At 59.4% G+C, this 112263-nt stretch carries 113 protein-coding genes and 1 pseudogene (2 of these 114 running past the window's edge); 50 read left to right on the top strand and 64 right to left on the bottom strand.

Translation table 11 applies throughout. The features are described 5' to 3' along the window. The 5 genes from M5B97_RS04445 to sdhC form a co-directional block, all read right to left on the bottom strand. Positions 1–2102: the 5' portion of a 2-oxoglutarate dehydrogenase E1 component gene (locus M5B97_RS04445; RefSeq protein ID WP_134659914.1), read on the bottom strand. It extends 730 nt beyond the left edge of the window; 2102 of the gene's 2832 nt are visible here — the first part of the coding sequence; the start codon lies at positions 2100–2102; its stop codon lies beyond the left edge, outside the window. A 261-nt stretch (positions 2103–2363) separates the two neighbouring features. After that, positions 2364–3068, bottom strand: a complete 705-nt coding sequence (locus M5B97_RS04440) for a succinate dehydrogenase iron-sulfur subunit (protein ID WP_003172807.1) — start codon at positions 3066–3068, stop codon at positions 2364–2366. Positions 3069–3079: 11 nt separating this feature from the next. Beyond that, the gene (gene sdhA, locus M5B97_RS04435; RefSeq protein WP_123716788.1) at positions 3080–4852 is read right to left on the bottom strand and encodes a succinate dehydrogenase flavoprotein subunit; all 1773 of its coding nucleotides are present in this window, start codon (positions 4850–4852) and stop codon (positions 3080–3082) included. A 3-nt stretch (positions 4853–4855) separates the two neighbouring features. Then, positions 4856–5224 carry a succinate dehydrogenase, hydrophobic membrane anchor protein gene (gene sdhD, locus M5B97_RS04430; protein ID WP_016974690.1) on the bottom strand — a complete coding sequence of 123 codons (369 nt, stop codon included), beginning with the start codon at positions 5222–5224 and terminating at the stop codon, positions 4856–4858. Further along, the gene (gene sdhC, locus M5B97_RS04425) at positions 5218–5592 is read right to left on the bottom strand and encodes a succinate dehydrogenase, cytochrome b556 subunit (protein WP_016979564.1); all 375 of its coding nucleotides are present in this window, start codon (positions 5590–5592) and stop codon (positions 5218–5220) included. Before sdhC ends, sdhD begins: the two co-directional genes overlap by 7 nt. Positions 5593–5954: 362 nt before the next feature. On the opposite strand from sdhC, the gene gltA reads away from it, so the two are divergent. Beyond that, a complete protein-coding gene (gltA, locus tag M5B97_RS04420) occupies positions 5955–7244 on the top strand; it encodes a citrate synthase (RefSeq protein WP_123716786.1) in 1290 nt (429 codons plus the stop codon). A gap of 181 nt (positions 7245–7425) precedes the next feature. Here gltA and M5B97_RS04415 read toward each other — a convergent pair whose 3' ends face one another. The 3 genes from M5B97_RS04415 to M5B97_RS04405 form a co-directional block, all read right to left on the bottom strand. Then, positions 7426–9084 (bottom strand): cation acetate symporter, encoded by a 1659-nt coding sequence (locus M5B97_RS04415; RefSeq protein WP_123716785.1) that lies wholly within the window; start codon positions 9082–9084, stop codon positions 7426–7428. Next, complete coding sequence (locus M5B97_RS04410; RefSeq protein WP_003190001.1) at positions 9081–9392, bottom strand: DUF485 domain-containing protein; 312 nt, start codon at positions 9390–9392, stop codon at positions 9081–9083. The genes M5B97_RS04415 and M5B97_RS04410 overlap by 4 nt, the downstream gene beginning before the upstream one ends. A 257-nt stretch (positions 9393–9649) precedes the next feature. Beyond that, complete coding sequence (locus M5B97_RS04405; RefSeq protein WP_123716784.1) at positions 9650–10501, bottom strand: glycine betaine ABC transporter substrate-binding protein; 852 nt, start codon at positions 10499–10501, stop codon at positions 9650–9652. 335 nt (positions 10502–10836) lie between these two features. On the opposite strand from M5B97_RS04405, the gene M5B97_RS04400 reads away from it, so the two are divergent. Continuing rightward, complete coding sequence (locus tag M5B97_RS04400; protein WP_248730850.1) at positions 10837–12390, top strand: glycosyl hydrolase family 17 protein; 1554 nt, start codon at positions 10837–10839, stop codon at positions 12388–12390. 61 nt (positions 12391–12451) lie between these two features. Here M5B97_RS04400 and M5B97_RS04395 read toward each other — a convergent pair whose 3' ends face one another. Next, positions 12452–12820, bottom strand: a complete 369-nt coding sequence (locus M5B97_RS04395; RefSeq protein ID WP_248730849.1) for a hypothetical protein — start codon at positions 12818–12820, stop codon at positions 12452–12454. 235 nt (positions 12821–13055) lie between these two features. On the opposite strand from M5B97_RS04395, the gene M5B97_RS04390 reads away from it, so the two are divergent. Further along, positions 13056–14354 carry a serine/threonine protein kinase gene (locus M5B97_RS04390; protein WP_134659910.1) on the top strand — a complete coding sequence of 433 codons (1299 nt, stop codon included), beginning with the start codon at positions 13056–13058 and terminating at the stop codon, positions 14352–14354. Next, positions 14347–15135, top strand: coding sequence for a VacJ family lipoprotein (locus M5B97_RS04385; RefSeq protein WP_248730848.1), 789 nt, complete (start codon positions 14347–14349; stop codon positions 15133–15135). The genes M5B97_RS04390 and M5B97_RS04385 overlap by 8 nt, the downstream gene beginning before the upstream one ends. A gap of 62 nt (positions 15136–15197) precedes the next feature. Here M5B97_RS04385 and M5B97_RS04380 read toward each other — a convergent pair whose 3' ends face one another. Together M5B97_RS04380 and M5B97_RS04375 are read right to left on the bottom strand one after the other, a co-directional pair. Continuing rightward, positions 15198–15563, bottom strand: a complete 366-nt coding sequence (locus M5B97_RS04380) for a DUF805 domain-containing protein (protein ID WP_134660026.1) — start codon at positions 15561–15563, stop codon at positions 15198–15200. Positions 15564–15677: 114 nt separating this feature from the next. Next, complete coding sequence (locus tag M5B97_RS04375; protein WP_248730847.1) at positions 15678–16592, bottom strand: DUF808 domain-containing protein; 915 nt, start codon at positions 16590–16592, stop codon at positions 15678–15680. Between the two features lie 133 nt (positions 16593–16725). Between M5B97_RS04375 and M5B97_RS04370 the strand changes: the two genes are divergently transcribed. Then, positions 16726–17331 (top strand): TetR/AcrR family transcriptional regulator, encoded by a 606-nt coding sequence (locus M5B97_RS04370; RefSeq protein ID WP_134659906.1) that lies wholly within the window; start codon positions 16726–16728, stop codon positions 17329–17331. A gap of 132 nt (positions 17332–17463) precedes the next feature. Here M5B97_RS04370 and M5B97_RS04365 read toward each other — a convergent pair whose 3' ends face one another. Next, positions 17464–17904, bottom strand: a complete 441-nt coding sequence (locus M5B97_RS04365; RefSeq protein ID WP_248730846.1) for a heme-binding protein — start codon at positions 17902–17904, stop codon at positions 17464–17466. A gap of 256 nt (positions 17905–18160) precedes the next feature. Here M5B97_RS04365 and gcl point away from each other — a divergent pair, with 256 nt between their 5' ends. The 8 genes from gcl to M5B97_RS04325 all read left to right on the top strand — a co-directional run bounded on the left by gcl (position 18161) and on the right by M5B97_RS04325 (position 27409). After that, positions 18161–19936, top strand: a complete 1776-nt coding sequence (gene gcl, locus M5B97_RS04360) for a glyoxylate carboligase (protein WP_248730845.1) — start codon at positions 18161–18163, stop codon at positions 19934–19936. 10 nt (positions 19937–19946) lie between these two features. Continuing rightward, positions 19947–20729, top strand: a complete 783-nt coding sequence (gene hyi, locus M5B97_RS04355) for a hydroxypyruvate isomerase (RefSeq protein ID WP_123716776.1) — start codon at positions 19947–19949, stop codon at positions 20727–20729. A gap of 18 nt (positions 20730–20747) precedes the next feature. Next, positions 20748–21638: a 2-hydroxy-3-oxopropionate reductase gene (locus M5B97_RS04350; RefSeq protein ID WP_123716775.1), complete on the top strand. Its 891-nt coding sequence runs from the start codon at positions 20748–20750 to the stop codon at positions 21636–21638. Between the two features lie 116 nt (positions 21639–21754). Further along, the gene (locus M5B97_RS04345; RefSeq protein WP_248730844.1) at positions 21755–23035 is read left to right on the top strand and encodes a glycerate kinase; all 1281 of its coding nucleotides are present in this window, start codon (positions 21755–21757) and stop codon (positions 23033–23035) included. Next, a complete protein-coding gene (pyk, locus tag M5B97_RS04340; protein ID WP_248730843.1) occupies positions 23025–24440 on the top strand; it encodes a pyruvate kinase in 1416 nt (471 codons plus the stop codon). The genes M5B97_RS04345 and pyk overlap by 11 nt, the downstream gene beginning before the upstream one ends. 138 nt (positions 24441–24578) lie before the next feature. After that, the gene (locus M5B97_RS04335) at positions 24579–25454 is read left to right on the top strand and encodes an urea transporter (RefSeq protein ID WP_248730842.1); all 876 of its coding nucleotides are present in this window, start codon (positions 24579–24581) and stop codon (positions 25452–25454) included. A gap of 31 nt (positions 25455–25485) precedes the next feature. Then, positions 25486–26307, top strand: coding sequence for an ion transporter (locus M5B97_RS04330; RefSeq protein WP_123716771.1), 822 nt, complete (start codon positions 25486–25488; stop codon positions 26305–26307). A gap of 97 nt (positions 26308–26404) precedes the next feature. Beyond that, positions 26405–27409, top strand: coding sequence for a sulfate ABC transporter substrate-binding protein (locus tag M5B97_RS04325; RefSeq protein ID WP_134659894.1), 1005 nt, complete (start codon positions 26405–26407; stop codon positions 27407–27409). Positions 27410–27576: 167 nt separating this feature from the next. On the opposite strand, the gene M5B97_RS04320 is transcribed toward M5B97_RS04325, so the two are convergent. After that, on the bottom strand, positions 27577–28191 hold the full coding sequence (locus M5B97_RS04320; protein WP_134659892.1) for a DUF5666 domain-containing protein: 615 nt from the start codon (positions 28189–28191) through the stop codon (positions 27577–27579). A 176-nt stretch (positions 28192–28367) separates the two neighbouring features. Here M5B97_RS04320 and M5B97_RS04315 point away from each other — a divergent pair, with 176 nt between their 5' ends. Beyond that, entirely contained in the window at positions 28368–29564 is a 1197-nt protein-coding gene (locus M5B97_RS04315) for an MFS transporter (RefSeq protein ID WP_123716768.1), read from the top strand. Positions 29565–29695: 131 nt separating this feature from the next. On the opposite strand, the gene M5B97_RS04310 is transcribed toward M5B97_RS04315, so the two are convergent. From M5B97_RS04310 to ccmA, 16 genes and pseudogenes are all read right to left on the bottom strand, one after another. Further along, entirely contained in the window at positions 29696–30874 is a 1179-nt protein-coding gene (locus M5B97_RS04310) for a M10 family metallopeptidase C-terminal domain-containing protein (RefSeq protein ID WP_248730841.1), read from the bottom strand. Positions 30875–31270: 396 nt separating this feature from the next. Beyond that, positions 31271–32992: a M10 family metallopeptidase C-terminal domain-containing protein gene (locus M5B97_RS04305; protein WP_248730840.1), complete on the bottom strand. Its 1722-nt coding sequence runs from the start codon at positions 32990–32992 to the stop codon at positions 31271–31273. An 807-nt stretch (positions 32993–33799) separates the two neighbouring features. Beyond that, positions 33800–34522 carry a M10 family metallopeptidase C-terminal domain-containing protein gene (locus tag M5B97_RS04300; protein ID WP_248730839.1) on the bottom strand — a complete coding sequence of 241 codons (723 nt, stop codon included), beginning with the start codon at positions 34520–34522 and terminating at the stop codon, positions 33800–33802. Positions 34523–35346: 824 nt separating this feature from the next. After that, entirely contained in the window at positions 35347–36879 is a 1533-nt protein-coding gene (locus M5B97_RS04295) for a M10 family metallopeptidase C-terminal domain-containing protein (RefSeq protein ID WP_248730838.1), read from the bottom strand. Positions 36880–37234: 355 nt separating this feature from the next. Then, complete coding sequence (gene phnN / locus M5B97_RS04290; protein WP_248730837.1) at positions 37235–37807, bottom strand: phosphonate metabolism protein/1,5-bisphosphokinase (PRPP-forming) PhnN; 573 nt, start codon at positions 37805–37807, stop codon at positions 37235–37237. A gap of 52 nt (positions 37808–37859) precedes the next feature. After that, positions 37860–37970, bottom strand: a pseudogene (locus M5B97_RS04285) (hypothetical protein); the annotation flags it as partial. Positions 37971–38740: 770 nt separating this feature from the next. After that, positions 38741–39136 carry a hypothetical protein gene (locus M5B97_RS04280; protein WP_248730836.1) on the bottom strand — a complete coding sequence of 132 codons (396 nt, stop codon included), beginning with the start codon at positions 39134–39136 and terminating at the stop codon, positions 38741–38743. A 15-nt stretch (positions 39137–39151) separates the two neighbouring features. Continuing rightward, a complete protein-coding gene (gene ccmI / locus M5B97_RS04275; protein WP_248730835.1) occupies positions 39152–40336 on the bottom strand; it encodes a c-type cytochrome biogenesis protein CcmI in 1185 nt (394 codons plus the stop codon). Continuing rightward, positions 40329–40802 carry a cytochrome c-type biogenesis protein gene (locus M5B97_RS04270; RefSeq protein WP_134659882.1) on the bottom strand — a complete coding sequence of 158 codons (474 nt, stop codon included), beginning with the start codon at positions 40800–40802 and terminating at the stop codon, positions 40329–40331. The genes ccmI and M5B97_RS04270 overlap by 8 nt, the downstream gene beginning before the upstream one ends. Further along, positions 40799–41335, bottom strand: coding sequence for a DsbE family thiol:disulfide interchange protein (locus M5B97_RS04265; RefSeq protein WP_248730834.1), 537 nt, complete (start codon positions 41333–41335; stop codon positions 40799–40801). The genes M5B97_RS04270 and M5B97_RS04265 overlap by 4 nt, the downstream gene beginning before the upstream one ends. After that, a complete protein-coding gene (locus tag M5B97_RS04260) occupies positions 41332–43320 on the bottom strand; it encodes a heme lyase CcmF/NrfE family subunit (protein WP_123716009.1) in 1989 nt (662 codons plus the stop codon). Before M5B97_RS04260 ends, M5B97_RS04265 begins: the two co-directional genes overlap by 4 nt. 3 nt (positions 43321–43323) lie before the next feature. Next, positions 43324–43779, bottom strand: coding sequence for a cytochrome c maturation protein CcmE (gene ccmE, locus M5B97_RS04255; protein ID WP_123716008.1), 456 nt, complete (start codon positions 43777–43779; stop codon positions 43324–43326). Beyond that, positions 43776–43952 carry a heme exporter protein CcmD gene (ccmD, locus tag M5B97_RS04250; RefSeq protein ID WP_071487711.1) on the bottom strand — a complete coding sequence of 59 codons (177 nt, stop codon included), beginning with the start codon at positions 43950–43952 and terminating at the stop codon, positions 43776–43778. The genes ccmE and ccmD overlap by 4 nt, the downstream gene beginning before the upstream one ends. Further along, the gene (gene ccmC, locus M5B97_RS04245) at positions 43949–44704 is read right to left on the bottom strand and encodes a heme ABC transporter permease (RefSeq protein ID WP_134659879.1); all 756 of its coding nucleotides are present in this window, start codon (positions 44702–44704) and stop codon (positions 43949–43951) included. The genes ccmD and ccmC overlap by 4 nt, the downstream gene beginning before the upstream one ends. 89 nt (positions 44705–44793) lie before the next feature. Then, positions 44794–45462, bottom strand: coding sequence for a heme exporter protein CcmB (gene ccmB, locus M5B97_RS04240; RefSeq protein WP_248730833.1), 669 nt, complete (start codon positions 45460–45462; stop codon positions 44794–44796). Beyond that, positions 45459–46094: a cytochrome c biogenesis heme-transporting ATPase CcmA gene (gene ccmA, locus M5B97_RS04235; RefSeq protein WP_248730832.1), complete on the bottom strand. Its 636-nt coding sequence runs from the start codon at positions 46092–46094 to the stop codon at positions 45459–45461. Before ccmA ends, ccmB begins: the two co-directional genes overlap by 4 nt. Before the next feature lie 200 nt (positions 46095–46294). Between ccmA and M5B97_RS04230 the strand changes: the two genes are divergently transcribed. Continuing rightward, positions 46295–47872 (top strand): flagellar hook-length control protein FliK, encoded by a 1578-nt coding sequence (locus M5B97_RS04230; protein ID WP_248730831.1) that lies wholly within the window; start codon positions 46295–46297, stop codon positions 47870–47872. Beyond that, a complete protein-coding gene (locus M5B97_RS04225; RefSeq protein WP_123716003.1) occupies positions 47869–48198 on the top strand; it encodes an EscU/YscU/HrcU family type III secretion system export apparatus switch protein in 330 nt (109 codons plus the stop codon). The genes M5B97_RS04230 and M5B97_RS04225 overlap by 4 nt, the downstream gene beginning before the upstream one ends. 67 nt (positions 48199–48265) lie before the next feature. Here the strand turns inward: M5B97_RS04225 and glp are convergent, their stop codons facing one another. Next, positions 48266–49492, bottom strand: coding sequence for a gephyrin-like molybdotransferase Glp (glp, locus tag M5B97_RS04220; protein WP_248730830.1), 1227 nt, complete (start codon positions 49490–49492; stop codon positions 48266–48268). Beyond that, positions 49476–50015, bottom strand: coding sequence for a molybdenum cofactor biosynthesis protein B (gene moaB, locus M5B97_RS04215; protein ID WP_123716001.1), 540 nt, complete (start codon positions 50013–50015; stop codon positions 49476–49478). The genes glp and moaB overlap by 17 nt, the downstream gene beginning before the upstream one ends. Positions 50016–50091: 76 nt before the next feature. Here moaB and mobA point away from each other — a divergent pair, with 76 nt between their 5' ends. Both mobA and M5B97_RS04205 read left to right on the top strand, forming a co-directional pair. Beyond that, positions 50092–50694: a molybdenum cofactor guanylyltransferase MobA gene (gene mobA, locus M5B97_RS04210; protein WP_134659871.1), complete on the top strand. Its 603-nt coding sequence runs from the start codon at positions 50092–50094 to the stop codon at positions 50692–50694. A 78-nt stretch (positions 50695–50772) separates the two neighbouring features. Further along, entirely contained in the window at positions 50773–50994 is a 222-nt protein-coding gene (locus M5B97_RS04205; protein WP_123716000.1) for a YgdI/YgdR family lipoprotein, read from the top strand. 56 nt (positions 50995–51050) lie between these two features. Here the strand turns inward: M5B97_RS04205 and M5B97_RS04200 are convergent, their stop codons facing one another. The 3 genes from M5B97_RS04200 to M5B97_RS04190 all read right to left on the bottom strand — a co-directional run bounded on the left by M5B97_RS04200 (position 51051) and on the right by M5B97_RS04190 (position 52660). Beyond that, positions 51051–51941: a pseudouridine synthase gene (locus tag M5B97_RS04200; RefSeq protein ID WP_248730829.1), complete on the bottom strand. Its 891-nt coding sequence runs from the start codon at positions 51939–51941 to the stop codon at positions 51051–51053. Between the two features lie 72 nt (positions 51942–52013). Further along, positions 52014–52349: a transcriptional regulator gene (locus M5B97_RS04195; protein WP_248730828.1), complete on the bottom strand. Its 336-nt coding sequence runs from the start codon at positions 52347–52349 to the stop codon at positions 52014–52016. A 74-nt stretch (positions 52350–52423) separates the two neighbouring features. Then, a complete protein-coding gene (locus M5B97_RS04190; RefSeq protein ID WP_134659866.1) occupies positions 52424–52660 on the bottom strand; it encodes a glutaredoxin family protein in 237 nt (78 codons plus the stop codon). A gap of 157 nt (positions 52661–52817) precedes the next feature. On the opposite strand from M5B97_RS04190, the gene M5B97_RS04185 reads away from it, so the two are divergent. Then, a complete protein-coding gene (locus M5B97_RS04185) occupies positions 52818–54536 on the top strand; it encodes a monovalent cation:proton antiporter-2 (CPA2) family protein (protein WP_248730827.1) in 1719 nt (572 codons plus the stop codon). Here the strand turns inward: M5B97_RS04185 and M5B97_RS04180 are convergent. Further along, on the bottom strand, positions 54523–55731 hold the full coding sequence (locus tag M5B97_RS04180) for an ammonium transporter (RefSeq protein WP_248730826.1): 1209 nt from the start codon (positions 55729–55731) through the stop codon (positions 54523–54525). The two genes, M5B97_RS04185 and M5B97_RS04180, sit on opposite strands and share 14 nt — an antisense overlap. 345 nt (positions 55732–56076) lie before the next feature. Here M5B97_RS04180 and M5B97_RS04175 point away from each other — a divergent pair, with 345 nt between their 5' ends. The 7 genes from M5B97_RS04175 (at position 56077) to M5B97_RS04145 (ending at position 63720) form a co-directional block, all read left to right on the top strand. Next, the gene (locus M5B97_RS04175) at positions 56077–56391 is read left to right on the top strand and encodes a YqjD family protein (protein ID WP_123715985.1); all 315 of its coding nucleotides are present in this window, start codon (positions 56077–56079) and stop codon (positions 56389–56391) included. Positions 56392–56393: 2 nt separating this feature from the next. Further along, a complete protein-coding gene (locus M5B97_RS04170; RefSeq protein ID WP_123715984.1) occupies positions 56394–56780 on the top strand; it encodes a phage holin family protein in 387 nt (128 codons plus the stop codon). Continuing rightward, positions 56777–57118, top strand: coding sequence for a hypothetical protein (locus M5B97_RS04165; RefSeq protein WP_134659862.1), 342 nt, complete (start codon positions 56777–56779; stop codon positions 57116–57118). Before M5B97_RS04170 ends, M5B97_RS04165 begins: the two co-directional genes overlap by 4 nt. A gap of 195 nt (positions 57119–57313) precedes the next feature. Then, on the top strand, positions 57314–58645 hold the full coding sequence (locus M5B97_RS04160; RefSeq protein ID WP_123715982.1) for a deoxyguanosinetriphosphate triphosphohydrolase: 1332 nt from the start codon (positions 57314–57316) through the stop codon (positions 58643–58645). A gap of 166 nt (positions 58646–58811) precedes the next feature. Next, positions 58812–59195 carry a response regulator gene (locus M5B97_RS04155; protein WP_134659858.1) on the top strand — a complete coding sequence of 128 codons (384 nt, stop codon included), beginning with the start codon at positions 58812–58814 and terminating at the stop codon, positions 59193–59195. Between the two features lie 254 nt (positions 59196–59449). Further along, entirely contained in the window at positions 59450–60076 is a 627-nt protein-coding gene (locus tag M5B97_RS04150; protein ID WP_123715980.1) for a response regulator transcription factor, read from the top strand. 8 nt (positions 60077–60084) lie between these two features. Continuing rightward, complete coding sequence (locus tag M5B97_RS04145; protein WP_248730825.1) at positions 60085–63720, top strand: transporter substrate-binding domain-containing protein; 3636 nt, start codon at positions 60085–60087, stop codon at positions 63718–63720. Positions 63721–63897: 177 nt separating this feature from the next. Here M5B97_RS04145 and M5B97_RS04140 read toward each other — a convergent pair whose 3' ends face one another. Further along, complete coding sequence (locus M5B97_RS04140) at positions 63898–64380, bottom strand: GAF domain-containing protein (protein ID WP_248730824.1); 483 nt, start codon at positions 64378–64380, stop codon at positions 63898–63900. Then, positions 64377–65267 carry an ATP-binding protein gene (locus tag M5B97_RS04135; protein WP_134659850.1) on the bottom strand — a complete coding sequence of 297 codons (891 nt, stop codon included), beginning with the start codon at positions 65265–65267 and terminating at the stop codon, positions 64377–64379. The genes M5B97_RS04140 and M5B97_RS04135 overlap by 4 nt, the downstream gene beginning before the upstream one ends. A gap of 163 nt (positions 65268–65430) precedes the next feature. Between M5B97_RS04135 and M5B97_RS04130 the strand changes: the two genes are divergently transcribed. Further along, on the top strand, positions 65431–67740 hold the full coding sequence (locus M5B97_RS04130) for a response regulator (protein ID WP_248730915.1): 2310 nt from the start codon (positions 65431–65433) through the stop codon (positions 67738–67740). Here M5B97_RS04130 and M5B97_RS04125 read toward each other — a convergent pair. From M5B97_RS04125 to msrB, 3 genes are all read right to left on the bottom strand, one after another. Next, positions 67721–68185: a MarR family transcriptional regulator gene (locus M5B97_RS04125; RefSeq protein WP_123715977.1), complete on the bottom strand. Its 465-nt coding sequence runs from the start codon at positions 68183–68185 to the stop codon at positions 67721–67723. The genes M5B97_RS04130 and M5B97_RS04125 overlap by 20 nt on opposite strands. Continuing rightward, a complete protein-coding gene (locus M5B97_RS04120) occupies positions 68182–68667 on the bottom strand; it encodes a glutathione peroxidase (RefSeq protein ID WP_248730823.1) in 486 nt (161 codons plus the stop codon). Before M5B97_RS04120 ends, M5B97_RS04125 begins: the two co-directional genes overlap by 4 nt. A 128-nt stretch (positions 68668–68795) precedes the next feature. After that, complete coding sequence (msrB, locus tag M5B97_RS04115; RefSeq protein ID WP_123715975.1) at positions 68796–69188, bottom strand: peptide-methionine (R)-S-oxide reductase MsrB; 393 nt, start codon at positions 69186–69188, stop codon at positions 68796–68798. 202 nt (positions 69189–69390) lie between these two features. Between msrB and M5B97_RS04110 the strand changes: the two genes are divergently transcribed. Continuing rightward, positions 69391–70602, top strand: a complete 1212-nt coding sequence (locus M5B97_RS04110; RefSeq protein ID WP_025857865.1) for a pyridoxal phosphate-dependent aminotransferase — start codon at positions 69391–69393, stop codon at positions 70600–70602. 304 nt (positions 70603–70906) lie between these two features. After that, positions 70907–71794, top strand: a complete 888-nt coding sequence (gene htpX / locus M5B97_RS04105) for a protease HtpX (RefSeq protein ID WP_060753271.1) — start codon at positions 70907–70909, stop codon at positions 71792–71794. Positions 71795–71849: 55 nt separating this feature from the next. Here htpX and M5B97_RS04100 read toward each other — a convergent pair whose 3' ends face one another. Further along, a complete protein-coding gene (locus tag M5B97_RS04100; protein ID WP_248730822.1) occupies positions 71850–72506 on the bottom strand; it encodes a thiopurine S-methyltransferase in 657 nt (218 codons plus the stop codon). A 103-nt stretch (positions 72507–72609) separates the two neighbouring features. Between M5B97_RS04100 and M5B97_RS04095 the strand changes: the two genes are divergently transcribed. Beyond that, positions 72610–73377 carry a class III extradiol ring-cleavage dioxygenase gene (locus M5B97_RS04095; protein ID WP_248730821.1) on the top strand — a complete coding sequence of 256 codons (768 nt, stop codon included), beginning with the start codon at positions 72610–72612 and terminating at the stop codon, positions 73375–73377. A gap of 163 nt (positions 73378–73540) precedes the next feature. On the opposite strand, the gene M5B97_RS04090 is transcribed toward M5B97_RS04095, so the two are convergent. Continuing rightward, the gene (locus tag M5B97_RS04090) at positions 73541–75214 is read right to left on the bottom strand and encodes a DEAD/DEAH box helicase (RefSeq protein WP_123715972.1); all 1674 of its coding nucleotides are present in this window, start codon (positions 75212–75214) and stop codon (positions 73541–73543) included. Between the two features lie 422 nt (positions 75215–75636). Between M5B97_RS04090 and M5B97_RS04085 the strand changes: the two genes are divergently transcribed. Beyond that, positions 75637–76428: a crotonase/enoyl-CoA hydratase family protein gene (locus M5B97_RS04085; RefSeq protein ID WP_123715971.1), complete on the top strand. Its 792-nt coding sequence runs from the start codon at positions 75637–75639 to the stop codon at positions 76426–76428. On the opposite strand, the gene M5B97_RS04080 is transcribed toward M5B97_RS04085, so the two are convergent. Further along, on the bottom strand, positions 76429–77184 hold the full coding sequence (locus M5B97_RS04080; protein WP_248730820.1) for a spermidine synthase: 756 nt from the start codon (positions 77182–77184) through the stop codon (positions 76429–76431). A 121-nt stretch (positions 77185–77305) separates the two neighbouring features. On the opposite strand from M5B97_RS04080, the gene M5B97_RS04075 reads away from it, so the two are divergent. Then, on the top strand, positions 77306–78652 hold the full coding sequence (locus tag M5B97_RS04075; RefSeq protein ID WP_123715969.1) for a class II 3-deoxy-7-phosphoheptulonate synthase: 1347 nt from the start codon (positions 77306–77308) through the stop codon (positions 78650–78652). On the opposite strand, the gene M5B97_RS04070 is transcribed toward M5B97_RS04075, so the two are convergent. Both M5B97_RS04070 and M5B97_RS04065 read right to left on the bottom strand, forming a co-directional pair. Beyond that, positions 78642–79862: a winged helix-turn-helix domain-containing protein gene (locus M5B97_RS04070; protein WP_248730819.1), complete on the bottom strand. Its 1221-nt coding sequence runs from the start codon at positions 79860–79862 to the stop codon at positions 78642–78644. The two genes, M5B97_RS04075 and M5B97_RS04070, sit on opposite strands and share 11 nt — an antisense overlap. Before the next feature lie 45 nt (positions 79863–79907). Beyond that, the gene (locus M5B97_RS04065; RefSeq protein WP_248730818.1) at positions 79908–80114 is read right to left on the bottom strand and encodes a DUF1127 domain-containing protein; all 207 of its coding nucleotides are present in this window, start codon (positions 80112–80114) and stop codon (positions 79908–79910) included. 70 nt (positions 80115–80184) lie between these two features. Here M5B97_RS04065 and M5B97_RS04060 point away from each other — a divergent pair, with 70 nt between their 5' ends. Further along, a complete protein-coding gene (locus M5B97_RS04060; protein WP_248730817.1) occupies positions 80185–81066 on the top strand; it encodes a LysR family transcriptional regulator in 882 nt (293 codons plus the stop codon). Here M5B97_RS04060 and M5B97_RS04055 read toward each other — a convergent pair. Beyond that, entirely contained in the window at positions 81056–81805 is a 750-nt protein-coding gene (locus tag M5B97_RS04055; protein ID WP_123716020.1) for a sulfite exporter TauE/SafE family protein, read from the bottom strand. The two genes, M5B97_RS04060 and M5B97_RS04055, sit on opposite strands and share 11 nt — an antisense overlap. 108 nt (positions 81806–81913) lie before the next feature. Here M5B97_RS04055 and M5B97_RS04050 point away from each other — a divergent pair, with 108 nt between their 5' ends. From M5B97_RS04050 to M5B97_RS04035, 4 genes are all read left to right on the top strand, one after another. Continuing rightward, positions 81914–82864 carry a LysR family transcriptional regulator gene (locus tag M5B97_RS04050; protein ID WP_248730816.1) on the top strand — a complete coding sequence of 317 codons (951 nt, stop codon included), beginning with the start codon at positions 81914–81916 and terminating at the stop codon, positions 82862–82864. A gap of 80 nt (positions 82865–82944) precedes the next feature. Beyond that, the gene (locus M5B97_RS04045) at positions 82945–83397 is read left to right on the top strand and encodes a MarR family transcriptional regulator (protein WP_123715966.1); all 453 of its coding nucleotides are present in this window, start codon (positions 82945–82947) and stop codon (positions 83395–83397) included. Between the two features lie 170 nt (positions 83398–83567). After that, positions 83568–83987, top strand: coding sequence for an organic hydroperoxide resistance protein (locus M5B97_RS04040; protein ID WP_010176159.1), 420 nt, complete (start codon positions 83568–83570; stop codon positions 83985–83987). Positions 83988–84015: 28 nt separating this feature from the next. After that, positions 84016–85032 (top strand): alpha/beta hydrolase, encoded by a 1017-nt coding sequence (locus M5B97_RS04035; RefSeq protein WP_248730815.1) that lies wholly within the window; start codon positions 84016–84018, stop codon positions 85030–85032. A 62-nt stretch (positions 85033–85094) separates the two neighbouring features. Here the strand turns inward: M5B97_RS04035 and M5B97_RS04030 are convergent, their stop codons facing one another. Beyond that, positions 85095–85667, bottom strand: a complete 573-nt coding sequence (locus tag M5B97_RS04030; RefSeq protein WP_123715964.1) for an elongation factor P — start codon at positions 85665–85667, stop codon at positions 85095–85097. Between the two features lie 49 nt (positions 85668–85716). Continuing rightward, entirely contained in the window at positions 85717–86850 is a 1134-nt protein-coding gene (gene earP / locus M5B97_RS04025; protein ID WP_248730814.1) for an elongation factor P maturation arginine rhamnosyltransferase EarP, read from the bottom strand. A 132-nt stretch (positions 86851–86982) separates the two neighbouring features. Here earP and M5B97_RS04020 point away from each other — a divergent pair, with 132 nt between their 5' ends. Together M5B97_RS04020 and M5B97_RS04015 are read left to right on the top strand one after the other, a co-directional pair. After that, positions 86983–87351, top strand: coding sequence for a hypothetical protein (locus M5B97_RS04020; protein WP_123715962.1), 369 nt, complete (start codon positions 86983–86985; stop codon positions 87349–87351). An 11-nt stretch (positions 87352–87362) separates the two neighbouring features. After that, positions 87363–87845 (top strand): GreA/GreB family elongation factor, encoded by a 483-nt coding sequence (locus tag M5B97_RS04015; RefSeq protein ID WP_134659821.1) that lies wholly within the window; start codon positions 87363–87365, stop codon positions 87843–87845. Positions 87846–87850: 5 nt separating this feature from the next. Here the strand turns inward: M5B97_RS04015 and cysB are convergent, their stop codons facing one another. The 5 genes from cysB to M5B97_RS03990 form a co-directional block, all read right to left on the bottom strand. Further along, on the bottom strand, positions 87851–88825 hold the full coding sequence (gene cysB, locus M5B97_RS04010; protein WP_017734418.1) for an HTH-type transcriptional regulator CysB: 975 nt from the start codon (positions 88823–88825) through the stop codon (positions 87851–87853). A 97-nt stretch (positions 88826–88922) separates the two neighbouring features. Continuing rightward, positions 88923–89429, bottom strand: a complete 507-nt coding sequence (locus M5B97_RS04005) for a universal stress protein (protein WP_123715200.1) — start codon at positions 89427–89429, stop codon at positions 88923–88925. A 66-nt stretch (positions 89430–89495) separates the two neighbouring features. Continuing rightward, positions 89496–90413, bottom strand: a complete 918-nt coding sequence (locus M5B97_RS04000; RefSeq protein WP_123715199.1) for a 5'-nucleotidase — start codon at positions 90411–90413, stop codon at positions 89496–89498. A 16-nt stretch (positions 90414–90429) separates the two neighbouring features. Then, positions 90430–91392 (bottom strand): putative 2-dehydropantoate 2-reductase, encoded by a 963-nt coding sequence (locus tag M5B97_RS03995; protein ID WP_248730813.1) that lies wholly within the window; start codon positions 91390–91392, stop codon positions 90430–90432. Next, on the bottom strand, positions 91389–91775 hold the full coding sequence (locus tag M5B97_RS03990) for a thioredoxin (RefSeq protein WP_123715197.1): 387 nt from the start codon (positions 91773–91775) through the stop codon (positions 91389–91391). Before M5B97_RS03990 ends, M5B97_RS03995 begins: the two co-directional genes overlap by 4 nt. On the opposite strand from M5B97_RS03990, the gene M5B97_RS03985 reads away from it, so the two are divergent. After that, positions 91774–92208 carry a PilZ domain-containing protein gene (locus M5B97_RS03985; protein ID WP_248730812.1) on the top strand — a complete coding sequence of 145 codons (435 nt, stop codon included), beginning with the start codon at positions 91774–91776 and terminating at the stop codon, positions 92206–92208. The genes M5B97_RS03990 and M5B97_RS03985 overlap by 2 nt on opposite strands. 130 nt (positions 92209–92338) lie before the next feature. Further along, the gene (locus M5B97_RS03980; protein ID WP_123715226.1) at positions 92339–93415 is read left to right on the top strand and encodes a 3-deoxy-7-phosphoheptulonate synthase; all 1077 of its coding nucleotides are present in this window, start codon (positions 92339–92341) and stop codon (positions 93413–93415) included. A 61-nt stretch (positions 93416–93476) separates the two neighbouring features. Here M5B97_RS03980 and M5B97_RS03975 read toward each other — a convergent pair whose 3' ends face one another. Then, positions 93477–93758 carry a GNAT family N-acetyltransferase gene (locus tag M5B97_RS03975; protein ID WP_003189869.1) on the bottom strand — a complete coding sequence of 94 codons (282 nt, stop codon included), beginning with the start codon at positions 93756–93758 and terminating at the stop codon, positions 93477–93479. A 610-nt stretch (positions 93759–94368) separates the two neighbouring features. On the opposite strand from M5B97_RS03975, the gene oprI reads away from it, so the two are divergent. Continuing rightward, positions 94369–94620 carry an outer membrane lipoprotei OprI gene (gene oprI / locus M5B97_RS03970; RefSeq protein WP_003172710.1) on the top strand — a complete coding sequence of 84 codons (252 nt, stop codon included), beginning with the start codon at positions 94369–94371 and terminating at the stop codon, positions 94618–94620. Between the two features lie 131 nt (positions 94621–94751). Here the strand turns inward: oprI and M5B97_RS03965 are convergent, their stop codons facing one another. The 3 genes from M5B97_RS03965 to M5B97_RS03955 all read right to left on the bottom strand — a co-directional run bounded on the left by M5B97_RS03965 (position 94752) and on the right by M5B97_RS03955 (position 96815). After that, positions 94752–95720 (bottom strand): L,D-transpeptidase family protein, encoded by a 969-nt coding sequence (locus M5B97_RS03965; protein WP_248730811.1) that lies wholly within the window; start codon positions 95718–95720, stop codon positions 94752–94754. Between the two features lie 139 nt (positions 95721–95859). Beyond that, the gene (locus tag M5B97_RS03960) at positions 95860–96153 is read right to left on the bottom strand and encodes a hypothetical protein (protein WP_016972348.1); all 294 of its coding nucleotides are present in this window, start codon (positions 96151–96153) and stop codon (positions 95860–95862) included. Between the two features lie 56 nt (positions 96154–96209). Further along, positions 96210–96815, bottom strand: a complete 606-nt coding sequence (locus M5B97_RS03955; RefSeq protein ID WP_248730810.1) for an arylesterase — start codon at positions 96813–96815, stop codon at positions 96210–96212. A gap of 10 nt (positions 96816–96825) precedes the next feature. Between M5B97_RS03955 and M5B97_RS03950 the strand changes: the two genes are divergently transcribed. Together M5B97_RS03950 and M5B97_RS03945 are read left to right on the top strand one after the other, a co-directional pair. Beyond that, complete coding sequence (locus tag M5B97_RS03950) at positions 96826–97509, top strand: ABC transporter ATP-binding protein (RefSeq protein WP_248730809.1); 684 nt, start codon at positions 96826–96828, stop codon at positions 97507–97509. After that, entirely contained in the window at positions 97509–100019 is a 2511-nt protein-coding gene (locus M5B97_RS03945) for an ABC transporter permease (protein WP_248730808.1), read from the top strand. Before M5B97_RS03950 ends, M5B97_RS03945 begins: the two co-directional genes overlap by 1 nt. A 45-nt stretch (positions 100020–100064) precedes the next feature. Here the strand turns inward: M5B97_RS03945 and greB are convergent, their stop codons facing one another. After that, complete coding sequence (gene greB / locus M5B97_RS03940; RefSeq protein ID WP_248730807.1) at positions 100065–100538, bottom strand: transcription elongation factor GreB; 474 nt, start codon at positions 100536–100538, stop codon at positions 100065–100067. A gap of 120 nt (positions 100539–100658) precedes the next feature. Continuing rightward, positions 100659–101663 carry a hypothetical protein gene (locus M5B97_RS03935; protein WP_248730806.1) on the bottom strand — a complete coding sequence of 335 codons (1005 nt, stop codon included), beginning with the start codon at positions 101661–101663 and terminating at the stop codon, positions 100659–100661. Between the two features lie 227 nt (positions 101664–101890). Between M5B97_RS03935 and M5B97_RS03930 the strand changes: the two genes are divergently transcribed. Genes M5B97_RS03930 through M5B97_RS03920 form a run of 3 tightly spaced genes read left to right on the top strand, consistent with a single transcriptional unit; the run spans position 101891 to position 105300 of the window. After that, positions 101891–102817, top strand: a complete 927-nt coding sequence (locus M5B97_RS03930) for an ABC transporter ATP-binding protein (RefSeq protein WP_248730805.1) — start codon at positions 101891–101893, stop codon at positions 102815–102817. Continuing rightward, positions 102814–103539: an ABC transporter permease gene (locus tag M5B97_RS03925; RefSeq protein ID WP_248730804.1), complete on the top strand. Its 726-nt coding sequence runs from the start codon at positions 102814–102816 to the stop codon at positions 103537–103539. The genes M5B97_RS03930 and M5B97_RS03925 overlap by 4 nt, the downstream gene beginning before the upstream one ends. A 15-nt stretch (positions 103540–103554) precedes the next feature. Further along, on the top strand, positions 103555–105300 hold the full coding sequence (locus tag M5B97_RS03920) for a Gldg family protein (protein WP_248730803.1): 1746 nt from the start codon (positions 103555–103557) through the stop codon (positions 105298–105300). A gap of 4 nt (positions 105301–105304) precedes the next feature. Here the strand turns inward: M5B97_RS03920 and M5B97_RS03915 are convergent, their stop codons facing one another. From M5B97_RS03915 to M5B97_RS03905, 3 genes are all read right to left on the bottom strand, one after another. Beyond that, positions 105305–105613, bottom strand: coding sequence for a class I SAM-dependent methyltransferase (locus M5B97_RS03915; RefSeq protein ID WP_123715188.1), 309 nt, complete (start codon positions 105611–105613; stop codon positions 105305–105307). A gap of 260 nt (positions 105614–105873) precedes the next feature. Beyond that, the gene (locus M5B97_RS03910) at positions 105874–106308 is read right to left on the bottom strand and encodes a DoxX family protein (protein WP_248730802.1); all 435 of its coding nucleotides are present in this window, start codon (positions 106306–106308) and stop codon (positions 105874–105876) included. A 103-nt stretch (positions 106309–106411) separates the two neighbouring features. Beyond that, positions 106412–107833, bottom strand: a complete 1422-nt coding sequence (locus tag M5B97_RS03905; protein ID WP_248730801.1) for a transglycosylase SLT domain-containing protein — start codon at positions 107831–107833, stop codon at positions 106412–106414. 235 nt (positions 107834–108068) lie between these two features. On the opposite strand from M5B97_RS03905, the gene M5B97_RS03900 reads away from it, so the two are divergent. The 3 genes from M5B97_RS03900 to M5B97_RS03890 all read left to right on the top strand — a co-directional run bounded on the left by M5B97_RS03900 (position 108069) and on the right by M5B97_RS03890 (position 111089). Then, positions 108069–108875 (top strand): TatD family hydrolase, encoded by an 807-nt coding sequence (locus M5B97_RS03900; RefSeq protein WP_248730800.1) that lies wholly within the window; start codon positions 108069–108071, stop codon positions 108873–108875. A gap of 110 nt (positions 108876–108985) precedes the next feature. Further along, a complete protein-coding gene (locus M5B97_RS03895) occupies positions 108986–110467 on the top strand; it encodes a methyl-accepting chemotaxis protein (RefSeq protein WP_248730799.1) in 1482 nt (493 codons plus the stop codon). A 259-nt stretch (positions 110468–110726) separates the two neighbouring features. Next, complete coding sequence (locus M5B97_RS03890) at positions 110727–111089, top strand: Mpo1-like protein (RefSeq protein ID WP_123715183.1); 363 nt, start codon at positions 110727–110729, stop codon at positions 111087–111089. Positions 111090–111091: 2 nt separating this feature from the next. Here the strand turns inward: M5B97_RS03890 and M5B97_RS03885 are convergent, their stop codons facing one another. After that, the gene (locus M5B97_RS03885; RefSeq protein ID WP_134659784.1) at positions 111092–111889 is read right to left on the bottom strand and encodes an acyl-CoA thioesterase domain-containing protein; all 798 of its coding nucleotides are present in this window, start codon (positions 111887–111889) and stop codon (positions 111092–111094) included. A 90-nt stretch (positions 111890–111979) separates the two neighbouring features. Continuing rightward, positions 111980–112263, bottom strand: the end of a protein-coding gene (locus M5B97_RS03880) for a CHAD domain-containing protein (protein ID WP_248730798.1). Its footprint extends 478 nt past the window's final position; the window shows 284 of its 762 coding nt (coding positions 479–762); its start codon lies beyond the right edge, outside the window; its stop codon occupies positions 111980–111982.

Genomic DNA, 112263 nt, shown 5'->3' with positions numbered 1-112263 from the left:
GCACCGTTGGCGAAGTCACCGAACTGGGCTTCCCAGATCACCAGCGCGTTTGGCGTGGTGGTGGAATAACCGTATTCGAATGCCAGTACGGCTTCTTCGGACAGGAACGAATCGTACAGGTCGAAACGTGGCTGGCCTTCGTACAGGTGCTGCAACGGAATGTAGGTGCCCGCGTCTTTCTGGTTGTGCAATACCGCGTGACGGTGCGAGAACGTACCACGGCCGATGTCCTGGCCGGTCATGCGGATCGGGTGACCTTCGAACGCCAAGGTCGCGTACGCCATGGTCTCAGCGTAACCCCAGTTGATCGGCAGGCCACCGGCTTGCATCTTTTGACGGTCTTCGTAGATCTTTGCAACCTGGCGCTGCACCACGAAGCCTTCCGGGATTTCCAGCAGCTTGGCAGACAGTTCCTGCAGGGTTTTCAGATCAAACGAGGTGTCGTGACGCGCAGTCCAGGCGTGGCCCAGGTACGGACGCCAGTCAACGAACAGTTCTTTGTTCGGCTCTTTGACCAGGCTTTTTACTACATGCAGACCGTTATCCAGTGCGTTGCGGTATTCATCGACTTTCGCCTGAACACGCGCATCGTCAACCACACCGGCCTTGATCAGGCTGTCGGCGTACAGTTCACGGGTGGTGCGCTGCTTGGTGATCTGCTGGTACATCAACGGCTGGGTGCCGCTAGGCTCATCCGCTTCGTTGTGACCGCGACGGCGGTAGCAAACCAGGTCGATGACCACGTCACGCTTGAACTGCATGCGGTAGTCGATCGCGAGCTGGGTCACGAACAGCACGGCTTCCGGATCATCACCATTCACATGGAGGATCGGCGCCTGGATCATCTTGGCAACGTCGGTGGCGTACTCGGTGGAACGCGCGTCCAACGGGTTGCTGATGGTGAAGCCCACCTGGTTGTTGATGACGATGTGAACGGTACCGCCGGTCTTGAAGCCGCGAGTCTGCGACATCTGGAACGTTTCCAGTACCACACCTTGACCGGCGAATGCCGCGTCACCGTGGATGGAAATCGGCAGGACCTTCTCACCGGTGGAGTCGTTACGACGATCCTGACGGGCGCGCACCGAACCCTCGACCACTGGAGAAACGATTTCCAGGTGGGATGGGTTGAACGCCATGGCCAGGTGAACTTCACCGCCGGTGGTCATCACGTTGGACGAGAAGCCCTGGTGGTATTTAACGTCACCGGAACCCAGCTCGACCTTCTTCTTGCCTTCGAACTCGTCGAACAGCTCACGCGGGTTCTTGCCGAAGGTGTTGACCAACACGTTCAGGCGACCACGGTGAGCCATGCCGATCACGATTTCCTTGGTGCCGTAGGAACCGGAACGCTGGATCAGTTCGTCGAGCATAGGAATCAGGCTTTCGCCGCCTTCCAGGCCGAAACGCTTGGTGCCTGGGTATTTGGTGCCCAGGTATTTTTCGAGACCTTCAGCTGCGGTCACGCGCTCCAGCAAGTGGCTGCGGACATCGGCGGACAACACCGGACGGCCACGCACACCTTCCAGACGATGCTGGAACCACTGGCGCTGCTCGGAATCGGTGATGTGCGTAAACTCAGCGCCGATGGTGCGGCAATATGTCTGCTGCAACGCTTCGTGAATTTCGCGTAGGCTCGCTTCCTCTTTGCCGATGAACAGGTCGCCGGCACGGAAGGTCGTATCAAGATCGGCATTGGTCAAGCCGTAATGATTGATCGACAGGTCAGCAGGTGCAGGACGCTTCCAGAGCCCCAGCGGGTCAAGCTGGGCCGCCTGGTGGCCACGCATCCGGTAAGCCTGGATCAGTCGCAGTACTTCAACTTGCTTCTTCTCGTGCTCACTGCTCACGCTGCCGGCGGAAACCGGTTGGGCGCGGCGCTGGTTCTTTGCCAGCAGCACAAACTGATCGCGAATTGTTGCATGCGATACATCGGTGGCAGCGTTGCCGTCTGAAGACAACGTCTGAAATTTGGTGCGCCATTCTTCTGGCACAGCGTTAGGGTCGTGCAGGTAGAGCTCATAAAGCTCTTCCACATAGGCAGCGTTACCACCTGAAAGATAGCCGCTGTTCCACATGCGCTGCATCACGCTTTCTTGCATGCTTGGTCACCCTCGGTTAGGGGACACCACCGGCGAAGACACCGAGTCTGCTTGCAAAAGGCCGAGTGCAGCGACCAAAACAAGCCACTTAGGATCACGCTGATAGTCCGGGTACCAACCCGGATGCCCCTGCTTGTCTCATTTCTTCAAAATAAGAGCCGCGACCTTGTAAGTCGCTGCTCAGGTTAAAACTACGGCGCCGGTTGAAGCCTGCGCCGCAGCATCTACGGGCACAACGGTCCTGCTTTGCTACAACGTCGCTTACACGCCGCTTTGCAGCAGCATGTTACGGATGTGACCAATGGCCTTAGTCGGGTTCAGGCCTTTGGGACATACGTTGACGCAGTTCATGATCCCGCGGCAGCGGAATACGCTGAACGGGTCATCCAGTGAAGCCAGACGCTCGGACGTCTTGGTATCACGGCTGTCTGCCAGGAAGCGGTACGCTTGCAGCAGAGCGGCTGGACCCAGGAACTTGTCCGGGTTCCACCAGAAGGACGGGCACGAAGTCGAGCAGCAAGCGCACAGGATGCACTCGTACAGACCGTCGAGCTTTTCACGCTCTTCCGGGGACTGCAGACGCTCGATGGCCGGAGCCGGCGTGTCGTTCTGCAGGAACGGCTTAACTTTCTCGTATTGCTTGTAGAAGATGCTCATATCAACGACCAGGTCACGGATAACCGGCAAACCTGGCAGAGGACGAACGATCAGCTTGTTGCCTTTAACCACGGCGGACAGCGGCGTGATACACGCCAGACCGTTTTTGCCGTTGATGTTCATGCCGTCGGAACCGCATACACCTTCACGGCAAGAGCGACGATACGAGAAACCTTCGTCCTGCTCTTTGATCAGTGCCAATACATCCAGCACCATCAGGTCTTTACCACCGGTATCGACCTGGAATTCCTGCATGAACGGCGCGGCGTCCTGATCAGGGTTGTAGCGATAAACACTGACTTTCAACATGGCAGCCACCCTTAGTAAGTCCGAATCTTCGGTTCAAACGTCGGAACCGTCTTCGGCGAGAAGTTAACGGCACGCTTGGTTACGCGCTTGTCACCTGGGAAGTACAGGGTGTGGCACAACCAGTTTTCGTCGTCGCGATCTTCGAAGTCTTCACGGGCGTGGGCACCACGGGATTCTTTACGAACCTCGGCGGCGATTGCAGTTGCTTCGGCCACTTCCAGCAGGTTTTGCAGCTCAAGGGCTTCGATACGAGCGGTGTTGAACGCCTGGCTCTTATCGTTGATCTTGACGTTGGCGATACGCTTGCGCAGGTCGGCCAACTGGGCAATACCCTTCTGCATGTATTCGCCGGTACGGAATACACCGAAGTAGTTCTGCATGCAGCTTTGCAGCTCGCGACGCAGGGTAGCCACGTCTTCGCCATCGGTACGCGCGTTCAGAGCGTTCAGGCGCGCCAAGGCGGCCTCGATGTTGGCGTCGGTCGCGTCGTCGTACTCGATACCGTCGGTCAGGGCTTTTTCCAGGTGCAGGCCGGCAGCACGGCCGAATACCACCAGGTCGAGCAGCGAGTTACCGCCCAGGCGGTTGGCACCGTGTACCGATACGCAAGCCACTTCGCCTACGGCAAACAGACCATGGATGATCTCGTCCTGGCCTTCGGCATTCTGGGTGATCGCCTGGCCATGAATGTTGGTCGGCACGCCGCCCATCATATAGTGGCAAGTCGGAACAACCGGAACCGGAGCAACCACCGGGTCAACGTGAGCAAAGGTCTTGGACAGCTCGCAGATACCTGGCAGACGGCTGTGCAGCACTTCTTCGCCCAAGTGATCGAGCTTGAGCAGCACGTGGTCGCCATTCGGGCCACAGCCGTTGCCGGCGATGATTTCCTTGACCATCGAGCGAGCAACTACGTCACGACCCGCCAGGTCTTTCGCGTTCGGAGCATAACGTTCCATGAAACGCTCGCCGTGCTTGTTGATCAGGTAACCACCTTCACCACGGCAACCTTCTGTAACCAGTACACCGGCACCGGCGATACCGGTCGGGTGGAACTGCCACATTTCGATGTCTTGCACCGGCACGCCGGCACGCAGCGCCATGCCAACGCCGTCGCCGGTGTTGATCAGTGCGTTGGTGGTCGAAGCGTAGATCCGGCCTGCACCGCCCGTCGCCAGAACAGTCGCCTTGGCGCGGATGTAGGTGGTTTCACCGGTTTCGATGCAGATGGCGATCACGCCAACGAATGCACCGTCGGCGTTCTTGACCAGGTCAACCGCGTAGTACTCGTTCAGGAACGTGGTACCGGCTTTCAGGTTGCCCTGATAAAGGGTGTGCAGCAGCGCGTGACCGGTACGGTCGGAAGCGGCGCAGGTACGGGCAGCCTGCCCGCCTTTGCCGTAATCCTTCGACTGACCGCCGAACGGACGCTGGTAGATACGGCCTTGCTCGGTACGGGAGAACGGCAGACCCATGTGGTCCAGTTCGAACACCGCAGCCGGGCCTTCCTGACACATGTACTCGATAGCGTCCTGGTCACCGATGTAGTCGGAACCCTTGACGGTATCGTACATGTGCCAGCGCCAGTCATCGTTCGGATCGGCGGAAGCGATGGCGCAGGTGATGCCACCCTGGGCCGATACGGTGTGGGAACGGGTCGGGAACACCTTGGTGATCACGGCAGTCTTGTGACCACCCTGGGCCAGTTGCAGCGCTGCGCGCATGCCCGCACCGCCGCCGCCGATAATAATGGCGTCGAAGGAAATAGTTGGAATGTTAGCCATGAATCAGATACCCCAAAGAATCTGCACACCCCAGACGAAGTAAGCGAACATCGCGACGCCGCATACTGCCTGGAAGAGGAAACGTACTGCGGTCGCGGACTTGCCCAGCGCCATCGGCGTCAGGTAGTCGGTCGCGATGGTCCACATGCCGACCCAGGCGTGAGCGCCCAGGGCTACAAGGGCCAGCAGACTGAAGATTCGCATCGCGTTGTGGGAAAACAGGCCATGCCATTGCTCATAGCTGATGCCTGGATTCGCGACGAGGTATCCGATCAGAAAAATGAAATAAGCCGCGAGAACGACCGCAGACACACGCTGCGCCATCCAGTCATAGAGGCCCGAACGCGAAAGGTTCGTAACGCTGGTTACCATATCCAAACTCCTGCCAGAACGATCAGCACCACGGAAATGGCGATGATGATTTTCGAGCCCAGGCGGCCGCCTTCCAGCGTCTCACCGATACCCGCATCCATGATCAAGTGGCGCACACCGGCTACCAGGTGATAAAGCAGAGCGGACAGGAGGCCCCATGCTACGAACTTGGCCAGCGGGCTGGTCAAGCATGCCTTCACCTCGGCGTATCCTTCCTCGGAACCCAGGGATTTGCTCAATGCATAAAGCATGATGCCCAAGCCCAGGAACAGGATGATGCCGGAAACACGGTGCAGGAACGACGTAACGCCGGTGATGGGGAGTTTGATGGTCCTTAGGTCTAGGTTTACAGGTCGTTGGCTATTCACGGCTTTTTTTCACACTGAAGAGCCCCTAACAATCAGGGCAAAGTTGTTGGGGAGTGCACTGGTCAGGTAACCACCACCCAGGGATGCGACCCCCATCAAATCAGGCCCAAAAGCCCCTGGCGGTCGGAGGCCGAGTATAGACAGTTAGGTTACTAATGACAACGCGCACTCCTCACCCGAATAGCGCATTGCTTTAACCGGATAAAAGGCGTAAATGGCAGTCAATTTCCACGAAAAAGTATGGTTAAAGCCTTCTGGAGCAAGACTTTAGGCAAATTGACATCTGAATTTATCTCACTATAGTGGTGCGGGCCCTGCGTGGGGGGTCTGTCTGATGATTTGAAGCATAAATAGGAGGCCACATGGCTGACAAAAAAGCGCAGTTGATCATCGAGGGCGCAGCCCCCGTCGAGCTGCCCATTTTAACCGGCACCGTTGGTCCCGATGTAATCGACGTACGGGGCCTGACGGCCACGGGCCGTTTCACATTCGACCCAGGCTTCATGTCGACCGCCTCTTGCGAGTCGAAGATCACCTACATCGATGGGGATAATGGCATCTTGCTGCATCGGGGCTACCCGATCGAGCAACTGGCTGAAAAGTCGGACTACTTGGAAACCTGCTATTTGCTGCTAAATGGCGAATTGCCAACCGCCGAGCAGAAAGCCAAGTTTGTCAGTAACGTCAAGAACCACACCATGGTTCACGAGCAACTGAAGACCTTCTTCAACGGCTTCCGTCGCGATGCCCACCCGATGGCGGTCATGTGCGGCGTGGTCGGCGCCCTGTCGGCCTTCTATCACGACTCCCTGGACATCAATAACCCGCAGCATCGCGAAATCTCCGCGATCCGTCTGGTTGCCAAGATGCCGACCCTGGCAGCGATGGTTTACAAGTACTCCATGGGTCAACCCATGATGTACCCGCGCAACGACCTGTCGTACGCGGAAAACTTCCTGCACATGATGTTCAACACCCCGTGCGAGATCAAACCGATCAGCCCGGTGCTGGCCAAGGCAATGGACCGGATTTTCATCCTCCACGCCGACCACGAGCAAAACGCCTCCACCTCTACCGTACGCCTGGCCGGTTCTTCGGGTGCCAACCCGTTCGCCTGTATCGCCGCCGGTATCGCCGCACTGTGGGGCCCTGCCCACGGCGGTGCGAACGAAGCCGTACTGACCATGCTCGATGAAATCGGCGATGTCTCGAACATCGACAAATTCATCGCCAAGGCCAAGGACAAGAACGATCCGTTCAAGTTGATGGGCTTCGGTCACCGCGTCTACAAGAATCGCGACCCGCGCGCCACCGTGATGAAGCAGACCTGCGACGAAGTATTGAAGGAACTGGGCATCAAGAACGATCCGCAACTCGAACTGGCCATGCGCCTGGAAGAGATTGCCTTGACCGACCCGTACTTCATCGAGCGCTCGCTGTACCCGAACGTCGACTTCTATTCGGGGATCATCCTCAAGGCGATCGGCATCCCAACCAGCATGTTCACCGTGATCTTCGCCCTGGCGCGGACCGTGGGCTGGATCTCCCACTGGAAAGAAATGCTCTCCAGCCCGTACAAGATTGGCCGCCCGCGCCAGCTTTACACCGGCTACGAGTCGCGTGACATTACCAAGCTGGAAGATCGGCACTAAATCCCAGCCCAATAAAAACGGCCTCTTGATGAGGCCGTTTTTTTTGGGCTGGGATTTAGTGAGCTGCAAGCTATGAGCTTCAAGCTTCAAGCGAAAAAATACCCCTGCCTCTCGACAGGGGTATCTCCCTAAACTGTGTTGCCTCTACCTTTCAGCTTGTAGCTTGCAGCTTGCAGCCGCCTCAATGACTCACCGCCCCACTCGCCCCCAGGCCAGTCTGCGAACGTACAAACTGCGGGAAGAACAGTGCACGCTCTTTTTCTGCCGCCGCCGACTTGTCGGTGATGGAGAAGAACCAGATGCCGATGAACGCGATGATCATCGAGAACAGCGCCGGGTATTCATACGGGAAAATGGCTTTTTCATGGTGCAGGATCGAGACCCAGATGGTCGGGCCCAGGATCATCAGGCCGACAGCACTGATCAGACCCAGCCACCCGCCGATCATCGCGCCACGGGTAGTGAGCTTTTTCCAATACATGGAAAGCAGCAGTACCGGGAAGTTACAGCTGGCGGCAATGGAGAACGCCAGGCCGACCATGAACGCGATGTTCTGGCTTTCGAACAGGATACCCAGGCCGATCGCCAGGACACCCAAGGCCACCGTGGTGATCTTCGACACGCGAATCTCATCTTTCTCGTTGGCCTTGCCCTTCTTGATCACACTGGCGTAAAGGTCGTGGGACACCGCCGACGCACCGGCCAGGGTCAGGCCGGCAACCACCGCCAGGATGGTGGCGAAGGCCACGGCCGAGATGAAGCCCAGGAAGATACTGCCACCCACCGCATTGGCCAGGTGCACCGCCGCCATGTTGTTACCACCCAACAAGGCACCTGCCGCATCTTTGAACGCCGGGTTGGTGCTGACCAGCAGGATCGCGCCGAAGCCGATGATGAAGGTCAGGATATAGAAGTAGCCGATGAAGCCGGTGGCATACAGCACACTCTTACGCGCTTCCTTGGCGTCGCTTACAGTGAAGAAGCGCATCAGGATGTGCGGCAGGCCGGCGGTCCCGAACATCAGGGCCAGACCAAGGGAGAAGGCGGAGATCGGGTCTTTTACCAGGCCGCCGGGGCTCATGATCGCTTCACCTTTGGGGTGAACCTTGATCGCCTCGGAGAACAGTGTATTGAAGTCGAAGTTGACGTGCTTCATCACCATCAGCGCCATGAACGAGGCACCGGACAGCAACAGCACCGCCTTGATGATCTGCACCCAGGTGGTCGCCAGCATGCCGCCGAACAGCACATACAGGCACATCAGGATACCCACCAGGATCACCGCCACGTGGTAATCCAGGCCGAACAGCAATTGAATCAGCTTGCCCGCGCCCACCATCTGCGCGATCAAGTAGAACGCCACCACCACCAGCGAGCCGCAGGCCGACAGGCTGCGGATCTGGGTTTGGCCCAGGCGATAGGACGCTACGTCGGCAAAGGTGTACTTGCCCAGGTTGCGCAAGCGCTCGGCGATCAGGAACAAAATGATTGGCCAGCCCACGAGGAAACCGATCGAGTAGATCAGCCCGTCATAACCGGAGGCGTAGACCAGCGCGGAAATCCCCAGGAACGAGGCAGCCGACATATAGTCACCGGCAATCGCCAGGCCATTCTGGAATCCGGTGATCTTGCCGCCGGCCGCGTAGTAGTCCGCCGCCGACTTGTTGCGCTTGGACGCCCAGTAAGTGATACACAGAGTGGCACCGACAAATGCGATAAACATCACGATGGCCGAGATGTTCAGCGGTTGCTTGTGCACTTCACCCGTCAATGCATCGGCCGCCCAAACAGCCGGAGCAAACAGCGAAGCACCGAATACTGCCAATAGACGCCGGATCATTGCGCAGCCTCCTTGAGAATCGCATTGTTCAGGTCGTCAAATTCGCCATTGGCCCGGCGCACATAGATGCCGGTCAGGATGAAAGCGGACACAATCAATCCGACGCCCAGGGGGATGCCCCAGGTAATCGAGGAACCAGGACTGATCTTGGCCCCCAGTACTTGTGGCCCATAGGCAATCAACAGGATGAAAGCGGAGTAAAGCCCAAGCATGATCGCCGAGAGAATCCAGGCGAACCTTTCCCTTTTTCTCACCAGCTCCTTGAAGCGCGGGCTGTTTTGAATCGAGAGGTAAATGCTGTCGTTCATTGTTTTTATCCTCGCAGCACAGCTTTTTATTATTGGAACGTATCCACTGTATGCGGCTCTGGAACAGGTGCCAGACGACCTTAGTATTAGAGGGAGTGTAGCGAGGGTTTGCGGGGGTGCAGAAAGATTTGCGGGGGTGCGAAATAAATGTGGGAGGAGGCTTGCCCCGATAGCGATGGACCCGTCAGATCATCAGCGACTGACATACCGCTATCGGGGCAAGCCCCCTCCCACCGGGGTTGCGTCAAAGAGGGGCGTTATTTACCGGTCCACTCGGCGACACGCTCAGGGTGCTTGGCAACCCAGTCCTTGGCCGCGGCATCAGGCTTGGCACCTTCCTGGATCGCCAGCATGACTTCGCCGATTTCGTCCTTGGAGGCCCACTGGAATTTCTTCAGGAAAGCCGCGACTTCCGGCGCTTTCTTCTCAAGGTCCTTGCTGCCGATGCTGTTGACGGTTTCAGCAGCCCCATAAACGCCTTTTGGATCGTCCAGGAAGCGCAGTTTCCACTTGGCGAACATCCAATGCGGCACCCATCCGGTGACGGCAATGGATTCCTGCTTGTCTTCGGCACGGGTCAGCTCGGCGATCATCGCCGCGCCCGAGCTGGCTTGCAGCTTATAGTCCAGGCCATATTGCTTGATGGCCTCGTCGGTCTTGAGCATCACGCCTGAACCGGCATCGATGCCGACAATCTTGTTCTTGAAGGTCGTGTCAGTCTTGAGGTCTTCGATGGACTTGGCCTTGACGTACTCCGGTACGATCAGGCCGATCTTCGCATCCTTGAAGTTGGGGCCGTAGTCGACCACCTTGTCTTTGTTCTTCGCCCAATACTCACCGTGGGTCACAGGCAGCCAGGCGGAGAGCATGGCGTCGAGCTTGCCGGTGGCGACGCCCTGCCACATGATCCCAGTGGCAACGGCTTGCAGTTTCACGTCGTAACCGAGTTTTGCCTTGATCACCTCTGCCGCCACATGGGTCGTGGCAACGCTGTCGGACCAACCGTCCACATAGCCGATGCTCAGGGTTTTGCTGTCGGCGCTGGCCAGTGTGGAGCTCATCGCAACTACCAGAGTGGCAGCTGCGCCCAAGAGTCGTCGCATCTTCATAATACTTCCCCGAAAGTGCTGCGCCCGACGGATGCCGAGCGACATCAACCTGTTGTGTTGTTATGCAGTGCGCCGCGCGCCCTTCACGCGCATCGATCCGGATGTTGCGGCATCAGTGGAGTGCTGACGCTTCGATCATCAACCTGCCGGGGTGTTCGACCTGCTCTGTCAGCGACCTTGTGCAAGCAAGAAACGACATCACATAGCCAGTAGGACGTTTTGTAGTGCTTGGCGTCAAAATCCCGCCCGAACTTTGCATGTCAAAAGTATGCAGCCCACTGGAATGGGCGAAATCGGGGTAAGATGCGCGCCTTTGCTCCCCAGATAAGCTGACCATGCCCGCGACTGCCCGCTTTCCTGCCCTTCCCTATTTTTTCGCTTTGCTCCTCGGCTTGCTCGCCATTGCCGGCTATTGGTATGGCCTTGGTCGGCCCGTAGTGCTGCCGGATGTCGCCAGCGCCAGCCACAAGATGCAATGCGCGTCCTACACCCCGTTCGACAAAGACCAATCGCCCTTCGACCAGCCGTTCACGTTACGCCCCGAGCGCATGGACGCCGACCTGGCGCTATTGGCCACGCGCTTCGAATGCATCCGCACCTACTCGATGACCGGGCTGGAAGCCCTGCCGGATATGGCGCGCAAGCACGGGCTGAAGTTAATGGCCGGCGCCTGGGTCAGCAGTGACCCGGTGGCCACTGAAAAAGAAATCAATGAACTGATCAGCGCAGCCAACGCCAACCCCGACGTGGTCACCTCGGTGATCGTCGGCAACGAAGCCCTGCTGCGCAAGGAAGTCACGGCCAAGCAACTGGTCGCGCTGATCCATACAGTCAAAAGCCGGATCAAGCAGCCGGTCACCTACGCCGACGTTTGGGAGTTCTGGCTGAAACACCCGGAAATCGCCCCGGCCGTGGACTTCCTGACCATTCACCTGCTGCCGTACTGGGAAGATGACCCTTCCGGCATCGATCAGGCACTCAAGCATGTAGGTGATGTACGCCAGACCTTCGGCAACAAGTTCGCCCCCAAAGATGTGCTGATCGGCGAAACCGGTTGGCCCAGTGAAGGCCGTCAGCGTGAAACGGCAGTGCCGAGCCGGGTCAACGAGGCGAAGTTCATGCGCGGTTTTGTGGCCATGGCCGAGGCCAATGGCTGGCGTTATAACCTGATCGAAGCATTTGACCAGCCGTGGAAGCGCGCCAGTGAAGGCGCGGTCGGCGGTTACTGGGGGTTGTTCGATGCCGATCGCCAGGACAAAGGCATTCTCGCCGGGCCCGTCAGCAATGTGCCGTACTGGCCGCTATGGCTGGGCGCTGGCGGGGTCATCCTGCTGGGCACCCTGATCCTGGGTGGGCGCGTTCGCAGCACGCGCTCCGCACTGCTGCTGCCGTTACTCGGTGCCATCGCGGCCTGCTCCATCGGCACCTGGGCGGAACTGACCCGAGTAACCGCGCGCTTCAATGACGAATGGGTGTGGGCAGGCTTGCTGGTGATACTGAACCTGCTGGTACTGACTCACGCGGCGCTGGCCCTCAGTGCACGGGAAGGTTGGCGAGCCCGTGCGTTCAATTGGTTGGAACAGCGTGCGGGCTGGCTGATGGCAATCGCCGGGTTTGCCGGGGCGGTGATGATGCTGGCGCTGGTCTTCGACCCACGTTATCGCAGCTTTCCGAGTGCGGCACTGGTGGTGCCGGCCCTGGTGTATCTGGCTCGCCCGGTGACCGGGCCGCGCAGGGAGATTGCCCTGCTGGCGTTCATCATCGGAGCCGGCATTGCGCCGCAGCTTTATCGCGAAGGTGTGTTGAACCAGCAGGCTTGGGGTTGGGCCGTGGTCAGCGTGCTGATGGTTGCAGCTCTGTGGCGTTGCTTGCGGGTTCGCCAGGCTTAGGCCCGCTTTCGCGGGCAAGCCGGCCAATAGGGGGTAGCGGGCTTGCTCGCTACCCGCTCTATCAAACGGCGCGAGATGCCCTGACCAACCGCAGCCCCGCAATCACCACCGCAAATACCGCAAACGTCGTGTTATACAACGCCAACGCCGGCAGCCCGAACAGCATTGCCAGCACCGCCAACCCCCACCCCGCGCGACCCGGCACAAAGAACGCGAGCACCGACACCGTCAACGCCGCCCAACCCAACACTTTGAAATGAATCATCAACCCCAGGTTGGAACGCAACTGGCATTCCCAGCGACTGGCTTCATCGACGCAGATACCCACCCACCGGCCATCCTCCATAAAACCGTAACGGGCACCATAACTGGCGGCCAACCATAACGGCAGGGCAATAAGCAGCAGGATCAGCGGCAAACGACGGGACATGGGGCACTCCGAAAGGCAAAAACGGCGCTCAGCTTAATGCTCCGGCGCCCGTTGGCAAGCTACAAACATACAATTAGTGTTCACCAAGGCATGGCAACGTGTATCGTCTGGCAGCTATACCCCGATTCCGACGTTATTTTCCGGTATTTCGTACCGTATGATGGCACTTCGGCGACAGGGCGGTGGTCATAGCCTGCGATCTTCATTCAGTACGTTTCCTCTTAGGGATTTAGTCATGCTCCGTTCCTTGCGCTGTGTTGCCCTGTTGGGCAGCCTATTTTTGAGTGCGTCAGCACTGGCGGTCGATATCGACCAAGCCACCTATGGCTACCCTTTGACCAATCCGTTCGAAGCGACCATCGCGACCACACCGCCCGACCTTCGGCCAAAGTTGCCGAGCAACGATGAGATCAACCAGTCCGACTACAGCCTGACCATGCGCCCGGAGCGCCAGTTCAGCCTTCCGGACAACTTCTGGGCAGTCAAGAAGCTCACTTACCGCATCGCCAAGCAAGACCACGCCGCACCGTTGATCTTCCTGATCTCCGGCACCGGTGCACGCTATGACAGCAGCCTCAACGAATACCTGAAAAAGCTCTATTACCAGGCCGGTTACCACGTGGTGCAGCTCTCCTCGCCCACCAGCTTCGACTTCATTGCGGCCGCCTCGCGCTTCGCCACCCCGGGCATCACCCAGGAAGATGCCGAAGACATGTACCGCGTGATGCAAGCGGTGCGTGCGCAGAACGCGACGCTGCCCGTCACTGACTACTACCTCTCCGGTTACAGCCTGGGCGCACTGGACGCGGCATTCATCAGCAAACTCGACGAGACTCGTCGCAGCTTCAACTTCAAGAAAGTGCTGTTGCTCAACCCGCCGGTCAACCTCTACACCTCGATTACCAACCTCGACAAGCTGGTACAAACCGAGGTCAAGGGCATCAATAACACCACCACCTTCTATGAACTGGTGCTGAACAAGCTGACCCGCTACTTCCAGCAAAAAGGCTACATCGACCTCAACGACGCCCTGCTCTATGACTTCCAGCAATCCAAGCAACACCTGACCAACGAACAGATGGCCATGCTGATCGGCACCTCGTTCCGCTTCTCGGCGGCCGACATCGCCTTTACCTCGGACCTGATCAACCGTCGCGGCCTGATCATCCCGCCGAAATACCCGATCAGCGAAGGCACCAGCCTCACGCCCTTCCTGAAGCGTGCGCTGCAATGCGACTTCGATTGCTACCTCACCCAGCAAGTCATCCCGATGTGGCGCGCGCGCACCGATGGCGGCAGCCTGTTGCAGTTGGTCGATCAAGTCAGCCTGTACGCCCTCAAGGATTACCTGCACGACAGCCCGAAAATCGCCGTGATGCACAACGCCGACGACGTGATCCTCGGCCCTGGCGACCTCGGTTTCCTGCGTAAAACCTTCGGCGATCGCTTGACCGTCTACCCGTTGGGCGGCCACTGCGGCAACCTCAATTACCGCGTCAACGCCGACGCCATGCTGGAGTTCTTCCGTGGCTAAATATCTTCTGCTGCTCGCCGCCTTGATGTGCGCGGGCGTGGCCAATGCCGACAACAGCAAGGCCCACGAGCCAACCAAGATTGACTCTGACGGCTTCAAGGAGCCGCTGTCCAAGCTCAAGTTCAACCCAGGCCTGGACCAGCGTGAATTCGAGCGTTCCTCGCTGACCGCGCTCAATGTCTACGATCCATTGGAGTCGTGGAACCGCCGCGTCTACCACTTCAACTACCGTTTTGACCAATGGGTGTTCCTGCCCGTGGTTGACGGTTACACCTACATCACTCCAAGCTTCCTGCGTACCGGTGTGAGCAACTTCTTCAACAACCTGGGCGACGTGCCCAATCTGTTGAACAGCCTGCTGCAGCTCAAGGGCCACCGCTCCCTGGAAACCACCGGGCGCCTGCTGGTCAACACCACCATCGGTATCGCCGGTCTCTGGGACCCCGCCACGGCCATGGGCCTGCCGCGCCAGAGCGAAGACTTCGGCCAGACCCTGGGCTTCTACGGCGTGCCCGGCGGCGCATACCTGGTGCTGCCTATCTTCGGTCCGTCGAACCTGCGCGACACCACCGGCCTGATCGTCGACTACGGCGCCGAAACCGAGATCAACTTCCTCAACGTGTCCAAGGTCAGCGAAAACCACCCGGAAATCTGGGCCCTGCGCGCGGTCGACAAGCGCTACCAGACCAGCTTCCGGTATGGGCAGATGAACTCGCCATTCGAATACGAGAAGGTGCGCTACATCTATACGGAATCGCGTAAGTTGCAGATTGCGGAGTAACCCGCCCATAAAAAAAGGCCATTCGATTGAATGGCCTTTTTTATTACACTGATTTTATCCACTTACTCATTGTTACCAGGAGGCATACCGTAATCGTTCTCCCCCTTATCGCCTTGAGTGAACAACTGGATGGACACCATTATAAAACCAACGATTGGTATCAAAAACCAGAGTGCATACGCACCAGTCACGTTTACATCATGAAGCCGCCGGAATGTCACCGACACCGCAGGTGGGATCATGAAGAACACGTAAAAACCAAACGGGACGAGAAACCACGGACTCGAAAAGACACCGGCCAGGTTCGATGCTAAAACAGAGCCCCAAATGACCATTATATCCATCACTGCAAACGCCCAGTACTCACGCCTACAGGCTCTCCCACTGAACTTGGCATAGTTTTTTATCGCTTGAAAACACCAGTTCATCCTTAACCCCTTATAGATCCATTTTTTATCACGCCATTTCATGTGAAGAAGCGCGACGCATCGTATAAATGCCTGGAAATCCGAACTGTAGGATTAAGCTTAAACAGCCTTAAATCAGTTTTTCACTGCTCGCCATACGCTGCCAAACACTGACACCACCGCCAGTACCACAGCGCCTGCAATAATCCCTGCCACGCCATTGAGCAGTGTCGGCACCAACCACGCCGCCCCGCCAGCGCCTTGGCTGACGGATTCGATCCAGTGATGCACCACCGGTACGCCATGGGTAAGGATCCCACCGCCCACCAGGAACATCGCCGCCGTACCGATCACCGACAGGCTCTTCATCATGTAAGGCGCCGCGCGCAGGATGGCGCCGCCGATACTGCGCGCCGCCTGGCCAGGCTTCTGGGTGAGCCACAGGCCCAGGTCGTCCAGCTTGACGATACCGGCCACCAACCCATAGACGCCGATGGTCATGACGACGGCAATACCGGACAACACGACCACCTGCTGCATCAACGGCGCGTCGGCCACGGTGCCGAGGGTGATGGCGATAATTTCGGCGGAAAGGATGAAGTCGGTGCGGACGGCGCCCTTGATCTTGTCTTTTTCAAAGGCCACCAGATCGGTGGCCGGATTGGCTACGGCGTCGACCAATTGCACATGTTCAGCCTGGTCGTCGGCCTTGCTGTGGAGGAATTTATGCGCGAGCTTCTCGAAACCTTCGAAGCATAGGTAGGCACCGCCGAGCATCAGTAGAGGCGTCACCGCCCATGGCGCAAATGCGCTGATCAGCAAGGCGGCCGGCACCAGGATCAGCTTGTTGACGAACGAACCCTTAGCCACCGCCCATACAACGGGAATTTCCCGCTCCGCGCGGACCCCGGAGACCTGTTGGGCATTGAGCGCCAGGTCATCACCGAGCACGCCGGCGGTCTTTTTTGCCGCCATTTTTGTCATCAGGGCGACGTCATCGAGTACCGCGGCGATATCGTCGATTAAAACCAACAAGCTGCTGCCTGCCATGAATCAGCTTCCATAAGAGAGAGATGAACGGAGCATAACGCGACGTAACGCTTTACGAGCACATTGTTGAGGCACGCGGATAGCCGGTGCTACCATGCGCAACCGCCTGTACTGGCAAGGAAACCTCTGGTTTATGAGCACCATTCGCGAGCGCAACAAAGAAAAAATCCTGCGGGCGGCCAGCGAAGAGTTCGCCGACAAAGGCTTCGCCGCGACCAAAACCAGCGACATCGCCGCCAAGGCCGGGCTGCCCAAGCCCAACGTCTATTACTACTTCAAATCCAAGGACAACCTCTACCGCGAGGTGCTCGAAAGTATTATCGAGCCAATCCTGGCCGCTTCCACGCCATTCAACCCGGACGGCGACCCCAAGGAAGTACTGAGCAACTACATCCGCTCGAAAATCCGCATCTCCCGCGACCTGCCCTTTGCCTCCAAAGTGTTCGCCAGCGAAATCATGCACGGCGCCCCGCACCTCAGCGCAGACCAGGTCGAGCAGCTCAACGCGCAGGCCAAGCACAACATTGATTGCATCCAGACTTGGGTCGATCGCGGCCTGATCGCGGCGATTGACCCTAATCACCTGATGTTCAGTATCTGGGCGGCGACGCAGACTTATGCCGATTTTGACTGGCAGATCTCGGCAGTGACCGGCAAGGCCAAACTGGATGAAGCGGATTACGAGGCGGCGGCACAGACGATTATCCGGTTGGTGCTCAAGGGCTGTGAGCCGGACTGAGACACCGAAGCGCCTGCGCCCATCGAAAGCAAGCCCCGCCCCACAGGGATTTGGTTTTGCGGCACACATTGTATGAACGCCGCAAAACCAATGTGGCGGGCCTGCGAAGAAGCCAGATCAGTCAGCCAGAAATCAGGCAGACACGCCCGCATCCGCCATCAACCCCACTCCCTCGATCGCCGTGATCGCGCACTGCTCATCGATATCCGAAGTATCCCCACTGATCCCGATCGCCCCCAGCACCACGCCTTCCTGATTTCGAATCAATACCCCACCCGGCGCCGGCACCACGCTGCCCTGCCCCAGGCTGTTCAAGGCAGCGATAAACGCCGGGCGCTGCTGGGCGTCCAGCGCCAACAAGCGTGACCCCTTACCCAGCGCAATCGCGCCCCAGGCCTTGCCAATGGCGATCTGCGGACGAAGCAGGCTCGCGCCGTCTTCGCGTTGCAAGGTGATCAAGTGGCCGCCGCTGTCGAGTACCGCAATGGTCAGCGGCGCGGCCGAAATCGTGCGGCCCGCGGTGAGGGCCTGGCTGGCCAGTTGAGTAGCAATTTTCAAGGTTAAAGCGCTCATGGTGCCGTCCTTCTTTTGTTATTGGGAAAGCGGTGGAGGTCTGCTTGATCAGATGCTCGATCAAACAAATAGAACACAATGAAATTATTTTTTGTATACAATATTTTCCAACAAAGTCTCCATGTGTCGGAAAACACCCTTCCGACGGGCGTAAAGAACGGTTCATAAAATGCATTGACCTGCGCTGCTCGCCGTGAATACACTTTGACCACTCACCACTTGTATACAATTACAAAACGCAAGAGGCACCAAAACCATGAGCAAAATGAGAGCAATCGAAGCCGCCGTTCTGGTGATGCGTCGTGAAGGCGTGAACACCGCCTTCGGTATCCCGGGCGCAGCGATCAACCCGCTGTATTCGGCCTTGCAGAAAGTCGGTGGCATCGATCACGTCCTTGCTCGCCACGTTGAAGGCGCCTCGCACATGGCAGAGGGCTATACACGCACCAAAGCCGGTAATATCGGCGTGTGCATCGGCACGTCGGGGCCGGCGGGCACCGACATGGTCACCGGCCTGTACAGCGCCTCGGCCGACTCGATCCCCATTCTCTGCATCACCGGCCAGGCCCCCCGTGCCCGCATGCACAAGGAAGACTTCCAGGCCGTCGACATCACCAGCATCGTCAAGCCAGTGACCAAATGGGCAACCACCGTTCTGGAGCCCGGCCAAGTGCCCTACGCATTCCAGAAGGCCTTTTATGAAATGCGCTCCGGCCGCCCCGGCCCGGTGTTGATCGACCTGCCGTTCGACGTGCAGATGGCCGAGATCGAATTCGACATCGACGCCTACCAGCCGCTGCCCCTGGCCAAACCCTTGGCCACGCGTGTGCAGGTGGAGAAAGCCCTGGCGCTGCTGGACCAGGCCGAACGCCCGCTGCTGGTCAGCGGCGGCGGTGTGATCAACGCCGACGCGAGCGAATTGTTGGTGGAGTTCGCCGAGTTGACCGGTATTCCCGTCATTCCAACCCTGATGGGCTGGGGCACCATCCCGGACGATCATCCGCAGATGGTCGGCATGGTCGGCCTGCAAACCTCACACCGTTATGGCAACGCGACCATGCTCAAGTCGGATGTGGTGCTGGGCATCGGCAACCGCTGGGCCAACCGCCATACCGGTTCGGTGGATGTCTACACCGAAGGTCGCACGTTCATTCATGTCGACATCGAGCCGACGCAGATTGGCCGCGTGTTCACCCCGGACCTGGGCATCGTCTCCGACGCGGGCAGCGCACTGACGATGTTCATTGAAGTGGCACGCGAGTGGAAAGCCGCCGGTAGGCTCAAGGACCGCAGCGCCTGGCTGCATGACTGCCAGCAACGCAAGGCCACCCTGCATCGCAAGACCCATTTCGACAATGTGCCGGTCAAGCCGCAACGGGTCTACGAAGAAATGAACCAGGTGTTCGGCAAGGACACCTGCTACGTCAGCACCATCGGCCTGTCGCAGATTGCCGGCGCACAATTCCTGCACGTCTACAAACCCCGCCACTGGATCAACTGCGGCCAGGCCGGCCCCCTGGGCTGGACCATTCCGGCCGCGCTCGGGGTGGTCAAGGCTGACCCGAGCCGCAAGGTCGTGGCGCTGTCGGGCGACTATGACTTCCAGTTCATGATCGAAGAGTTGGCGGTGGGCGCGCAGTTCAACCTGCCATACATCCACGTGGTGGTGAACAACTCCTACCTCGGCTTGATCCGCCAGGCCCAGCGCGGGTTTGAAATGGACTACTGCGTGCAGTTGTCGTTCGACAACCTCAACGCCCCTGAACTCAACGGGTATGGCGTAGACCACGTGGCCGTCGCCGAGGGCCTGGGTTGCAAGGCGCTGCGGGTGTTCGAACCGGGTCAGATCGCGCCGGCGCTGCGCAAGGCCGAGGCAATGATCGAAGAATTCAAGGTGCCGGTGATCGTTGAGATTATTCTGGAGCGCGTGACCAATATTTCCATGGGCACCGAGATCAACGCCGTCAACGAATTCGAAGATCTGGCCCTGGTCGGCAACGATGCGCCGACCGCCATTTCCCTGCTCGATTAAGGAGAACCCTATGCCGCGTTTTGCCGCCAACCTGTCCATGCTGTTTACCGAGCAGGACTTTCTAGCCCGATTCAAAGCGGCCGCCGACGCCGGTTTCCAGGGGGTCGAGTACCTGTTTCCGTATGAATTCAGCTCGGCCGAAATAAAGGCGCAACTCGACGCCAATGGCCTGACCCAAGTGCTGTTCAACCTGCCGGCCGGTGACTGGGCCAAGGGCGAGCGCGGCCTGGCATGCCACCCGGACCGGGTCGAGGAGTTCCGCGCCGGGGTCAAACTGGCCATCGCCTATGCGCAGGTGCTGGGCAATACCCAAGTCAACTGCCTGGCCGGGATTCGTCCCGCTGGAGTGGATGATGAAGTCCTGGAAAAAACCTTCGTCGCCAACCTCAAATACGCCGCCGACAAGCTGCAAGCGGCGGGCATCAAGCTGGTGATGGAGATGATCAACACCCGCGATATTCCGGGCTTCTACCTGAATAACACTGCCCAGGCGCTGTCGATTCGCGAGCAAGTGGGCAGTGACAATCTGTTCCTGCAATACGACATCTACCACATGCAAATCATGGAAGGCGACCTGGCACGCACCCTGGCTGCGCATCTGGGTGAGATCAACCATATCCAGTTGGCCGATAACCCTGGGCGCAATGAGCCGGGGACGGGTGAAATCAACTATCGCTTCCTGTTCGAGCACTTGGATCGCATTGGCTATACGGGGTGGATCGGCTGCGAATACAAGCCGTTGACGACCACCGAAGCGGGTTTGGGTTGGCTCAAAAGCCACAACGCCATCTAATAAAAAGAGGATTTCTTCATGGCTAAAATCGGATTTATCGGCACCGGCATCATGGGCCAACCCATGGCCGCCAACCTGCAGAAAGCCGGCCACCAACTGTTTCTCTCCGAACACCACGGCAAGGCCCCGGCCGAGCTGATCGCAGCCGGTGCCGTGGCGTTGGCCAACCCGCAGCAGGTCGCCCAGGAAGCCGAGTTCATCATCGTGATGGTGCCCGACACCCCGCAGGTCGAAGACGTGCTGTTCCGCGCCGACGGCGTCGCCGCAGGCTTGTCACCGAACAAGGTGGTGATCGACATGAGTTCGATCTCCCCCACCGCCACCAAGGCGTTCGCCGCGAAGATCAACGCCAGCGGCGCACTCTATCTGGATGCGCCGGTGTCCGGTGGTGAAGTCGGCGCCAAGGCCGGCAGCCTGAGCATCATGGTCGGGGGTGAGCCGCAGACGTTTGAACGCGCACTGCCGCTGTTCCAGAGCATGGGCAAGAACATCACCCTGGTGGGCGGCAATGGCGATGGCCAGACGGCCAAGGTCGCCAACCAGATCATCGTCGCACTGAACATCCAGGCAGTGGCCGAAGCCCTGTTGTTCGCATCGAAAAACGGCGCCGATCCGGCCAAGGTGCGTGAAGCACTGATGGGGGGCTTCGCCTCGTCGAAGATCCTGGAAGTGCATGGCGAACGCATGATCAAGGGCACCTTTGATCCAGGCTTTCGTATCAACTTGCACCAGAAGGACCTGAACCTGGCGCTGGCCGGGGCCAAGGAGCTGGGGATCAACCTGCCGAACACCGCCGGTACCCAACAGGTATTCAGCACATGCACGGCGATTGGCGGCGGTAATTGGGACCATTCGGCGCTGATCAAGGGCCTGGAACATATGGCGAATTTTTCCATTCGCGATAAATAACCCCCCGTTGAACTGCCATCAACTGTGGGCGGGGGCATGCCGCCTCCCACAGTTGGCCCCCCTTCAAGTCTGAAATGGCTGCACCTCTAATAACAAAAATACCGGGAGCCCGCTTTATGTCGGTCGATCCGCAACACCTGCTTCGCGAGCTGTTCGCCACCGCCATCGACGCCGCCCACCCCCGGCAAGTCCTGGAACCTTACCTGCCCGCCGACCGCAGCGGCCGAGTGATCGTGATCGGCGCCGGCAAAGCCGCGGCAGCCATGGCCCTGGTCGTCGAGAACTGCTGGCAGGGTGAAGTCACCGGACTGGTGGTCACCCGCTACGGCCACGGCGCACCGTGCAAGAAAATCGAAGTGGTCGAAGCCGCCCACCCCGTGCCCGATGCAGCGGGTCTGGCCGTGGCCCAGCGCGTGCTGGCACTGATCAGCGACCTCGGTGAAGACGACCGTGTGATCTTTCTGCTCTCCGGCGGCGGCTCTGCATTGCTCGCCCTGCCCGCCGAAGGCATCACCCTGGCCGACAAGCAAGCCATCAACAAGGCCCTGCTCAAATCCGGCGCCACCATTGGCGAGATGAATTGCGTACGCAAGCACCTTTCAGCCATCAAAGGCGGCCGATTGGCGAAAGCGGCATGGCCGGCGACGGTCTACACCTACGCGATTTCCGATGTGCCCGGTGATCAGGCCACGGTGATCGCCTCCGGGCCTACGGTCGGTGATCCCAGCACATCGCAACAGGCCCTCGCGATCCTCAAGCGCTACAACATCGATGCCCCCGCCTCGGTGCGCAGCTGGTTGCAGAACCCGGCCTCGGAAACCGTCAAACCCGGCGACCCGGTGCTTTCGCGCAGCCACTTCCAATTGATCGCGCGCCCGCAGCAATCCCTCGAAGCGGTGGCGGTAAAAATCCGCCAAGCCGGGTTCAGCCCGTTGATCCTCGGTGACCTGGAAGGCGAAGCACGGGACGTGGCCAAAGTGCACGCCGGTATCGCCCGGCAGATCGTGCAACACGGCCAGCCACTGGCAGCGCCGTGCGTGATCCTCTCCGGCGGCGAAACCACTGTCACCGTACGCGGCAATGGCCGTGGCGGGCGCAATGCCGAATTCCTGCTGAGCCTGACCGACAGCCTCAAGGGCCTGCCCGGTGTATACGCCCTGGCCGGCGACACAGATGGCATCGACGGCTCCGAAGACAATGCCGGCGCGATCATGACCCCCACCAGCTACGCCCGCGCTGAAGCCCTGGGTCTGTCGGCCAGCGATGAGCTGGACAACAACAATGGCTACGGCTATTTCGCCGCGCTCGACGGGCTGGTCGTCACCGAACCGACCCGTACCAACGTCAACGACTTGCGCGCCATCCTGATTCTTGAGACTGCCAAACATGACGCCTGACAAGAAGGTCAAAATCCTCGCCACCCTGGGCCCGGCCACCGACGGTATCGACGACATCCGCGAACTGGTGGAGGCCGGGGTGAATATCTTCCGCCTCAACTTCAGCCACGGTGAGCATGCCGATCATGCCCAGCGCTACCAGTGGATTCGCCAGGTGGAGCGCCAGTTGAATTACCCGCTGGGCATTCTCATGGACCTGCAAGGGCCGAAGTTGCGGGTCGGGCGTTTCGCCGAGGGCAAGGTGCAACTGGTGCGCGGTCAGGCCCTGCGCCTGGACCTGGACCCGACGCCGGGCGACCAGTGCCGGGTCAACCTGCCTCACCCGGAAATCATCGCGGCGCTGGAGCCGGGCATGGACTTGCTGCTGGACGACGGCAAGCTGCGCCTGCGGGTCATCACCAAACATGCAGACGCCATCGACACTACCGTGCTCAATGGCGGCGAGTTATCCGATCGCAAAGGCGTGAATGTCCCACAAGCCCTGCTGGAGCTCAGCCCGCTGACCGCCAAGGATCGCCGCGACCTGAGCTTCGGCCTGGAGTTGGGCGTGGACTGGGTGGCGCTGTCATTCGTGCAGCGCCCGGAAGACATCCGCGAAGCCCGTGAACTGATCGGCGACAAGGCGTTTCTGATGGCCAAGATCGAGAAGCCATCGGCTGTGCAGCGCCTGCAGGAAATCGCCGAATTGAGCGACGCGATCATGGTGGCCAGAGGCGACCTGGGTGTGGAAGTGCCGGCCGAGAGCGTGCCGCAAATTCAGAAAGACATCATCAGCACCTGTCGCCAACTGGGTAAACCGGTGGTGGTGGCCACGCAGATGCTTGAATCCATGCGCTTCTCGCCTGCGCCGACCCGCGCCGAAGTCACCGACGTGGCCAATGCAGTGGCCGAAGGGGCGGATGCGGTGATGCTGTCGGCGGAGACCGCCTCGGGCGATTACCCGCTGGAAGCCGTGCAGATGATGAGCAAGATCATCCGCCAGGTGGAAAACGGCCCGGATTACCAGACGCAACTGGACGTCAGCCGGCCCAAGGCGCATGCCACGGTGTCCGACGCGATCAGCTGCGCAATCCGGCGCATCAGCAGCATCCTGCCCGTGGCCGTGCTGGTGAACTACAGCGAGTCGGGCAACTCCAGCCTGCGTGCGGCACGGGAACGGCCGGTGGCGCCGATTCTCAACCTCACGCCGAACCTGTCCACGGCGCGGCGCTTGAGCGTGGCGTGGGGCGTGCACTCAGTGGTCAATGACCGGCTGCGGCAGGTGGACGAGGTGTGCTCCACGGCGTTGGAAATTGCCCAGGCCCAGGGTATGGCGCAGCGCGGGGATACCCTGGTGATTACGGCGGGGGTTCCGTTCGGGCAGCCGGGGTCGACCAATTCCTTGCGTATCGAGACGCTGATCTAGCGTCCGCCCGGGCCTCATCGGGAGCAAACCCTCACCCACGTTTGACCGGGTTTAGACATACGAACCTGTGAACGCGATCAAGTGTGGGAGGGGCTTGCTCCCGATGCGGGGCAACTCGACCTCACTGAATGAACCCACATGCACAACCCAACCTGCCCCGATTGGGCCGAAGCCCTGCTCAACGGCTTCAGCCAGATCTTCCTGCAACGCCAGCCGCTATGCGGCCTGTTGTGCCTGCTGGCCATCCTGATCGGCGCTCCGACCTTGCTCGGCGGGGCGCTGCTGGGGGGTGTGGCAGGTTTGTTGACCGCCCAGCGCCGAGGGTATCCGAAGGCTGAGCGGCAGGCCGGCCTTTATAGCTACAACGGCGTGCTGCTGGGTTTGCTGATCGGCCAGCACTGCGCCTGGTCGGCTTTGCTGCCGCCACTGATTCTGGCATGCGGCGGCTTGAGTGCGATCCTCACACGGCAATGGCTGCAATATGCGCCCCATCCGGACGCCTTGCCCGTCTACACCGCGCCATTTGTCGGCCTTGGCTGGTTGCTGCTGGGCACGCCGCCTGGCAGCCCCTTTGCCCTGAGCGAACCCGACGCATTGTCCATGCTCACCGCCCCCTTTACGGGTCTTGCGCAAATCATGTTGCTGGACCAACCCCTGGCCGGCGCAGTGATCGCCCTGGGCCTGTTGCTGGCCAACCGCCGTGCCGCGTTATGGGCGTTGATCGGCGCCGGCAGTGGCGTATGCGTCGGTTTGCTGCTGGATGAGCCCGCGAGCACCCTGCTCGGCCTGTACAGCTACAATCCTGCTCTCGCCGCCCTGGCGCTGAGCCAGGCCCGACGCCGCCCTTGGCTGCCGTTGCTCGGCATCGTGTTGGCGATTGCGCTCACGCCCGGTTTCGCCGCGCTGCAACTGCCCGCGCTGACCGCGCCGTTTATCCTCGCGTGCTGGCTGGTGCGCGCCGGCCGCCGGATGCTGCAGAAAACCCGCATGGACAGCCCCTTCGAATCCCCCTAGGCTGGCGCGATATCCGATTCAGGCGACTTCCATGGACAGCAACAACTGGCGTCAACGGCTGTATGTAATGGTGTTTCAAAGTGACACCGTGGCCGGGCGACGTTTCGACAGCACCCTGCTCCTGATCATCCTCGCCAGCCTGGTGATCGTGATCCTCGACAGTATCCAGGAGGTGCACGATAACTATGCCGGCCTGCTGGCCTACATCGAATGGGGCTTCACCGTCATCTTCGCCATCGAGTACGGGCTGCGGCTGTATTGCTCGCCCAAACCGTTGCGCTATGCCTTCAGCTTCTACGGGCTGGTCGATTTGCTGGCCATCGTGCCGGGCATCCTGGCGCTGTACTACAGCGACGCCCAATACCTGCTGATCATTCGCATCATCCGCATGCTGCGGATTTTCCGGGTACTCAAGTTGGCGCCCTACCTCAAGCAAGCCAATTACCTGATGTCGGCGCTGCGGGGCAGCAAACAGAAGATCGTGGTGTTCCTGGTCAGCGTGTGCACCCTGGTCACGGTGTTCGGCACCCTGATGTACGTGATCGAAGGCCCGGCGCACGGGTTTACCAGTATTCCCAAGGGTATTTACTGGGCGATCGTCACCCTGACCACCGTAGGCTTCGGCGATATCGTGCCCAAGACTCCACTGGGCCAGGTGATTTCGTCGCTGGTGATGATCACCGGTTACTCGATCATCGCCGTGCCGACCGGGATTTTCACAGCGGAACTGGCTAACGCCATGCGCGGCGCGCAGTTGCAACACGACTGCCCGGTCTGCCAGAAAAACAGCCACGAGCCCAACGCCGCGTTCTGTTCCCGTTGCGGCAGTGCCCTCTTTAAGAAAGTGGAATAAGCAAAGTTCTTTTTAATCTTTAAGCGACTATGCAGCCCCGGCTATAGTCGCTGGCAAATTGCCTCCCCCTCTTCTCCCGAACAACAAGGAATGAGCAGTGAAAAAAATCCTCAGCGCCTCTCTACTGGCCGCCGGCCTGGCCCTGGTCGGCGCCGCCCAAGCCGCACCGGTGACCCTGCTCAACGTCTCCTACGACGTGATGCGCGATTTCTACAAGGACTACAACGCCGCCTTCCAGAAACACTGGGAAACCGAGCACCCGAACGACAAGCTGACGCTGCAGATGTCCTTTGGTGGGTCGAGCAAACAGGCGCGTTCGGTCATCGATGGCCTGCCGGCCGACGTGATCACCATGAACATGGCGACCGACATCAATGCCTTGGTCGACAACGGCAAACTGGTGCCCGACAACTGGGTCACCCGCCTGCCGAACAACAGCGCACCGTTCACCTCGGCCACGGTGTTTATCGTACGCAAAGGCAACCCCAAGGCCCTGAAGGACTGGCCGGACCTGCTCAAGGATGGCGTGCAAGTGATTGTGCCCAACCCGAAAACCTCGGGTAACGGGCGCTACACCTACCTGTCGGCCTGGGGCTATGTGCTGAAGAACGGCGGTGACGAAGACAAGGCCAAGGCGTTTGTCGGCAAGCTGTTCAAACAAGCGCCGGTCCTGGATACCGGTGGCCGCGCCGCCACCACCACCTTCATGACCAACCAGATTGGCGACGTGCTGGTGACCTTTGAGAACGAAGCGGAAATGATCGCCCGTGAATTCGGGCGGGATCAGTTCGAAGTGATCTACCCGAGCGTCTCTGCCGAAGCCGAACCACCGGTGTCGGTGGTCGACAAGGTGGTCGAAAAGAAAGGCACGCGTGCGGCCGCCGAGGATTACCTGAAATACCTGTGGTCGCCGCAAGGCCAGGAGATCGCCGCCAACAACTACTTACGCCCGCGTGATCCGCAGGTGCTGGCCAAGTACACCGACCGTTTCCCGAAAGTGGACTTCCTGTCGGTGGAAAAAACCTTTGGTGACTGGCGCACGGTGCAGAAGACCCACTTCAATGATGGTGGAGTGTTTGACCAGATCTACAACGGTCAGTAACAGAGCTAGTGGCAGGAGGCTTGCCCTATCTGTAGGAGCGGGCTTGCTCGCGAAAAACTCAAAGGCGCCGCGCTCATCCAGGCAACACGCGTTACCGTTGACGTTCTTCGCGAGCAAGCTCGCTCCTACAGAAGGCACTTACGCTTAACTGACTGGCATCAGGGCTGCTACATGGGTGGCGTTACGCCGTCCTTGCCGGCAGAAATCGCCTGAGCGGTGATCGTTCCATCCGCCCCTTTTGCCGCAAACAACACCACCTTCACCCCGGCCTTGAGCAAACTGCGATCCCCCGGTTCCAGGTTGACGATGGGCACATCCTCCGGCACCACGATCTTCTGCTCGCCGCCCTTGTATTTGACGGTCAAGGTGCGCCCGTTGCTGACCACCAGGTCGCCGACGGTGCCGTTGGTCATGCTGCTGCCTTCCTTCAAGTCGAATGCACGGTGCCCGTCGCCGGTGCCGGCCATGGCCGGTGGGAACACATGCACTTCCAGCGCCGTGAGCGTGCCATCGGCATTCGGCATCGCGGCCGAGCCGATATAGCTGCCGGGCTTGATCTCATCGATCTTTGCCAGCGTGACGGCGCGCACCTGAGTGTCCTTGGTCAGATTTACGGTAACCTCTTCACCACTGTTGGCCTTGACACGCAGCGCATCACCGTCGACCGCCATGATCGCGCCGCGTACCCCGACACGCGGCGCTTCGGCGGCATGGGCCAACCCCACGGCCATGGCGGCGGCGAGGGTCGAAGCCATGAGCATCCTGTTCAATGTGATCTTCATCGCTATGGGTTTCCTGTTTCGGCAGTTGTGCCTGAATGTATCATCACCCTTCGCGCAGAACGTTAACGATTCAGTTATCAATGCCGGGCATGAGTGATATCACTGTCGGCGGCCTACCCCAGTCACCGTGTTGTCTTTAGGCTCGCCCCACTGTCCTACGCTTTTATGAGAACTCCATGAACGCTACTTCCCACGCTACAACCACCATGACCCGGAGCATGGTGATGCTGTTCGCGTTTTGCTGCGGCGCCATCGTTGCCAATATCTACTACGCACAGCCGATCATCGAACTGATTGCACCGGATATCGGCCTGACTCCGACCATGGCCAGCCTGATCGTGTCCCTGACGCAAATCGGCTACGCCCTCGGCCTGTTCTTCCTGGTACCGCTGGGCGATCTGCTGGAAAACCGCAAGCTGATGATCACCACGACCGTCGTGGCCATTGCCAGCCTGCTGGGCGCGGCGTTTACCGAGCAGCCGAATCTGTTCCTGCTGGTATCGTTGCTCATCGGTTTCAGTTCGGTCTCGGTGCAGATCCTGATCCCACTGGCCGCACACCTGGCGCCCGCCGAGTCACGTGGACGTGTGGTCGGCAGCATCATGGGTGGTCTGTTGCTCGGTATCCTGTTGTCCCGGCCAGTGTCCAGTGTGGTGGCCGACCATTTTGGCTGGCGCGCAATGTTCATGGCCGCCGCCGTGCTGATGGCGTTTATCAGTGTGGTACTGCTGCTGACCATCCCCAAGCGTCAGCCTGACCACAGTGCCAGTTATGGCCAGTTGTTGCGTTCCCTGGGTACCCTGCTGCGTCAGCAACCGATGCTGCGCCAGCGGGCGTTCTACCAGGGCTGCATGTTCGCTACCTTCAGCCTGTTCTGGACCGCCGCGCCCTTGGAGCTGGCGCGCAACCACGGCCTGAGCCAGAGCGAAATCGCGCTGTTTGCCCTGGTGGGCGCCCTCGGCGCTGTTGCCGCGCCCATCGCCGGTCGCCTGGCCGATGCCGGCCATACCCACCGCGCCTCGCTGCTGGCGATGTTGTTCGCGGCACTGAGCTTCCTGCCGGCCTTCGTACACCCGCTGTACAGCGTGATCGGCCTTGCCGTCACCGGCGTGGTCCTGGACTTCTGCGTGCAGATGAACATGGTGCTCGGCCAACGCGCCATCTACGCGCTTGACGCCCACAGCCGCAGCCGCCTCAACGCGTTGTATATGACCAGCATCTTCATCGGCGGCGCCTTCGGCTCGGCGATTGCCAGCAGCGTCTATGAACAGGGCGGGTGGTTGGGGGTGATGCTGGTGGGCAGTGCATTCCCGCTGGTGGCATTGTTGCGCTTCCTGAGTGCGGCACGTGGCGTCTCGGTGGCCACGGCCTGATCGCCCTTCTCCCCCTCGGGATATGGTTTCAAAACGCACAAAAGGGCAGGACTTGATCAACCACTGATCAGCCCTGCCCAGCGTTAACCCACTGATGCTACGGCGATCGTTGAAGATACGCCGCCGCCCCCTTAGAGATAACCATCATCCTTGATGTTCAGCCCAATCACGTCTTCCGGGCTTATCATTCGTGTGCTTTTGATCAGGAAGTCCGTCTTGCTGTCCCCGTCCAGGTCTATCGCCAGCAGGTAGCGTCCCGATTGCGGATTGAACTTGATGAGGGTGTCACCCGCCTGACCGGTGTAGGCATTAACGAAGTTAAAGGCAACCTTGCCGTCAATGGCCATTTGCGACAAATCGATCTTGTCCTGGCCGGTGTTGAAGTCCAACAGTAAGTCGGCTTGGGTACGGGTCGAGTCTGTGAAGGCGTTGAACTTGAAGGTGTTCCACCCGCCCCCACCCACCAGGGTGTCCGCCCCCGCGCCGCCGGTCATCACGTTGTCCGCGCTGTTCCCCACGATCCGGTCATTACCACGGCCCCCGATGGCATTTTCGATCACCGTGTTCTCAGCGATCCTGATGTTCTCCTTCATTCCACCCACGCTGGATCGCGAACCACCCCGCAAGTCGATCGACTGATCCTGCTCGAAACCGGAAAAATCAAATGTATCAACCCCTCGGTCATCCCAGACAGTGAAGTCTGGTTTATCGGAGGCGGACGTGAGGGTCATTTCCGGTTTTCCGGTATTGGAGTTGAAACCGTAGACAGTGTCATCCGACAGGGTTTGAACTCGGGGTTTCGCATCGGCGGCGGGTTTGGTTTCGCCTCGAGGTTTCGCATCAGCGGCGGGCTTGGTTTCGCCTTGAGGTTTCGCATCAGCGGCGGGCTTGGTTTCGCCTTGAGGCTTCGCATCAGCGGCGGGTTTGGTATCGCCTCGAGGTTTCGCATCAGCGGCGGGTTTGGTTTCGCCTTGAGGCTTCGCATCAACGCCGGGCTTGGTTTCGCCTTTTGGCTTCGTATCAACAGTGGGCTTGGTTTCGCCTTTGGGCTTCGCATCGATGACAGGTTTGGTTTCACCTTGAGGCTTGGGCTCACGAGTCGGCCGGGGTTCATCTCCCTGAGGCATAGGCTCACAGCTGGCAGTCGTCACGTTACCGTTGAACCCAATGATGGCCGAGAACGACAAGTTACTCAGGGCTGTTTCTCCAGGTTGCAACAATTTGGAGGGCACGCCGACATTCTGGCTCGTTCCATAAAGGCGCTGCAGGCTGGTGAGCCCACTTGTCATCGCCATAGACAGGCTGAGCAACTGGGACCCCGTTGAGGACTGCCTGTCAGTAGCCGAATGTTCGTATTGGCCATGGTGACTCGAATGTACAGCAGGTAACGGCTGAGGAGCCACGTGAGTGGATACTTGGAGATTTACAACGGGAGCCTTCACATTAATCATAATGACATCTTCTCTTTAAGTTTAAATAACAACGACCCAACACTTCGCAATAGTAGAACTTACGAATTCTTAAATAGTCATTTCCGGGCAATAGCTGACCCATCCACAAGGCAATTACGGCGACGCCTTAACTTGCCGAGCACTGACAAAAAACTATTTTCATCAAACTGTTTGCAAACTGATCAGGCGATCAGCGAGAGACTTACATATTCGAATAACAGGCTTACTTAAAAGTATTGCGCGCGTTTTTATTATTCAAGGCTCGACTCGCCATGCCCGCGCAGTAAACGCAGCCCTGTCAAAGGCCGACATCAGTGTCGATCGACGCTCTGCGGATTTGGCACGAAATTCATGAGCGTCGTTAGTGTTCCCGGCACTCACTTGCACTTCGCAGAGATCAGTTGGAGGAAGTGGACACGGCTCTGGCTTCGGTTCACGGGGGGCCGGTCCCGGCTCCTTAGGATTGCACTCAGGCTCGCGTGGGACCGGCTTCGGCTCAGGCGGTTTTGGTCGCGGCGCAGGCTCACAAGGATCGGGACGCGGCTGAGGCTCGCACTCATCCGCGCGTGGCTGCGGCTTTGGCTCCTTTGGCACAGGGCGCGGCTGCGGCTTTGGCTCTTTCGGCTCGGGTGCCGGTGCCGGGTTATCGCCCTTTGCGTGGACATCCCCAGCCTTCATCTGACCGATGCTTTTTATCAACAGGTCGGCCTTGCCGTTGCCTGTCAGGTCCAGGGCCAGGCTTCCTTCGCGGCTGCCCTCGTCGTACTTCAGCACGACTTGTCCTGGTTGACCGGTTAAATGATCGACGAACTGGAACGCCTTGATACCTGTGCCTTTCAAAACCGCGGACAGATCAATCGTGTCTGCGCCGCTTTCAAAATCCAGAATCACATCGGGGTTGTCCGGGGCGGAGTCACTGGCCCGGTCATAGACAAAGGTGTCGCCCCCGCCACCGCCTTGCAGACGATCTGCACCGCCGCCACCTTTGAGGCGATTGGCGACCTGATTGCCCAACAGCGTGTCATCCCCGTTACCTCCAACGGCGTTTTCCACCACGACACCCCTGGCGATGGAGACATTGCCCTTTAACTTACCCACATCTGAAAACGACTCGGCATTGAGATTGATCTTCTGGTTCTGTGAAAACCCGGAGAAATCCAGTGTGTCGTTCCCACCGCCGTCCCACACGCAGAAAATAGGATTGTCGTTGGCCGCCTTCAAACTGAGGGCTTCACGGTTCGTGTTGGAATTGAACCCGTACGTGGTGTCGGTATTACGGGTCTTGGTGTTCGCACCGTAGAGCTTCTGGATGGCCGCAATGTCATCCATCATCGGCGCAGAGGGGTTCAACGATTTGAAATCGTGTCCGGGCTGATTTTTCTCCGAGAAGTAGCTCATCACCGAGCGCGCCCGGGTATCCCCCGCATACTCCGCGTGAAGCCCATAGTCGCCAAAACCATCATAACCACCGGGGTGTTCCAACCCGATGGAGTGGCCGATTTCATGGATAAGCACTTCGCGAAAAAAACTGCCTATCTCAGGGGCTGCCCCCACATCCCGGGTGCCAATATTTGCGAACGTTCGATTCATGGATGCATTGGGGAGCGAGGCCACACCAGACGGTGTTCCGGCCATATCATTGATATCGACATGACCGTCAGCTTTTTGCGCATTCTCAGTGAATGTCACATTGGCAACATCTTGCCAGGACTGCAGTGCCTGCCTGGCCTGATCCGCCTGCTGCGGGGTAAAACCCTTGGAAATCCGAAACGACAAGTCAATGTTCTTGTCGCCATCGCGATCATGAAACCGGTAGCCGCCTCGAGTAATTTGTTTTCCAGCCTGCTCTGTCGTTAATACGGCCTTCTTACTGCCCAGGGTGTACGTTTCGATAGGCCGCTCAGGGCTGATACTGCTCCAGGGATCAGGTGCCTTTTTTACACTAACGTCAGTAGCGGGTGGTCCTGGTACTCTCATAAACCAAAGTCCTCATTTAGATCAAACTCGGTGTGAACAATCGCCAAACTCGAGATACCGAACCTGCGCTCTACAAGAGCTGCACTAGTTGTCGGCACCCCTTTAAGTTCGCACAGAGTCGCAGAGTGTTCCAGGCACTAATTAATTCACCTCGACACACTCTAAACCCCTATCACACTTTTTCTGATCCTTGCAAAACCCTGAAACCACACGCGCATCCATTACATAACCTGAACACCTACAACCCACTGACTTTGCAGAAAAAACATAAGATAAAGCACACTGGAAATCAGAATATTTTCATTACATTGCTCATAATCAGATAACACCACCCCCTTCAAAATCCAAACTTGATCACCCACATATCTACAACACCTACATAACTAGCTACCCAGTGCAAAGATCTCAGCATTTAGCTTGAGTGAAAAATTCGACATTTCAATTAAATAGAGTCTTCTCTGTCCCACGACGGTAAGTTAATGCACTACAGCACTACTTCTACCTGACAAACCAAGTCTTGGGCGTGTGAAGAATAAAGGAAGGCGCACGCGTCAACCGGGTCGACAAGGCGGCCCAATGCACACATTTTTCAGAGAAGTTGAGCAGGAGGGGGGTTCATGCCCTGACGGGCGACGGACGCCTACATGGAGCCTTGAGGCTGCCATGCTGACTTCAGAAGCAGGCTTGAACGCGATGCCAGGCGCGTATCAAGCCTGTAAACAGATAAGCGTGAGGCGGGTTGTTATTGCGAAAACAAGATCAGCACCAGGTTTGCGTGCACATCAGCTGAGCGCACGGCGCATGTGTTCAAGACAACCCGATGACATCTTCCGGGCCAAACGGTCGAGTACTCTTTATCAGGAAGTCACTGCGGCGATCACCCGACATATCGACCGCCAGAAAATAGCGTCCGCTGTTTGCATTGTATTTAATGACGGTGTCCCCAGGTCTCCCCGTGAAGCTGTGCACCAGGTTCAGCCTGACGCCGGCCGCATTGGCCATGCCGCACAAATCAATCTTGTCCCAACCCGATTTGAAATCCGTGAGCAGGTCGGCATTCGAATAACTGGAATCGGCCGCCGCATTATATTTGAAGACGTTACTTCCGCCGCCACCACTCAGCGTATCTGCACCTTCCCCCCCGACCAGAACGTTATCTGATGCATTACCGATTATTCGATCATTGCCTGAACCACCCACGGCATTTTCAATCTTCGAGTTACGGCTGATATAAACATTATTAGCCATCCCACCGACGCTGGAATAAGTACCTGCCCCAAGATTGATAATCTGGTGCTGCTTGAAGCCGGAAAAGTCCAGGGTGTCATTACCCTCTGTATCCTTAACGTTGAACCATGGTTCGTCATAGGCGGATACCAGGGACGTTTGCGTATTCCCGGTATTGGAATTGAATCCATACCGGGTATCGCCTGGAGAATGTTGCGCCGGCTGCGGGCACGGCTCAGGCTTCGGGCTTGGCTTCAGGACAGGCTGCGGACACGGCTCTGGTTTTGGGGCTGGCTCCAGCACAGGCCGCGGACACGGCTCTGGCTTTGGGGCTGGCTCCAGAACAGGCCGCGGACATGGTTCTGGCTCAGGGGCCGGGCGTGCCGCCACAGCAGGCTTCGGACTTGGCTTGGGCTCAGGCGCCGGGCGCGGATCGGACCCGGCCCATGGCACGTATCGGGCAAAAGCCTGCTGGAATTCCATGTAGGTCCTGGCGAATAGGTTCATTACATCGCCCATCCGCGCAAAGCCCCCGACACCCTGCTGATTGCCACCGGTGAAGGACAATGGGTTCGCGCTCCCCGGGCCCGCCCATCCTCTGTCGAATACGTTGGGTGCCGGGGCATTTACCGTGGACGGAAAACGACTATTTGCAGAGTAGTTATGCAGGCGGGAGGAACTGGACGTCATCGTCCCACCCGGCCAACTACTCAAAGTGGACTGCTCCGAAGAGCGCGATGAACCATACGCCTGAAAACTGACATTAGAGCCATGAACCTTCATAAACCGACACTCTCCATCCAGAAAAACACTATTAGTACAAACAATGACAATCCATTGCGCAAATCAAACACACATCGAAAACAAATGAGCATTCGACCAAAGCAGCGCTAAATTCTCACGGCAAAAAAAGAGCGACAACATCTTATTTATTTCAGACTAAAACACGCACCACCGCTGACAAAAAGAGCAAGACAAAAAACATTATTGGCAACTTTAAAAAACAATTACCTGCAAAATCGTCTATCAAGCGCAGACAACAGAAAGCTCACATTAAAAAAACTTCATACCCTGTAATGCATTGCTCTTTAACACCCTGCATTCAGCCGCGTAGATTTAAACGGATTTTATTTGAACCATGAAAGAACTCGGTCTACCCACCCCGTGACCACCGTGGACAATTTATTCACCGTTCTTTTGAAGAGCCCCGCCAAGCCGGAAGTGCGCGGAGTCGGATCCGGAACCGAGTCGGGAATCGGATCGGCCTCAGGGGTCGGCTCGTTAGTCGGTTCTGGTTCAGGACTCGGTTCCGCGCCCGGTGCGACCGTCGGCGCCGCGGCGTTCCAGATCACATCCGTCTGCTTGATCTGGCCATGGCTGAGGATCAGCAGATCAGCCTCGCCGCTGCCCGTCGTATCCACAGCCAAGCGGTAACGATTTGTACTTGAATCATGACTGAGTACGGCGTCGCCGGCCTGGCCGCTGAACCGCTCGGAGAAGTTCAGGGCCTTGAGGCCCGTAGCCCGAAGCACACCGGAAACGTCGATACGGTCGACGCCGCTGGTGAAATCCTCAAGGGTGTCGGGCTTTCCTGGGGTCGAGTCACTGACGCGGTCATAAACGAAAGTGTCCGATCCGGCGCCGCCACGCAACTTATCGCTGCCCCTGCCGCCTTTAAGGCGGTTATCCCCGTCATTCCCCATCAACGTATCGTCACCGTATCCACCGACGGCATTTTCGATGATCACGCCTTTGGCAATGGAGACGTTTCCCCGTAGCCCCCCGACGTCCGAGAAAGCCTCGGCAGCGAGGTTGATGTTCTGATTATGGGCAAACCCGGAGAAATCCAGCGTATCGTTGCCGGCGCCGTCCCACACCGTAAATACCGGTTTCTCAGTTGCCTGCTTCAGGCTATAGACCTCGCGATCGGCGTTGGAGTTGAAGCCATACGTGGTATCGGTGTTTCGGGTCTTGCTGTTCTTTCCATACAGCCGTTGAACCGCTGCGATATCGTCCATCATGGGCGTGCCCGGGGCTTGGTTGGCGAAGTTGTGCCCTGGTTGATTCGTCTCATCCCAATAACTCATGACACTGCGCGCTTTGGTGTCCTGCGCATAGACCGCGGAGTTGTTGTAGCTGTGACCGAGGCCGTCGTAATCGCCCGGATGACTGAGCCCCAGGGTATGCCCCAGCTCATGGATCGCCAAACCGAGGAAGGCACTGCCTATCGCCGGCTTACGCTCGGCGCCACCGGTGCCTATATTGGCGGTGACTTGCGATTGAGACCGGTCAGGCATGTACGCATGGCCTGACCAAGAGCCCGGCACGCCATTGACCGTGATATGACCATCAGTATTCGAACCATTTTCAACGAAGTTGATGTTTGTAACATCCGCCCAGTATTGCAGGGCTTCCCTGATGCGCACCTTCTGAGGCTCGGTAAAACCTCCAACAAGGTTAAACCCGACAACAACTTTATTATCTCCATTGCGATCATAAAACCTGCAACCGTCGCGGGTTATATGTTTGGCCGCCTGGTCCGTGGTAAATGCGCGTTTTGTGCCGGCCCAATTTAAAGCCTTGTTTTCAGCGGCTGGCGGCGGTTCGTAGGAAGAGGAATCGGGGTGCGACAGGAAAGGATGTCTGACGGGGATCTGCATGCCATAAATACTCTGGAGCGTTGAGAGCAATCAGTCCATATATGAATTATCGACGCTGACCAGTCCGTTGCCAGCCCGATAAAACTCCCATATATAAAACACGCCAACCACCCCGACTTTATTGCAAAACCACTGCCTGAACACAGCCAAATACAAAGCCACACGCACCGATATATTTCAAATATTCAACAAGTTGTTTTCAAACGAAAAATACCTGGCAACAAGCCAACCATTACTTCAATTTAAAACATTAAGAAACCCACCCAAACGCACCGGTAAATAGTGGGGCACACTCGTTACGCCCGTCTCACTTTCAACACGTCTGATGCCTACATTGCGTCATGAAACGCGGATGTCAGGCGCATGCCAGATCCCCGTGATCCAGGCAGCACAGCAGGCGCTCGACGGTATGCTCCAGGGGCCCGGAGTTATCCAGCACGAACAACCCCGCGCCATTGCCGGTGATCAGCTCGGCGGTGAACCGTGCATTGCGTGCCAGACGCTCTTCAATGTCTGCGAGCGACTCACGCCCACGCGCGATCAAGCGCTCGCGCAACACCGCTTGATCCACCGTCAACAGCAGCACCAGCGAGGAGGGATAGCGCTCGCGAGTCTGCGCCAGATGCGCACGGGAGCCATTGACCAGCACGTCCTCCCCTGCCGCCAGCCAGTCGTCGATTTCCTTGGGGATACCATAAGACAAGCCATTGGCCTGCCAACTGAGGGCAAATGCGCCCTCGCCCTGCATCGCCGCAAACTGCTCCGGGCTTACACCTTGCGCCGCTTCGCCGACTGCCTCCGCCGAACGCGTGATCACGCGGCGCACAATGCGGCAGCCGCGTTCGAGCAAACGTGGGCGCGCGGCATCCAGCAGGCTGTCCTTGCCCGAACCCGATGGCCCGATGAGATAGATCAACCTGCCCGCCATCAACACATCCTCTTCGCTTGTCGCCAGACTTATTGAGCCCCGCCGTCTGCTGCAGGCTGGCCGGGTAGCAGTCGCTGGAAAGTATATCCGGCAATCCCTCGGCCGCCAGGCCGGCGGCGGTCACATTACCCGAGTGCGACCCACCGCGCACTCCATTCGGCGCGTCTATCGGCAAGTCATGTCAGTGCTCTATGAGGCGTTACAGGGTGAGGCTGCCAGTACGCTTGCAGTGCGCGAGCATGAATAAACCCACAGGATTTTTTTGTAGCACCCCCCTCCCACTTTTGCCCTGCGGTGATTGGCAGAGTAGCTTTCAACCCCATGAAAAAGGCGACCCGAAGTTCTAATGCCAGTCAGTTAAGCGATAGTGCGGACAACCAGTAACCTGTGGCGAGGGAGCTTGCTCCCGTTGGACTGCGTAGCAGGCCCAGTCTTTTCAAGCCCAAAGCTTGGGGCCGCTTCGCGACCCAGCGGAAGCAAGCTCCCTCGCCACAGTGACTATGCTCCTCCGTAACTGACTGGCATTTCTCCTGAGAGTGGCTTTCCAGACAGTTAAACGATAGAGCGGACAACGAGTAACTTGTGGCGATGGAGCTTGCTCCCGTTGGACTGCGGAGCAGGCCCAGCCTTTTCAAGCCCAAAGCTGGGGCCGCTTCGCGGCCCAGCGGGAGCAAGCTCCCTCGCCACAGTGACTATGCTCCTCCTTACTGACTGGCATTTCTCCTGAGAGTGGCTTTCCAGACAGTTAAACGATAGAGCGGACAACGAGTAACTTGTGGCGAGGGAGCTTGCTCCCGTTGGACTGCATAGCAGGCCCAGTCTTTTCAAGCCCAAAGCTGGGGCCGCTTCGCGACCCCGCGGGAGCAAGCTCCCTCGCCACAGTGACTATGCTCCTCCTTAACTGACCGGCATTAACCCGAAGGTCGCCTTTCGTCATTGCGCGTACTGCTTGCTCAACCCCGGCGGCACGCCGTGCACGTCGGTTTCTTCCCAGGGGCCGTTCGGGCTGATCGAACGGCTCCAGCCGTTGCTCCAGCGGTAGTAGGTGCGCTGGCGATAGAACGTGTCGGGCTGGTCGTCGAGTACGTAGACCTGCATCTTGCCGTCCCAGTGGCTGGTGGCGCCCGGCGGCGGGGCAAAAGTCGGCGATTTGGTGGGCAATGGTTTCGGTGCGGGGGTGACCGGGCCGGAAGGCTTGGTGCTCGGTTGGGTCGACGGGCCCGACGGCGGGATGGTCGGGCCAGTGGGCACGGGAGGGGGTCGGTGGACCGCACAGGCGCTCAGGCCAAGTACCAGACTGAGCAGGGTGATGCGTGCAAATGCGGTCATAGGCGTTTCCTCGTATTACTTATCCGGACTGTCGATGGTCAGTTGCTGCACCGCAGCGGTAGTGCTGGCCAACGGTTGACTGCGGCCGATCCACTCGCCAGTGGTCGGAAGACCTGCCCGGGATATGCGCGCAACCAGTTGGACTTCGGGGAAGTTCGACAGTTTCAACTGCGGCATCATGGCGTCGGCATCACCCAGTTCGACAGTCACCGGCAGTTCGGCCACGGTGACGCGCTTGGCCGCCAATGGTGCCGGCGGGCCGGAGACGGCGCGGGCAAAGATGAACACGCTGTCGGTGGGCAGGGCCTTGGCCTTCACCTCGGTCGACAAATCCACACGCACTTTCATCACCGCTTTCGGCGCGACGGTGCCACCGCTTTCCTTCAGTTTTTCGGCCGCACGATCAATCCCGCCTTGCAGCGCCACACGGGAGTTGTCCTGCGGTGGCAGTTGCGCCAGCAGACGATTCCAGTAGTCGATCGCTTCCTGATAACGCTGGCCTTCAAAGGCCGCGATACCCAACAGGCCGAGGCTGGTGACTTCCTTGGGATCCAGCTTCAACGCTTCGTCGGTCAGCGCTTGAACCTTGGGCGACCACTGTTTGTTGTCGGCAAAGTACTGCGCCTGCGCCCATTGGCCGAGCAGTTCCGGCTGGCGACCGGCCAGGGCCACGGTGCGCTCGAAGACTTTCGCGGCATCGGCGGAGCGATCCTGCGCCATATAGGCACGGCCGAGGAAGTACAGGCCTTCGGCCGAGTCCGGTTGGGCGGCGGCGGCGCGCTCCAGGCGCTGGGTCATGTCTTCCATGGACACCGGCGGCTGGGAAAACTCGCGGGTCAGCTCGACCTTGTCGCTGGCGCCGAAGTGCAAGTACAGGCTGATGCCCAATACCGGGACCAGAAGTGCAGCGAGCAATGGCAGCGGCTTGCCCAGGCGCGACTCACGGGGTTTTTCCGCGCCTTCGGTGTCAGCCAGCAACTCACGGGCCGCTTCCGCGCGGCCGGCATCGAGTTGCGCCGCATTGAGCACGCCCTCGTCCTGCTGCACTTGCAGTTCGGCAACACGTTCCTGGTACAGGGCCACGTTCAATGCGGTGCGATCCTCTTCGCGTTGGGCACGGCGGTCGCGCAGTACAGGAATCAACAGGAAACTCAGGGCAATCAGAAGCAGCAAGCCGGCTGCGAGCCAGAAATCAATCATCAGTCTTGGTGTCCAGCAATTGGTCGAGACGTTTACGCTCTTCAGGGGACAGTGCGTCGCTGCCATCAGTCGGTGCAGCTCGGCGACGGCGCACGATCACGGCCATTACCACGACACCGGTCAGCAGCAGGCCGGCAGGGCCGAACCAGAGCAGCGCGGTCTTGCCGGTGAGGGCCGGTTTGTAACGCACGAAATCTCCGTAGCGATCAACCATGAAGTCGATGATCTGCTGGTTGTCCTTGCCCTCCCCCAGCATGCGGAAGATTTCTTTACGCAGGTCGGCGGCAATCGGTGCGTTGGAGTCGGCGATGTCCTGGTTCTGGCACTTGGGGCAGCGCAGTTCCTTGGTCAGGTCGCGGAAACGCTCGCGCTCGGCGTCATTGGCGAATTCGTAGGTGTCGATGGCAGCGTGGGCCACGCCCGCCAGGCCCAGCGCCAGCACGGCAGCGGTCAACCAACGCTTCATGGCTTGGCCTCATCGACCAGCACCTGGTACTTGGCGGCCAGTTGCTCACGCCACACCACTTCGTCGATCACGCCGACGTATTTGTCGCGGATTACGCCCTTGGCGTCGATAAAGAAGGTTTCCGGGGCGCCGTACACGCCGAGGTTCAAACCCAGGTTGCCGTCTTCGTCGCGAATATCCAGCTGGTACGGGTTGTGAAACTCCGCCAGCCACTTCAATGCCGCCGCATTGTCGTCCTTGTAGTTGATGCCGTAGATCACCACGCCCTTCTCGGCCAGCTTGTTCAGCACCGGGTGTTCGACGCGGCAGGAGATGCACCAGGTGCCCCACACGTTGACCAGCGCCGGCTTGCCCAGCAGGTCGGCCCGGGTCAGGGTCTTGTCGCCCAGCACCGTCGGCAAACTGAACGCCGGGAATGGTTTGCCGATCATGGCCGAAGGTAGCTCGGCCGGGTCCAGGTACAAGCCGCGATAGAGGAACACCGCCACCACCAGAAATGCTGCCAGCGGCAGCACCATCAACCAACGCTTCATACCGCCGCTCCCTGCAGGCCGAGGGCTTCACGCACCCGGCTCTTGACCTTGACCCGATAACGCCGGTCCAGCGCGGCAAGCAAACCACCCAACCCGGTGAGCAGGCCGCCGAACCAGATCCAGCGTACAAACGGCTTCACATGCACGCGTACCGCCCAGGCGCCGTCGCCCAGAGGCTCCCCCAGCGCCACATAGAGATCGCGGGTGAAACCGGCGTCGATACCCGCTTCGGTCATCATCGAACTCTGCACGGTATACAAGCGTTTTTCCGGGTGCAGCACGGCCACTTCCCGGCCGTTGCGCACGACGCGCACGGTGCCTTTGTCTGAGGTGAAATTCGGACCTTCGAAGTGCCTGGCGCCTTCGAAAATAAAGTGGTAACCGGCCAGGTCCATGGCCTCGCCCGGCGCCAGGCGCAGGTCGCGCTCGGCGCTGTTCTGGCTGGACAACACCACGCCCAATGCACATACGGCAATGCCGATGTGGGCGATCTGCATGCCCCAATAGCTACGGGTCAACGTCGGCAAGCCTTTGATCAGGCCTTTGTGGCGGGTCTTGTCGAAGATATCGCGCACGCCGGCCAGCAACACCCAGGCTGCAAGCAGGAAGGTGGCGAGCACCGCCCAGTTGAAGTCGCCGTACGCGATGCCGGCGATCACCGCCAAGGCCACGCTGCCCAGCAGCACCGGCATCAGCATACCGACCAGCCATTTGACGGGGGTGTCTTTCCAGCGCACCAGCACCCCAACGGCCATCACCACCATCAACAAGCCCATCAACGGGATGAACAACGCATTGAAGTACGGTGGGCCGACGGACAGCTTGGCGCCGCTCAAGGCATCCAGTACCAGTGGGTACAGGGTGCCGAGCAGGATCATCGAAGCGGCCACCACCAACACCAGGTTATTGCCCAGCAGCAGGGTTTCCCGCGACCACAGGTTGAAACCCACCTGGCTCTTGACCACTGGTGCGCGCAGGGCGAACAGGGTGAGTGAACCACCGACCACGAACAGCAGGAAGATCAGGATGAATACGCCGCGCGCAGGGTCGGACGCAAACGCATGCACCGAAGTCAGCACGCCCGAACGAACGAGGAAGGTGCCGAGCAGGCTGAGGGAAAATGCCGCAATCGCCAGCAGCACGGTCCAGCTCTTGAACACGCCGCGTTTTTCAGTGACGGCCAGCGAGTGAATCAGCGCCGTGCCCACCAGCCAAGGCATGAAGGAGGCGTTTTCTACCGGGTCCCAGAACCACCAGCCGCCCCAGCCGAGTTCGTAATAGGCCCACCATGACCCGAGGGTGATACCAATGCCGAGGAAGGCCCAGGCCACAATGGTCCATGGCCGCGACCAGCGCGCCCAGGCGGCATCGAGGCGGCCGCCGAGCAAGGCGGCGATGGCGAAGGCGAAGGCCACCGAGAAACCGACATAACCCATATAGAGCATCGGCGGGTGCACGATCAGGCCGATGTCCTGCAGCAGTGGGTTGAGGTCGCGACCGTCCGCTGGGATCTGCGGAAGGATGCGGCTGAACGGGTTGGAAGTCATGATCAGGAACAGCAGGAAGCCCACGCTGATCATGCCCATCACCGCCAGTACACGGGCCAGCATCACCTGCGGCAGTTGGCGCGAGAACACTGACACGGCGAAGGTCCAGCCGCCGAGGATCAGCGCCCACAGCAGCAGCGAACCTTCGTGGGCGCCCCATACGGCGCTGAACTTGTAGTACCAAGGCAAGGCGCTGTTGGAGTTATTGGCCACATAGGCGACGGAAAAATCGTCGGTCATGAAAGCGTAGGTCAGGCAGCCAAACGCAAACACCAGGAACGCAAACTGGCCCCAGGCGGCCGGCTGCGCCAGGCTCATCCACAGGCGGTCGCCACGCCAGGCCCCGAGCAACGGCACCACCGCCTGCACGACGGCGAAGCACAGGGCGAGGATCATCGCCAAATGGCCCAGTTCCGGAATAAACAGTGCGGACGTCATCACTTAGCCCTCCTTGGCTGGCGTCGGTGCGGATTGGCCGCTGTCCTTTAACGCTTTGGTCACTTCCGGGGGCATGTATTTCTCATCATGCTTGGCCAGCACTTCATCGGCCACCACCACGCCGTCGGCGTTGAGTTTGCCCAGGGCAACAATACCCTGGCCTTCGCGGAACAGGTCCGGAAGGATGCCGCGGTAGGTAATGGTCACCGCCTTGTTGAAGTCGGTGACCACGAACGTCACGTCCAGGGAGTCGGAGGAGCGTTTCAGCGAGCCTTTCTCCACCATGCCACCGGCGCGGATGCGTGTGTCATGCGGCGCTTCGCCATTGGCGATCTGGGTCGGGGTGTAGAACAGGTTGATGTTCTGCTGCAGGGCACTCAAGGCCAGGGTCACGGCAATGCCGACGCCGGCCAGGATGGCAAGGATGATCAACAGACGTTTTCTACGCAGCGGATTCACTTATCGGTCTCCCGGCGCAGACGACGCGCCTCTTGTTGCAGGTAACGCTTGCGGGCCAGGATCGGCGCGGCGACGTTGAGGGCCAGCACCGCCAGGCAGATGCCATAGGCCGTCCAGACATACAGGCCGTGGTGGCCCATGGCGAGAAAGTCACTGAAAGATGCAAAACTCATCCACGCGCTCCCAGGCAGGCTTGCACTTCGGCCTTGACCCAACTGGCGCGGGCTTCACGCTTAAGCACTTCGAGGCGCATGCGCATCAGGAGCACGGCCCCGAAGAAGCAGTAGAACCCCAGCACCATCAGCAGCAACGGCGCCCACATTTCCACGGGCATCGCCGGTTTTTCGGTGAGGGTGAACGTGGCGCCCTGGTGCAGGGTGTTCCACCACTGCACCGAGTATTTGATGATGGGGATGTTGATCACACCGACAATCGCCAGCACCGCACAGGCCTTGGCGGCACTCTCACGATTGCTGATCGCGTTGCCCAATGCAATCAGACCGAAGTACAGGAACAGCAGGATCAACATGGACGTTAGTCGCGCGTCCCACACCCACCACGAACCCCAGGTCGGTTTGCCCCAGATCGCGCCGGTCACCAGTGCCACGGCGGTCATCCAGGCACCGATGGGCGCGGCGCATTGCAGGGCGACATCGGCCAGTTTCATTTTCCACACCAGCCCGACGATGCCGCACACCGCCAGCATCACGTAGCAGGACTGGGCCAGCATCGCGGCAGGTACGTGGATATAGATGATCCGAAAGCTGTTGCCTTGCTGGTAGTCCGGCGGCGCGAAGGCCAGGCCCCAGACCAGGCCGACGCCGATCAGCAAGAGGGCGGCGATGCTCAACCACGGCAGCAGCTTGCCGCTGATACCGTAAAACCATTTGGGCGAGCCGAGCTTGTGAAACCAGGTCCAGTTCATTGCTGTTTCCATCACGGTGGCTTCCCGTCGTAGCGGGACGCTCAGGGGTCTTTACTGGTTAAGGTTATTGCGCTCTCAACCAGACCTCATTATTCGCCGACACTGATCTTCAGGCCGGCGGCTATAGCAAAGGGTGTCAGGGTTACCGCCAGGGCGGTCAGGCTACCAAGCCACAAGAGGTAACCGGTCGCCGGCATGCCCATGAGCGCGGCTTGCAGAGCACCGCTGCCCAGGATCAACACCGGGATATACAAAGGCAGAATCAACAGGGCCAGCAACAGGCCACCCCGTTTCAAACCGACAGTCAACGCTGCGCCCACGGCCCCCAACAGGCTGAGCACCGGCGTACCGAGCAACAAGGATAGAAGCAATACCGGCAGGCACTCCACGGGCAGCCCCAGCATCATCGCCAACAGTGGGGAGAGCAAGACCAGCGCCAAGCCGGAAAAAAACCAGTGTGCCAGCACCTTGGCCAGTACCAGAAGTGGCAGAGGGTGCGACGAAAGGACCCACTGTTCAAGGGAACCGTCTTCAAAATCACTGCGAAACAGCCCGTCCAGCGAGAGCAGGACGGACAAAAGCGCGGCCACCCACACCAGGCCTGGAGACAAGGTTTGCAACAGTTTAGTCTCGGGGCCAACCGCCAACGGAAACAAGGCAATCACGATGGCGAAGAACACCAGCGGGTTGGACAGTTCGGCCGGGCGACGGCACAACAGCCGCGCTTCACGGGCGACCAGCAGGGCGAACACGCTCATAGCGACCACCGCCCCAGGTCCAGCTCGCGATAACCGGCGGGCAGGCGGGCCAGGGTGTGGTGAGTGGTCAGCAGCACCAGGCCGCCCTGCTCACAGTGCCGGGCCAGGTGTTCTTCGAGTTGAGCGACGCCTTGTTTGTCGAGGGCGGTGAAGGGCTCGTCGAGAATCCACAGCGGCGGGCCGGGCAGATATAAACGCGCCAGGGCCACGCGACGCTGCTGGCCGGCAGACAGGGTGTGGCAAGGCACGTCTTCGAAACCCTTGAGGCCGACGGCGGCCAGGGCCTGCCAGATGGCGTCACGGGTCGCGGGATGATGCAGGGCGCTGAGCCAACTGAGGTTTTCTTCAGCGGTGAGCACGTCCTTGATGCCGGCGGCGTGGCCGATCCATACGAGGTTGCGTGCAAGCGTGCTGCGTTGTTCGTTGAGGGGCTTGCCGTTGAGTCGGACCTCTCCGGCCGTCGGCTGCATCAGGCCGGCCAGCAGGCGCAGCAAACTGGTCTTGCCGCTGCCATTGGGGCCGCTGATCTGCACCATGTCGCCACCCGTCAGCCGCAGTTCGAGGTGTTCGAACAGCAGGCGCAGGTCGCGTTCACAGGCAAGCGCTACGGCTTCAAGAAGAGGGCTGGTCAAGAGATCGCGGGCCTTTACGGTTCAAGTCGGCGGTGCAGCGGCCGTTATAGAGAGATGCACAATAACGGCTTTGGCGACCGATTTTAGAGAGCTGGATCAAATAGTTGTGAGGTTTTTACCGCTCTCTTTGCAGACGGGCGGCATTATACATGTGATGCCCTACTCTAAAGAGGGCAATTTCCCCAGAGACGACGCGTACGATGACCGGTGAGATCAACCTTCCTCCTCTGCCTCCAACCCCAGCGCCGGCACCTGCCCCACTGCCTGCGACCGGTGAGTTGCTCAAACTGCTGGAGCCGCAGACGGGGCTGATCGACCCTGGCAAGACCGCGAACGCCGAAGTGCTCGCGCTTAAACAAGGCGGCGATACCTTTCAGCTGTTGCTCAAACTGACCCTGGATGGCGGTCGCCAGACCTTGGTGCAAGCCAGCAGTGCCCAGCCTTTGCCATTGGGCAGCAACGTGGTGGTGAGCCAGACACCAACGGGCAACCTGACCCTCTCCTTGCAGCAAGCCATAAGCGCCAACGTCGCTGCCCTTACCCGCATCGATACCACGCAAATGCCCGAGGGCACGCTGCTGCAAGCCAAGGTGCTGACCACCCAGATGCTGCCTCAGGGCGCCACGCAGCCGGCGATCTATCGCTCGCTGGTGAGCGTGCTCAACAATGCCCTGGCAGGCGCCACCCTCACGGTGGAGAGCCCACAGCCGCTGCGGGTCGGCAGCTTGCTCAGCGCCGTGGTGCAGAATGCGCAAACCCTGAACTTCGTACCCTTGAGCGGGCTCAAGGATCAGTTGGCCGTCGCGCAGCAACTCTCGACCCAGCAAAGCCGCCAGGGCTCGCTGGATGTGCTCTTCACCGCGCTGCAAAACCTGCCCGCCGGCGACAGCACCTCCGCCGACCTACGCGCCGCCGCCGACCGATTGCTCGCCGCCCTGCCCGACCTGGCACAAGCCAGTAACCCCAAGGTGCTGGCGCAACTGGTACAGAACAGCGGCGCCTTTCTTGAAGCCAGGTTACTGGCCGGGCAAAACCCGCAGATACCGCCGCTGGACATGAAAGGCGCGCTGCTGCGCCTGGTCGCCGATTTGTTGCCGGCCCTGCCCACCTCAACCAACCTGAAGGCCATCCTTGCCGCCAACACGCTGGCCCAAGTGCTACCGAACTTCGTGCGCAATCCACTGAGCACCCTTGGCCAGATCAGTGCCCGGCAAGCACCCGCCGGTTTTCCGTTACCGGATCGGCTGATGCAGCGCCTGGAAGGCGAAGGCGACCTGGAAAACCTGCTGCGCCTGGCTGCCGCAGCGATCTCTCGGTTGCAAAGCCACCAACTGTCGAGCCTGGAACAAACCGGCCTCACCGCCGACGGCCGTCTGCAAACCACCTGGCAGTTGGAAATACCCCTGCGCACCCTGCAGGACATCGTACCGTTGCAGGTCAAGTTCCAGCGTGAAGAGCCTGCGCCGGACAAGGAGCAGCCCGAACGCAAAGAGAAAAAAGACCCCAGGCAGATGCTCTGGCGCGTCGAGTTGGCGTTCGACATGGAGCCGCTGGGGCCGTTGCAGGTCCAGGCGCAACTGAGCCAGGGCAAACTGTCCAGCCAACTGTGGGCGGCCCGGCCATTCACCGCCAGCTTGATCGAAAGCCATTTGGGCAGCCTGCGCGAGCGTTTGGTGTCCTCAGGTCTGAATGTCGGTGATCTGGATTGCCACGTCGGTACCCCGCCGCGCGGGCCGCGAACCGGGTTGGAACAGCGCTGGGTGGATGAAACCGCATGAAAAACACTCATCCGCCCCGCCAGGCGATTGCCCTCAAGTACGACGGCCAGCAGGCACCGACCCTGACTGCCAAAGGCGATGATGCGCTGGCTGAAGCGATCCTGAAGTTGGCGCAGGACAATGAAGTCCCGATCTATGAAAACGCCGAGTTGGTGAAGCTGCTGGCGCGCATGGAGTTGGGCGACAGTATTCCTGAGGAGCTTTACCGCACGGTGGCGGAAATCATTGCGTTTGCCTGGTCGTTGAAGGGCAAGTTCCCGGCAGGGTTCGATCCGGATGCGGCGCCAGTGGAACGGGATGTGACGGAGCGTGGCGACGATTACTGAGTTTTAACTGACACGCGTAGATCCAGATGTGGGAGCAGACAAGCCCGCACCCACAGGGGATTTGTGTTCAGTTGAGGACTTCGCTCAGCGGGATGAAATTAACGCGATCCCCCGCTTTAAGCGTCGTGCCTTCCACTACCTCTACAAACCCTTCTGCCCACGCCGCGCTGCGCAGCACGCCGGAGCTCTGGTTGCGGTAGATGATCGCCTTGCCCTGTTCGATACGCCCGCGCAGGTACTCGCGGCGGTTGCCCGGCTTGGGCCACTCGAACCCCACCGGCACTTCGAAACGCAGCGGCTCCACATCGGCCACGCCTTGACGCCGCAGGATGTACGGTCGCGCCAAGAGCGCAAACGTCACCAGGGTCGAGGCCGGATTACCGGGCAGGCCGATCACCGGCACGTCACGGAAATGGCCGACGGTCAGCGGCTTGCCCGGTTTGATCGCCAGCTTCCACAGCGCCAGTTCGCCCTCTTCGCGCAGGGCGACCCCGAGGAAGTCCGCTTCGCCCACCGACACACCGCCCGTGGACAGAATCAGATCAACCGCGCTCAAGCCTGCCAGTCGGGAACGGGTCTGCTCCAGGTCATCCGGCAGGATGCCTGCGTCGATCACTTCACAGCCCATGCGCGCAAGCCAAGCACACAACACACGGCGATTGCTGTTGTAGATCTGGCCCGGACCGAGCGGCAAGCCGGGTTCGATCAGTTCGTCGCCGGTGGACAACACGGCTACACGCGGGCGGCGGATCACGTCCAGTCGATCACGGCCAAGGGAAGCCGCCAGGCCCAGCTCGATCGGGCCCAGGCGCGTACCGGCAGGGAGCACCAACTCGCCGACGGTGGTTTCCTGGCCCTGAGGGCGGATGTTCTGGTCGGCGTGCAGAGGCTCGGTAAAGCTCACGCGTTCATCGGCGTGGACCACGGCGTTTTCCTGCATTTCCACGCAGTCCGCGCCTTCAGGAACCGGAGCTCCGGTGAAGATGCGCGCACAGGTTCCGGCCGCCAGTGGCTGTGGCGCCTGGCCAGCGAAAATACGTTGGCTGACGGCTAACGGTTCACCCGTCCAATCCGACAGACGCAGGGCATAACCGTCCATGGCACTGTTGGGCCATGGCGGCAGGTCAAGGGTTGAGATCAGGTCTTGCGCCAGTACGCGTCCATCGGCTGCAGCCAGGGGCAACATTTCCGTCTCGCGGATCGGCGTGGCTTCGGCCATGGCCAGCAGTCGCTGCAGAGCTTCTTCCACCGGCATCAGGGCACCGGTCTTGCCGGGCTTATCCACGGGATTCACAGGGCTGGGCCTGCTTTAAATGAGGTACGAAATTGCACGGGCGGTGACGGTTGTCCAACTGCTCGGCGAGGATGCCGTCCCAGCCCGTGCGCACGGCATTGGTGGAGCCCGGCAGGCAGCACACCAGCGTGCCGTTGGCCAGGCCGGCCAGGGCGCGGGATTGCACGGTGGAGGTGCCGATATCCGCCACGGATATCTGGCGGAACAGCTCGCCGAAACCGTCGACCTGCTTGTCCAGCAGGCAACTCACCGCTTCGGGCGTACTGTCACGGCCGGTAAAGCCGGTGCCGCCGGTGATCAACACCACCTGCACCACGTCCTCGGCAATCCAGTGGGCCACCTGGGCGCGGATTTTGTAGAGGTCGTCCTTGAGCAACACGCGCTCGGCCAGGAAGTGGCCGGCAGCGGTCAGGCGATCAACGAAAACCTGACCCGAGGTGTCGGTGTCCAGGGTGCGGGTGTCGCTGACGGTCAATACAGCGATGTTCAGGGGTACGAAAGGCGCATCAGCCTTGGCTTTCATGGCTCGGTCCGGTTGTCGAAGGAACAGCCCGATGTTATATCACAGGGCCTTATTTACCTGCCGCAGCGAAACCGCCATGCCCGTTGATTATTCGCCCCTGCCCTGTTCGATCCTGCTGTTGGCCGGTGGCCGTGGCCAACGCATGGGCGGCCAGGATAAGGGCCTGCTGCATTGGCGTGGCGCGCCGCTGATCGCGCACTTGCAACGCCTGACTCGGCCGCTGACGGATGACCTGATCATCTCATGCAACCGCAATCATGATCTGTACGCCCCCTATGCGGACCAACTGGTGAGCGACGACAGCGCAGACTTCCCCGGCCCGCTCGCCGGCATCCGTGCGGGCCTGGTCGCCGCACGCCATCAGCATCTGCTGGTACTGCCGTGTGATGTGCCGAACATCGACGCACGATTGCTCGCCGACCTGTGGGAGACATCGCGCAGCAACCCCAGGGTGCCGGTCATGGTACGACAGGGCGAGTTCTGGGAACCCTTGCTCTGCATCATCCCCACCGCCCTCAAAAACCAGGTGGAATACGCCTGGGACGCCGGCGAACGCAGCCCGCGCAATATCTTGCTGCAACTGGGTGGCATCGCCCTGGGATGCCCGGACAATGATCCACGCCTGGCCAACCTTAATACGCCGCAGCTGTTGCACCCTGGAACTAGCGTGTCAGAATGATCGGCGAACAAGGAACTTGGCGACGCCGTGTGCGTCACACGTTCAGTAATTCAAAAGTATTCTCTCGGAGACAATCTCATGACTCAACGGACCATCGCCGCTCTCATGCTTGCACTGGGCCTCGCTACCCTCGCCGGTTGCGCCTCGCCAACAGTGATCACCCTGAATGACGGTCGCGAAATCCAGGCCGTCGACACCCCGACTTTCGACAAAGCTTCGGGCTTCTACGAGTTCAAACAGCTTGATGGCAAGGAAACCCGCATCAACAAGGATCAGGTGCGCACCGTTAAAGACCTGTAAGTCTTTACGCTTGCTGCCCAAGGCCCGCCTCGTGCGGGCCTTGTCGTTTCTGCGGGTTACCAGTCGAGGCTGATCCGGCTGCGAAAATCACGCGGCTCCCCCGTGACCGGGTCGATAAAACGTACGCCCTGGGCCAGCAGCTTCAGCGGGTTGGCATAGTCGTCCTCGGCATCCTTGATCACATCGGGATAGAACGGGTCATTGCAGATACTGGCGCCGAGCGCGGTCATGTGCACGCGCAACTGGTGCTTTTTACCGGTCACGGGGAACAGTCCGTAGCGCCATAAGTCGCCGTGTTTTTCGCGCACCTCCACGGCTGTTTCGGTGTTGCTGGCGCCCGGCCCTTCCTGCATGCGGAAGAACGGTTCGCCATCCACCAGGCGGCTTTTATGCACCAGAGGAAAGGCCAGGTGGGGCAGCGCCGGGGCGATGGCTTCGTAGAATTTTTCGATGCGCCGCGTGGGAAACAGTTGTTGGTAGGCCGAACGGCTTTGCGGGTTGGCCGAGAACAACACCAGCCCCGCCGTGTGGCGGTCGATACGGTGCAGGGGCACCAGCGAGGGGTTGTCCAGACGGCGAATCAGGCGACGCAGCAGGGTTTGTTCGACGTACTCACCGGCTGGCGTCACCGGCAGGAAATGGGGTTTGTCAGCCACCACCAGATGCTCATCGGCATACAAGATGGTTTCCTGTACCGCAATCACCTTCTCATTGGGCACTTCCCGGAAGTAGTAGATGCACAGGCCCTCCTTGTAAGCCAGGCCCAGGCTGATCGGGTGGCCATGGAGATCGAGCACCCGCCCCCGCGCGATACGGTCCAGCCACTGCTCACGGCCGATGGCCGGAAAGTGTTCGCACAGGCAATCCAGCACCGTCGCCCAAGGACCCGGAGGCAGATACAACGTGCTGGCTTGATGCTGGGACGCGGAAAAACCGGAAGTGGACATGGAGAGGCTCTAAACCTGGAAAAACAGGCCGGCATTATCCCGCAAGGAGCGGTATCGAGCCTAGGGCCGATCTCAAGCCTTGGCCAATTGCGTACGCAGGATGGGCGAAGCACTCGCGGCCTCGGTGAACTCCTTGAGCCAGCGCAGCACATCTACCGCTTCCCAGCGGCCGGGATCGTACAACGCGTACAGCAAGCCCTGATAACCCACCACATCCAATTGCTTGTGATAACCGGCACGCTGGAACAACGCCTCGATCTCCGCAAAGCAGGTGTTGAAATGCACTTTGTTAAATGGCGTCTTGCCTTCCGTGACCAGGCCGTCGAGGCGCAGCCCGTTCACCGCATCGCGCACGACATCGGCGGACATGCGATTGACGCTGCTTTTCAGTTGTTCAACATTCACCACGGGCGTTCCCTCTATTCAATCGCTGTACAAACATACAGTAACGCAATATTTGGAAACCCGCCATCGCATAAAGGCTAGAGCAAGAATGCCACTACCTGTTCCGTGTCGAACGGCCAATCCAGCTCAGCCCCGGTGTCTACCCGGCGAAGCACCGGAATCCGCAGGCCATAAGCTTCGGTCAGGTCGTCGGGGTCGGCGATATCCACCAGCTCCACCAGCAACCCCCGTTCGACGAGCGGCATGATTTCGGCTTCGGCAAGTTCACAAAGGTGGCAACCCAGCGTGCCGAATAACTGGCATTCAGGAGGCATGATGAATGGACCCGTTCAAAAAACAGGCAACCATTCTAAGCCCGGTGACTGCATGAAGCCCACTCCCGCAAAAAACCTGACCCAGGTCACCATGGCCTATAACTGATTCAGCGACTCTCGCGGCTTTTTGCCCGCCCAACCTGCAAGGAAGCTTTCCGTGTTTGCCAACCTGCTGATCATTCTGGCCTCATCCCTGGTGGTGATTGCGCTCTTTCGCCGCCTGCAATTGCCGCCCGTGCTGGGTTATCTGTGCGTCGGCCTGGCCGTCGGCCCCACCGCGCTGGATTGGGTAAATGACAGCGAAGAGCTGCCGGACCTCGCCGAGCTCGGCGTGGTGTTCCTATTGTTCTCCCTGGGCCTGGAGTTCTCCCTGAGCAAAATGCTCGCTCTGCGTCGAGTGGTATTTGGCCTGGGCAGCCTGCAGGTACTGGGGTGTGGCGTGCTACTGGGGGGTGTGCTGATGGGCTTGGGCCTGGCGCCCGGTGTCGCACTGCTACTGGGTGCCGGGCTGGCGTTGTCTTCCACCGCTATCGTCAGCAAGGAGCTGGGCAGCCTCGGGGAAATCTTCAGCAGCCATGGCCAGAATGCAATTGGCGTGCTGCTGTTTCAGGATGTGGTGGCCGTATTGCTGTTGACGTTGGTGCCGGTGTTTGCCGGCAGCAGCACCCAAGCCTGGTACTGGGCGCTGCCACTGACACTGGGCAAAACCGTGGTGCTGTTCGTCGGCCTGTTGTGCGCCAGCCGCTGGCTATTACCGCGGTTATTCCATGAAGTGGCCGCGTCCCATTCGGCGGAGCTGTTTGTGTTGCTGGCGCTGGTGATCGTGCTGCTGACCGCCTGGCTGACGCACCTGCTCGGACTCTCCCCCGCCCTCGGTGCGTTCCTGGCCGGCATGCTGCTGGGGGAAAGCCATTACCGGCACCAGATCGAAGCGGATATCCGACCGTTTCGCGACATTTTGCTGGGCTTGTTTTTCGTCAGTATCGGCATGCTTATCGACCTGCAACTCTTCGTCAGCCACAGTCTGTGGATTTTCGGCCTGACCCTCGCCCTGATGCTGGTCAAAGGTTGCGTGGTGGCGGTATTGGTAAAGTGGCGGGGCAGCGACAGCGAAACCGCCTGGCGCAGTGGCCTGGCCCTGGCCCAGGGTGGCGAATTCTGTTTTGCACTGATGGCGCAGATGCAACAAAGCCGGTTGATTCCCGATGAATTCAATGCCCTGCTGCTCGCCGCCACATTCTGCTCGATGCTGCTCACCCCGCTGTTGCTGCGCGCCGCACCGGCGATCGCCCAGCGCCTGCACCGCAAACCCAATCTGCAAGTGCAACTGGAGGAAATCGCCGCGCTCAACGCCCAGTTACGCAGTCATGCGGTGATTTGCGGATATGGCCGGGTCGGGCAATCCATCGGGCGTTTTCTACGCCGCGAACAGCAGGCGTTTATCGCACTGGATGACGATCCGGAACGGGTACAGGAAGCAGCCACTGAAGACAGCAGCGTGCACTACGGTGACTGTCGCCGTGGCGCCTTGCTGAGTGCGGTCGGGCTGGAACGGGCGCGTTTGGTGGTGATCGCTGTGGACAACACGGACGTAGCCCTGGTGGTGCTCAGGGAAGCGCGACGGATCAACCCTGACGTGCCGATCCTGGTGCGTACCCGCGATGACAGCCAACTGGCCGAACTGAAAGCTGCAGGCGCCAGCGAAGTGGTGCCCGAACTGCTGGAGTCGAGCCTGATGCTCGCCTCCCACGCCTTGATCCTGTTGGGCCTGCCGGACCAACACGTACAGGCGCGGGTGGACGAAGTGCGACATAACCGCTATCGCCTGCTGCACGGGTTCCACCCGCAGGCAGAGCCGCCTGTCAGTCCTGATTGACTGCGCCGATTTTGTGGATCGACAGGTCGGCGCCGTAATACTCATCTTCCTGGCTCAGGCGCAGCCCGTGTACGCGCTTGATCAGGCCATAGACCAGCAGGCCACCGACCAGCGCCACCGCTACGCCAAGGCCCGTACCGATCAGTTGACTGATCAGACTGACACCGCCCAGGCCGCCGAGGGCCGACTGGCCGAAGATGCCGCAGGCGATACCGCCCCAGACGCCACACAGGCCATGCAGCGGCCATACACCCAGCACGTCGTCGATCTTCCAGCGATCCTGAGACGCAATGAAGAACCACACAAACAGCCCGCCCGCGACAGCCCCGGTGACCAGCGCGCCCACCGGGTGCATCAGGTCAGAACCGGCGCAGATTGCCACCAGCCCGGCCAGCGGGCCGTTATGCAGGAAGCCCGGGTCATTACGACCAATGATCAGCGCCGCGACCGTCCCACCGACCATCGCCATCAGCGAGTTGACGGCGACGAGGCCGCTGACGCCGCTGAGGGTTTGCGCACTCATCACGTTAAAGCCGAACCAGCCGACGATGAGAATCCACGAGCCCAATGCCAGAAACGGAATGCTCGACGGCGCGAACGCCACCAATCGCCCCTCCCTGTATCGGCCATTACGCGGCCCCAGCAGCAAGACCGCCGCCAATGCCAACCAACCGCCCATGGCGTGCACCACCACAGAACCGGCGAAATCATGGAAGCCGGCACCAAAGGCTGCGAGCAGCCAGGCTTGCAAGCCGAAATTGCCGTTCCACACCATGCCTTCGAAAAACGGGTAAATAAACGCTACGATCAAGGCGGTGGCGCACAACTGGGGAGCAAACTTCGCGCGCTCGGCAATACCGCCGGAAATAATGGCCGGGATCGCTGCCGCGAACGTCAGCAGAAAGAAGAACTTCACCAGGCCGTAGCCGTGATCGGCGCTGATCACCGCCGCCGGTTGCATGAAGCTCACGCCATAAGAAATCCAATAGCCTATAAAGAAATAGGCCAGGGTGGAGATGGCGAAGTCGCTGAGGATCTTCGACAAGGCATTCACCTGGTTTTTCTGGCGCACAGTGCCGACTTCCAGGAACGCAAAGCCGGCGTGCATGGCCAGTACCATGACCGCACCGATCAGAATGAACAGGGTGTTGGAGCTGTGGACCAAGGTGTCCACCGCACTTTGCAAGTTTTCCATGAGCGTTGGCAGGCCTGCATCAAAGGCAAAAAGCACCAAAGCGGTTCAAGCCTGGGTTTCACGCACTAAATTGGCACCACCAGCCCCGCCCCTCTTCAGGGGACGTGAACCGCTTTAGTGCAGCGATCAACACAACAGGCCGTTACCGAAAGGGTTTTTCCGCGAGTTTCAGTTTTTAGGGTAAGGTTTTTGCGGGCTTGAGGCCCGAGCGCCCGGATTCAGCGCAGCCTCTTGGGGCTGCGCACCAAGGAAAAGCAAAAGCTGTACCAGACAATTGCACTGAACCTTCACCGAAGCCGGTGACTCGAAACCGTACGTACCGATCAGCCACTCACGGAGATAACCATGGCCAGAAAAACGGCAAAGACTGCTCAAGAAATACTGATGGAAGATTTTCAAACCCTGGTTGCCGACACCGAGAAGTTGCTGGACGACACTGCGGTGCTGGCCGGCGACCAGGCCGATGAGCTACGCAGCAAGATCCACGAGAGCCTGCTCAAGGCCCGTGAAACCCTGCAACTGACTGAGGAATCCCTGCGTGAACGCGGGCAGGCGGCGGTCGCTGCCACCGAGGATTACGTGCAGGCCAACCCTTGGCAGTCAGTCGGTATTGCCGCTGGCGTGGGCTTTCTGATTGGCCTGCTGGCCACAAGGCGCTAACCATGTCTATCGGCGAAACCGAGTCGTCCAAGGGCGCAAGCTCAACCTCGAGACGCCTGGGCGCGGCCGTTCTAGGCTTGCTGCACAGCCACGTCGAGTTGTTTGGCATCGAACTGCAGGAACAGAAGTCGCGCACCGTCAGCTTGCTGTTGTTTGCCGGCCTCGCGCTGGTGTTTGCCTTGCTGTTACTGGTGGGGCTGTCGGCGCTGCTGATGATTCTGGTGTGGGACACCTACCGTCTCACCGGGATCATCAGCCTCTGCGTGTTTTACATCCTGGCCGCCGCGTTCTGCGGGTTGCGCTTGAAAGCGGCGGTTTTCGATGAATCCACACCTTTCCACGCCACCCTGGAAGAGTTGGCCAATGATCGGGAGCGCCTGCTGCCATGAGCCTGACTGAAATCCCGCCATCCAGCTCACGCCGGGAAATGCGCAAGGCGTTGATCCGCCTGCGCATGGAAATGCATCGCCAGGAGATCCGCCACGAGTCCCAGCAACTGATGGCGCCCCTGCACAAAATGCGCGACATGCGCCATAACTGGCAAGACAGCCTGGGGATCAAGCACGCGCCGCTATGGGGCGTTGCAGCGGTGACGCTGCTCGGCTTTTTTACCGGCAAAGGCGCCAAGGGCGGCAGTATCAGCAGCGTGACGCGCTTGGTGCGATTGGGTGCCGGGTTGATCCCGCTGATCAAGCTGGCCATGCAAGGCGCCTCGCGCAGAGGCTGAACCGCACCGGCTGCCTGTTACAGACAGTATCGGCCCGGGCCTCATCAGAAGAGGGCCGGGCCTTTTTTCGCCCCCACGTTTGAGCAGGCCTGTGATCGATGAGCAACGACTCGCCTGCTTGTAGATTTTCGCTTGCCCAGGCCACGCCGAACCCGGAAGCTGGGCAGATCCTTCAACGAACGGAGAGCACCCGCCTTGGATTGGCCCACCCTGCTGACTCGCGAACGCCTTGGTAAACCCCTGCACAGCCCGGAAGAACTGGGCCGTAGCCCATTTCATAAAGATCACGACCGCATTATCTTCTCAGGTGCATTCCGGCGCCTGGGCCGCAAGACCCAAGTGCATCCGGTATCGAGCAACGACCATATCCACACGCGCCTGACCCATTCACTGGAAGTCAGTTGCGTTGGCCGCTCCCTCGGCATGCGCGTAGGCGAGACCCTGCGCAGCGCCCTGCCCGACTGGTGCGACCCGAGTGACCTGGGCATGGTGGTGCAATCGGCTTGCCTGGCCCATGACATCGGCAACCCGCCTTTCGGGCATTCCGGCGAAGATGCCATTCGCCACTGGTTTCAGCAGGCGGCGGGCCGTGGCTGGCTGGACGACATGACCAGCGCCGAACGCAATGATTTCCTTAATTTCGAAGGCAATGCCCAGGGCTTTCGGGTACTGACCCAGCTGGAATACCACCAGTTCGACGGTGGCACGCGGCTGACCTACGCCACCTTGGGCACCTACCTGAAATACCCCTGGACCGCCCGTCACGCCGACTCGTTGGGCTACAAGAAACACAAGTTCGGCTGTTACCAGAGCGAGCTGCCGATTCTTGAGCAGATCGCCCACAAACTCGGGCTGCCACAACTGGAAGAGCAACGCTGGGCGCGTCACCCGTTGGTTTACCTGATGGAGGCCGCGGACGATATCTGCTACGCGCTGATCGACCTGGAAGACGGGCTGGAGATGGACCTGCTGGAGTATGCCGAGGTCGAATCGCTGCTGCTCGACCTGGTGGGCGACGACCTGCCACAGACCTATCGACAGTTGGGTGCGCTGGACTCCCGCCGCCGCAAACTGGCTATCTTGCGCGGCAAGGCGATCGAGCACCTGACCAACGCTGCGGCACGCGCGTTTGTCGAACAGCAGGACGCCCTGCTGGCCGGCACCCTGCCTGGCGATCTGGTCGAGCACATGCATGGGCCTGCCAAGCGTTGCGTACTGGATGCCAAAGACATGGCGCGCAAGAAAATTTTCCAGGACAAGCGCAAGACCTTGCATGAAATCGGGGCCTACACCACCCTGGAAATCCTGTTGAACGCGTTTTGCGGTGCAGCCCTGGAACAACATGGCGGGCGCACGCCGTCGTTCAAGAACCGCCGCATCCTCGACTTGCTGGGCAATAGTGCACCGGACCCTGCCTGGTCATTGCATGCCTCGTTTCTGCGCATGATCGACTTCATCGCCGGCATGACTGACAGTTACGCCACCGAGATGGCACGCGAGATGACTGGCCGTTCCAGCCCTCAATAAGCGTCGAATCCAGCAGCCTGTTCCCTGAAGAGAATTACCCTACGAAGGGAACAGAGCGGCCTGATCGAATTCGTACAGGCACCCGAAGAATAATCACGCGCGTTCCTCGCGGGCCTGGCAAACAATTCCTACACCCCATCGATGCTTGACTCACTGCGTGCTCCCTATGCCCAGACACTCTCTTCGTATTCTTGTGGTGGAAGATCATCCCTTTCAACTCCTGGCCACCCAATGCCTGCTCAAAAGCTTCGGTTTCAGTCAACTGATGCCGGTGGAAAATGCCGAACAAGCCATCCGGACGATGACCCAATCCGAATTACCCTTCGACCTGATGCTCTGCGACCAGTGCCTGCCTGACTTACCCGGGCTCGAATTGATAGAAATAGCCAGCCGTGGCCGTTTTATCAGTAGTGCGATTCTGCTCAGTGGGTTACCTGCCACCGAGTTGAGTAACCTGGCCACACAAGCTGCGCAGCGAGGCCTGCCCGTATTAGGGTATCTGTCCAAGCCATTGAACAAAGATGAACTTGAAAGACTATTAAATCGATAAATGTAGGACGTTAAACATATCAGCTGATGAAAAACGACGCTAAGTGCACCGTAAACTCCCTGCTACCTTCATTCATTGAATTCGCCTCCAAAACTCCCGTCCTCCCATTCACAATCACCCTATAGCTGGTAGGCGCATGCCTTTTTTTATGTAGGATCTTTCTTGTTTTATATCTACGCCGTGGGCATTGATCCTCCTCACCCGTCTTCTGAGCTAATGTGCCCGCTTTATTTGCATCGGCGCGGAGCGTGATTATGAATACGGTTTTTATTATTGACGACCATCCTGTTATACGACTGGCCATTAGAATGCTACTTGAACATGAAGGTTACAAAGTAGTTGGCGAAACAGACAATGGTTGCGATGCCATACAAATGGTCCGCGAGTGTCTCCCGGATCTGGTTATTCTCGATATCAGCATCCCGAAACTTGATGGTCTCGAAGTACTCTGCCGATTCAACGCAATGAATACTTCGATGAAAACGCTGGTGCTCACGGCCCAGTGTCCTACCTTGTTTGCAACACGCTGCATGCGCTCGGGTGCTGAAGGCTATGTCTGCAAGGAAGGTGACCTCAGCGAGCTGCTGAGTGCGATCCGTGCGGTACTGTCCGGTTACAACTATTTCCCCAGCCAGGCATTGAATGGCAACGGCAGCGAAGGCGTGGACACGCAGGAGTTGGAATTATTCAAAACAGTCAACGATCGAGAGTTGATGGTCTTACAACTTTTTGCCCAAGGGCGAACTAATAAAGAAATAGCCAAAGGCATGTTCTTGAGCAATAAAACAGTCAGCACTTATAAAAAGAGGCTCATGCAGAAGCTCAAAGCCAAATCCTTGGTAGAACTCATCGAGATGGCAAAACGAAACGCGCTAGTGTGAGAAAGCGGATGCCCAGTCGTATAAAGGACTATCTGATTGTAATAAGTGCCGGTTTGTGCTTCAGCACTGCCGTGTTCGCACAATACCAACCCGAGCCGGAACATTTCACTTTATTAAGTCGTGCAGGAACCGTTCAACTCGACATTCAACTGGACAGAGCACAGCGCCAGTGGCTGCAGAACAAGCGAGAGCTGGTGCTGGGCACTTCCGCACCTGACTACCCCCCTTTCGACCTCACTTCCAGCGGCCATGATTATGAAGGCCTCACCGCTGATTACGCCGGGCTGCTGTCCAAGGCACTCTCCTTGCCGGTCAAGGTCGTGCGCTACGCTTCCCGCAAGGCCTCCATCCAAGCCTTGGAAGCGGGTGACATTGATCTGCTGGGTTCCTCGAACGGCTTTGAGGCCGCTAACCCGAAACTCATCCTGTCCGCGCCGTATGCCGTGGACCAGCCGGTGCTGGTCACTCGCGAGGGTGAAACCCGCAGCCTCAACGATGGCCTGGCGGGACTGCGCCTGAGCCTCGTCTATCATTACCTGCCCCTGAGCGAAGTGGAAAAGCTGTACCCCAACGCGGTCATTCGCGCCTATCCCTCGTATCAAAATGCCTTGAATGCGGTGGCCTTCGACCAGGCGGATGTGTTTCTGGGCGACACCATTTCCACCCATTACATGATCAACAAGGGCTATCTCAAGAATATCCACATGGCTAACTTCGGCAAACATGAGGCCTTCGGTTTCAGCTTTGCACTGCGCCAGGACCAACACATCCTCTTGAGCATTATCGACTCGGTACTGGCAGCCGTGCCCACCAACGAACGGGACAGCATCGCCAAGCGCTGGAGTGCCGGTAGCGACATCCTGCTGACCGACAAGAAACTGCAACTGACCCAACGCGAGGAACGCTGGCTGAAACAGCATCCCGTGGTGAAGGTCGTGGTGAACGAAACCTTTGCGCCGCTGACCTTCTTCGATGCGGACGGCAACTTCCGCGGCATTACCGCCGACCTCCTGGAGTTGATTCGCTTGCGCACCGGCCTGCGTTTCGTGATCCAGAGCGGTCGCGAAGTCAACGACATGATCGAGCAAGTCACCAGCGGCAAAGTGGATATGATCGGCGCCATCGTGCCCAGCAACGAAAGGGAAACACAGCTCAACTTCAGTCGCCCCTATCTGGAAAACTCCTACGTACTGCTGACACGCAAGGAGCCGGGGGCGCCCTTGAGCCTTGAACAGATGGCTGGAAAACGCCTGGCCATAACCCAGGGCAACCCGCTGGCCAGCACCTTGGGCAAGGACTTCCCACAGGTCCACCTGGTGGAAACCAGCGACACCTTCAAGGCATCGGAACTGCTCGCACAAGGCCATGTGGACGGCGCCGTGAACTCGCTGGTGATCGCCAACTATTTCCTCTCCTCGCAGGTCTTCCAGGACAAACTGCAGATCAGCAGCACAATAGGCACGGTTCCGGCCACATTCGCCTTGGCCACATCACGCCACGCCACCGAACTGAGTTCAATCCTCGACAAAGCATTGCTCAGTATCGCCCCGGACGAAATGGGCGTGATCAACAGCCGCTGGCGTGGCTACACCGCTGCGTCCGACAGCTATTGGCGCAACTACCATCAACTGATCGCCCGGATCGTTATCGGCACCGGGTTGCTGCTGTTGATCTCCTTGACCTGGAACGCCTACATGCGCCGCCAGATCAAGCATCGGAAAATGGCCGAGCGCGCCCTCAACGACCAGTTCGAGTTCATGCGTGCATTGGTCAATGAAACCCCGCACCCGATCTACGTACGTGATCGCAAGGGCCTGTTGCAGACCTGCAACGACAGTTACCTCCAGGTGTTCGACGTCAAGCGTGAAGACGTCATCGGCAAGAGCGCGATCCAGATGAGCATGGCCCTTGAATCGGAGGCGGCGCAGTATCACGCCGACTATCAGCGAGTAGTCGCCGAAGGTAACCCGCTGATTCTGGATCGCACCCTGCATATCCACGACAAGAAACTGACCATCTACCACTGGATCCTGCCTTACCGCGACTCCACCGGCGAAGTCCAAGGCATCATCGGTGGCTGGATCGACATCAGTGAACGGCGCCAACTGTTTGATGAACTGCGCGCGGCCAAGGAGCGCGCCGACGAAGCCAACCGCGCCAAGAGCACGTTCCTTGCCACCATGAGCCATGAGATCCGCACGCCGATGAACGCCGTGATCGGTATGCTCGAACTGACACTCAAGCGCGCTGACCAAGGGCATCTGGATCGACCGGCCATCGAAGTAGCGTACAACTCGGCCAAGGACCTGCTGGAACTGATCGGCGATATTCTGGACATCGCACGCATTGAGTCCGGCCGTCTCAGCCTCGCTCCGGAACGTGTCAACCTGCGGGATGTGATTGAGTCCGTGGTACGCGTCTTCGACGGGCTTGCACGCCAGAAAACCCTCAGCCTGTTGCTGGAGTTCAAACCCGACCTGACTGACATCGAGGTCCAGATTGACCCGCTGCGCTTCAAGCAAGTGCTGTCCAACCTGGTGAGCAACGCGATCAAGTTCACCGAACGCGGGCAGGTGAAGATCAAAGTGGAGGTGCTGCCTGCTCTAGCACCGGAACAGGTCGAGCTCAAACTGGTGGTGGAGGACACCGGCATCGGTATCAGCAGGGACGACCAGTTACGCTTGTTCGAACCGTTCGCCCAAGCGGACAACTCGGGACACCTGGCCAGGAGCGGCGCAGGGCTGGGGTTGGTGATCTGTCGCAGCCTGTGCGCGATGATGGGCGGTCAGTTAAGCCTCAGCAGCGTGCCCATGGTCGGCACCCAGGTGCATGTCAGCCTGAAGATGCCGCGCCTGCACAGGCAGAACCAGGTCGGTGAAATAACGCCGGTGGCGGCCGCCCCTACTCCGGTACTCAACGTGCTGGTGGTGGATGACCACCCGGCCAATCGCTTGCTGATGTGCCAGCAACTGGGTTATCTGGGCCACCAGTTCACCGCCGCCGAACACGGTGCGGCCGGTTTCCAGGCGTGGCGCCAGGAACATTTCGATCTGGTGATCGCCGACTGCAACATGCCCATCATGAATGGCTACGAGTTGAGCCGCTCGATCCGTGAGTACGAACAACGCGAACAACTGCCGCCCTGCGTGGTATTGGGCTTTACCGCCAATGCTCAACCGGAGGAACGACAACGATGCGTGCAGGCGGGTATGAACGACTGCCTGTTCAAACCCATCAGCCTCACGGTGTTGGAGCGGCAACTGGCGCACATCGCCCCTCAACCTGCAGGCCCGTGTTTGAACCTGGAATGCCTGGAGGCCCTGACCGGCGGCGACCCGCAATTAAGTCGACGCCTGCTGGAAGAGCTGTTGAACAGCAGTCAGCACGACCGCCACGAACTCATGGGCCTGCTGACTCGACAAGCCCCGCGCCAGGACATCATCGAGCAAGCCCACAAAATCAAAGGAGCCGCCCGTATCGTTCAAGCCCATGCACTGGCGGGGCAATGCGAAGCCCTGGAGCAAGCCTGCTCGCGGAGCGAAGATCGCCCCGTGATCGAAGCCGGTATCAAAGCCCTGGAAAAACTGATGCTGGAGCTGGAAAGGATGTTGCAAACGCAACTTCATGACCTGGATCGCCAATAAGAGGCAGGGTTCAATCAAGCGTAGGTCGCCATCTGTAAGAGCGAGCTTGCTCGCGAAAAACGTCAACGATAACGCAGGTGTCCTGGATGAACGCGGCGCCTGTGCGTTTTTCGCGAGCGAGCTCGCCCCTACAAAAAAGCCTTGACCTGGCACGGGGTTCGCCCCCGCCTCGTTTGTTCAGCAATCAGTCAAGCGCAGGAAAATCGCCGCCAACTGTTCAATCCCAACCTGGTCCTGGGGCGTAAAGCGGGCCAGCGACGGGCTGTCGAGGTCGAGGACGCCAATCAACCGGTTGTTCTTGACCAGAGGCACCACCAACTCGCTGTTGGAAGCGCTGTCGCACGCAATGTGCCCAGGGAATGCGTGCACATCCTCCACCCGCTGGGTTTGCCGTGAAGCCGCAGCCGCACCACACACACCCCGACCGAACGGAATTCGCACACAGGCGATCAGCCCTTGGAAGGGCCCCAGCACCAGCTCTTCATTACGATTGAGGTAGAAGCCTGCCCAGTTCAGATCATCCAGCTGGTTGAACAGGAACGCGGAAAACTGCGCACTGTTGGCGATGAAATCACGCTCATCGGCCAACAGCGACTCCAGTTGCGCGCAGAGCATGGCGTAGCCATCAAGGCCGTTACCTGCCTGTTGTAAATCGATCATGGTTGACGTTCCAGCAATTTGAGACCTACCCAGTAACGGGCAAATTGATAGGCACACCGGCCATTGCGGTTGCCGCGTCCGGTAGCCCAGCGTACGGCGAGGATATCGAGCGCTTCATCGCGTTGCCACTGCAAACCGGCTTTACTGGCCAGCTCACCGATCCAGTGCTCCACCACATCCAGGAAGTGTTCCTGTGTAAACGGGTAAAACGACAGCCACAAGCCAAAACGGTCAGACAAGGCGATCTTGTCCTCAACGGCCTCGCTCGGGTGCAGCTCGCCGTCTACGCGCTTCCAGTTGTCGTTATCGCTCTGGTTTTCCGGCACCAGATGGCGGCGGTTGGAGGTGGCGTACAGCAACACGTTTTCCGGCGCCTGCTCCAATGAGCCGTCGAGTACGCTTTTGAGCACACGGTAATCACCTTCACCGGCTTCGAACGACAGGTCGTCACAGAACAGGATGAAACGTTGCGGCAGCTTGAGCAGTTGCTCGACCACACGCGGCAGGTCGGCCAGGTGATCGCGCTCGATCTCGATCAGGCGCAAACCCGCCTTGGCGTGGTGGGCCAGCAACGCGCGCACCATGGACGATTTGCCGGTACCGCGCGAGCCCCACAGCAACGCATGGTTGGCGGGCAGGCCTTCGATAAATTGTTGGGTGTTGCGGGCCAATTGCTCACGTTGCCTGTCAACACCGATCAGATCGGACAGGCGCATGTCCAGGCTGACGTCCAGCGGCAACAGGAAGCCTGTACGGCCCTCACGCTGCCAGCGGGCGGCCAGGCATTGGTTCCAGTCGATCGCTTGGCGTGGCGCGGGCAACAAGGGCTCCAGGCGCGCGAGCACCGCATCGGCCCGTTCAAGAAAGGCATTCAATCGAGAATCCACAATTATTCCTCTGGCAAGTTCTTGCAAAAGATGGCGTATTGGCAACCCTGCGGGCGACCGCACGAGTCTGCGTAAAAAACGATTTATGCCGGGTAAGCCAGAGCCTGTGGATGTTCAGCTATGCTTGCCGGGCGAAGGGAAACGTGAAGTGGTTCAACACTCGATGGATATCAAGTTCGCCCACCGCTTGTCTTATAAACAAGCCAGATTGACTGTGCTGGTCGGTTTCGTCTTGGGAACCCTGCTCAGCCTGATCCAAATCGGTATTGATTATGCCAGCGAAGACGCATCCATCAACCGTGAAATACGTTCGCTGATCGAAATCAGCCATAACCCCGCCTCACGTATCGCCTACAACATCGATGCCGAACTCGCCCAGGAGCTGACCCTGGGCCTGTTGCACTCCCCTGCCATCACCCACGCGCAGCTGATCGACAACAACGGTGTGGTGCTGGCAGACGTGGGCCGCCCGCCCAGGGAAAGCAGCTACAGGCCGCTCAGTGATTTTCTGTTTGGCGCCAGTCGTCAGTTCGAAGACCGGTTGTTCCTGAGCCATATGCCCAATGACTCGCTTGGGGTGCTGCGACTGGACGTAGACACCTACGCCTTTGGTAGCCGTTTCCTGCACCGCGCCGAGATTACCCTGCTCAACGGCTTTGCCCGTAGCCTGCTGCTGACCGGCATACTGCTGGCGTTGTTCTATGTCATGTTGACCCAGCCGCTGGTACGCATTATTCGCGCCTTGAGCACCAGTAAGCAGACCCACCTGGAATGCCCGCCCGGGCACGAAAACGACGAAATCGGCGTACTGGTGAATGTCGCCAACCAGCAGTTCGAAAACATGCAGACCGAAATCCAGCAGCGCCGTCACGCTGAAGACCGTCTCACCGAATACCTCGGACAACTGGAAGATATCGTCTCTGCGCGGACCCTTGAACTCAAAGCCAGCAACCAGCGCTTGAGCCAATCCAACGATGAACTGGAGGCCGCAAAAATGACCGCCCTGGGCATGGCCCAGGCACGGGCGGCCTTCCTGGCCAATATGAGCCACGAAATCCGCACACCGCTGAACGGCCTGCTGGGGATGATCGCCCTGTCGCTGGACAGCCCATTGAACGCCGAGCAGCGCCAGCAACTGTCCATCGCCCATGATTCGGGCAAAGTGCTGGTGGAATTGCTCAACGATATCCTGGACCTGTCCAAGTTCGACGCAGGCCAGTTGGAGCTGGAGCACATCCCGTTCGACCTCGGCTCACTGGTGGAAGACACCGCTAATTTGCTGTCGCAGAACGCCGCTCCAAGTGTCGAGCTGACCTGCCTGATCGACCCGCAATTCCCCGCCCAGGTCATTGGCGACCCGACCCGCGTACGCCAAATCGTCAGCAACCTGCTCTCTAACGCGTTGAAGTTCACGCGCTTCGGCCGGGTCGACGTACGCCTGCGCGCTCAAGCAGACCGGGTAAGCATTGAAGTGTGCGACACCGGCATCGGCATTGCCCAGGAAGCACAGGTGAAGATCTTCCAGCCGTTCACTCAGGCGGGCGCCGGCATCACCCGTCAGTTCGGCGGCACCGGGCTGGGCCTGGCATTGACCTACAACCTGTGCGAAGCGATGAAGGGACGCCTGACTATCAGCTCGGAGGTTGGGTTTGGCAGCCAGTTCTGTGCCGATCTTCCGTTACCCACACATTTGCCGGCCACACGCCATGCCCCGCTCACGGGCGAAGTCATTGCCATCACCAACGCGGGCAGCGGCCTGACGGAACTGCTCACCACGCTGCTACCCCACTGGGGACTGACACCGCGCTGCTATTCCCAGGACGATGATATGAGCGGCCAAACCCCGGACCTGCTGATCACGGACTGCCCCGAGTGCCTGTTCCGCCTGCGCCCGACGATCAGTTCGCCGATTCTGGTGGTGACTGCCTATGGCAACTTCATGCCCAGTGAAGAAGTGGCCGCCCTTGCGCCGTTGCAGCAACAGGCACGCCCGTTGAGCCGCAACGCGTTGTACCAGATCCTGCAACGTAACCTGCATTGCGGCACGCCCTTGATCCAGGACCCGGTCCAGGTGGAAGCCGCCCCTCTTGCTCACCGGGCGCGCATCCTGCTGGTGGAAGACAATCCGGTCAATCAACTGGTGGCCAAGGGCATGCTCAGCAAAATGGGGTGCAAGGTCATCGTCGCCGCCCATGGTGGCGAAGCACTCAAGCTTCTTGAAGACCAGGGCTTTGACATGGTGCTGATGGACTGCAACATGCCGGTGATGGACGGCTACGAGGCGAGTCGGCAGATTCGTCGCAGCGGGCGTTGGCCGGACTTGCCCATCGTCGCCCTAACCGCCAATGCAATGTCCGAAGAGCGCGAGCGTTGCCGGGCAGCGGGGATGAACGACTATCTGGCCAAGCCGTTTCGCCGTGAAGAACTCAACGCATTGCTGGACCTGTGGGTGCCTAAGACGTCACCCCTTTGAGCTGCGCCAGCAACTGGTCCAGTCCATCGCGCAGGGCATCGGCCTGATTCAGGTCAATGCCACTGTCGCACAGTAAACGGGTTTTCAAGCTCCGGGTCTGGCCACGCAATTGCACACCGGCTTCACTCAGCCTCAGGTGCACTTCCCGCTCATCCTTGGCGCTGCGCTGACGCCTCACCAGTGCAAGCTGCTCAAGCCGCTTGAGCAACGGCGTCAGCGTGCCCGAATCCAGCATCAGTCGTTCACCCAGCGCCTTGACCGTAGGGTGCGCCGGTGCAGCGTCGTGCCATTCCCATAACACCAGCATTACCACGTATTGCGGATAGGTCAGGCCCAACTGCTCCAGCATCGGCTTATAGGCTCGGGTAACCGCCCGTGAGGCGGCGTAGAGTTTGAAACATAACTGGTTGTCCAGGGCCAGGGACACGGCAGGCAAATCGCTCATTTGAGCAACGCTTCGATCTCTTGGGTCAGGTCCTCAGGCTTGGTGGTCGGGGCAAAACGCTTGACCACCTGACCGTTGCGACCGATGAGGAACTTGGTGAAGTTCCACTTGATGCCCTTGGAACCGAGCAGGCCAGGCGCCTGTTTTTTCAATTGAACAAACAAAGGGTGAGCATCGCTGCCATTGACGTCGATCTTCTTGAACAGCGGGAAACTCACGCCGAAGTTCAACTCGCAAAACTCGGATATTGCCCCTTCGTTGCCCGGTTCCTGCTTGCCGAACTGGTTGCAGGGAAAACCCAGCACCACCAGCCCCTGGTCTTTGTACTGCTGCCAGAGTTGCTCCAACCCTTTGTACTGCGGTGTGAAACCACATTTGCTGGCGGTATTGACCACCAGGATGGCCTTGCCGGCAAAATCGGCCAAGGTCTTCTGCTCACCCTTGATGGTGGTGCAAGGGATGCTCAGCAGGTTGTCGCTCATGGCAATGCCTCGATTCAAATGGAGAGAGTTAAAACATAGCGGTCAATTAAATTGCGTGCAATTTAATTGACCGTATTGATACCTCTTCATAGGCCGCCCTCGCGAGATTCGCGAGGGCGGCTCAGACGTCAGCGCGGCACCAGATCCAGGCACACGGAGTTGATGCAGTAACGCAGGCCAGTCGGGGGCGGGCCGTCCGGGAACACATGGCCCAGATGGGCATCACATTTGGCGCAGGTGACTTCGGTACGGATCATGCCGTGGCTGACGTCGCGGATCTCGATCATCGCACTGTCGGCAATCGGCGCGTAGAAGCTCGGCCAGCCGCAGCCCGAATCGAATTTCGTGGTGGAGTCGAACAGCGGCTCATTGCAGCAGATGCAGTGGTACACGCCGTCAGTCTTGGTGCCATTGTATTTGCCGCTGAAAGGTCGCTCGGTGCCCTTGAGACGGCACACGTTGTACTGCTCTGGATCGAGCATCGCCTTCCATTCATCAACGGTTTTCTGCAACTTTTCCATCGGTACACCTCGGCAACTGAAAAACCCTGATCTGTGTCTTTTCCATGGATCAGGCGGCACGTATGATTGCGCCTCTTCAAAACGCCAGTCTGGCACCCACGCTACCGGCATTCAAACGTATTTATGGGTGCGGGCCTCGCTGGATTCACAGTACGGTAGTGTCCACGCCGTCTGGATCGTTCATTTTCAGGATCACATCGCCATGCAGGTCAGCAAATCGAACAAGCTCGCCAACGTCTGCTACGACATTCGCGGCCCAGTGCTCAAGCACGCCAAACGCCTGGAAGAGGAAGGCCATCGCATCCTCAAGCTGAACATTGGCAACCCGGCGCCCTTTGGTTTCGAAGCGCCGGACGAAATTCTCCAGGATGTGATCCGCAACCTGCCGACCGCCCAGGGCTACAGCGACTCCAAGGGTCTGTTCAGCGCACGTAAAGCGGTGATGCAGTACTACCAGCAAAAGCAGGTCGAAGGGGTCGGCATCGAAGACATCTACCTGGGCAACGGGGTGTCCGAACTGATCGTGATGTCCATGCAGGCCCTGCTCAACAATGGCGACGAAGTGCTGGTGCCGGCACCGGATTACCCGCTGTGGACCGCCGCCGTGACCCTGGCCGGCGGCCACCCGGTGCACTATCTGTGTGACGAAGGCGCCGACTGGTTCCCGGACCTGGCCGACATCAAGGCCAAGATCACCCCGAACACCAAGGCCCTGGTAATCATCAACCCGAACAACCCTACGGGCGCCGTGTACTCCAGGGAGGTGCTGCTGGGCATGCTTGAGCTGGCACGCCAACATAACCTGGTGGTGTTCTCCGACGAGATCTACGACAAGATCCTCTATGACGACGCCGTGCACGTGTGCACCGCCTCGCTGGCGCCGGACCTGCTGTGCCTGACCTTCAACGGCCTGTCCAAGTCCTACCGCGTAGCCGGTTTCCGTTCCGGCTGGATCGCCATCTCCGGCCCCAAGCACAACGCGCAGAGCTACATCGAAGGCATCGACATGCTGGCCAACATGCGTCTATGCGCCAATGTGCCGAGCCAGCACGCGATCCAGACGGCCCTCGGTGGGTATCAGAGCATCAATGACCTAGTGTTGCCCCAAGGCCGCCTGCTGGAGCAACGCAACCGCACCTGGGAGTTGCTCAACGCGATTCCTGGCGTCAGTTGCGTAAAGCCCATGGGAGCGCTGTACGCCTTCCCGCGGATCGACCCGAAAGTGTGCCCGATCCTCAACGACGAGAAGTTCGTGCTCGACCTGTTGCTGTCGGAAAAGCTGCTGGTGGTCCAGGGCACCGCGTTCAACTGGCCATGGCCTGATCACTTCCGCGTGGTGACCTTGCCGCGCGTGGATGACCTGGACATGGCCATTGGTCGCATCGGCAACTTCCTCAAGTCCTATCGCCAGTAACGGTTCTATCGCTGTGCGACCCTCATTCGGTCGTACAGCGAGTATCTGGCAACACTTCTTTGCCCTTCCCCTCCGCCTTCCCCGGGACTGCTCCCAAGGAATCGGCAAGTCCCTATAATTACGGGGCGACAGGGCAAAATTGTGGTTATGAGGGCAAGCTTGGCGGGTCGGAAAATCCTTTCAAGGCTCTACATTCAGGCTGTAGGACACAGTTTGAAATAGTCGCTCGGTTGAATCACCCCATCCCGCACCTTATATACCCCGCAGTACGCGACATATTAAGCATGAGGAGAACTCTACAACCATGATGCGCATCCTGCTGTTCTTGGCCACTAACCTGGCGGTCGTGCTGATTGCCAGCATCACCCTGAGCCTTTTCGGCTTCAACGGGTTCATGGCGGCCAACGGGGTTGACCTGAACCTCAATCAGCTGCTGGTTTTCTGTGCGGTCTTTGGTTTCGCCGGCTCGCTGTTCTCGCTGTTCATCTCCAAGTGGATGGCGAAGATGAGCACCAGCACCCAGGTCATCACCCAGCCACGTACCCGGCATGAGCAATGGTTGCTGCAGACCGTGGAGCAACTGTCCCGTGACGCCGGCATCAAGATGCCCGAGGTGGGGATTTTCCCGGCTTACGAGGCCAATGCCTTCGCCACCGGCTGGAACAAGAACGACGCGCTCGTTGCGGTGAGCCAGGGCATGCTGGAACGCTTCTCGTACGACGAAGTGAAAGCGGTGCTGGCCCACGAGATCGGCCACGTGGCCAACGGTGACATGGTCACACTGGCATTGGTGCAAGGGGTAGTGAACACCTTCGTGATGTTCTTTGCGCGAATCATCGGCAACTTTGTCGACAAGGTGATCTTCAAGAACGAAGAAGGCCGCGGCATCGCCTATTACGTGGCGACCATCTTTGCCGAACTGGTGCTGGGCTTCCTGGCCAGCGCAATCACCATGTGGTTCTCGCGCAAACGGGAATTCCGTGCAGACGAAGCCGGCGCCCGCCTGGCCGGCACCGGGGCAATGATCGCAGCGCTGCAACACCTGCGCTCCGAACAGGGCCTGCCGGTACACATGCCGGACAGCCTGACCGCATTCGGCATCAACGGGGGCATCAAACAGGGCATGGCTCGCCTGTTCATGAGCCACCCGCCACTGGAAGAGCGTATCGACGCATTGCGCCGTCGCGGCTGATTGCCAGTAACGTAAAAAAGGGGCGATTGTATCGCCCCTTTTTCGTGGCCGCGGTTTATACCTTGGATAACCGATAGGCGCGTTCCTCAAGGCGAGTCACGCCATCCTGCACAAACTTCCAGCTCTCACCCAGGATGTCCTGCTCTTCCAGCACCTCCAGCGTCCATTGCTCACCCAACAGCTCCCGCACCTCCTCATCCGGCACCGCAAACGGCGGCCCGGCCTTTTGCAGTTGATCGTAATCGAGGGTGATCAACAGCCCCTGGCAACCAGGGCGCAGCAAGGTGTTCAGATGCTCGGCGTACTGCGCACGCATCAACGGCGGCAACGCGATCAGTGCGGCACGGTCATACAGCGCAGTGCAATCAGCCAGCGGTTCGGCGCCCAAGGCAAAAAAATCGCCACACCAGATCTCGATAGAATCCGCCTGATACACCTTGAACACACCCTGCTCGCTGATGCGCGGGGTCAGGTTCTGCTCGCTGAAAAACGCCTCAACCGCCTGCTGCGACAGTTCTACACCCAGCACCCGTAACCCTTGGCTTGCCAACCACATCACGTCCAGGCTCTTGCCACACAGCGGCACCAGCACCTTGGAGTCTTCAGCGAGGTCCAATCGTGGCCAGTGCCGTTGCAGATAAGCGTTGACCTGCGGCAAGTGAAAGCCGATCTGATTGTGCGCCCAGCGCTCCCGCCAAAACTTGGGTTCCATGGATCACCCTGAAAATTCGATTAAAAGGGGCTAAAACTTATATTAGATTTAGATCAATGAACTGATTGAAGATGGGCCATGTTAACGCTCAGGACCCCGACTTATGCTGCCTAGCCTGTTTATTTCTCATGGTTCCCCCATGCTTGCCCTGCAACCCGGCGCCAGCGGCCCGGCCCTCCAACGCCTGGCCGCCGAACTGCCGCGACCGAAAGCGATTGTGGTGGTGTCGGCGCACTGGGAAAGCCAAGAGTTGCTGGTCAGTGGCAGTGCTGCCCCGGAAACCTGGCATGACTTCGGCGGCTTCCCGCGCGAGCTATTTGCCGTGCAGTATCCTGCGCCAGGCGACCCGCAATTGGCCAGCCAGATCGTCGAACGGCTGCACGCCGATGGTTTGGCTGCACGCATTGATGAGCGTCGCCCCTATGATCATGGGACATGGGTGCCTTTGTCGTTGATGTACCCGGCGGCGGATATCCCGGTAGTCCAGGTGTCCTTGCCCAGCCACATGGGCCCTGCCTTGCAGACCCGGGTCGGGCATGCCCTCGCCGGCTTGCGTGAACAGGGCATATTGCTGATCGGCTCCGGCAGCATCACCCATAACCTGGGTGAGCTGGACTGGCATGCAGGGCCGCAGAGCATTGAGCCATGGGCGCGGGACTTCCGTGATTGGGTAGTGGACAAGCTTGCCGCCGACGATGAAGCGGCATTGCATGACTACCGCCGTCAGGCACCGAATGCCGTACGCAGCCATCCCAGTGATGAGCACCTGCTGCCGCTGTACTTTGCGCGCGGCGCCGGAGGTGCATTCAGCGTGGCACACCAAGGCTTCACCATGGGTGCGCTGGGCATGGATATCTACCGATTCGGCTGAAGGTGGGAGGCTCCCGATAACGGTGCATCAGTCGCCAACAGGTTGAATGCACCAGCGCCATCGAGGGCAGGTCGAACCCTCGCACCGCACCGCCCACCGGGCAAAAAAAATCCCCGAACCAGTCGGGGATTTTTTATGTGCGATCAATCAGCCCAAGGGCGGATCAATCTTCGCGGTAGCGACGCAGCTTCAACTGCTTACCGGCAACGCGAGTGTCTTTCAGCTTGGCCAGCAGTTTTTCCAGACCGTCTTCCGGCAGCTCCACGAGGGAGAAGCTGTCACGTACCTGGATACGACCGATCGCTTCACGTGCCAGGCCACCCTCGTTGAGGATAGCGCCCAACAGGTTCTTGGCAGCGATACCATCACGCGCGCCCAGCGCGGTACGGCAACGAGCACGACCTTCAGCCAATGGAACCGGAGCACGACGCTCACGATCACCACGGTCTGGACGGTCGCCGGAACGCTCTGGACGATCACCGCGTGGCGCGTTGTTCGGCACCAGCGGGCGCTCTTTCTCGATGGCTGCCAGGGTCAGGGCCTGACCGTTGGTTGCTTTACGCAGCAAGGCTGCAGCCAGTGCACGCGGGGTGCAACCGATATCGGCGGTCAGGCGGTCCAGCAGGTCGCCGTGAGTCGATTCAGCATCAGCCACCAGCGGCGACAGGCTGTTGGTCAGCTTCTTGATGCGGGCATCCAGAACAGCCTGGGCATCCGGCAGGCGGACTTCGGCAACTTTCTGGCCGGTTACACGCTCGATGACTTGCAGCATGCGGCGCTCACGTGGAGTCACCAGCAACAGTGCACGGCCTTCACGACCCGCACGGCCGGTACGGCCGATACGGTGAACGTAGGATTCCGGATCGTACGGCATGTCAACGTTGAACACGTGGGTGATACGTGGAACGTCGAGACCACGGGCAGCCACGTCGGTTGCAACAACGATGTCCAGACGGCCATCCTTGAGGGAGTCGATGACGCGCTCACGTTGGTTCTGGGCGATGTCACCGTTCAACGCCGCCGCTTTATAGCCTTTGGCTTCCAAGGCGCTGGCCAGGTCCAGGGTCGCTTGCTTGGTGCGCACGAACATGATCAGGGCATCGAAGTCTTCGACTTCCAGCAGGCTCAATACAGCCGAGGTCTTCTGGTCAGCGTGAACCAACAGGTGGGCCTGTTCGATCGCGGTAACGGTCTGAGTCTTGGTCTGGATCTTGACGTGCTCCGGATCGCGCAGGTGGCGTTCGGCAATGGCACGGATCGACTGTGGCAGGGTAGCCGAGAACAACACGGTCTGACGGGTTGCAGGCAGTGCCTTGAAGATGACTTCCAGGTCATCCATGAAGCCCAGCTTCAGCATTTCGTCAGCTTCGTCGAGAACCAGGTGGTTCACGGTCGACAATACTTTTTCGTCACGACGCAGGTGGTCGCACAGACGGCCCGGAGTGGCGACAACGATCTGTGCGCCATTACGGATTGCCTTGAGTTGTGGGCCCATAGGCGCGCCGCCGTAAACGGCCACAACGGTTACACCCGGCATTTGCTTGGCGTAGGTTTCAAAGGCGGTTGCTACTTGCAGCGCCAACTCACGAGTTGGCGCCAGGATCAGGGCTTGCGGTTCGCGCTTGGCAGGATCGATGCAATGCAGGATAGGCAGGGCGAAGGCAGCGGTTTTACCGGTACCGGTTTGCGCCTGGCCAATCATGTCTTTGCCGGCCATGATGATCGGGATCGATTGCTGCTGAATCGCCGAAGGCTCTTCGTAGCCGGTCGCTGCGACGGCTGCAAGAATATTCGGGTTAAGATTAAAAGCGGCGAAGCCGCCGGTTTCCTGGGTCATGGGTCTGCCTCTAAGTGCATCCGCAAAGACCCATGCTCCAAAGCTGCGCATGCCGTGTTGAGACTCAAGAGTCGCCCTGGCTGCTTTGTCGGCGGGGATTTGCGAAAACGAATGAATGAAAAAAATTCGTCAAGGAAGAGTCCGCTGTGCGGACGTGCAGCCGAAGCTGACTTCGGGGAATTGCGCTACCTAAACGCGGCCCGGTTAAAGGCCGGCGCGCACTATACCGGAAATACCTGAAAAAGGGAGCTTTTTTTATCGCAAAGCACTGATAAACCGCGCTGTATCACAGCCTTTGCAGATAAGAGCGGCAGGGTCTATTTTTCAAAGGCCCGGCCCTGTTGGTCCAAACACTTAAACGGTTCACCCGCCTATTGAGACCCTTTGGTCTGAAACTCTTCCCTACGCCCGAGGGCACACCGATGAATCAAGCCAGCAGCAGCCGCGTCAGCCGTGCACTCCAGGGTCATGTCCTGCTATTGGGACTGGACCGGGTGGCCAAGCGCAATGCCTTTGACCTGGATCTGCTCAATGAGCTGAGCCTGGCCTATGGCGAATTTGATCGAAATGACGAGGCACGGGTGGCGGTGGTATTCGCCCATGGCGACCACTTCACCGCCGGGCTGGACCTGGCCAATGTCAGCGGTGTGATGGCGGGCGGCTGGCAACCGCCGCTGGGAGGGTGCGATCCCTGGGGCGTGTTCGCAGGCCCTCGTGTGAATAAACCCGTGATCGTCGCCGCCCAGGGCTACTGCCTGACCATCGGTATCGAGTTGATGCTCGCTGCGGATATCAATCTGTGCGCCAGTAACACGCGCTTTGCGCAGATGGAGGTACAACGCGGGATCTTTCCGTTTGGCGGCGCGACACTGCGTTTTCATCAAATCGCCGGATGGGGCAATGCCATGCGCTGGCTGCTCACCGGCGACGAATTCGATGCCCATGAGGCCCTGCGCCTGGGGCTGGTTCAGGAAGTGATGGCCAGCGAAGACCTGCTGCCGCGCGCCATCGAACTCGCCAACCGTATCGCTCGCCAGGCGCCGCTCGGTGTACAGGCCACGTTGATGTCGGCACGCATGGCGCGCAACGAAGGCGAAACCGTTGCGGCCGCTGCGTTACCGCCAATGGTCGAGAAGCTGCTCAACAGCGAAGACGCCAAGGAAGGTGTGCGTGCCATGGTCGAAAAACGCCCCGGCGTGTTCAAGGGTATCTAGTCAGGTCGCCGGTCGAATCATTTTGATCAGCGACTGCAGCGAATAACCCAGGCGCGGCGCCAACGCTTCGGCGCGCGCCGTGAGCGCATCTAGGTGCAGTTCCTGATCCAGCTCCGAAGGCACCAGTAAAATCACATTGCCCTCCTTTACCGGCAACTCCCAGTAATGGCGGTGGTACAACCCACGCAGCAACGCCGCGCCCAGTGGCTTGCCATCGTCCGTGGCCCATTGGTTGATCACCAGCCAACCGCCAGGGTTCAGTTTCTTCTGGCAGTCTTCCAGGAACGTCCAGGCCAGGTGCCCGACGCCCGGGCCGACATCGGTGTACAGGTCGACGAAAATCAGGTCGGCCGACTCGGCACTGCCGAGCAATTGCAAGGCGTCGCCAATGCGGATGTACAACCGCGGGTCATCGTCCAACCCCAGGTATTCAATCGCCAGGCGCGGCACGTCAGGGCGCAGTTCAATGGCTTCAACATCTTCCAGCGGCAGGAACTTGAGGCACGCCTGGGTCAGCGTACCGGCTCCCAGGCCGAGAAACAGCGCACTCTCCGGCTGCTCATGGCACAGCGCACCGATAAGCATGGCGCGGGTGTAGTCGTACTCCAGCCAGCTCGGGTCGGCGGTGAATACACAGCTTTGCTCGATGGCATCACCAAACTCGAGAAACCGGTAATCGGCCACTTCGAGCACGCGGATCATGCCGAAATCATCATGGACTTCGGCCAACAGGCGCTCGACACGCTCCTCGGTCATCACTACTCCTAAAGGGTTTGCAGCTCGCAAAGGCGCGATTGTCGGCCAAGCGGCAGCAGCAGGTCACGCACTAATTGCTGATAACATCCGCCCTACCGACCACCCACCCAACGAGTTCATGATGAGCCAACCCTGGAGCCCCGACAGCTGGCGCACATTGCCGATCCAGCAACAACCCCAGTACCCGGATGCAGCTCACTTGCTGCAAGTGGAGCAAAACCTGGCGAGCTACCCGCCGCTGGTGTTTGCCGGGGAAGCCCGCGAATTGCGCCGTCAGTTCGCCGAAGTAACCCAGGGCCGCGCCTTCCTGTTGCAAGGCGGCGACTGCGCCGAGAGCTTTGCCGAGTTTTCCGCGGCAAAAATCCGCGACACCTTCAAGGTGCTGCTGCAGATGGCAATCGTGATGACCTTCGCCGCCGGCTGTCCGGTGGTGAAAGTCGGGCGCATGGCCGGGCAGTTCGCCAAGCCGCGCTCGGCCAACGATGAAACCATCGACGCAATCACCCTGCCCGCTTACCGCGGCGATATCGTCAACGGGATCGGTTTCGACGAGAAAAGCCGCGTGCCGGACCCCGACCGTCTGTTGCAGGCCTACCACCAGTCCACCGCCACCTTGAACCTGCTGCGCGCCTTCGCCCAGGGCGGTTTTGCCGACCTGCACCAGGTGCACAAGTGGAACCTGGACTTCATCGCCAACTCCGCCCTGGCCGAAAAATACAGCCAACTGGCCGACCGCATCGACGAGACGCTGGCCTTCATGCGCGCCTGCGGCATGGACAGTTCACCGCAGTTGCGCGAGACCAGCTTCTTCACGGCCCACGAAGCACTGCTGCTCAACTACGAAGAAGCCTTCGTGCGCCGCGACAGCCTGACCAACGACTATTACGACTGTTCGGCCCACATGCTGTGGATCGGCGACCGTACCCGCCAGTTGGACGGCGCCCATGTCGAATTCTTGCGCGGGGTGAACAACCCGATTGGCGTAAAAGTCGGCCCGAGCATGAACCCGGACGACCTGATCCGCCTGATCGACATCCTCAACCCGGACAACGACCCCGGCCGCCTCAACCTGATCGCGCGCATGGGCGCCAACAAGGTCGGTGACCATCTGCCCAATCTGATTGGCGCGGTGCAGCGCGAAGGCAAGCAGGTACTGTGGAGTTGCGACCCGATGCACGGCAACACCATCAAGGCCAGCAGCGGTTACAAGACCCGTGACTTTGCGCAGATCCTCAGTGAAGTGAAGGAGTTTTTCCAGGTTCACCAGGCCGAGGGCAGCTATGCCGGCGGGATTCATATCGAAATGACCGGGCAAAACGTCACCGAATGCATCGGCGGCGCACGACCGATTACCGAAGATGGCTTGTCGGATCGTTATCACACCCATTGCGACCCACGGATGAACGCCGATCAGTCGCTGGAACTGGCATTCCTGATCGCAGAAACCCTCAAGCAGGTCAAACGCTAGGCAACATGGCCGCCCTCAACCGGGCGGCACTTGGCCGCCGGCAATTGAGCTGGACCTGCTCCAGCCCGAGCCAGTCGGCCATCTGGCGTAAGTTCAGAGCCAGCGCCAACATACCCTCCTCGTCCAATCCCGGTTCCTCCTCGTGCACTGCATGCACCGCCAACCGACTGTCCGCGCGTTCGGCGCGCAGATCCAAACGCGCCGCTATCCGCTCATTGTGCAGAAACGGCAGCACATAGTAGCCGTACACGCGCTTGTCTTGCGGGGTGTAGATCTCCAGTCGATAACGGAAATCAAACAATCGCTCGGTACGGCTGCGTTCCCAGATCAGCGAATCGAAGGGCGACAGCAACGCACTGGTCGGCACCTTGCGCGGCACTTTGGGCTCGGGCAGGCAATACGCCGGATGCTTCCAGCCCTGTACTCGGCAGGCCAGCAATTGGCCGTCTTCTACCAGTTCCAGCAAGCGACGGCGGCTGTCGGCGGGATCAAGGCGAAAGTAATCGCGCAGGTCCTTTTCGGTAGCAACGCCCAACGCCGTCGCGCTGTGCAGCAGCAAGCCGCGCTGCGCCTGCGCCTCGTCCACTGACGTTTGAAGGATCTCGCCTGGAATAACCCGCTCCGGCAAATCATAGAGCCGTTCAAAACCACGCCGCCCCGCCACGGTGACCAGGCCGGCGGCGAACAGCCATTCCAGCGCGTGCTTTTCATCACTCCAGTCCCACCAGGGGCCGGCACGCTCCTGGCGCGTCGACAAACTGCCCGCACCCAGCGCGCCTTGCTGCTCAACGGCCTGCAGGACACGCCGGATAGTCGCCTGCTGCTCTCGCCCGAAACGCGCCATCTGCGAATAGATGCCCTGCCCCTGCTTTGCCCGCTCCATGCGCCAGCGCATCAACGGGTACAGCGCCATAGGCAGCAACGACGCTTCATGCCCCCAGTACTCGAACAGGGAACGGCGACGCCCCTGGCTCCAGGCGGCCTGCTCAAGCATCAACGGCGGGTAATTGCCCAGGCGGGAAAACAGCGGCAGATAATGGGAGCGCACCACCGCATTGACCGAATCGATCTGCAACACACCCAGGCGCTGGATCAATCGATTGAGGTGCGTTGCCTTGATCAGAGCAGGCGCCTGGCGCCCGGAAAAACCCTGGGCCGCCAGCGCCATGCGTCGAGCTTGCTTGAGTGAGAACGACAGGTCGACGGGCATGGGAATCTCCATAGGAACTCGCCCACCACCCTACTGCATCCTGGCTCATTTTCGCAGCGGATCCTCCCAAAAGGGCAAGTGACGCTCTTGCTCCACGTCGGCACGATTGAGCCCAATGTCCTTGAGCGCGTCATCACTCAGGCTCGCCAGCAACTGACGCTCGCGATACAGCACCTGCCACCGCGCCACGGTATGAAACAGCCCGGAAAACGGACGTTTCGTCATCAACACAAAACCGGTTTGGCCTTTCATCTTTGCGCCCTCCTGTGGGGATGACGAAAGTGTGGACTTGGCACTATGATCAATCCAACGAATGTTTCTTATGCAATACATCTCGGAGATTGATCAATTGTCCAGCTACCCGAGTATCGACACGGAAGTGCTGCGCACCTTCGTCGCCATTGCCGACCAAGGCGGATTCACGCGTGCCGCAGAATTGATCAACCGTACGCAATCGGCGGTGAGCATGCAGATGAAGCGCCTGGAAGACGACGTGCTGCAGCGCAAGTTGTTCGAGCGTGACGGCCGCCAGGTGCGGCTGACACCTGAAGGCCAGGTACTGCTGGGCTACGCCCGACGCATCCTGAAACTGCACAGCGAAGTGTTCAACACCCTGCGTGAACCGCATATGGTAGGGCTGGTGCGCATCGGTACACCGGACGATTACGTGATGCGCTTCCTGCCGGGAATTCTCAAGCAATTTTCCAAGGCGTATCCGCTGATTCAGATCGAGATGCACTGCGAGTCGTCGATGGTGCTGATGCAGCGACGGGACCTGGCGTTGACCGTGGTCAGCCGCGAACCGGGCAACGAAATCGGCGAACTGTTGCGTACTGAGCGCATGGTATGGGCGGCATCACCGTGCTTCTGCATGGACGAGCACGATGCCCTGCCGCTGGCGATGTCCGGCACCGACTGCCTCTACACGCAGTGGGCCCGCTCGGCACTGGATGCAGCCGGAAGGGATTATCGCCTGGCCTACCACAGCTCCAATGTGTCGGCGATCCAGGCGGTGGTCAACGCCGGCCTGGCGGTCATGGTCAGCATGGAAAGCCTGGTGACCGAAGACCTGCGGGTACTGGGCAAGGATGAAGGCTTCCCGCCATTGCCCTCGATGAACCTGCACTTACTGCGCAACCCGCAGATGACCTCGCCCATCACTGAATGCCTGGCCGACTACATCCTCGAAGGCTTCAGACTTTAAAGGTCAGCATCACCGCACACACCGCGAGGAAGGCACAGAACAAGCCGCGCAGCACCCGCTCCGGCAGCGCATGAGCGACCTTCACCCCCCAACTGATACTGAGCAGGCCGCCGATTGCCAATGGTACGCCGATCATCCAATCCACTTCGTGGTGCCAGGCGTAAGTCACCAGGGTCACGCTGGTGCTGGGCAACGCCAAGGCCAGGGATAAACCCTGCGCGACCACCTGAGTGGTACCGAACAGGCTGGTCAGCACCGGCGTGGCAACCACCGCGCCACCGACACCAAACAACCCGCCCATGGAGCCGGAGACGGCACCGAGCACGCCCAGCCACGGCCAGGAATAACGCATCTGTGCCGTCGGCGGCGCATTGCGGGTGAACATGCGCAGCAGGTTATACGCCGAGAGTGTCAGCAAGAAAGCGATAAAACCTATACGCATGGCGCCGGCGTCGAGACCGACCGCCCAGATTGAACCGAGCCAGGCGAAGCTGAATCCCATGATTCCCAAGGGCAACGCGTGGCGTAACTCGATGCGATTGCGCTGGTGATAGCGCCACAGAGCCAGCATCACATTCGGCACCACCATCACCAACGCCGTGCCCTGGGCGATCTGCTGATCCAGGCCGAACAACACGCCAAGCACCGGAATTGCAATCAGCCCGCCACCAATGCCGAAGAGGCCGCCCACCGTACCGAGGGCCGCGCCCAAGACCAAATACATTGCCAAATCCAGCACCGCCATCCCCTCCAAGCTCCCAGACTGTGCATGCTACGCAGTCGGCTCTGGCGCGGAAACGCACAGCAACGCACAATGGCTTTGCCAATCTCGCATAAGCACCAAGTGATGAATCCCAATACGCTCACCGATCAACTGAGCCTGTTCCTCGATGTATTGGAGACGGGCAGTTTTTCCGCCGCCGCACGCCGTCATCCACTGACGCCCTCAGCGGTCGCCCGGCGTATCGACAGCCTGGAGCGCTCCGTGGGCAGCCGTTTGTTCCAGCGCAGCACTCACGCGGTGGTACCGACACCCGCCGGCCTGGCCTTTGCCGAACGGGCGCGACGGATCGTCGGTGAGTTGCAACTGGCCCGGGCCGAGGCCGTGTCCTTGAGCCATGCGCCGGAAGGCCTGATTCGCGTGGACGCGCCAGCCGCCTTTGGACGACGGCACTTGGCTCCGGTGATTGCGGACTTTTTGAATGTGTACCCGGGGCTGGACGTACACCTGCATCTGATCGACAGTTTTGTCGATATGCAGGGTGCGCACTTGGGCAAGGTCGACCTGGTGCTGCGGGCGGGGCATATCGTCGACACCCGCCTGATCGCCACCCCCCTGGCCAGCATTGTGCGCATTGCCTGCGCCAGCCCGGCCTATCTGAAAGCCCGCGGCACGCCAACCCACCCCCGGGAACTGAGCGAGCACGACGGTCTGGACTGGGACGGCCTGGCGCCGATGTTCGCCTGGCGCTTCGAATTGGACGGCCGTCGCGCCATCTATCGCCCGCAGCGCATCCGCATGAGTGCCAACAATGCCGAAGCCCTGCTGTCCGGCGCACTGGCCGGGCTGGGTATTGCCCACTTGCCCACCTGGCTGGCCAGTGAATACCTGGTACGTGGCGAATTGTTGCCCCTGTTTTGCGAAAACGGCCTGCCCAGCCCGGAAACCGCCGGAATCTATGCGCTGCGCCTGGAACAACAGGCCAGTGCCCGCAGCCGTTTATTGCTCGAATACCTCAAGGCCCGCTTCAGCCCGGTGCCACCTTGGGATCTGGCACTGCAAAGCGGCTTGGGTTGACCGCTTGGTTAGAATTGCCTGGCGCATTAAACATTTGCCCGCTAGATTCCATCCCAGACACGCTTTTTTAAGAGACTGCCATGAGCAAAAACCCTGATCCTTGCCAATCCCTGATGCTGGACAACCAGCTGTGCTTCGCCCTGCACTCCACCTCATTACTGATGACCAAGGTCTATAAGCCGCTGCTGCAAGCCCTCGGCCTGACCTATCCGCAATACCTGGCCATGATGGTGCTGTGGGAAGAGGACGGTTTGACCGTCGGTGAAATCAGCAACCGCCTGCTGACCGATCCGGGCTCGCTCACCCCGCTGCTCAAGCGCCTGGAAGCCGAAGGCGTGCTAAGCCGTACCCGCAGTCGCGAAGATGAACGGGTAGTCGTCGTAGAGCTGACCGATGCCGGCCGTGCCCTGCAGGAGAAAGCCATGGGGATTCCCCAATGCATTCTCGGCGCAAGCGGTTTGGAACTGGACCAACTGCGCAAGCTGCAGGCTGATTTGATCGCCTTGCGCGGTAACCTGCAAAACGCCATCTGAAACCAACGACGCCTTGAAATGTGGAAGCACGCCCCATTCCACATTGATTTTCAGCCATTCGGAAAATAATTTATAAATTTATATTGCGCGCAAAACATTAGCGCTATACATTCACCTCACCAACTACTTAGCGCGCAAATAATTGGCGCTAACAACAGAGAGGAAACATCATGCAAACGCTCTATACCGCAGTAGCTACCGCCACCGGCGGCCGTGATGGCCGTGCTGTCTCCAGCGACAACATCCTCGACGTCAAACTTTCCACCCCCAAGGAACTGGGCGGCGCCGGCGGCCAAGCCACTAACCCTGAGCAATTGTTCGCCGCCGGCTACTCGGCCTGCTTCATCGGCGCGCTGAAGTTCGTCGCCAGCCAGACCAAGCGCAAGATTCCGGATGACGCTTCGATCACTGCGCATGTCGGCATCGGTCAAATCCCCGGTGGATTCGGCCTGGACATCGACCTGCACATCAGCCTGCCGGGCCTGGCCCAGGACGACGCGCAAAGCCTGGTCGACGCCGCGCACCAAGTCTGCCCGTACTCCAACGCCACCCGTGGCAACGTCGATGTACGCCTGCACGTAACCGTCTAAATGACCTCGGCTGCCTTTGGAGAGAGACATGAACACAATAGGTAAAGCGCTCACCGGCACCCTGCTCGCCCTGTCCATCACCAACGCCTTCGCTGCAACCGGTGATGTCGAGCACAACACCCAGGCCTTCCTGGATGTGTTGAACGCAGGCACCGGCAAACCGATGGAGCAACTGACGCCCAAGGACGCCCGTGCCGTACTGACTGGCGCCCAGGCCGGCGTGAAGCTGACCTTGCCCAAGGCGGATGTGAGCCAGAAGACCATCCAGGTCGACGGCAAGCCGCTGTCCCTGACCATCGTGCGACCGGCCGGGGCCAAGGGCGTATTGCCCGTGTTCATGTTCTTTCACGGCGGCGGCTGGGTGCTCGGAGACTATCCGACCCACGAACGCCTGGTGCGGGATCTGGTCGCCGGGTCGGGGGCGGCAGCAGTATTCGTCAACTACACACCTTCGCCGGAAGCGCACTACCCGGTGGCGATCAACCAGGCCTACGGCGCTACACGGTGGGTGGCCGAACACGGTGAAGAGATCAACGTCGATGGCAAGCGCCTGGCAGTCGCGGGCAACAGTGTCGGCGGCAACATGGCAGCGGTGGTCAGCCTGATGGCCAAGGACAAGGGCACGCCGGCGATCAAGTTCCAACTGCTGCTGTGGCCAGTGACCGACGCCAACTTCGACACTGGGTCCTACAACCAGTACGCCGAAGGGCACTTCCTCACCAGGAACATGATGAAGTGGTTCTGGGACAACTACACCACCGACGCCAACCAACGCGCCGAGATCTACGCCTCGCCGCTGCGGGCAACGACTGACCAGCTCAAGGGCCTGCCGCCTGCGCTGGTTCAGACAGCCGGCGCCGATGTGCTGCGCGATGAAGGCGAAGCCTATGCCCGCAAGCTGGATGCCGCCGGTGTACCGGTGACCGCCGTGCGCTACAACGGCATGATCCACGACTACGGTTTGCTCAATGTGGTCAGCCAGGTGCCGGCAGTACGTTCAGCCTTGCTCCAGGCCTCGGATGAGCTGAAGCAACACCTGAAGTAAAACCTGACGCCCACAAAAAACCCGACTCGAAGTCGGGTTTTTTCGTATCGACGTAGCCAGAATTACTTCTTGGCGCGGCCTTTGTACGAACCACCTTCACGGGTGTCGATCTCGATCAGGTCGTCGATTTCGATGAAATCGGCTACTTGCAGTTCGGTACCGTTGGACAGCTTGGCAGGCTTCATTACCTTGCCGGAAGTGTCACCGCGAGCGGAACCTTCGGTGTAGGCAACCTTACGCACGATAGTGGTCGGCAGCTCTACGGAAACCAGACGCTCTTCAAAGAAGATCGCTTCGCAGACGTCTTCCATGCCTTCTTCGATGAACGGCAGAACGGCTTCGATATCTTCAGCGTTCAGCTCGTACATAGTGTAGTCGGTGGTGTCCATGAACGTGTAGGTGTCGCCGCTGATGAAGGACAGGGAAGCTTCTTTGCGGTCGAGAATCACGTCGTCCAGTTTGTCGTCGGCGCTGTAGACGGTTTCAGTCTTGTAACCGGTCAGCAGGTTCTTCAGCTTGGTCTTCATGATTGCGCTGTTACGACCAGACTTGGTGAACTCAGCTTTCTGAACCAACCAAGGGTCGTTGTCGATACGGATCACGGTACCGGGTTTCAGTTCTTTACCAGTTTTCATTGCATATATCCGAAATTTGGATGGGATTTACAAAATTCAAGGTGGCGTATCATATCCAACTTTCATAAAACTGTACCAGCGCCGTCGCAAGATCGGCTTGCAAGCCTTGTTCCAGACACCACGTCTGCGCGTGCCGGCTCACCTCCGGCCAGTGCTCCAGCAGCATTTTCCAGGACTGCGCCATATCGCCATCAGCGTTCCAGGCTTGCCAAAGTGTTACCACGGCGGTTCTGGCCGCCGGTGACAACGCGGCGGTGTACAGCTGCAGGAAGGCGTCGAGCTTGTCCAGGTGGATGTCTTCGTCCTGACGGTAGATGTGCCATAGCATTGGCCGCCCCGCCCACTGGGCCCGTACGAACGAGTCTTCGCCGCGCACCGCGTTGAAGTCGCAGCACCACAGCAGGCGATCATATTGTTCCTGGCGCACGAACGGCAGCACCTGCACGGTCAGGGCTGCACGCTGATGAACATCCCCTGCCGCCAACCGCTCCACCCCCAGCCAGCGTTGCACATCGCCCAGGATGCGGCCCTCCGGCACCAACAGATGAGTGGCACGCCCGTCCGTCGCCAACACGTCCAACCAACTGGCCAACCCGGCATTTTCATAGGCGAACAGCGACATCAATCGGGCATCAGTTGCCGGAAAAACTCCCAGGGTCTGCAGGAATTGTCGTTGCTCTGCCGCATCGTGTTGAAAAGCCTGGCGCTGTTCCAGCAACCCTGCCTCGCGCAAAAGACCACCGGTGCCCGGGCGAAAACCGGGGAAGAAGAAATACTTCTGTACGCCCTTGAACTTCACCGACGGCAGGCGATGGCAGCCCACCACCCATTCTTCGGCGCTGAGGTAATCCAGGTTCATCCACAGCGGCGCGCGTTCGCGCCGGGCCATGGCTTCCATGTAAGCCGGCGGCAATTGGCAGGCAAAGGCCGCGATCACCACATCGGCAGACGGCGCACCGGGCCAGTCAGCCGGCCAGTGGCGCACATCGACCCCTTCCTGCCATTGCTGCGGCAACCGCACATCAATCTCAGGGCACATGCGCTCGAAGGCACGCAGGTCGTCCACCCACAAACACACTTCGCACCCGTGCTCCACCACCAATTGCCGGGCCAGGCGCCAGGTCACGCCGATGTCGCCGTAATTGTCGACGACGCTGCAAAAAATATCCCAGCGGGCTTTCATTCCGGGCTCCAACGATCAAAGGCTCGATTGTCCGCATAAATGCGCCCATGCAGAAGGCTTGATCGTGATTATTCTGCACAGTGGCTGTGCGACAATCGTCACTACGTCATCAATGCTCGCCAGGAGGCCATCATGTCTGATCGTTCGCTGCCGCTGTTCAAACTCAGTGTCGCCATCGCGTTTGGCGTATGGCTGGGGTTTGTCGCCATCGTGCTGACGAGCTGGCTGGCGTCGCACTATCTGTTCCCGCAAAGCCTGGCGCCGGTCGCCCAGGCCGTTCAACAATTGGGCAAGCCCGCCGTCGTCACGCCCGAGCCGCCGAACCGCATGTTCGAGCAGTACACCGATAACCTGCGCAAACAGGAACAGCAACAATCGCTGGACCAGGCCCGCAACAATGCGCGCAACCTGAACAACCCCAAATGCCAGTTCTGGTTGCAGCAAGACCAGAACGCCCCCAATGAAAAGAGCCGGGCGAATGTCCTGCAGTTTTGCGAATGACCCCATCCACCATGAATAAACATGCCGTCCACTCGTTGATCCTGGAAAAACTCAGCGTCGATCTCGACATTGCCCAGCGCGCTGCGCAAACCGCCTACGAAACCGCGACCCACGAAGAAAACATCGCCGAAAACAAATACGACACACTCGGGCTGGAGGCCTCCTACCTGGCGGCTGGCCAAGCCAGGCGCGTCGAGGAAATCAAGCAGGCGCTGACGCTGTGCCAGAACATGCCACTGCGGGCCTATGACGAACAGCGTGGCATCGAGATTGGCGCGTTACTGGGCCTGGAAGACGAGAATGATCGCCAGCAATGGCTGTTCCTGGCGCCGGACGGAGCAGGTCTGAAGGTGGATGTAGTGGGGCAACCGGTGACCGTCATCACCCCGCGCTCACCCTTGGGCAAAAGCCTGCTGGGCAAGTTCGAAGGGGATGAGGTGGAGATTCTGGTGGCGGGCGCTCGGCAACACTTTACGGTTACCGAGGCCAAATAGCGGTATCAATGAACCGGTAATTCCACGCCCTCGAACAGCTCTTCCAGTTCCTGCTTGTTATGGCACTGGATCGCCTTGGCCATCACTTCGCGAGTCAAGTGCGGCGCAAACTTCTCGATGAAGTCGCACATGAAGCCACGCAGGAACGTGCCACGACGGAAGCCGATCTTGGTCACGCTGGATTCGAACAACTCGCTGGCGTCGAGCACTACCAGGTCCTTGTCGAGGTTGGTATCGACCGCCATCTTGGCGACGATGCCCACGCCCAGGCCCAGGCGGACATAGGTCTTGATGACATCGGCGTCGGCCGCGGTGAACACCACTTTCGGCGTAAGGCCACGATGACTGAAGGCTTCGTCGAGCTTGGAACGGCCGGTAAAGCCAAACACGTAAGTGACGATCGGGTATTCAGCCAGGGCTTCCAGGGTCAGCTTCGGCAGCTTGGCCAGCGGGTGGCCCTGGGGCACGACCACGCAACGGTTCCAGCGGTAGCACGGCATCATCACCAGATCACCGAACAGCTCCAGGGCTTCGGTGGCGATGGCAAAATCGACGGTGCCGTCAGCGGCCATTTCGGCGATCTGCATGGGCGAACCCTGGTGCATGTGCAGGGCGACGTCGGGGTATTGCTTGATGAAATCGCGGATCACCGGTGGCAATGCGTAGCGCGCCTGGGTGTGGGTGGTCGCGATCGACAGCGTGCCCTTCTTCTCGTTGGAGAATTCCTGGGCGATCTGCTTGATGCTTTCGACTTTGCGCAGGATCTCGCCGGCGGTGGTGATGATGCGCTCGCCGGCTGGTGTGACGCGGGTCAGGTGCTTGCCGCTGCGCGCGAACACTTCGACACCCAGCTCGTCTTCGAGCAGGCGGATCTGCTTGCTGATACCGGGTTGCGAGGTGTAAAGGCTTTGAGCAGTAGCGGAAACGTTGAGGTCGTGGTGCGCCACTTCCCAGATGTAGCGCAGTTGTTGAAGCTTCATATGTGTCCCTCAAAGCAGATAGACGCCACGGGTATCAGCGACGGTATATAACTATATTAAAGGCCGGATCGATAAATCTAGAACTTTTTATCATCTTTTACCGATCAATATCATCGCTGCGTCGACGCTGCAGCGACGGCACGAGGTAAACCGGCACTGTCGACAATTGCAGCACCCGTGCAGCGGTTCGCCCAAGGGGTGTGGCCGCCGCGGTTGCATGGCTGTGGCTACCTACGATCAACAGGTCAACGGAAAGTTTACGCAACTGGTCGAGGATCACTTCGCAGGGGTCGCCCTGAATCACTCGAACCGAATGAATCAACTCCAGGTCTTGCTCCCCTTCCCCCAACTCCTCACGAAAACTGTCCAGCACCCGTTGCTCGATGGTCGCCATTACGGTGTTCACTCCCTGGCTCTGCCACTCACTCAGGGCCTGCTCATCAAGGTAGCTCTGCAACACTGATTCGGCGAACAGTCCGATGGGCTCGACCACGTGAATCACATGCAGATCCGCATTGAACGTTCGGGCCAGTGCCAGCGCATGCTGCATTACATAAGGCGCATACAAACCGAGGTCCGTGGCGTACAGCATCGAACGAATCATAGAACCTCTTGGACGACCAGGATGGCGGAGATTGAATGAGCTTAGCAGCGCACGGGGCAGTTAGGCTCAGCTCTCGGTCTGGATTTTCAACTCATTGCTGATGCCATGGGGCACATGCCCGGTGGCTACCACCTCCCTGGCCTTCTCGCAGTGGCCGGCCTGGTCATCGAAAAACACATCGGCGGCGAACGCCTCCAGAAACGCGGCCTTTTCCAGGCCGCCAAGGAACAGCGATTCGTCGAGGCGGATGTCCCACTCACGCAACGTTCGGATCACCCGCTCATGGGACGGTGCCGAGCGCGCGGTGACCAATGCGGTGCGAATCGGGCAGGCCTCATCGGCAAACTCTCGCTGCAATAAGTTGAGAGCCGCCAGGAAACCCTTGAACGGACCACCATGCAAAGGCTCGCGCGCCGACTCCCGCTCGCTGGCCTGGAAGGCTGCCAGGCCGCCAGCCTGGTAAACGCGTTCGGACTCGTCGGAGAACAGCACCGCGTCACCGTCGAATGCGATCCGCAATTCCTCGCTCGATGCTCGACGCGCGCCGCCCGACAGAATCGTTGCCGCCGCAAACCCGGCTTCGAGGGCGCTGCGCACATCCTCTGCATGGGTCGAAAGAAACAGATGGCAACCAAAAGCAGCCAGATAAGGATAGGGACTACGCCCTCCTACGAAAGCGGCGCGGGAAATATCCAAGCCGTAATGCTGGATGGAATTGAATACCCGCAGGCCGGTATCAGCGCTGTTGCGAGACACCAGCACCACCTCAACCCGCGCGCGGCCCAAACTGGCGTTGAGGCTCAGCAGCTTTTTGACCAGCGGGAAGGCGTCGCCGGGCTCAAGGGTTTCTTCCTCATGTTCGATCTGGTACTTGCGATAAGCCTCCACGCCCTCGGCCAAGTAGACCTTGTGGCTATCGCTCAGGTCGAACAGTGCCCGCGAAGAAATCGCCAGCACCAACTTGTCGCCCAATCCTTTTGCCATGGTGTTTTCTCCCGAATCAGCGGTTGTGCCGATCTATGAAACTCAAGGCCTGGTACAGCGCCTGGATGCGTGGCAATTCGCAGCCTGCCGCCTGTGCCGCCGCCAGCGGCCGGGCGTAAATCGCCGCCAGTTCCAGCGGGCGCTTGTGCAGGTGGTCGTGGTACATGCTGGGCAGGTAGTCATCCATGGTTTCGGTCATCGCAAACATCTGGTCGGCGTAACTGGCCGCAATGTCATGACCGCAAGCACGGGCGCCCTGCACCACTTCGGCCATCAAGGCCTGGATCAATTCGCGGCTGGATGGATCGGCCATCATCGCCGTGGTGCCGGTGCCCAACAACACGGAAAGACCGTTATAGGGAATATTCCACACCAGTTTATGCCAGCGCGCCTGGTGCACGTCGGCCATGGCCTGGGACTCGATACCGGCCTGATGGAACAGCCCGGCGCCCTCTTCGACGATGGCTCTTTGGCCAGCTTCATCGTCGGCTGCGCTGCCACTGTGATAACCCAGGTTGACTCGCCCCAACGCCTGATGCTCGACGACGCCAGGGCCGGAGCGATGCACACCGATATAGCACAGGCCGCCAAGCAGGTGCAGCGACGGCGGCAGGTGCTCGCGCAAACTGTCTTCGACATCGAGACCATTTTGCAGCAGCACAATCCTGGCATCCGGCGCCGCAACCTGGGCGAGCGTCGGCGCCAAGTCCACATTGCCCGTGGACTTGGTGCCCACCAGCAACCAATCGCACGCAGGCATATCTGCAGCACGGGCATAGGCCTGGACGGGATGCAGGTGCAATTTGCCATGCACCTTGCTGTTGAGGTGCAGGCCATGCTCGCTGACGGCGGCGTATTCACTGCGCAGCAAGAAATGCACATCGAAGCCGGCACGCGCCAGCATCAGGCCGTAGAACCCACCGATAGCGCCGGTGCCGATGATGCCGATACGGGGTGAACGGTGTGCAACTGCTGTCATGGCAAATCCTCTGGAGTGCGGGTAAGCGCTTGTTGTACTGCATCGCAAACGTCATTACGCGTAATACGCGTCTGTATCTGCCCCAGGAATTGACCCTCGCACACCACGAATAACGCGGGCAAATGAAAGATCTGATAGCGCTCGACGGCGCCGCCGTTGTGCGCGGCGTCCACCCAACACACGCGGTCCACCGGTAAGTGCCAACCCGGCAATTGCTGACGTGCCCAGCGACAACTGGAACACCCGACGCTGGTAAACACCACCAGTGAAATTCCCGGCAAGCCCAGCAATTGCTGGTCAATATCCAGGTCGGTCAATTCCAGTTCCTTCACTATACTGCTGCCACTGCCGTCAACGGGACGGCGCTCGGAGTCCGTGTACATGGGTCGTTTTTTACCTCACCCTGATGATGTCGCTGTCGAGTTGATCCAACGTCCCTCTCCTGCCATGTCCCGTTCGCGCCTGCACACTATCGGCCTGGGCGGTGTTGCCTGCAATTGTCCGCGCGCCTGGCGCCAGGGCACAGCGGTTGATTTGCGGATTCCGTCCCTGGGTGCGAACGCCCGCTATCCAGGCTACGTGGCGTGGTGCCGTAAAGTCGAAAATAGTTACCGTATCGGTATCTCGTTTACCGATGAGCACGCCTTGTTCAGTGCACGGATGGGCGAACAAGTGTGCCAGATCGAGCGCTATTGCCGCTTGCACGAAGACGCCGAGCCGACATCTGCGCAACACGAAGCCATGGCCCTCGACTGGGTTTCACGCCATGCCGTCGAATTCTCCCATGAGGCTTTTGTGCAGCCGGTGCTGGATTAAAGCGGGATTTGCCCATTGTCGCGGGCCGGTGATACGCGCTAAGGTTCCTTCCCCCTGCATTCAAATCATGCTGTGCTCCGCCGCACGGGGATGGCTGGCGGCCGGCACCGTGACCCTGACGAGTAACACGATGGCTGATTTACCGATCAACGACCTTAACGTCGAATCCAACGAGACCCTGATCACGCCTGATCAGCTCAAACGCGAAATCCCCCTGAGCGACGCTGCCCTGCAGACCGTCACCAAGGGCCGCGAAGTCATCCGTGACATTCTCGACGGTACCGACCACCGCCTCTTCGTGGTGATCGGCCCGTGCTCGATCCACGATCTCAAGGCTGCCCACGAATACGCCGAGCGCCTCAAAGTGCTCGCGGCGGAAGTGTCCGACACCTTGTATCTGGTGATGCGAGTCTATTTCGAGAAGCCGCGCACCACCGTCGGCTGGAAAGGCTTGATCAACGACCCTTACCTGGATGACTCGTTCAAGATCCAGGACGGCTTGCACATCGGTCGCCAGTTGCTGCTGGACCTGGCTGAAATGGGCCTGCCCACTGCCACCGAAGCCCTCGACCCGATCTCGCCGCAATACTTGCAGGACCTGATCAGCTGGTCGGCCATCGGCGCGCGTACCACCGAGTCCCAGACCCACCGCGAAATGGCGTCCGGCCTTTCCTCGGCCGTGGGCTTCAAGAACGGCACCGACGGCGGCCTGACGGTCGCGATCAACGCGCTGCAGTCGGTCTCCAGCCCCCACCGTTTCCTGGGCATCAACCAGGAAGGTGGCGTGTCCATCGTCACCACCAAGGGCAACGCCTACGGTCACGTGGTACTGCGCGGCGGCAACGGCAAACCCAACTATGACTCGGTCAGCGTCGCCCTGTGCGAACAGGCGCTGAACAAGGCCGGGATCAAGCCGAACATCATGGTCGACTGCAGCCACGCCAACTCCAACAAGGACCCGGCCCTGCAGCCGCTGGTGATGGAAAACGTTGCCAACCAGATTCTTGAAGGCAACCAGTCGATCATCGGCCTGATGGTCGAAAGCCACCTGAACTGGGGTTGCCAGGCGATTCCAAAAGACCTCGCCGACCTGCAGTACGGCGTGTCGATCACCGATGCCTGCATCGACTGGTCCGCCACCGAAACCACCTTGCGCAGCATGCGCGCCAAGCTCAAGGACGTATTGCCCAACCGCAAGCGCACCTGAGCATGACGCACACAAAAACGCCGGGCTAAGCCCGGCGTTTTTCATGGTGCGGTTTTATAGTTCACAGCTTTGCGGCATGGCGCTGGTGGCGCTCCATGTAGCGCTCTACGTAAGAGCACGAAGGGATCACCGTGTAGCCGGCCTCTTCGGCGAACTTCAACGCCTCTTCGGTCAACGCAGCAGCGATGCCCCGCCCCCGCAGCGCGTTGGGCACGAAGGTGCGATAGATATCCAGGGTCTGCTTCCCGAGGTCCATATAGGTCAGATAGGCACGATGACCGTCCACATTGGTCTCGAACTGATGACCAGCCTGGTCATGGTGGATGGACAACGCCTCGCTCATCACTACTCCTCGCGGGTCTGGAATTGCGACCCTACCTTACCGATGTTTTTCCGGCGAAGGAACATCTACGCCACCCCGTGCCGGTTTCGACAGCGAGAAAACCCATAGCGCTCACAACCAGCACGTAGGGAGATAGTAGGCACCAATCCTGCAATTGCTCAAGGCGCACACGTCATCCCCGCGGCGGTGGATATAGAAAGGGCCTCGATCAACCAATGATCGAAAGCCTGAACATTGCCGGCAGTTGAAGCTTGAGACGAACAGGCGCTCTTAAAGTCACCTCTAGATGCGCAAAAGATATCCGGCAGGTTAAAGGCAACCTGTACAAAAGTGTCACCGTGGATATATATATTTTCATCTGTTCAACCGGCTTAGCACATGCGGGCCGTAGCTTTCAGCCTGGATCCAATCTCAATCACGATGAAGAGAACTGGATAGTTTTTATGCAGATTTCAAAAAGGTTAGCCAAAATAGATGCAGCTCAAGATTTTTTTTTGCTTCTTGCGCTACGTCAGTTTACTTACTACAAGTAATGGGTAGTATGTACGCCGGCTATCAGCTCACTCTGAGAACGTAGCCATTTAATAGAAAGTCCTTGAAGGGGAACACGATGAACAACGTTCTGAAATTCTCTGCTCTGGCTCTGGCCGCAGTTCTGGCTACCGGTTGCAGCAGCGTCTCCAAAGAAACCGAAGCTCGTCTGACTGCTACTGAAGACGCAGCAGCTCGCTCCCAGGCTCGTGCAGACGAAGCCTACCGTAAAGCTGATGAAGCTCTGGCTGCTGCTCAAAAAGCACAACAGACTGCTGACGAAGCTAACGAGCGCGCTCTGCGCATGCTTGAAAAAGCAAGCCGCAAGTAATAATCCTTCGGGGTTGTTATCAAGCCGACCCATTCTTGGGTCGGCTTTTTTATTGCCTGGAATTCGGTCCGCAATCCCAGACAATAAAAAGCCCGCCACGACGCAAGGGCCGTGGCGGGCTGCCGAGAGGCTTACTGCTGTAAATCAACCGGTGCGCTGGAGGCAACCGGCGCGGTGCCAGGTACGCCGATTTCAGTTGGCAGGCCATCTTCAGCAGCGACCACATCCCGCACTTGATCCCAGTTGACCCGCAGGTTGTTGGCCAAGTCTTCGCGCTTGAGCAAGGCGTTGATGACCGCAGTATGTTTGTCGACCACCGAAGGCGTGCCATCGTCGTTCAGCGGTGTATGCGCTTCGAGGTAGACCTTGCCGCCGCTGCTGCCGAACTTGTAGGCATCGTTGATGATGCGCACCGAGGTACCTACCGGCACCATGCTGGCCATTTCCAATACGTTGTTGTTGAACATGCGGAAGCAGCCATGGCTTGTACGCGTGCCGATACCAAATTTCATGTTCGAGCCGTGAATCAGATAGCCCGGCGTGCCCAGGGTAAACTTGAACGGACCCAGCGGGTTATCCGGCCCGGCGGGCACCACGTTGGGCAGTGGATCACCATTGGCGGCGTGTTCAGCCTTGATTGAGGCGGGAGGTGTCCAGGTCGGGTTCGGCGTCTTGGCGATGATGCTGGTATGGGCGATCGGCGAGCCCCAGCCTTCACGGCCAATCCCCAGTGGAAAGGTGTAGACAACGTTCTGCCCTTTGGGGAAGTAGTAGAGCCGGTACTCCGCCAGATTGATCACGATGCCTTCACGAGGGCCGGGCGGCAGGATGAACCGCGTAGGCAGCACAATCTCGGTGCCCGCGCCAGGTAACCAGGCATCCACGCCCGGGTTGGCCGCGACCATTTCCGAATAGCCCAGGTCATAGGTAGTACCCAGGTCGGCAAAGGTATCTTCGTATTTGGCCTTGATGACCTGGACCTGACCAACGATGTCCTCACCGGGCGGTGGCAAGGGCAACTGCAAGGCTGCCGACGGCCCCGCCGCACATAGAGCAGCGAGAGACAGGCAGCAGGTGACGACGGAAAGGCGCGACAACATCCGGAAAATCCTTCGCAGAACGACGGGTAGGTTAAAAGCGGACCACAAGCCTCAAGCTTTCAGCCATAAGCTTACAGCTTAAAACCCACAGCTTGAAGCTTATAGCTTGAAGCTTGAAGCTTGAAGCTTGAAGCTGCTTCTATAACTCAAATCGCAACTCCGGCCAGATCGGCGGCGTGCCGCGCTTTTGCGATTCGAGAATGGCGCGGCACAGGGGGCACAGACGCTGATCCTGAAAAATCGAGCGGTCCACCGATGACCAGCGCGGTTGTGCCGGCAACAGCGTGCCGCACAGTGTGCGATCAATCGAGCCGCCCAACTCCAGCTGGCGCGCCACCAGATGCACCCTGACTTCCTGGCAGGCGAACAGATCCAGCTGCTCGTCCGGCTCGATCAGTTGGTAATTAAACAGGGACCAGGCAGGACGCGACATCGAGGGCTCCAAATCGGGGGCGCCACCTTAGCCGAAAGCCTGCCGGTAGAAAAGCGTCATAACAGCGGTTTTAGCGTCGGCCAGACATTTTCCAGCAATTTGCCCTGGGCACCGACCGCCGGGTGAAGTTGATCCGCCTGCATCAGCTCAGGATGCCCCCCCACACCGTCGAGAAAAAACGGCACCAACGGGATCTTTTTCTCCTTGGCCAACACGCCGTACACCTCAGCGAATGCCGTGGTGTAACGCGGGCCGTAATTGGGCGGTAATTGCATCCCTAACAACAGCACCTTGGCACCACCGGCTTTGGACTGGTCGATCATCGATGCAAGATTTTGTTTCAATTGCGCTGGAGGCTGGCCACGCAAGCCGTCATTACCACCCAGCTCGATGACCACTACATCCGGCTTATGCTCTGCAAGCGCCGCCGGCAGCCGTGCCAGGCCTCCTGCACTGGTGTCGCCGCTGATGGAGGCATTGACCACTTTATCGTCAAAACCTTCCTGCTTGAGCCGTTGCTCCAGCAACGCGACCCATCCTTTGCTGGTATCCAGGCCGAAACCGGCACTGATACTATCGCCGACGATCAGGACTGTACCCGCCGCTGCGTTCTGGGCCATGCATATCAAGGCCAGGCCAGCACTCAAAAACCACATTCGCATCGGATTCTCCATGGGCGCAAGCATTCTCACCGCGCGGAACCTTAGCAAAGTGGTTCCCAGCGCGGAAGGTGAACTGACTATCCTGCACGAACTGAGCCTGGAACTGAACAAAGGTGACAGCCTGGCTATCGTCGGCAGTTCCGGCTCCGGCAAATCCACCCTCCTCGGCCTGCTCGCCGGCCTCGATCTGCCAAGCAGCGGCGAAGTCACCCTGGCCGGCCAGGCATTGAGTCTGCTCGATGAAGACCAGCGTGCGCGCATCCGTGCCGAGCATGTGGGCTTTGTGTTCCAGTCCTTCCAACTGCTCGACAGCCTCAACGCGCTGGAAAACGTCATGCTGCCGCTGGAACTGGACGGCCGCAAGGACGCCCGCGAGCGCGCCACGCACCTGCTGGAACGCGTCGGCCTGGGCCAGCGTCTGACCCACTCGCCACGCCAGCTTTCCGGTGGCGAACAGCAGCGGGTGGCCATCGCACGCGCCTTCGCGGCCGAACCCGACGTGCTGTTTGCCGATGAGCCCACCGGCAACCTCGACAGTCACACCGGCGAGCGCATCAGTGACTTGCTGTTCGAACTCAACAAAGAGAGCGGCACGACCCTGGTGCTGGTCACTCACGATGAACGCCTGGCTCACCGTTGCCGGCGTTTGATTCGCCTCGAAGCCGGCCTGATGGTCGCGCCCCTGGAGCCTTGATGGCACGTTTGCCGCTATTGCGCCTGTTCAGCCTTGCCATGCGTCAACTGCTGCGCGATGCCCGCGCCGGCGAATTGCGTGTGCTGTTCTTCGCCCTGCTGGTGGCCGTCACCGCCAGCACTGCCATCGGCTACTTCGGTGCACGCCTCAACGGCGCCATGTTGTTGCGCGCCACTGAGTTTCTCGGTGCCGACCTGGTACTCGAAGGCAGCTCGCCGGCCCGCCCCGAGCAAATACAGACCGGGACCGAATTGGGCCTGGATCACGCACGCATCGTGGAGTTCTCCAGCGTTATCGCCACGGATAACGGTATCCAGCTCTCGAGCATCAAGGCGGTCAACGAGCAATACCCGCTGCGCGGCGAACTTAAAAGTACAGCAGAGCCCTTCGGGGTCGAAACAGCCGGAGGCGGCCCGAAGCCCGGCGAAGCCTGGGTGGAGGCACGGCTGCTGACAGCGCTGGATTTGAAGGTTGGCGACAACATCGATGTCGGCCTGAAGACCCTGCACCTGACGCGCATACTGACCTATGAGCCCGACCGTGCCGGCAACTTCTACAGCCTCACGCCCCGGGTGATGATCAACCTGGCGGACCTGGATGCTACCGGCGTGGTCCAGCCCGGCAGCCGCGTCAGTTACCGCGAACTGTGGCGCGCGCCCCAAGGCAGTACGGCGCTGCAAACCTATCGTGACCTGGTCAAGCCGGGTCTCGCCGCCAACCAGCGCCTGCAGGATTCACGCGACGGCAATCAGCAGATCGGCGGTGCCCTGGGCAAGGCCGAGCGCTACCTGAACATGGCCAGCCTGGTGGCGGTGCTGCTGGCCGGCGTAGCGGTGGCATTGTCGGCCAATCGCTTTGCCAGCCGACGCTTCGATGCCAGTGCACTGTTGCGCTGCCTGGGCCTCTCAAGGCGCGAAGCGATGCTGCTGTTCAGCCTGCAACTGAGTGTATTGGGGTTGCTGGCCAGCCTGACCGGCGCCCTGCTCGGCTGGCTGGCGCAGTTTGGCTTGTTCTATTTCCTGCACGACCTGCTGCCGGCGGACGTGCCGCCCGGTGGGTTGCTACCTGCGGCCGCGGGTATTGGCACCGGGCTGGTGGCCCTCGCCGGCTTCGCCCTGCCGCCGTTGGCGGCCCTGGGCCGCGTTCCACCGCTACGAGTATTACGCCGCGACCTGCTACCTATTCCGTCCAGCACCTGGATGGTCTACGGCGCAGCGTTGTTCGCGCTCGGCCTGATCATGTGGCGCCTGAGCCTTGACCTGGTGCTGACCTTTGCGTTGCTGGGCGGTGGCGTAGTGGCGGCGCTGATCCTCGGCGGCTTGCTTCTACTGCTGCTGCAAAGCCTGCGCCGGTTGTTGGCGCGTGCCTCGCTGCCTTGGCGCCTGGGCCTTGGCCAATTGCTGCGTCATCCATTGGCGGCGGCAGGCCAGTCACTGGCCTTTGGCTTGATCCTGTTATCCATGGGGCTGATCGCCCTGCTGCGGGGCGAATTGCTCGACACCTGGCAGAACCAGTTGCCCAAGGATGCCCCCAACTATTTCGCGCTGAACATCCTGCCGGCCGACAAAGACGCCTTTGGCGAGCGGCTGCTGCAGGTGCAGGCTCAATCCGCGCCGTTATATCCGGTGGTGCCAGGCCGGCTGATCAGCATCAATGGCGAACCGGTGCAGCAGATTGTCAGCAAGGACTCCAGCGGCGACCGTGCAATACAGCGCGACTTGAGCCTGACCTGGGCCGCCGATTTGCCACCTGGCAATGTCCTGACCGCAGGCTCCTGGTGGTCGTCGCAACCGAGCGATGACGTCCCCGGGGTGTCGGTAGAAGCCAAAGTTGCCGAAAGCCTCAAGCTCAAGCTCAACGATCACCTGGTGTTCACGGTAGGCGGCGAAAATCGCGAGGCCCAGGTGACCAGCCTGCGCACGATCAACTGGGATAATTTCCAACCCAACTTCTTCATGATCTTCCAGCCGGGCACATTGAAGGACCTGCCCGCGACCTACTTGACCAGCTTTTATCTCGCGCCGGGGCACGACCAACAGATCGTTGACCTGTCCAGGGCCTTCCCGGCCGTGACCATCCTGCAGGTCGAGGCGCTGCTGGAGCAGTTGCGCAGCATCCTCGCCCAAGTGACCCTGGCGGTGGAGTATGTCCTGCTGTTTGTGCTGGCGGCAGGGATGGCCGTGCTGTTCTCCGGCTTGCAGGCCACGCTGGATGAGCGAATTCGCCAAGGTGCGCTGCTGCGTGCGCTAGGTGCCGAACGTACGTTGCTGGTCAAAGCACGGCGCATTGAGTTCGGCCTACTGGGTGCGGTCAGTGGCCTGCTGGCCGCACTCGGCACAGAGCTGGTGACCTGGGTGCTGTATCGCTATGCTTTCGACCTTGCCTGGCACCCTCATCCGTGGTTGTTGCTGTTGCCGGTGATAGGCGCCGTGCTCATTGCTGGCGCCGGGGTATTCGGTACGCGCCGCGCCTTGAATACCAGCCCGCTGACCGTACTGCGCGAAAGCTGAAACGCAGATGGCCTGCCCCCGACCCAGGGCGCAGGCCATCATTGTCTACTTCACATATTCGATCTTGGTGATCCACCAGCACACCTCACCGTTTGGGGTCTGCACAATCGCCTCATCGTCCACTTCCTTGCGCAGCAGCGCGCGTGCCATGGGCGAGTCGATGGAGATGTAATCCATGCGGTCGTAGATCTCGTCATAACCCACGATTCGAAAGCGCTTGGTCTCACCCTGTTCGTTTTCGATATCCACCCATGCACCGAAAAACACCTTCCCCTCCTGCTCGGGCATGTACTCCACCACGCGCATGTCTTCCAGGCGTTTGCGCAGGTAGCGCACCCGCCGGTCGATTTCACGCAGCAGCTTCTTGTTGTACTGGTAGTCCGCGTTTTCGCTGCGGTCTCCGAGGGAAGCGGCCCATGTCACCTTGCGAGTGGTATCCGGGCGCTTCTCACGCCACAGATAGTCCAGCTCCTTCTTCAGCGCTTCATGACCTTCTTTGGTAATCAGCTTGGTACTCAAACCCTTGCATCCCCAGACAATGTCCAATGGTGCCGATACGTCACGGCATCATGCCCTGGCGTCGGCTGGCTGGAGCTGATGATAAATGAACCCTGCAAAGTAGCCAGAGCGGCGGGCGGATCAATTCATCTCTGTCGCCTCCAGGACCTGGTCCAATTCAAGCAGCGTGGTGTGCAGGCGCTGCCGCATGGCTGCTAGCTGCGACATCATCAGCGTCAGCTTTTCGGCTTTTCGGCCAACACCCAACGCCTCTTCCTGCAGGTGCCTGTGGCGCTGCTCCACCTCGCGGTTTTTCTCATCCAGCTGGCCCTGCTGATGCTGCAGGCGAACTTGCCACTGTTCAAGCATCTCTTCTCGCTCGATGGCCGCGTGCTTTTTTTGCGTCAGCTCTTGGGCGACGCGGGCAAGATTAGCCAGTGTGCTGTCCACCTCAAGCAACGTAGCGTGCTCCTGATGGGCTGGCCGTTTCGCAGGCGCAGCCTCGCTCGTTTCAAACTCAACCGGCTGTGCACCCGGCCCGGCCGGCACGAATGTCTCGGGTACCGCGACCACCGAATGCGAAGGGTCTTCAGCGGTGTATTTATCCGGCAACTGAGTGGCGGTCTTCGGAGGGCTCATCTCCTTCGGCGATGCAACCATTTGTGACGAAAAGCGAATGTTCGGCACGATGACGGTATTACTTTCAATCGCGGGCAATGCGGGCGCGGACATGCCTAAGGTAATCACCTTCATCACCAGCGCCTTCTTGATAATGACCGAGTGATGATCCTCCGGCCTGGCAGGCGGCAACCTGCAACCTTTCAAATCGACAAAATGAAAGGGCGTCTGGGCTTCACCGGCGCCACTTGTCTTTGCGCCAGATGCGGCCATGAGGATCTGCTTGAAGACCTGCATCGCCACTTGCAGATCTTCCTTGGAGTCCACTCCGCCCAGGAAATACCGTTCGAGTTTTTTACGCAATGCAGCGATATAAACCCTTGAGTGACCGGGTTCGGCCTCTTCATCCAGGCTATATACAAGAAAGTTTGATTCGATCTGGGCGACAGCAAACCCACAGAGCAGTGCACCGTTGACGGGCGCCTCTTCGCCACTGCGTTCAAGAACAAGGGTACGTAGAAGCATCATGACAATCAGACCTCATCACAAAAAAGAAAACTTTATATAAACATCAGATAAACATCCGAGCATTAACAAACCCTCAAGCAAAACAATTGTTTCAGTGAGTTATCAAACCGGGCGTAGGAGTTGTCTTATTAATCCAACCGCGCGTTCCCAAGCGCAACCATTGAACGTACCCTTTTTAAAGCCCCAATCGCTATTCATACACCCTGCCAAACTTATTCGGTAAACCCATGATCGAGATAAGCAACCTGACGAAAAAACTTGGCAGAAAAAATGTCATCACCCAACTTTCATTCTGCGTCCAGTGCGGGGAATGCGTTGGTCTTTTGGGAGAGCGAAGCTCCGGTAAAACAACGCTGCTGAATTTGATCGCGGGTGTGCTAAAACCGACCTCCGGGTACATCAATATCCAGGGCTTAAACACCCAGACCCATTCCATCCAGACGAAGAACGCCATTGGCTATCAACTCCACGACGTTCCCAGTCACACAGTGATGACCGTCAAAAGCCTACTGAACTTTATTGCCGCCGTTCGGGGATTCAGCGGTGCCGAAAAAAGCAGAAGAGTCAATCAAGTCGTTACGCGCCTGGAACTGTTGTCCGTGTCCAACTACCCGATCGATACGCTCCCCCTCGGCATAAAGCGCAAAGTTGCCATCGCCCAAGCCATTGTGCATTCGCCCGACCTGCTTTTACTGGACGAACCATTGGAGGATCTTGCCCCTGATGAGTGGCTCAAGCTCAAGACGCTTATCCAGTCCCTGAGCGAGGAAATGACGCTCATCATCGCCTCCCGTCATGGCGACGCACTGTCTGATCTCTGTAGCCGGGCGTTGGTTATCGCGGGAGGTCGCCTGAAGGCCGATACGGCGTTGATGGATTTGCAGCGTAGCTCAAGACACTACCAAGCCGTGACCCTCGCCGCCGATACGCCCGTGGATTTACTGGCCCTTGCCGTATTACCTGGCGTCGCCGGCATCGAAGAAGACCGGCATGCACCCGGCACCGTGACGGTTCTGGCCATGCCTGGCCACTCCATTTTTCCCTCCATCAATGCGCTCATCACCCACCGCGGCTGGAAGGTCACGTCCATGCACCTGGAACCAGGACGCTTGAACGACGTGATTCACCATCTCAGCCAAGAGGTTTCCCCTTGAAACTGCTAACCGTCATTTTCAAACGCCAGCTCGCCAGTTATGCCTCCTCACCCGGTACTTATTTGAGCGTGGCGGTGTTCCTGGCGCTGTGTGCCACGCTGGGATTGCACGCTCAGCAATGGATGGAGCGAAACAGCAGCGACTTGCAGGCCTTCTTCGAGTTTCACCCTTGGCTGTATCTTCTGCTGATTCCCACGCTATCGACGCAGTTATGGTCGGATGAACACAGTGCGAGCTTTTCCAACATGATGAAAACCTTGCCTGTCACCTCGGCGGAACGCGTTATCGGAAAGTTCATGGCGGCATGGGTCGTGTGCGGCCTTGCCGTGCTTTTAAACTTCCCGATAGTGATCGCCGCCAACTATCTCGGCACAGCCGATAACGGCGTAATCGCTTCACAGTTTTTCGCCAGCTGGTTACTGGCAGGCAGTTATCTGGCCGTTGGTTGTTTTGTATGTGCACTGACTCACCAGCGCATTGTGATTTTCTTATTGACACTGGGCCTGCTACTGACGATCAGCGGTGTTTCATCCGTTCTGGATGCGCTTGAACATCAAACCCCGATATGGGTGATCGACAGTTTGATATCGCTCAATCCCATCTTGCGTTTCAGTACGATGGACAGCGGAAAACTGACACTTCATGACGTTTTTTACTTCACCAGCATCATCTTTGCTTTTCTTGCAGCGACGACCGTCACACTCAACTACAAAAACCGCTGAGAAGGAAAGCCACTGATGCGATCCGCTCTTCGTACCGGTATGACACTCATGGTTATATCGCTGTTGTTTCTCGCCTTTAATCTGGTCTGGATAAAAAAGCTACCTGACATTCGCTGGGATTTTTCACAGGAGAAGAAACACACTTTATTACCGGCCACGCGGCATTTTCTTACAACACTCGAAGGCCCGCTGGACTTGTATTACTTCAACTCAATCAATGATCCCAAGAAAAACCAGCTATTGAAACGCTATGGTCAACGGGTGGAGGACCTGCTCAAGGAGTTTGAAAAAGCAGCCAGGGGCTTGATCAACCTGCACGTTATCGACCCAACTCCATTTTCCGAAGAAGCCTACAAGGCCAGTTTATTCGGACTGGATGATACGCAAGGATTCCTGGGGCTCATCGGCACACGTGCCGGTCAGAGCACACGGCGCATCGAAGCGTTCAACCCGGACCACGCCCCCTTGCTTGAGTACGAAATCAGCCATCTGATCCTTGAACTGATGCAGCCTGAGCGTCCGACTGTCGGCCTGCTGTCAGGGCTCGCGTCAAGTGCTTCCACGGGAGAACTCCTGGCACACATGCGTGGGCAGTTCAATCTGGTGGAACTGAGCAACAACATCGCCCAGGTACCGTCATCGATCGGTACGTTGATGGTTGTGCATCCGCGCACCCTGCCTGAACGCGCTTTGTATGCGATTGAGCAGCACGTATTGAAGGGTGGCAAGTTGATGATCTTCATCGATCCAGTGAGCGAAATGGAAACGAATGCCGCTTCGCCAGCCTCCAGGCTAGAGGGGCTGCTGGCGGCTTGGGGCATACAGATGCCAACGGACAAGCTATTGGTGGATGACCTCTATGCCACATCGGCTACCCCCGGCCCCGCAAGTCCAACGGTGTTGCACCCGGCCAGGCTGGAGCTGCCACGACAGGCCATGAGCGCCACCGATATCAGCAGTTGGAAACTGAGTTCAGTGATCGTGTCGAGCAGCGGTGCACTTTTCCGCCCCCAGAAAAGCCGCATGACATTCACGCCGCTGCTGCAGAGCTCGCGGCAATCGGTGCTGCTCGACGCAGGGCATTTCGCTTTCGCGACGACGTTCGACTCACTCACCGATGAAGCCACCGCGCCCAGGCAGGCACACGTGATTGCTGCTCGCCTTGAAGGCCCCGCCTTCTCGGTGTTCCCCGAGGGCCTTGACGGGCAGCCGCCCGGTTTGCAGAAGGCTGCACAGATCCAGGTGGTGGTGGTCGCCGACACGGATATGCTCGCAGACACCGTCATCCGTTCGGCCCCCAACAGCAACGTGCAGTTCGTCTTGAATACGTTGGATAACCTGGCCGCTCCCCCAGCGCTTGCGGACATTCGACCACGCGCCATAAACAGTCAGCCCCTGCATACGCTCGAACACTTGCGCGACATGGCGGCACAGGCATATCGGGAAAGCGCGCGCGAGCTGGAACGACGCCTTGAGCGCACTGAACAAGAATGGCGACGTTTGAGCCCACAGAACGGGGGGCTTGGTGCTCAGGCCGTGGGTGCCAATGCTACGTTACAAGCGCTCAACAAGGAGCGCCTGCGACTCCCCATGGAACTGAACGCACTGAAGGTCAATGCTTACGCGCCTGTGCGTCAGTTCGAACACGGCCTGAAGCTGCTGCTGATTGCGACCGTGCCGCTGCTGTTATGCCTGGTCGCCTGGGTGCTTGCTCTTTACCTGCGCCGACGCCGGTCGCTCTCTTGCGCAGCTTGTCGCTGAGCACTCAGCGGCGGGTAATCAGGCCCTGGCGGGCAATACGCGTGAGTTGGCGGATCACTTCATCGGCATCGCTGGCGCTGGGCGCCTGTATCACCGCGAGGTCGAAACTGTTGCTGGCAAAGCGGGCCAGGGAATCGCCATCTTCAACAAACTGAATCAGAAACGCCGAAGGCCGCCCGGTGCGACGAGGCCAGCCGTCAAGGTAACGCAACAGCGTCGGCTGGTGCTTGCCGCCAAGAAGGATCTTTGGATTGCGTTGAGTCAGGCCCGCAGTGATCGGGGCCAGGCGAATCAGGGGGTGTAGTGCATTCATCGTGTCGTGGTCTCTGCCTCAAAAGTCTGCGGGCAGGTGAGAGGCAACACCGAACCAGCGCTTTAGCGGTATTTCGAAGTGTGCTCTGCATGGGAGAACGTACTTCTGTCGGGCTGCATCGAGTCCCAGTGGCGCCCCGCAATTAGCTGTTTAAATCGGCGCATGGACGGCATCCTAGAGAAGCCAGCAGGCCAGTGTCAAGAATCCCGGGCAACGAAAAAGCCCGCCTATGGCGGGCTTTTTGGGGACGTACCCAGGGATCAGCGACTGATAGCGCCGTCGGCTGACAGTTTGCCGGCGCCTTCCAGCAGCACCGCCAGCGAGCCGCCCAGCAGGGCCAGTGCGAACTCATAACCGTTGTTGGCCATAAACAGGCCGTTATGGATATGCACCGAGAAAATCGCCACCAGCGACAGGATGGTCAAACCCAATGCCGCAGGGCGTACCAACAGGCCGATGATCAGCGCCAGGCCGGCGAAGAACTCGGTACCACCTGACAACACGGCCATCAGTGTGCCCGGAGCCAGGCCGATACTTTCCATCCATTGCGCCGTGCCGGCCAGACCGTAACCGCCAAACCAGCCGAAGAGCTTTTGCGAACCGTGAGCGGCGAAGATAATGCCGACGACGATACGCAGAATCGTCAGGCCATACCCGGCGCGGGTGGAAAAAATGCTTTTGATCAGTGGGCTCATCGGGGGTAATCCTTTTCAAAGTAGAGGGGGTTGGCCGCTATATTAATCAGATTAAGCAATGATAAAAGCCGAAAATATGCCTGATCATCATCGATTTAATCGATTATTTACGTGAGACAATTTTTGGCCCCGCCGGCTCCAGGGACTCCCGCTCCCGATTGAACGCCAAGTAATATTTGTTCACGCTATTAACATAGCTGACGCCACTCATACCCACCTGCTCCATGGCAATGCGTTCAACCTGGAAGAACCACTGATTCGGATTGAGCCCACGCCGACGCGCCTCCGCACGCATGCCTTGCACCCGCTCCGGCCCCATGTTGTACGCCGCCAGCACAAAGGCCATGCGCTCTCTTTCATTGAGCTTGGGGCTTGCGAAAAACTTTCGACGGATCATCGACAGGTAACGCGCGCCCGCCTGCACATTGTTATCAAGGCTCTCGATACTGTTCACTCCGACGCGTTGCGCCGCCGAAGGGGTGATCTGCATCAATCCCGTAGGGCCACCGCTGTTGCGCGCTCCGGGGTCGAGTGCGGATTCCTTGAACGCCAACGCGGCCAGGTTCAACCAGTCCATGCCCTGCTCCCGGGCATGTTTTTGCAGGACCGGCCGCAGCTTCTCCAGACGCTGGCGGTCGGCGCGGGCCAGTGGATTGCGCACCTGATAGAGGCGTCGGTAGATGCGTTGGAATGCCACATCCTGATCGGACGGGGTTCGATAAGTCTTGAGAAAGCGATCGATACTGGCCCGCAGCATTGAAGCATCCTGGCGCACGAACCAATATTCGTCAGCCGGCTCGCTGATCACTACCTGTTTATCAAAGCGAAGCTTGGGCAGGATTTTCGACCAGCGTTCGGCAATGGGCTTCTCAACGATGGTCAAGTGGAAGATCCCGGCCTGGACCATCTCCAGCACATCTTCCACCGCCAATGTGGGATCGACCCATTCCACCTTCACCGGCGGTAGTTTGTGCAGCGCCAGCTTCTGATTGACCTGGCTGATGGCATCCGCCGCAGCACTGCCGGCAGTCAGCGACAACGTGCGCCCTGACAACTGTTCAAGCCTGGTAAACCGCCGCTCCCCTTTCACACCCACCAGCCATAACGGCACATTGCTGACGATCGGATCGCTGGTGCTGAGCTTGTGCGCAGCCTTCACATCCAACAGTTCACCCGGGGCCACCAGATCACCTTCGCCACGGGCCAACGCACCAAGCAACTGGTCCTTGGCCTTGGGAATGATCTTGAGGTTGATTTCTTCACCGTCACGGGCATGGCCGTTCAAGTACTGCTCGAAGGCGCGCAAACGGTGGTATTCGACACCGATGGCCTGGCCCTGGATTTCGCCGGAGCTGTTGCGGCTCTGATTGACCAGCACGCGCAAGGTGCGGCTGGAACGAATTTGCGCCAGGTCTCGCACCTTGCCGGGCTTGGTCACTTCCACCGGGCCGTCCAGACGTGCCGCCGCCGTCATGGGCAGCAACAACGTCAGGCACAACATAAGCAACGCCGAGTGTCGGATCATCCGCTCTCCGCAAAGAATACTGGCCAGCACCATCGTGAAAGGTGAGGGCTGGGGGTCAGAAACAGAGCGCTTTAAGCGCTGGCAAGGCGCGCAACGGCGGCATGGAGGCAGGCGTTCGGCCAACCACAATGTCACTTGCGACGTTCAAAGACAGCTTTAACTCGTTGTAGTTCTTCGTTTTTCTTATAAATCTACAGCTCTGATATGCTTTCCGACCGCAGGCGGAGATAGCACCATGCAACTCATTGATATCGGCGTCAACCTGACCAACCCCAGTTTCGACGAGAGGCACCAAGCCGTTCTTGACCGCGCCTATGCCGCCGGCGTGCAGCAATTGGTGCTTACCGGCACCAGTGTCGACGGCAGCGAACAGGCCCTGGAACTGTGCGTAAAACTCGATGACGGCGGCCAGCACCTATTCAGCACGGCCGGCATCCACCCGCATTCCGCCAGCGACTGGAACGGCGACAGCGCACAGCGTTTACGCAACTTGCTCAGCGAAAGCCGCGTGCGTGCAGTGGGCGAATGCGGGCTGGACTTCAACCGGGACTTCTCCCCACGCCCTCAGCAGGAAAAAGTCCTCGAAGAACACCTGGCCCTGGCGGTCGAATTGAAACTGCCGGTGTTTCTCCACGAACGCGATGCCAACCAGCGGCTGCTGGAGATCCTCAAGGATTACCGCGACCACCTGACCGCCGCCGTTGTGCATTGCTTCACCGGTGAGCAACACGCGCTCTTCAGCTACCTCGACCTTGATTTGCATATCGGTATCACCGGCTGGATCTGCGACGAACGTCGTGGGACACACCTGCATCCGCTGGTCAGGGAAATCCCCCGTGGCCGTCTGATGCTGGAAAGCGATGCGCCGTACCTGCTGCCGCGCACGCTGCGACCAAAGCCGAAAAATGGCCGCAATGAACCGGCCTATTTGCCGGAAGTATTGCGTGAAGTCGCCCTGCATCGTAATGAAACCCTGGAAGACCTGGCCGAGCACAGCACCGCCTGCGCCCGCGCCTTTTTTGGGCTGCCCCGCCTGGATTGATACAGCGGGGTTGATGCGGCGCGTTGACCCATGTCAAAACCGGTTTTCTGAATAGCGGCACAATAATGGCACCTTGCCAATGCTGTTTCCGCTATCAGAGAAAACCTTCCATGGGTGCCTGGCTTAGCAACATCTCGCTGAAATACAAATTCTGGGCCGTCAACGCGGTCGCCTTCATCACCACCCTCTTGCTGGTGCTGTACGCCGTGCAGCTCGAACAACAGGCGCGCAGCGATGCGTCGCAGACCTCGGCACAAGCGCAAGCGCGATTGCTCGCGGCCTGGCCTGCCGACAAGCCACTGCCGAAGGGTGAACATTGGCTCACGTTTGCCCGGGGTCAGGTTCCACAATTGGCAGGCCAGGATCTGTCAGCGCTCAGCAGCGCCAGCGGCTGGGTCGAGCTTGATCACATGCCCTTGTTCGGTGAAAACCCGCTGATCGGTGCAGACGTTATCGCTCGCGCCGACGGGCAACAGATCGCCGTGCTGACCTACGGACGCAGCCTGAGCCAGGTATTCGCCGAACGCTTCGTCAACTACGCCGTGGCCGTCCTTATCCTGATGCTGGCGATGCTCGGCGCCTCACAACTGCTGATTCGCTTCCTGCTCAGCCAACTCAATACCCTCAAGGATGTGATGCTGCACGTTGAGAAAACCGGCGATCTGTCGGCCCGCGTGCCCCTGGCGTGCAAAGACGAAGTCGGCCAGATGGCCAGCGCGTTCAACGCCATGCAGGCCGGTTACCAGCGGGTGGTCAACACCGTGGCGTCCACCGCCCGGCAACTGGACGAGGGGGCCGCGCGGCTGGCCAGCAGCATGAACGAGGTGCAACACGGCATGCTCGGCCAGCAGAGCGAAACCGACCAGGCCGCCACCGCTATCAACGAGATGACCGCCACCGTCCACCACATCGCCCAGCACGCCGGCGCCACCCGCGACCTGTCCCAGACCGCCGACGCCCTCGCCGGCAGCGGCCAGGAGGTGGTCGCCCGGGTGCAACACTCGATTGCCGGGCTGTCCACCGGCGTGCAACAAACCGCTGAAATGATCCAGAAACTCGCCGAGGACAGCCAGAAAATCAACGGCGTGGTCAGCGTGATCCACAGCATCGCCGAACAGACCAACCTGCTCGCACTCAACGCCGCCATCGAAGCCGCCCGCGCCGGGGAAATGGGCCGTGGCTTTGCCGTGGTCGCCGACGAAGTACGCAACCTCGCCAAGCGTGTGCAAAGCTCCACCGACGAAATCACCCGCATGGTCTCGGCGCTGCAAGCCGGCACGCGCGATGCGGTGGATTTCATGCAGGAAAGCTCATTCAAGGCCGATGACTGCGTGCAGCAGGCCCAGGAAGCCGGCGCCGCACTGGCCGAAATTACCGGCGCCGTGGCACAGATGCGCGAGAGCAACACCCAGATCGCCGTGGCCGCCGAACAGCAAAGCCATGTCGCCGAAGAAATGAACCGGGCGGTGGTGAGTATTCGTGATGTGACAGAAAACACCGTGCAACAGACCATCGGCTCAGCCAGCACCAGCAATGAACTGGCCACGCTGGCAGGAGAGTTGAGCAAGGCGATCGGGCAGTTGAAGCTGTAGGGCTGTTCAACCTGTAATCCTGTGCCTACATCAAAACCTCGGGTTAGCCGAGGTTTTGCCGGAACGTCCGGGTCTTCCCGGCGAATAACACCGACGTCTTTTTCCTACCCAACTCTCCAACGTCTCTAGGACATCGACAACGCGCAGGTTTGCCACAAATAGCCTTCTATCGCCGTCATAGCCAGCCCCAATTCGCCTCCCCGACGTCCCCCGCCTAGACTCTCTCCATGTTGTTTCAACGGACAGAGGATTCACCATCATGGGCAAACGTCATCCCAATCTCCCCGCCTGGCAATGGCGTAACTACCCGCAGAACCATCAACACCCGACCAACCTGGCACTGCACTTGATTGCCGTGCCGCTGTTTATCATCGGGTTTCTGTTGATCGTATCCGGGGTATTCAGCCTGAGCCTGGCCAGCGTGGCCGTGGGTGTTATCGGTATCCTGGCCGGCCTGGCGTTGCAACGCCATGGACATAGCCTGGAAGCCCAGGCCAGCGAGCCCTTCAGTGATCGTAAAGATGCGGTACAACGCCTGGTGGTCGAGCAGTTCGTGACTTTCCCGCGTTTTGTATTGAGCGGTGGCTGGTGGCGTGCCTGGCGACAGCGCCACAGGCATTGACGTCAGGCGAAGACCACGACGCTCTGGCGGCTGATGGCGATCAACTCACCACTCGGGCCCCAGAGTGCGGCGGCGGCATGGCCGTAGCCATCGCGGGCGTATTCGATATTGACGTAGTACTGGCACCAGTCGAGGGTGCTCAGCTGTTGCAACGGTTGGATAAATTCGATGGTCCAGGTCAAGGTGCTGCCCGGCGCAGGTTTTGTAAGGTGCGGCAGCAAGGCCGGCGGCCAGGCGTCAACCAGCGCCAGAATATGTGCCTCGGTCAATGCCTCTTCCTTCACATCGCCGCGCAGGCGCACCCAGCCGCCCATATCGCGTGATTTATTGCCAGTGAACGGCAGCCCGCCGACGCTCCATCGCATCGCCAGATGCCGCATGAACTCGGGGGTGACCCCTTTGATATACGGCAACTCCTGGCAATCATCCCAGTGCTTGAAAGCCGGTGCAGGTTCGCTCGCTACATCAATCTGCGATTCACGGGCCGCGCCAAAACTGGCCTGGACCACCGTGGCGACTTCGCCGTTCTGCACCACACGGCCGAGTAACTGGCTGACGGCCTTGCCTTCGCGCAGTACCTCCACGTGGTAACCGGCGGGCACGTCAGGCTCAACCGGGCCGACGAAGGTGATCGCCAGTGAGCGCAATGGACGATCCGCCGGCACCTGGGCACGCAGGGCTTCGTATTGCAAGGCGGCGACCAGACCACCAAACGTCGCACGACCCTGGCCCCATTCGGCAGGAATGGTGACATCCAGCGGGTTGCTACGGGCGGCATCGAGCAAATCACTAAAGCGCATGGGGACCTCACATCGGGAACACGGATTGGGCGATCTTAACCAGCGTGTGATGACTGCACAGCGCCCATACCGGCCAAAAACCGGACCGGTTCAGAAACAATCGGCGCTGAGTTTATCCAGCACCCGATCCGCATGCCCTTCTGCCTTGGCCATGGTGCGATGCCATACCGCAACGCAGGGTTGCAAATCCGCTTGATGTTCGGCCTGGGCCAGCCACTGCCAGCAGTCGTGCCAGTCGCCCAAGGCGCCTTGGGCACTCTTGAGACGGGAGATGGCTTTGGCGGGGAGTTTGTCCAGCTTGGGGTAGGCCTCGGCAGCGTAGCGCACGCGCTTGATCAGCAAGCGCAGGCGGTGACGGTCATGGCCGGGTTCCT

It is taken from the genome of Pseudomonas sp. MWU13-2517, from assembly GCF_023242545.1.
Lineage (GTDB): Bacteria > Pseudomonadota > Gammaproteobacteria > Pseudomonadales > Pseudomonadaceae > Aquipseudomonas.
Note: the sequence above shows the minus strand (reverse complement) of the source record. Positions and strands in the feature narration are given on the sequence as shown.

What these genes read in the sequence shown, in the direction of transcription:
- M5B97_RS04045 (WP_123715966.1), top strand. Translation starts at nt 82,945, where the DNA reads ATGAGCAAAAACCCTGATCCTTGCCAATCCCTGATGCTGGACAACCAG.
- M5B97_RS03960 (WP_016972348.1), bottom strand. Translation starts at nt 96,153, where the DNA reads ATGTCGCGTCCTGCCTGGTCCCTGTTTAATTACCAACTGATCGAGCCG.
- M5B97_RS04280 (WP_248730836.1), bottom strand. Translation starts at nt 39,136, where the DNA reads ATGACCGCATTTGCACGCATCACCCTGCTCAGTCTGGTACTTGGCCTG.
- M5B97_RS04015 (WP_134659821.1), top strand. Translation starts at nt 87,363, where the DNA reads ATGAATAAACATGCCGTCCACTCGTTGATCCTGGAAAAACTCAGCGTC.
- M5B97_RS04030 (WP_123715964.1), bottom strand. Translation starts at nt 85,667, where the DNA reads ATGAAAACTGGTAAAGAACTGAAACCCGGTACCGTGATCCGTATCGAC.
- M5B97_RS04335 (WP_248730842.1), top strand. Translation starts at nt 24,579, where the DNA reads ATGCACAACCCAACCTGCCCCGATTGGGCCGAAGCCCTGCTCAACGGC.
- M5B97_RS03920 (WP_248730803.1), top strand. Translation starts at nt 103,555, where the DNA reads ATGCGATCCGCTCTTCGTACCGGTATGACACTCATGGTTATATCGCTG.
- M5B97_RS04180 (WP_248730826.1), bottom strand. Translation starts at nt 55,731, where the DNA reads ATGGAAAACTTGCAAAGTGCGGTGGACACCTTGGTCCACAGCTCCAAC.
- M5B97_RS04370 (WP_134659906.1), top strand. Translation starts at nt 16,726, where the DNA reads ATGAGCACCATTCGCGAGCGCAACAAAGAAAAAATCCTGCGGGCGGCC.
- M5B97_RS04145 (WP_248730825.1), top strand. Translation starts at nt 60,085, where the DNA reads ATGCCCAGTCGTATAAAGGACTATCTGATTGTAATAAGTGCCGGTTTG.
- M5B97_RS04350 (WP_123716775.1), top strand. Translation starts at nt 20,748, where the DNA reads ATGGCTAAAATCGGATTTATCGGCACCGGCATCATGGGCCAACCCATG.
- M5B97_RS04270 (WP_134659882.1), bottom strand. Translation starts at nt 40,802, where the DNA reads ATGAAGCGTTGGTTGACCGCTGCCGTGCTGGCGCTGGGCCTGGCGGGC.
- M5B97_RS03955 (WP_248730810.1), bottom strand. Translation starts at nt 96,815, where the DNA reads ATGCGAATGTGGTTTTTGAGTGCTGGCCTGGCCTTGATATGCATGGCC.
- M5B97_RS04200 (WP_248730829.1), bottom strand. Translation starts at nt 51,941, where the DNA reads ATGTCCACTTCCGGTTTTTCCGCGTCCCAGCATCAAGCCAGCACGTTG.
- msrB (WP_123715975.1), bottom strand. Translation starts at nt 69,188, where the DNA reads ATGGAAAAGTTGCAGAAAACCGTTGATGAATGGAAGGCGATGCTCGAT.
- M5B97_RS04380 (WP_134660026.1), bottom strand. Translation starts at nt 15,563, where the DNA reads ATGAACTGGTGTTTTCAAGCGATAAAAAACTATGCCAAGTTCAGTGGG.
- M5B97_RS03890 (WP_123715183.1), top strand. Translation starts at nt 110,727, where the DNA reads ATGGGCAAACGTCATCCCAATCTCCCCGCCTGGCAATGGCGTAACTAC.
- M5B97_RS04225 (WP_123716003.1), top strand. Translation starts at nt 47,869, where the DNA reads ATGAAAAACACTCATCCGCCCCGCCAGGCGATTGCCCTCAAGTACGAC.
- hyi (WP_123716776.1), top strand. Translation starts at nt 19,947, where the DNA reads ATGCCGCGTTTTGCCGCCAACCTGTCCATGCTGTTTACCGAGCAGGAC.
- M5B97_RS04345 (WP_248730844.1), top strand. Translation starts at nt 21,755, where the DNA reads ATGTCGGTCGATCCGCAACACCTGCTTCGCGAGCTGTTCGCCACCGCC.
- M5B97_RS04130 (WP_248730915.1), top strand. Translation starts at nt 65,431, where the DNA reads ATGGATATCAAGTTCGCCCACCGCTTGTCTTATAAACAAGCCAGATTG.
- M5B97_RS04260 (WP_123716009.1), bottom strand. Translation starts at nt 43,320, where the DNA reads ATGACGTCCGCACTGTTTATTCCGGAACTGGGCCATTTGGCGATGATC.
- M5B97_RS04190 (WP_134659866.1), bottom strand. Translation starts at nt 52,660, where the DNA reads ATGCCTCCTGAATGCCAGTTATTCGGCACGCTGGGTTGCCACCTTTGT.
- M5B97_RS03945 (WP_248730808.1), top strand. Translation starts at nt 97,509, where the DNA reads ATGGCACGTTTGCCGCTATTGCGCCTGTTCAGCCTTGCCATGCGTCAA.
- M5B97_RS04390 (WP_134659910.1), top strand. Translation starts at nt 13,056, where the DNA reads ATGCTCCGTTCCTTGCGCTGTGTTGCCCTGTTGGGCAGCCTATTTTTG.
- M5B97_RS04075 (WP_123715969.1), top strand. Translation starts at nt 77,306, where the DNA reads ATGAGCCAACCCTGGAGCCCCGACAGCTGGCGCACATTGCCGATCCAG.
- M5B97_RS04125 (WP_123715977.1), bottom strand. Translation starts at nt 68,185, where the DNA reads ATGAGCGATTTGCCTGCCGTGTCCCTGGCCCTGGACAACCAGTTATGT.
- M5B97_RS03985 (WP_248730812.1), top strand. Translation starts at nt 91,774, where the DNA reads ATGGGTCGTTTTTTACCTCACCCTGATGATGTCGCTGTCGAGTTGATC.
- M5B97_RS04150 (WP_123715980.1), top strand. Translation starts at nt 59,450, where the DNA reads ATGAATACGGTTTTTATTATTGACGACCATCCTGTTATACGACTGGCC.
- M5B97_RS04035 (WP_248730815.1), top strand. Translation starts at nt 84,016, where the DNA reads ATGAACACAATAGGTAAAGCGCTCACCGGCACCCTGCTCGCCCTGTCC.
- M5B97_RS04040 (WP_010176159.1), top strand. Translation starts at nt 83,568, where the DNA reads ATGCAAACGCTCTATACCGCAGTAGCTACCGCCACCGGCGGCCGTGAT.
- ccmI (WP_248730835.1), bottom strand. Translation starts at nt 40,336, where the DNA reads ATGATTGATTTCTGGCTCGCAGCCGGCTTGCTGCTTCTGATTGCCCTG.
- M5B97_RS03990 (WP_123715197.1), bottom strand. Translation starts at nt 91,775, where the DNA reads ATGTACACGGACTCCGAGCGCCGTCCCGTTGACGGCAGTGGCAGCAGT.
- M5B97_RS04005 (WP_123715200.1), bottom strand. Translation starts at nt 89,429, where the DNA reads ATGATTCGTTCGATGCTGTACGCCACGGACCTCGGTTTGTATGCGCCT.
- M5B97_RS04315 (WP_123716768.1), top strand. Translation starts at nt 28,368, where the DNA reads ATGAACGCTACTTCCCACGCTACAACCACCATGACCCGGAGCATGGTG.
- M5B97_RS04320 (WP_134659892.1), bottom strand. Translation starts at nt 28,191, where the DNA reads ATGAAGATCACATTGAACAGGATGCTCATGGCTTCGACCCTCGCCGCC.
- gcl (WP_248730845.1), top strand. Translation starts at nt 18,161, where the DNA reads ATGAGCAAAATGAGAGCAATCGAAGCCGCCGTTCTGGTGATGCGTCGT.
- M5B97_RS04050 (WP_248730816.1), top strand. Translation starts at nt 81,914, where the DNA reads ATGAATCCCAATACGCTCACCGATCAACTGAGCCTGTTCCTCGATGTA.
- M5B97_RS04155 (WP_134659858.1), top strand. Translation starts at nt 58,812, where the DNA reads ATGCCCAGACACTCTCTTCGTATTCTTGTGGTGGAAGATCATCCCTTT.
- M5B97_RS03915 (WP_123715188.1), bottom strand. Translation starts at nt 105,613, where the DNA reads ATGAATGCACTACACCCCCTGATTCGCCTGGCCCCGATCACTGCGGGC.
- ccmB (WP_248730833.1), bottom strand. Translation starts at nt 45,462, where the DNA reads ATGAGCGTGTTCGCCCTGCTGGTCGCCCGTGAAGCGCGGCTGTTGTGC.
- M5B97_RS04120 (WP_248730823.1), bottom strand. Translation starts at nt 68,667, where the DNA reads ATGAGCGACAACCTGCTGAGCATCCCTTGCACCACCATCAAGGGTGAG.
- M5B97_RS04110 (WP_025857865.1), top strand. Translation starts at nt 69,391, where the DNA reads ATGCAGGTCAGCAAATCGAACAAGCTCGCCAACGTCTGCTACGACATT.
- M5B97_RS04265 (WP_248730834.1), bottom strand. Translation starts at nt 41,335, where the DNA reads ATGAAGCGTTGGTTGATGGTGCTGCCGCTGGCAGCATTTCTGGTGGTG.
- M5B97_RS04165 (WP_134659862.1), top strand. Translation starts at nt 56,777, where the DNA reads ATGAGCCTGACTGAAATCCCGCCATCCAGCTCACGCCGGGAAATGCGC.
- M5B97_RS04085 (WP_123715971.1), top strand. Translation starts at nt 75,637, where the DNA reads ATGAATCAAGCCAGCAGCAGCCGCGTCAGCCGTGCACTCCAGGGTCAT.
- M5B97_RS03895 (WP_248730799.1), top strand. Translation starts at nt 108,986, where the DNA reads ATGGGTGCCTGGCTTAGCAACATCTCGCTGAAATACAAATTCTGGGCC.
- M5B97_RS04205 (WP_123716000.1), top strand. Translation starts at nt 50,773, where the DNA reads ATGACTCAACGGACCATCGCCGCTCTCATGCTTGCACTGGGCCTCGCT.
- ccmC (WP_134659879.1), bottom strand. Translation starts at nt 44,704, where the DNA reads ATGAACTGGACCTGGTTTCACAAGCTCGGCTCGCCCAAATGGTTTTAC.
- M5B97_RS04375 (WP_248730847.1), bottom strand. Translation starts at nt 16,592, where the DNA reads ATGGCAGGCAGCAGCTTGTTGGTTTTAATCGACGATATCGCCGCGGTA.
- M5B97_RS04090 (WP_123715972.1), bottom strand. Translation starts at nt 75,214, where the DNA reads ATGACCCAGGAAACCGGCGGCTTCGCCGCTTTTAATCTTAACCCGAAT.
- M5B97_RS03900 (WP_248730800.1), top strand. Translation starts at nt 108,069, where the DNA reads ATGCAACTCATTGATATCGGCGTCAACCTGACCAACCCCAGTTTCGAC.
- M5B97_RS04440 (WP_003172807.1), bottom strand. Translation starts at nt 3,068, where the DNA reads ATGTTGAAAGTCAGTGTTTATCGCTACAACCCTGATCAGGACGCCGCG.
- M5B97_RS03885 (WP_134659784.1), bottom strand. Translation starts at nt 111,889, where the DNA reads ATGCGCTTTAGTGATTTGCTCGATGCCGCCCGTAGCAACCCGCTGGAT.
- earP (WP_248730814.1), bottom strand. Translation starts at nt 86,850, where the DNA reads ATGAAAGCCCGCTGGGATATTTTTTGCAGCGTCGTCGACAATTACGGC.
- ccmD (WP_071487711.1), bottom strand. Translation starts at nt 43,952, where the DNA reads ATGAGTTTTGCATCTTTCAGTGACTTTCTCGCCATGGGCCACCACGGC.
- M5B97_RS04100 (WP_248730822.1), bottom strand. Translation starts at nt 72,506, where the DNA reads ATGGAACCCAAGTTTTGGCGGGAGCGCTGGGCGCACAATCAGATCGGC.
- M5B97_RS04305 (WP_248730840.1), bottom strand. Translation starts at nt 32,992, where the DNA reads ATGAGAGTACCAGGACCACCCGCTACTGACGTTAGTGTAAAAAAGGCA.
- sdhA (WP_123716788.1), bottom strand. Translation starts at nt 4,852, where the DNA reads ATGGCTAACATTCCAACTATTTCCTTCGACGCCATTATTATCGGCGGC.
- M5B97_RS03910 (WP_248730802.1), bottom strand. Translation starts at nt 106,308, where the DNA reads ATGAGCCCACTGATCAAAAGCATTTTTTCCACCCGCGCCGGGTATGGC.
- htpX (WP_060753271.1), top strand. Translation starts at nt 70,907, where the DNA reads ATGATGCGCATCCTGCTGTTCTTGGCCACTAACCTGGCGGTCGTGCTG.
- M5B97_RS03950 (WP_248730809.1), top strand. Translation starts at nt 96,826, where the DNA reads ATGGGCGCAAGCATTCTCACCGCGCGGAACCTTAGCAAAGTGGTTCCC.
- sdhD (WP_016974690.1), bottom strand. Translation starts at nt 5,224, where the DNA reads ATGGTAACCAGCGTTACGAACCTTTCGCGTTCGGGCCTCTATGACTGG.
- M5B97_RS04400 (WP_248730850.1), top strand. Translation starts at nt 10,837, where the DNA reads ATGCCCGCGACTGCCCGCTTTCCTGCCCTTCCCTATTTTTTCGCTTTG.
- gltA (WP_123716786.1), top strand. Translation starts at nt 5,955, where the DNA reads ATGGCTGACAAAAAAGCGCAGTTGATCATCGAGGGCGCAGCCCCCGTC.
- oprI (WP_003172710.1), top strand. Translation starts at nt 94,369, where the DNA reads ATGAACAACGTTCTGAAATTCTCTGCTCTGGCTCTGGCCGCAGTTCTG.
- M5B97_RS04175 (WP_123715985.1), top strand. Translation starts at nt 56,077, where the DNA reads ATGGCCAGAAAAACGGCAAAGACTGCTCAAGAAATACTGATGGAAGAT.
- M5B97_RS04065 (WP_248730818.1), bottom strand. Translation starts at nt 80,114, where the DNA reads ATGAAAGGCCAAACCGGTTTTGTGTTGATGACGAAACGTCCGTTTTCC.
- M5B97_RS03930 (WP_248730805.1), top strand. Translation starts at nt 101,891, where the DNA reads ATGATCGAGATAAGCAACCTGACGAAAAAACTTGGCAGAAAAAATGTC.
- M5B97_RS04170 (WP_123715984.1), top strand. Translation starts at nt 56,394, where the DNA reads ATGTCTATCGGCGAAACCGAGTCGTCCAAGGGCGCAAGCTCAACCTCG.
- M5B97_RS03980 (WP_123715226.1), top strand. Translation starts at nt 92,339, where the DNA reads ATGGCTGATTTACCGATCAACGACCTTAACGTCGAATCCAACGAGACC.
- M5B97_RS04140 (WP_248730824.1), bottom strand. Translation starts at nt 64,380, where the DNA reads ATGATCGATTTACAACAGGCAGGTAACGGCCTTGATGGCTACGCCATG.
- M5B97_RS03975 (WP_003189869.1), bottom strand. Translation starts at nt 93,758, where the DNA reads ATGAGCGAGGCGTTGTCCATCCACCATGACCAGGCTGGTCATCAGTTC.
- M5B97_RS04415 (WP_123716785.1), bottom strand. Translation starts at nt 9,084, where the DNA reads ATGATCCGGCGTCTATTGGCAGTATTCGGTGCTTCGCTGTTTGCTCCG.
- M5B97_RS04095 (WP_248730821.1), top strand. Translation starts at nt 72,610, where the DNA reads ATGCTGCCTAGCCTGTTTATTTCTCATGGTTCCCCCATGCTTGCCCTG.
- moaB (WP_123716001.1), bottom strand. Translation starts at nt 50,015, where the DNA reads ATGAAAGCCAAGGCTGATGCGCCTTTCGTACCCCTGAACATCGCTGTA.
- mobA (WP_134659871.1), top strand. Translation starts at nt 50,092, where the DNA reads ATGCCCGTTGATTATTCGCCCCTGCCCTGTTCGATCCTGCTGTTGGCC.
- M5B97_RS03935 (WP_248730806.1), bottom strand. Translation starts at nt 101,663, where the DNA reads ATGATGCTTCTACGTACCCTTGTTCTTGAACGCAGTGGCGAAGAGGCG.
- phnN (WP_248730837.1), bottom strand. Translation starts at nt 37,807, where the DNA reads ATGGCGGGCAGGTTGATCTATCTCATCGGGCCATCGGGTTCGGGCAAG.
- M5B97_RS04060 (WP_248730817.1), top strand. Translation starts at nt 80,185, where the DNA reads ATGCAATACATCTCGGAGATTGATCAATTGTCCAGCTACCCGAGTATC.
- M5B97_RS03965 (WP_248730811.1), bottom strand. Translation starts at nt 95,720, where the DNA reads ATGTTGTCGCGCCTTTCCGTCGTCACCTGCTGCCTGTCTCTCGCTGCT.
- M5B97_RS04020 (WP_123715962.1), top strand. Translation starts at nt 86,983, where the DNA reads ATGTCTGATCGTTCGCTGCCGCTGTTCAAACTCAGTGTCGCCATCGCG.
- M5B97_RS04000 (WP_123715199.1), bottom strand. Translation starts at nt 90,413, where the DNA reads ATGGCAAAAGGATTGGGCGACAAGTTGGTGCTGGCGATTTCTTCGCGG.
- M5B97_RS04410 (WP_003190001.1), bottom strand. Translation starts at nt 9,392, where the DNA reads ATGAACGACAGCATTTACCTCTCGATTCAAAACAGCCCGCGCTTCAAG.
- M5B97_RS04080 (WP_248730820.1), bottom strand. Translation starts at nt 77,184, where the DNA reads ATGACCGAGGAGCGTGTCGAGCGCCTGTTGGCCGAAGTCCATGATGAT.
- M5B97_RS04295 (WP_248730838.1), bottom strand. Translation starts at nt 36,879, where the DNA reads ATGCAGATCCCCGTCAGACATCCTTTCCTGTCGCACCCCGATTCCTCT.
- M5B97_RS04395 (WP_248730849.1), bottom strand. Translation starts at nt 12,820, where the DNA reads ATGTCCCGTCGTTTGCCGCTGATCCTGCTGCTTATTGCCCTGCCGTTA.
- M5B97_RS04365 (WP_248730846.1), bottom strand. Translation starts at nt 17,904, where the DNA reads ATGAGCGCTTTAACCTTGAAAATTGCTACTCAACTGGCCAGCCAGGCC.
- M5B97_RS04070 (WP_248730819.1), bottom strand. Translation starts at nt 79,862, where the DNA reads ATGCCCGTCGACCTGTCGTTCTCACTCAAGCAAGCTCGACGCATGGCG.
- cysB (WP_017734418.1), bottom strand. Translation starts at nt 88,825, where the DNA reads ATGAAGCTTCAACAACTGCGCTACATCTGGGAAGTGGCGCACCACGAC.
- M5B97_RS03995 (WP_248730813.1), bottom strand. Translation starts at nt 91,392, where the DNA reads ATGACAGCAGTTGCACACCGTTCACCCCGTATCGGCATCATCGGCACC.
- pyk (WP_248730843.1), top strand. Translation starts at nt 23,025, where the DNA reads ATGACGCCTGACAAGAAGGTCAAAATCCTCGCCACCCTGGGCCCGGCC.
- M5B97_RS04405 (WP_123716784.1), bottom strand. Translation starts at nt 10,501, where the DNA reads ATGAAGATGCGACGACTCTTGGGCGCAGCTGCCACTCTGGTAGTTGCG.
- M5B97_RS04330 (WP_123716771.1), top strand. Translation starts at nt 25,486, where the DNA reads ATGGACAGCAACAACTGGCGTCAACGGCTGTATGTAATGGTGTTTCAA.
- M5B97_RS03905 (WP_248730801.1), bottom strand. Translation starts at nt 107,833, where the DNA reads ATGATCCGACACTCGGCGTTGCTTATGTTGTGCCTGACGTTGTTGCTG.
- M5B97_RS04230 (WP_248730831.1), top strand. Translation starts at nt 46,295, where the DNA reads ATGACCGGTGAGATCAACCTTCCTCCTCTGCCTCCAACCCCAGCGCCG.